We start from the raw sequence: 96,451 nt of genomic DNA, 5'->3' as shown, positions 1-96,451 counted from the left end.
ATCAAAAGCTCTAGTGCTGACTTACCATCCGCACCTGTGGCACCTGTTGCGCCAGTCGCGCCATCTGCACCTTTGAGGTAATCAATCAGGTCATTAATATCAGAACCCGGTGGTAATTCACCCGCATCAATCAAAAGCTCTAGTGCTGATTTACCATCCGCACCTGTGGCACCTGTTGCGCCAGTCGCACCATCTGCACCTTTGAGGTAATCAATCAGATCGTTTGTATCAGAACCCGGTGGTAATTCACCTGCATCGATCAAAACCTCTAGTGCTGATTTACCATCTGCACCTGTACCGCCCGTTGCTCCAGTCGCACCGTCTGCGCCTTTGAGGTAATCAATCAGGTCATTAATATCAGAACCCGGTGGTAATTTGCCCTCTTCTATCAAAAGCTCTAAAAGCGATTTACCATCTGCACCTGTCCCACCCGTTGCTCCAGTTTCGCCCGTTGCACCTGTTGCGCCAGTTTCGCCTGTGGCACCCGTAGATCCTGTACCGCCAGTTTCGCCCGTTGCACCATTTGAACCTGAATCTGAATCATCATCTGAATCATTTGCTGCCCAAGCTATCATGCCTCCCGCAGCTAATGGAATTGCAATCCACGCTAATGCAGACGTTCCATTATCATCGTAAAGTAAAGGTTCAATATCACTCAAAGTTGAATAGGTTGCATTTATAGCATCACCATTAGCAACAAAATCTACCCATACTAAGGCATTACTACCTTCTAGAACTAAACTATGATCCGATGCGAAAAAACCTACAATTGTTATAACCTCTCCATTATTTAAAATAACTTTGAGATCATTCCCTTCTTTTGAAAAACTCTTAACATCATCTTTATTTAGCTGAAGCTTGACTACTGAAGGGTTTTCTTTTGATAACTGAACTTTGTTTGATCCTCCCATATTAGCCACAGCTTCTTTATGAGATTCCTTACCTACTATTGAAATTTGAGTAACCATACAAATAACCCTCTGAAATGGTATTGATTTGTTATTTCCATCCAAAAATAAAAAAACGTTTTTTGGTCTTATTAAACTTATACGACTTTTAGCTACTCATAACCTGCGCATTCTTATGGTTCATCAAATAAAAAAATGAGTATTAAAAGTAAATTATTTCTTCTCTCAATGTTTTTACACTAGTTTATTATTCTTTAAAATACACCTGTATAAATTCACTGAAATCTGACAAAAAACTATTAAGATTTTTTAAAATATCTTATTAAACTTTTTTAAAAATACATGTTAAACCAATGTTTTAAAAATTATTTTTTATATGTAAAACAAATAGATATCAATAAAAACTATTTTTTATAAATTGAAAAATATCTATTTTAAGAATTATACACATTAAAAATAAAATTGTTTTTTTATGTAACGTTAAAAATGAAAAAGCACATTTTTTTTATGTATATTTATGAGAACAATATCACAATAGTATCCATTTATTGTATCTAAAAACACAATATTTGACATGCTAAGTGCCACCCATTACCAAAAATAAAAAATCACTATTTTGATTTTACACACACTTTTTTTTATTTTAGATACTCATACATCTAGCACTGAATTAAACTAAAACCAATTTGTATTTTACTAAATACACATCACTTACACAAAATTTGCATACCATCTTTATCAGTTAAAAAACTAGAGAAAAGTTTATTAATAAACTCTAGTTTTTAATCCAAATAAATCATAGTTTTAATAATTAGACAAAAGATAACTGTGTTGTTGCCTTTTTTTCCTTTAAAACCATTACTAAATGATTCAACAATATTTCTATATGATCTTGCGTGGTATATCTTCCAAAACTAAAACGTACCGCATTTGACGCTAAATCTTCATTCAGCCCTAAAGCATTTAATACATGAGAAGGTGCTGCATGATGCGAATTACAAGCCGAGCCACTTGAAACTGCGGCAACCTGTTTAATCGCGGCAATAATAGAATTGGCTCGTTCGCCTAAAAAACTCACATTTAAATAATTTGCGACATGCTGTGTCGCATGGCCATTTAAGTTCACGGGTGTCAAAGCCTGTAAACCTTGCAATAGCTTATTCCTTAGATGTTGGATCCGCTTTTGTTCATCTCTTAAGGCTAATTTAGCCAGCCGGCATGCTTCTCCCATACCCACAATTTGATGTGTGGCTAAAGTTCCCGAACGTAAACCCTGTTCATGCCCACCGCCATGAATTTGGGTCTTGATGTGTTTTTGAATGTCTTGACGAACATAGAGTGCACCAATGCCTTTGGGTCCATAAATTTTGTGTGCAGATAGACTGAGTAAATCAATCTGCATCGCCTGTACATCAATCTCAGCCTTTCCCGCCGCTTGCGCAGCATCAACGTGAAATAAAATTTGATGCTGATGTGCAATATGACCAATCGCTTGAATGTCCGTTAAGGTGCCAATTTCGTTATTCACCATCATCAACGAGATCAAAACTGTATTGGGTTGAATGGCTTGTTTTACCTGCTCTGGGCGAATCACACCTGTACCCAATTCAGGCTGTAAGTAAGTGACCTGAAAACCGAGACTTTCTAACTCTGCACAGGTATCTAAAACGGCCTTATGCTCTATTTTACTGGTAATAATGTGTTTATTTTTATGCTTATAGATATCTAAAGTGCCTTTGAGCGCGAGGTTATTCGATTCTGTTGCACCTGAAGTCCAAATAATTTCTTGAGGTTTGGCGTGGATTAAATCAGCGACGTGCTGTCTAGACGTGGTGATATGTTTTACCGCGTCCCAACCATAATGATGCGATTGTGAGGCTGGGTTTCCGAAATCACCTTCTACAGACAGACATCGAATCATTGCTTGAGAAATTTCAGGAAGTATAGGTGTTGTTGCTGCATAATCAAGATAAATTAATCTGCTCATTTTAATCACTATTAAAAATAAATTTAAAATGATTATAAAGGATGAAATTTATTCTATTTATATGGATTTAATCATACCTTATCAACAAAATTAAACTTATAAAAAAATCGTTAGTTTTATCACTCACCAACGATTTTAATATATAAAACTAAAATAGATATCATTAAAAAATAAGACTCAAATTTATAAAACCCGAGATAAAAAGTTTTGAGTACGCTCTTCTTTAGGATGTTCCAGAACTTGTTGAACTGTTCCTTGTTCAACAATTCTACCTTGATCCATAAACACCACATGGTCGGCAACTTCTCGTGCAAAAGCAATTTCATGCGTTACAATCACCATGGTTTTACCTAATTTAGCCAAGCTTTTGATTACATTCAGAACTTCTCCAACCAACTCAGGGTCCAGAGCTGAGGTCGGTTCATCAAATAAAATTACTTTGGGGTCTAGTGCCAAAGCTCTGGCAATCGCAACGCGCTGCTGCTGACCACCAGAAAGTTGTTTGGGCCATGCTTCAACCTTATCTCTTAGCCCCACTAAACCCAATAATTGATTGGCTTTTAAAATGGCTTGATCTTTGCTGAGTTTTTTATGAGCTAAGGGTGCTTCAATAATATTTTGTAAAACATTTAAATGTGGAAATAAATTAAAGTTCTGAAAAACATAACCCACAGATTTACGTTGTTTTAAAATATCTCGTTCTTTTAACTCATAGAGTTTGTCGCCTTTTTTCCGATAGCCGATAAACTCATCATCAATTTGAATAAATCCTGCATCCACACGCTCTAAATGATTAATAGTGCGTAATAAAGTGGATTTACCCGACCCCGATGGACCAATAATTACTGTCACGGATCCCGCTGGAATATCAAGGCTAATATCCTGTAATGCCGCATGTCCCGCATAATTTTTAAATACATGGCTCACTTGAATATGACCATTTGTAGGCGATGCTGATTGATTAATTATCATAGCTGACTCCTATACGCGGCTGAGTTGTGTGTGGCTGCGCTTTCTTGAAAAAAGCAAAGCTATTAATCGCTGATTTCCGCTCGCCTTTCGCCAATATTTTTTCGATATACCATTGCACGATGGAAAATACACTGGTGACGATTACGTACCAAACGGCGGCAACCATCAACAGCGGAATCACTTCTTGGTTGCGGTTATAGATCATTTGTACGGTGTAAAAGAGTTCAGGCATTGCCAAAACATACACAATTGATGTGCCTTTAGATAAACCGACACATTCATTAATAATCGCAGGGATAATGCTGCGAATCGATTGCGGTAAAATAATCCGCGTCGTACGGCGCCACCATGACAGACCCAATGCTGCCGCTGCTTCGAATTGACCATGATCGACTGATAAAATCCCACCACGGATGACTTCCGCGGTATAGGCACTTTGTACAATCACCAAACCCACCAAAGCTGTTGAAAACTGATCCAGTGCATTGATGGTTTTAAACTGAGCAAAGACCGTGTCGGTAAAAGGCACACCGACATTGATATATTCATATAAATAAGAAAAGTTATAGAGAATAATCAACACCAACAGCAGTGGTAATGATCTGAACATCCAGATATACACCCATGCCAATGAGCGAATTAACCAAGATGATGATAGTCTCATCATCGCCACAATGGTGCCCAAAATTAAACTAAACACGATTGACCAAAAGGTCAGTTTCAGAGTCATCAACAAGCCCTGAAGAATCGCAGGGTCAAAGAACCATTGTCTAAAAACAGGCCAACCCCAGTTTTGATTGGACAATATCGATTCCGCGACGACTGCAATAATTAATATCGAAAATGCGACGCCAATGTAACGCAGTGGATGACGTGCTGGAACGATTTTATAGTGTTCTAAACTCATGCGACCTCCTTTTGCAGTAAAGTCTTTCTAAAAGGAAGTCTACCGTGTAAGGGTGCGCCAATATAGCGATCAAAATTAAAATCTGGAGTGAGTTCAAACTGCGGTTCATAGCCTAGACTCAAATACAATTTCACTGCTGGAATCTGTTTAAACCCTGTGGTGAGAAAGATTTTGCGATACCCCGCAGCAAGCGCACTTCGTTCAAGTTCTTTGACTATTTTTGCAGCCAGTCCTTGTTTACGTAAGTTCCGATGTGACCAAATCCGTTTCAGCTCTGCAGTTTCTGCGTCATAGCGTTTATAGGCACCCATTGCAATGACTTCATCATCACGTTTCAGCACCACGAATAATCCATGCGGCGGTAAAAAATCTTCCGTACCTTCATAACGTTCCCGATGTGTGGCCTTTTTGCGTTCATCAATCACTTGTGCATCTTGACGCGCAAAAAAATCACCATAAATTTCTTCATATTCAGCAAATAGCTGATCCAGTAAAGGCTGTGCTTCGGGCACATCAACGGGTATTTGGATAAATTTTTCTTGCATAACGACCTCTTATTTATCCTGAATCAGTGGGTTAATCACTGATTGTGGAATTCCTTGATTTTGTAAATTCCAACGTGATAGGGCTTGGCTATATGTCCCATTTGCAATGACGCCATTAATGGAGGTTTGAATGGCATTCACCAGACCTGTGCCTTTTTTGACGGCAACTGCAACGGACCATGTTCCATTTAATCCGCCAACGGCTTTAATATTGGCGCCATTGGCTTGTTGCCATACCCCCATCACATTGGGAATGAGGTAGGCATCGACACGACCCGACTGCAACGCCAAATTTGCAGCGGCACCATCTTCCAAATAAATGGGCTGCGCTGGGTTCAACCCTTTTTGTCGATTATTTTCAATCCAGTTCAACAGCAGTCGTTCCTGATTAGTACCAGAACCAACCACGATTTTGAGTCCCGCAATATCATCTGGCGTTTTAATCAATTGAATTTTGCTGTCTTTGGTTACATAAAAAGCCAACCTGTCTTGACGATAAGTCGCAAAGTCGTATTTCTGCTTACGCTGTTCTGTGACCGCAATATTGCTGAGTACGGCATCGAATTTTCCCGATGCCAAACCGAGCGGCCAGTTTTCCCACGAGCTTGGAATCACATGAAGTTGGAGACCTAAACTGTCAGCAATTAACTGTGCAATATCAATTTCACTGCCAATACGGGTCTGGTTGTCTTCCGCCAAAACATGGAGGGGTGGAAAACTGTTGGTCCCCACAGCAACAGTGAAATAACCATCATTTACAAACTTAAAACCTTGCGGCAATTGAGCAATTGCCTCTACATTTTTAGTACTATGAATAGCCACCATGTTATGTCTTAAGGTCTGTTGCTCTTTTTCCGAAAACTCAGTTTTCAAACGATTTTCTTGCGCATGAGTTGCCCTCTCATTGTTATAGCAACCCGTCACACTTAAAGCCGCCAGTGTCAGACCAAAAACCACCGCTGTCTGGACCTTGTACATTTTAATCTCCCAACCCCGGCGGGTTGATTACAGAATGCTGAATCGCTTCTGCCTGTGCCCCCCAACGCGCTAAGACTTTTTGATATTCCCCTGTTTGAATTACTCCATTTAAAGCGGTCTGTACCGCATCGACCAAGCCACCACCTTTTTTCAGCGTGACCCCCAATTCGGCAGGTCGTGTTCCACCACCGAGCGCTGTGCCTGCTAAACGGATTTTTGCACCATTTGCTGCTTGCCATGCATAAGCAACGTTAGGACCAAATAAGGCATCAACCCGCCCAGACTGAAGCGCCAAACTTGCGGATGCACCGTCATCGTAATAAAGTGCCTGCCCCGGTGGCAGCCCTTTCTTTTTATTGTCTTCAATCCAATCCAACAGCACTTTTTCCTGATTGGTACCAGAACCGACAATCACTTTTAAACCTGAAATATCATCGGGACCTTTGATGGCTTTGACTTTGCTTTTCTCTGAGACATAAAAAGCCAATACGTCTTGGCGATAGGTCGCAAAGTCAAATTTTTCCTTACGCTCTTTGGTTACAGTGACATTGGCAATGGCGGCATCATATTTGCCACTAATCACACCGAGCGGCCAGTCTTCCCACGAAGTGCGAACCAGTTTCAGCTTTAAACCTAAACTGTCTGCAATCAAACGGGCAATATCAATTTCCGTTCCAATATAGGTTTGGTTATCAGGCCCCAACACACTTAACGGCGGTGCTCCTGAAATCGCAGCAACCGTAAAATAACCCGCATTTACAAACTTAAAATCTTTTGGGATTTTTTGACTGGCTTCCGTATTGTGAGCAACATGTATAGGCGTCATATTCTGTTTTAATTTTGCAAGCTCGCGGCTATAAAAATCGGTTTTATCAGTCGATTTTGTAGACTCGGCTGCTGAACTCGCTGTTTGTGTAGATGCCTGTTCTTTGCTGCATCCAACCAGAGAAACACCAACCAACAGTGCCAAAGCAATCGCCAAAGGTGTTTTATTCAACCGCATGAAGCTGTTCCTTTTCTGATGGTTCAAATTGATTTTCTGGTCGCTTTAAACCAAAACTAGCGCGTAAAGTAGTGCCCGGATATTCGGTACGATATAGCCCGCGTTGTTGCAGCAATGGCACAACTTTTTCAATAAAGGTATCTAAAGTTTTAGGGGTTGCACCCGCAATAATGAAGCCATCTGTCGCTTCTTCTTTTACCCACAATTCCAACTGATCTGCCACTTCTTCTACCGTTCCAGCAAAAGGTGGACGAGGAGTTGCTGCTTGCAGTGCAACCTGACGTAAAGTTAAATTCTCTGCTTTGGCTTTACGTTTAATTTCATCAGTGCCACTTTTGAAGCTGTTTTCACCGAGTGTGCCCAGTTCTGGAAAAGGTGCATCGAGTTCATACTGAGAAAAATCATGGTGTTCAAAGAAGCGCCCCAAATAATTCAGTGCATCCTCTATCGTCACCAATGCAGCAGTTTCAAGATATTGACGCTCTACGTCCTCAGTAGAATCTCCTATCAAGACCCCAATCCCTTGGAAAATCAGCAAATCATCTGCGTCGCGACCATTCTTAATCACTTGCTGTTTCACATCTAAGTAAAACGCTTGTGCTTCTTCCAAAGAGGCTTGATGGGTAAAAATAGCATCGGCATGTTTCGCAGCTAATGCACGACCTGCACCCGATGCTCCTGCTTGGAACAAAATCGGACGGTCTTGTGGCGAACGCTCCACATTGAGGGGGCCTGCCACTTCAAAATGTTTTCCTTTGTGATTCAAAGTATGTAATTTACTGCGCTCAAAAAATTGCCCTGTTTCTTTATTGCGAACGAAAGCACCTTCACCCCACGAGTCCCAAAGCCCTTTGGCTACTTGCAAATATTCATCTGCAATTTCATAACGTTGACTGTGCTCAGGATGCTGTTTACGGGTATGATTTTTTGCAGTGCCTTCAAGCGGTGTGGTCACCACATTCCATCCTGCACGTCCACCACTTAAATGATCCAGACTGGCAAACTGACGCGCAATGGTAAAAGGCTCGCTATACGAGGTCGATACCGTACCCACCAAACCAATATTTTGCGTCACACTGGCTAGGGCTGAAAGCAAGGTAATCGGTTCAAAACGATTGAGAAAATGAGGAATTGATTTTTCATTGATATATAAACCATCAGCCACAAAGACAAAATCAAACTTTGCCTGTTCTGCCTGAAGTGCGACGTTTTTTGCAAATTCAAAATTGATACTGGCATTGACTACCGCTTCAGCATGGCGCCATGCAGACATATTTCCGTTTGCACCGTGTAAGATAGTTCCAAGGCGAATTTGTTTGTGATTACTCATGTTAGACCTCTGCATTTTTATGAATAGACTCAAGTGCTTGTGTTGCTAAGGCAGCAAAGTACTGAGCAGCTGGATAAATTAAGGATTCATTGGGTTGATATTGCGGATGATGTAAACCGAAAGAACTGGCACTGCCGATACTGACAAAGGCACCGGGGATGTGTTCTAAATAGGCGCCAAAGTCTTCACCGATCAAATAAAGCGGTGCGTCTTGCACGTCATAACCTTGCGCACGCGCAACGCTTTGGCTCAGTTCAGTCCATGTCGCAGTGTTGATTAATGCAGCTGGTCCATTGTCCCAATCCACAGCAATCTCAACCGAGTGGGCAAGTGCAATACCCTGTGCAATTTGTTTAAGTTTTTGTTCAACGGCTAGGCGAACCTCAGCAGAATGGGTTCGTACCGTGCCCTCTAAGTGCGCTTCTTCTGGCAAGATGTTCCAACTTGTGCCCGCATGTATTTGGGTAATACTGACTACACAGGTGTCCAAATTATTTATGCTACGACTGGCAATGGTTTGCACTGCACTAATCAACTGCGCCGCCACAACAATCGGGTCTCTGGTTTCATGCGGACGACCTGCGTGACCGCCCTTGCCTTTAATCACAATTTTGAATCGATCGACGTTGGCATAAAATCCACCAGCACGAGTGGCAAAAGTGCCTAGAGGTAACTCAGGAACATTGTGAAAACCGAAAATGGCCGATACATCTTTTAAGGCTCCACTATTAAGTACTTCATAAGCACCACTATAGGTTTCTTCAGCGGGCTGAAAAATAACGCGTACCGTACCTTTTAATTCAAACGCTTGTGCTTTAAGTAAAATCGCAGCGCCTAAAATGGTCGAGCTATGCAAATCATGTCCGCAGGCATGCATGACCCCATCTTGAGTCGAGCGAAAGTCTTGCTCAATCTCTTCATGAATGGGTAACGCATCAATGTCTGCTCGAATAGCCACAATCGGATGACCCGTGCCAATATCCGCAATCAGTCCTGTTTTTAAGCCCCAAGTTGAGGTTTCAATGTCATATTCAGACAGCCATTGTTTTAATTTGTCGGTGGTTTGAAACTCTTGACCTGATAATTCTGGATGACGATGTAATTCATGTCTCCAACTCAGTAACTGCTGTTCCAGTAATGGTCTATTTGGCATTAATTTCCCCAACTCAGGCTGCAAGCACAGCGTGCTGCGCCAGTAAAGTTAGAGATTTCAGACGTGTTGCATGATCTAAAAGTGGCGATTCAACAATAAATTCATGAATTCCATATTGTTGATGTAAAGCGTGTAATTGCTGATGAATATCATCGGCAGTGCCTTTAATAATGTTCAACTGCTCTTTTTTGAGGCTTTTAATTGCAGATTGAGCTTGTCTCGAAAACTCCTGCCCACTTTGCTCATTCGGAATCTTTACCCGTTGACCATTCTCAAGTTCTAAGGTCCAAACGGATAGCCCTGCTGCCAGTTCTTCTGCTTGATCACGGCTATCAGCCACAATAATTTGTGCTGCAACAATGGCCTGTTTCCCTGCTGAATAGCTTGAGTAGGTTTGCAACGCATCTTGAAGTAAGGTGGCATCGCCATTCAGATGTGCAGCAAATACAAAATTCCAGCCTAAATCTGCCGCAAGTCGAGCGCTTTCAATACTGGCCCCCAATAAGAACTTTTCTGCACTTTGCTGAGGTATTGGTGTTGCAGCAACCTGATCAGGCTGATTTCGATCTAACTTTGCATGTAAATAATGATCTAATGCCTGTAGCTGCGCTTTAAAGTTGCCCTTTTGTGTTTGGTCTAACCCAAGTTGTAATGCCTGCGTTGAAACAGGAAAACCACCAGGTGCTTTGCCTACCCCCAAGTCCACGCGGTCATGTGTAAGACTTGCTAAAACATTAAAATTTTCCGCAACTTTATAAGGACTATAGTGCTGCAACATTACTCCACCCGAGCCAATTCGAATGCTTTTAGTCTGTGCCAATAACCATGCAATCAAAATTTCGGGTGATGGACTGGATAACAAAGCTGTGGAATGGTGCTCAGCCACCCAGTAACGATAAAAGCCTAAAGCTTCTGCCGTTTGAGCAATTTGCAATGCATTTTTAAATGACTGTTCCGCGCTGATGCCTTCGGCTCTTGGACACTTATCCAATATGCTTAATTTGTAATTCAGCCCCATTTGCTATTTCCCAAAAGATATAAAGTTGGAACCTATTAAACGGATTTAGCTTTTAAAAATTAAATATTAAATAAACTTAAAGTTATATAAAAAAGTGAAAATATGATTTTCACAAAGAGATTGAATTGCTATTAAAAATAAAGAAAAACTTATTATTAATTTAATATAAACATATTTACTCAAAACTGATATTTAAATGATTATTTAATATTTAACAATAAAAAAACAATCGATATATTGACTACCAGAGTCGAAATACTCATCAGATTATTGTTTTAAGTAAACCTATCCAAATTACATTATCACTGGAAAATATAATGCTGCACACCAAATTAATACAGCCCCAGCCTGAAAAGCTGGGTTTTAAAATATCACTCCTTCATCAATCCATTTTTTTTGCATTAACTTGCGGAATTACCGGCTCAATCTACGCTGAAGATCTTCAGCAAAAAACCGTGACATCCGTTGAAAAAGAAGATGTTCAACAACTCGAAAGCGTGGTGGTGGTAGGCAACCGTGGTGGTATTCGTACCATCACTGAAAGCCCTGCACCTGTGGACGTGATTAGTGGAGAGCAACTACTTAAACAAGGCAATACCCTCGCTTTAAGAGACATTTTGGCAAAAGTAATTCCTTCTTTTAGCGTGGCTACAGTGCCTAGCCAACCTGATGGTTATGGGGCTGTAGCCCGTTCTGCGGGTTTACGTGGTTTGGGTGGTGGTCATACGCTTGTTCTAGTGAATGGAAAACGCCGCCATGTCGGTGCTTTGGCCATTAATAAATACGGCTTTGGTGAGGGCTACCAAGCAGCGGACTTAGATCTGATTCCAATTGGTGCTATTGCACGAGTTGAAGTTTTACGTGATGGTGCAGCAGCCCAATATGGTTCCGATGCCATTGCTGGGGTGATCAACATCGTGCTCAAATCTGCTGATAATGGCGGCAATATTAGTGCCACCTATGGTGGTCGAGAGCATTATTCAGGCACTGACCGAAATGGAGAAACCTTCCAACTGAATGCCAACGTTGGTGCACCTCTAGGCCAAGATGGTTTTATCAATTTTGGTTTTGACCTAAAAAATCAAGATGCTACGACCCGTGCAGGGGCTGTTTCAGGCAATATTTATTCAAAAGTAAATGGTCAAGATGACCCACGTGAAGCGACTGTGGATCGTAATTTAAATAAATTAGGTCTGCCTTCGGTTGAACAGTTTAATGTTTCTGCAAATGCTGAACTGCCGCTAAGTGATGCAGCAACCCTGTATAGCTACACCACCGCAGGCTGGCGTGATGCCTCGACTGGTGCATCCTACCGTCGTCCGAACTCTAGATCAGGTATCGTTGAAATATTCCCGAATGGGACAACACCCGATGTCATTTTAAATGAAACGGATGTACAAACCGTTTGGGGACTAAAAGGCGATAATGCGCTTGGTTGGGCATGGGATGTGAGTAGTTCTTATGGTAAAAACACACAAGATCACTCTACGCAAAATAACCTAAATCCATCTCTTGGACCGTCTAGCCCGACTTCATTTGGTTTGCAAAAATACGATGCTTACCAATGGGTCAGCAACCTTGACCTAAAGAAAACCTTCGATATTGGTTTTGGTGCAACGCCGCTCAGCGTTGCTTGGGGCCTCGACTATCGTAAAGAAGGTTGGTCTTCTAAAGCCACCGATCCTTTAGCCTATAAAAATGGCGGTTATATTATTCCTACAGGTGATAATGCAGGCTTACCTGCAACCGTCGGAACCTTTGGTGCTCGTGTGCTCTTACCTGAAGATGAAGCCGATATTAGCCGTAGTAACACCGCTGCCTATTTAGACTTAGGTTTAGATGTGACTGACAACTGGTTTGTGGGTTTAGCGGGTCGTTTTGAGCATTATGATGACAGTTCAGGCGATACCTTTAACGGTAAAATTAACAGCCGTTATGAGTTCAATCCTCAACTGGCGGTACGTGGAACAGCCAGCACAGGCTTTATTGCGCCCTCGTTATATCAACAAGGTTTTGCCAGTACGGGTATTGTGAGTACAGTAAATAACGGTGTTCGCTCAGATGTATATAGTAAATCGGCACGTACCGACTCGGCACTAGGTCAAGCTCTCGGTGCAGAAGCACTCGATCCAACCAAATCGACGAACTTTTCTCTGGGTTTAACCTATAGCCCATTCAAGAACTTTAACCTTGCGGTCGATGCTTATCGGATTGAACTGAAAGATCGTATTGCTTCCACGGCGGGACTTACAGGAACAGGCATCAATAACATATTGGCAGCAAACGGTTTTTCCAACGTCAACTATGTCACCTACTATGCCAACTTATTTGATACAGAAACCAATGGGGTCGATGTTGTTGCGGACTACACCCAACAGCTGAATCAATACGGTCGTATCCGCTGGAGCTTAGGCTTCAACTGGAATGAAACCGATATTACAGCAATCGCGGATAATCCAAGTCAGTTAGATGGTATCAATATTGATCGTATCACCCGTCGCACCAAAGGCATGATCACCGATGCAGATCCGAAAACCAAATTCACGTTGGCTGCGAATTGGCAATACGCAAAACTGGATTTAAATACGCGCCTGTCCCGTTATGGCAGTTACATTGCACGCAGCGAAACAGCGGCGACAGACCAAACTTTTGATGCTAAATGGATTGTAGACCTAGATGCGACCTATAACCTTACAGACAGCCTGTCCTTTACTTTAGGCGCAGATAACGTGTTCAACACCTACCCTGAAAAATCTAACATTGTCGATGGCTTAGGTGAAAACTACTATGCCCAGCTTTCGCCTTTTGGACTCTATGGTGGTTATTACTATGGACGTGTCAATTACCGCTTCTAAAAACATTTAAACCTAAATGCTTTGGTGAAATTTCAATATCGTCTAAGCCATTTTGACTGTTCAAAATCGCTGATCACTTAAATACTGGATTTCACCAAAGTACGGCATCTTCACATTAAAATTTCTGAGAAAATATATGAGCATTACCATTTGGGGCAGACCCAACTCTTTAAATGTCCACAAAGTACTTTGGCTAGCAGCCGAACTTGGACTTCAATTTGAACATATTCCTGCTGGACAACAGTATGGTGTGATCGATACTGCTGAATTTTTAACGCTTAATCCCAATGGTTTGATTCCTGTCATTCAAGACGGTGACACAGTTCTGTGGGAGTCCAACACTATTTTACGTTATCTAACTGAGATGTATGGAAAAAATTCATTATGGATTGAAGATCCACGCTTACGCTTTAGCGCAGAAAAATGGATAGACTGGTACACCACCACCGTCCTGCCTGTGTTTGGAATCGTGTTCTTTAATTTAGTTCGACAGCCTGAAGACAAAAGAGATTTGCAAGCCGTTAAAACTGCAGCAGAAAAATTAGAAAAGATCTTGGATGTTGCCAATGCTGAGTTGGCTAAACAGCCCTATCTGTCTGGCTCTCATTTTGGCGTTGCGGATATTCCTTTGGCTTTAGCTCTCAATCACTGGTTCAATTTAGATGTTGAGCGCCAGCATGATCATACACACTTAAAAGCATGGATCGAACGTATTAGAGCGCGTGAGCACTTTTTAAAAGTGGCCAATATTCTTTAGTTAAGCATTATTGCACCATTTTTAAAAATCTTAGCTTTAAATAGAATAAGGCTGTCCTGTATACGGATAGTCTTATTGCATATAAATATATCTATTTAGCAGAGATATAAAATTACTTCCATAATAAAAATTAAATACAAGCTTAACCATAAGCAGATATCTAAAATATAAAATAAATTATCTATAATTATTCTAAGGCACCATCTTTAATTATTCTTTTATCACTTTTTATCAAAATACTAATCTAAAAAAATTCTTTTTCTATTTTATAAAAATCACTCATTATATTTTCAACCTCTCATTTAACTAAATTATTCCACGCATCTGTGAATTAATTAAAAACTTAAAATTGAAAGAATATTTCCTTATTCAAATTAATCCAATTTAATTAATGAAATAAAAAATATTCTGCAATGCAAATTAAATCTTATTGAATGGTGCATTACTGATATGAGCGAAGTCAGTCGAAGTCCTTATAGAAAGGCAATTTTGTTTGAACAACTTCAAAATGTTCAGTCCAATGTATTTCATGCTGTAGATCCATTTGTTGCCCACTTAGCAAGTCCGATCACAGCAGAAAAACCTGTTCAGACCCATAAGATCTTTTGGGCAATTGGTGCTGTTCTGACGTTACATTACGGCATTTTTTATCTTGCAGAGCATCTTCCAACACCGCCCTTAGTCGTGAAAAAACCCGAACCTATCGCGATTGTAATTGAAAAACCCAGGGAAGAGCCGCCTAAGGTGATTGAACCCAAACTCAAACAGGAAATACAAAAACCGATCATTCCACCTGTTTCCGCAAAGCCTCAGCCCGTACAAAAACCTGTGGTTGAAAAGCCCGTGCAAAAACCTGTAGTACAGAAGCAGATTGAGCAGCCTCGACCTACTGCCAAATCAGTTGCTCAACCTGTACCGCAAGCTGAGCCTACAGAAAACGTCACACCGACCCCAAAAGTCGCTGAACCTGTGAGTAAACCCGCACAAGAAAACCTCCCTGTGACTGCAGCCAAAGGTTATGCAGGTTACTTGAGTAATCCTGCACCTGAATACCCAGAAGTGGCGTTAGACCGTGGTTGGGAGGGTGTTGTGATGTTACGTGTGAAAGTCTCACCCACAGGCAGTCCATTGGAAATCAACCTGAAAAATAGCAGCGGCAAAAAAGCACTGGATGATGCAGCAGTAAAAACTGTGAAGCGCTGGAAATTTTCACCTGCACTGCGTGGCAGTACACCAGTTGAAGGTTGGGTCGATGTTCCGATTCACTTCAAATTACCCAATTAAACTGTAAAATTTTATCTTAGGAAAATTCGATATGTCTGATATTAATACGATTATTCATGATGCCACCATTTGGTTATTGATCGGCTTTTCGATTGTAACGTGGGTTTTAATTGTGGTGAAAGCCGTACAAACCTCAAAAGCCACTCAACAAAGTAAGCTGTTTGTCGACAACTTTTGGTCAGCCCAGAACTTGGCAGAAGCAATTAATCAGTCTGAAGATGCGCAGGGACCGACAGCACGTATTGCCCAAACTGGTTTTAAAACTTTGACTGACGCGAATGAAAAAACCCATCAAGACTTACAACAAACCTGGAGCCGTCAGGATTTGTTAGAGAGACACTTACGCAAGCAGATCCTTGCTGAACGTCGCCAACTGGAAAAAGGCTCGGCTGTTCTTGCATCCATTGGCAATAATGCTCCATTTATTGGTTTGTTTGGAACCGTGTTCGGAATTATTCATGCCTTACAGGCGATTGCACAATCTGGTAGTGCCAGCATGGATGTAGTTGCAGGTCCAATTGGTCAGGCGTTGGTTGCAACAGGTATTGGTATTGCCGTCGCTGTGCCTGCTGTACTTGCCTATAACTATTTTGTCCGTAAAGTAAAAGGCATCGGTGCAGATTTAGATGACTTTGCAACAGACTTTGTCAGCCTCACTCAAAAAGTAGGTTTCCAACTGCCAACCAAAACTCAAACTGCGCATGTTGCTGCAAAACCAGTGGCGACGCATCAGTTATCATCTCAAGAAAAGGAGGCTTTGGCTTAAATGGCTATTTCAACTTCTCAAGATGACGATGTCGTCAGTGACATCAACATTACCCCACTGGTCGATGTGATGTTGGTGCTATTGATCGTGTTTATCGTCACGGCGCCTTTATTAACCAATAGCGTAAAGGTCAACTTACCCAAAGCTGCGCCGACACAATCTACCGATCAAAACAAAGCACTGGTGATTAGTGTGAAACCTGATGGCGCAATCTTTTTAGATAAAGACCCAGTCAAGCTAGAAAATTTTGAGCAAGAAATCACACAGCGTAAAACTGCCAACAGCAAGTTAGCATTAAACTTAAATGCCGATGAGACTGTCCCTTATGGCACGGTGGCTAAACTCTTAGCCAGTATCGAACGTGTCGGTGTAGAGAAATTATCAGTGATTACCGAACCGAAATAATCGATTATTCATTGGAAACCTAGACATCTACAACACTTCAATCTGTATTTATAAAAAAGCACCCTCAGGTGCTTTTTTATTCATTCAATGTAATCTAAATTCTATATTTATAGAGTTAGCGACTCACACGTTGAATTGCTTCATCGTAAGTCGCACTTGGTTTGTATTGGTTTGCTAATTGGTAATGCTGTTTGGCTTGAGCATAGTCCTGATTATTTTCATAAATTTTACCAATGTTGTAATGTGAATACGCTCTGGTATTGTCATTAGACGCTAAAGCAATCGCCTTTTGATTTGCCCATAACGCTTCAGATGAACGATTCAACTTTTGATAAGCAACAGCAAGATTACTATAGGTTTGTCCAACGTTTGGATTGTAATCAATAGATTGTTGATAAATCAGGGCAGCTTGTTCAAATTGATTGTTTTTATACGCTTTATCCGCTTTCAAATTTAGTGCTTTAGCCCTTGCCTGCGCACTCGCTGAAACAGGAACATAATGCAGCTGCGTCGCTTGGCTTTGGTAACTCGATACAGTTGAACCAACTTGGCTTGCCCCAATAGTTGTCCCCGAAATACGATTAATATCTTGGATTTCACCCTCTGGACTAATGCGGAACACAGTCCATAAATTTCCTGTCAGCCCCGTTGGAATATAATAAGAACGGATCAAAGACTCGCCAGCATAGACCATAACTTTTGCTTGGCTATTCGACAGGTTCGCAGTATTGGGTTTGGTGCGATCTGAATAATCATGCACTGAATAAACATAATATTGCCCGTCTAAACGTTTATCGATGGTTACGGTTTCAGGGCCATAAGAGTCTGTGTCGTCGACATCTAAATTGGCATCTTGCCCTTGTTTATTGTCCCAATAGACATGTTGATTTTTATAGCTTAAATGCGAGTCCAAATCTAAAGGACTCTGCCCCCAGTTTAAAACAATTCGCATACTGTTTAAGTCTTTCAATACAGGACTTAAAGCATAGGTCATACCATCACAGGGACATTTTGCAACCAGTGTTGAATAGCCTGATTTTTTGATAATCAATAAATTTTCTGCACCATTCGCACTACTACTGTTCACCGTTGCTCGGCCGTCTGCATTGGTTGACGTTGATGCAGACTGTTCACCATTTTTTTGTAAAATGACTTGTGCATTCGCAATATTTTGATCTTTTACCGTTGCACTTAAAACATGAATATTGGTTGTATCTGCATAGCCCAAAGTAGGGATGCTTAAACCCAAAATAGAAGAATAAAGTAGATGTTTTTTCATTGCGTATCTCTTAGTAAATTGCTTATTTCATTTTAAAGTCTTTTCAACGCTAGGACTTAAACATTAAATCATTCAAATTATGCGGTACATTTGATGCATATACTATGGCTTAAATATCGATAGTCTGCTTAGGCTATTTCAAAGATGCATCATCAATGTTTACTCTTCATCACCTATCTAACTCAGCATTAGCCATGCTATAAGCTCTTTGAATGATGCCATTTTAATAAATTAAGCAAGCGTCTCTTCACTTTTTAGGACGGGTTCTAGTCTCAGTTTCTGCGCAATAAACTGAATAAAGACCTCTATTTTCGGAGCTAAATAGCGTGTGGGTGGATATAGTAACCAAGCATCTCCACTATAATAGGTCTTGAAATGCCAATCTGGTAATACTTGAATCAGTGCTTGGCTATTTAAAGCATGTCTCGCCATAAAATAAGGCAAACTTGCGACTCCCATATGCTTTAAAGCCGCATCTAGTCGGATACCAGTATGATTCGCCGAATATCGTCCTTTTACAGTCACACTGGTGGTTTTATTACCCTTTTGGAATTTCCACTTTGAATCACTGACTTGTTCACCCAAATAAATACATTGATGTTGGCTTAAATCACTCGGTTGCTGAGGTGTTCCATTCTTTTTTAAATACTCGGCTGTCGCCACTAACACATGGTCAATGCGAATGAGCTGTCGGCCCTTTAAGCCCAACGGCGGTTCATTGGTGATGCGTATGGCCAAGTCAATTTCATCATCAATAAAGTCTATGAAACGATCTTCCAACAGCAGTTGAATATCTATCTGAGGATAAAGTTCAAGAAATTCGGGTATATGTGGATGAATCAGATAATGCCCTACGGCTTTCGGTACACTGATCCGAACGGTCCCACTGGGTTCAGTATTGAATTTGCCTGAATGCTCAATTACTGCTTGGGCAGCTCTAACCATCTCTGAACAATGGTCATAAGTTTGTTTTCCACTTTCACTTAAACGCAGTTTTCGCGTTGTTCTTTCAAGCAGCCTTGTTCCTAAAGCCCGTTCCAATCGGCTAATGGCTTTACTCACTGCGGACGGCGTATTTCCAAGCTGTCGAGCCGTTTCTGAAAAACTGCCAGTCTCCACAACTTTGACAAAAATAGCCATTTCTTGGAGTAAAGCCATACTTTGATTTGTGCTCATGAGGAAAAAGTAATTTAATTTTTTACTAGATTATCATCAATAATTAGGCCTCATATAATCTTTTCTGTGAAATTTTGACAGAGATAACTATGACTCAAGCTTTATATCTATCCGACATCACTCAAGCCGAGGTAGAAGTTTTACACTGTGACCCCACTGAAGATGGACGATTTGCCATTCAGCTTGCCCAAACACCGTTTCATCCGCAAGGTGGTGGTCAACCCAGTGACTTAGGTAAAATCAATGGTGTAGATGTGCTTCATGTCGCTATGCAAGATGATCAAATTATTCATTATTCTAATCACGCGATTACTTTAGGTTTGGCACAGGCTCAAGTTGACCTCAACCGACGCCACTATCACAGTCGCCTACACTCCGCAGGACACTTAATCGGGCATGTGATGCAAGCCTTTGGTTGGCAACCCACCAAAGCACAGCACTGGCCAGACGAATGCAAAGTCCAATTTATCAAACAAGACCATTCTGAAGACCCAGATTTAGAAACTTTACAGCAGATATGCAATCAATATATTTCAAGCCAACTAGTCAGACTGACCCAACAAAATGCTGATGGCTACCGTGAAGTCCGTTTTGGGACTTTACCTGCATTTGCTTGTGGTGGAACTCATGTCCAAAATTTATCTGAAATTGGGACACTCGAAATTACAGGCTATAAACTTAAAAAAGATAAGTTAACCGTGAGCTATAGCGTTTCAGATGAGCATCAATAATATGTGGATGCAATATAGTTCAGAATTTTTAGCTTTGGCTTTGGTACATTTTCTTGCGGTCCTTTTACCCGGCCCTGACTTCGCCATTACAGTTAGAAATAGCGTGCGCTATGGCTATGCAATTGGATGCATCACGGCTATTGGCATTGGTATAGGAATTTCAGTCCATGTTTTATATACCCTTGTAGGCTTGGGCATTATTATTCAACAAAGTCCGTGGTTCATGCTTATTTTAAGAATCGCAGGCGCACTATATTTAATTTATTTAGGTTGGAGTTTATTACGTGCTCCCTCTGTCAATATCGACCCCTCGATTGAAGAAACTGCCAATATGCCTTTGAGTCAAAGCAAAGCCTTTATAACGGGCTTTATGACCAATGCGCTCAATCCCAAAGCGACTATTTTTTTTCTAGCTATATTTACCACACTCGTCAGTCCGACAACCCCGATGAAACTACAATTTGCTTATGGGATATGGATGTGTATCGTCAATGCACTCTGGTTCATGCTGGTCGCTGTTTTGTTTTCTCAACCCGTCGTTCGACAGCAATTTTTAAAGATGGGAAAACAGTTTGAGCGATTGATGGGCCTCATATTAATTGCTCTGGCGCTGAAGCTGTTATTTACCCATTTATGATGTTTCATAGCACCAGCAACTGCGGATTATTCAGAATGTCATCACTGCTGATATTCTGAATAAGTACATAAAAATATGAGCAGCATATTTAAATCATAAAATGTGTAATCATTTTATTAAAATTTGGCCATACGTTGGTTGCTATTTATCTTCTGAAGATATCTTTTAGACTCACCCGACATTAAAATAAAACTGTGCTAAAAATAATCAAATAAGCCATACTCTATTTTTATATCATGTGGTAAAAATATATAAAAAAGGGAATGACATGAAAATAAAAATAGATTCATTACTTTCAATCGGTATTTTTATGAGCCAAAGAACTCAGGTTAAACGCTTTATAGAAGGCTTGCACAGCGCATTAAGACTAAATCAGAACATCTATGCCTTTGGTGCAGATGTAGACAACATAATAGGCCAAGAAAACTTGATTTTTTTGCTGACTGGAAAACGGCTGCAACCTTTCAAGAAAAACATACATTGTCCCTGCCCATTGCCCTAAATATCCAATTAGATCAAACCAGTTATAGGATTTACAATCAAGCTTATCTATCTCCTGAGACTACACAACTCAAAGCAATCCAAAATAAATTTCGGAACAGGTTATCGTTATTGTGAACACGATTATAAAGCGAATAATTTTTATTGGGACATTCAACAGTAAGAGCCAGTCATTGGCACACATTTACCTATTTTCTACGAGAGCATGATAATGAACAATGTACTAAAAAAAGTATTATTTGCCGCAGGAATATTTGTGGTAGCAGAAGCAACTATGGCATGTACCCGTGTGGTTTATCTGGGTAATAATGACGTCATGACAGCACGTTCGATGGACTGGAAAAGCGATGTTGGAACCAACTTGTGGATTTTACCCAATAATGTCAAACGTAATGGTATGGCGGGGCCAAAATCGATTCAATGGACATCCAAGTACGGCAGTGTGGTTGCAACGGGTTATGACATATCTACTACCGATGGCGTCAATGAAAAAGGGCTAATGGCAAACTTACTGTGGTTGGTTGAATCTGAATATCCAAATGTAAAAACCTCTAAAAAGCCACCATTGGGCATTTCACTGTGGGCGCAATACGTCTTAGATAATTATGCCACAGTAAACGAGGCCGTTCAGGCATTGGAAAAAGAACCTTTCACGGTGGTGACCGACCAAGTTCCAGGTGAAAAACGGTTAGCAACACTGCATTTATCTATTTCAGATGCCACAGGCGACAGTGCCATCATTGAATATATTGGTGGAAAACAAGTGATTCATCACAGTCGCCAGTACCAAGTCATGACCAACTCACCAATCTTTGATCAGCAGTTGGCGCTAAATGCTTATTGGAAGCAAATTGGTGGAACAACCATGCTCCCGGGTACAAACCGCGCGGCCGATCGTTTTGCCCGTGCATCTTTTTATATCAATGCCATCCCGAAAAATGCGAATTATAAACACTCATTAGCGAGTGTTTTTGGTGTCATTCGCAATGCGTCCGTACCCTTTGGATTGAACACTGAAGAAGAACCAAATATTTCCTCAACCCGTTGGCGTACAGTGGTCGACCATAAACGTGGTTTATATTTCTTTGAATCTGCTGTTTCACCCAATGTGTTTTGGGTCGATTTAAAGGAAATTAACTTTAAAGATGGTCAAACCAAGAAGTTAGAACTTGGCCCAGACCAAGCTATGACATATGCAGGCAAAGCCAATGCATCCTTTAAAGTCACCAAACCTTTTGAGTTTTTAGGAACTAATCCCTAAGTTTTCATTTAGTTCATCGGCTTAACAATATAATCAGCACTAATAATAGCCCTGATCAAAGGGCTATTTATCACCCAAAAGAAAGTTTCTCACTTTTCTTATCCGCGACCAAAATTGACGGAGCATTGTTTATTCAGCATTTTTAAATTTGAGTTTTCACCCACATCAGCATATTCTGAACAGACAGATTTCACTTCCAAACACGCCTTGTAGCGTAGGAGTATTCAACATGTCAAAGAAGTTACCCATCTACTTTTCGGACGACGCATGGTCGTCTCTACAAGATCTCATGGGGCCAGACGGCAAACCCAGCCCCACCATCAATAGCATGCTCGAACAAATTGCGCAGCAAGCTGAACTTGCGGATCAACTTGGGCTAACCCCTGTTCTACCTCAGTCCAAAGTCTCTATTCCTGTCTCTTTAGAGCGCATTCCAGCAGGCCCAGCCTTCAGCACTAAAGATGAGCAAGGCAAAGCCATCGATCTCAATGAGTTCTTAATACAAAACCCCATTTCAACGTTCATCGCTCATGTAGACAGTGAGTCAATGTTGGGCGTAGGTCTTGAAGTAAATGACCCGATTATTATTGATCGGAGTATTGAAGCTAAACACTACGACATCGTGGTGGCTTTAATTGATAATAAAGACTCCACGATTAAAAGACTGATGATGACAAACAAAATGTCAAAGTCGGACATCAAAGACATTTTTGGAGATGAAAACTACCCTTTGCCTCAACTTTGGTTGAAAGCTGAAAACCCCGAGTATGAACATATTATTCCTACAGAAAATCAAACCTTTGTCATTTGGGGAGTGGTGACGTTTAACTTAAAACGTCTGTACCACCGTTAAGAATAATAAGAAGAAACAACATGAAAAATGAAACTGAAATATTCGCGCTCGTTGACGTGAATAATTGCTATGTCTCGTGTGAACGCGTCTTTAATCCAAAGCTCAATGACTGCCCTGTGATTGTATTAAGTAATAATGATGGTTGTGTAGTTGCTCGAAGCCAAGAAGCCAAGGATCTCGGCATTGGCATGGCTGTCCCTTTTTTTCAAATTCAAGAACTCGTGCAGCAACATAATATTCAAGTGTTTTCGAGTAACTATGCTCTATATGGGGAAATGTCTCGCCGCTTCATGCAGTTATTGGGGCAATATGTGGCAGCCGATGAACAAGAGATCTATTCCATTGATGAATGTTTTTTAAAGCTAACCGCTTATGAGCATTTATTTAACCTCACTGACTATGCCAAAGACATGAAAGACAAGGCATGGCAATGGCTTGGTCTTCCCTGCTGTATTGGAATTGGTCGTTCTAAAACAGAAGCCAAAATTGCCAATCATTTAGCCAAAAAAAATAAGGCGTTGAATGGCGTGTGCAATTTGGCACACATGGACCCATGTACGGCTGAATACATGCTTGCACATGTGCAGGTCGGTGAAGTCTGGGGCGTCGGTCGACAGAACTGCAAAAAGCTGAACGCGATGGGTATTTATACGGTTTTAGATTTGATTGAATCCAAGCCAAGTGAAATCAAAAAGCACTTTAGTATTGTCATGGAAAAGACCGTCCGTGAACTTCAGGGGTTGTCTTGCATCAATATTGAAAGTGAGGCGGTTGCGCATAAGCAAATTATTAGTAGTCGCTCATATGGTCAAGCTGTGTATGAAATTGATGACATCAAAGCCTCTGTACGCCTATATGTTGCCAGTGCGGTTAAACGCTTACGTCATGATGGCTCTATTTGTAAAATGATCGGGGTGTATATTCAAACAGGTCGTTTTAGTCAAAGTGAACGTTACTCGCCCTATACCATTGTGCACATGCATGAACATACCGATGATCTACTTGAAATAACGCAGGCGGCCATGAAAGGCATTGACCAAATTTACAAGTCAGGGTTTAAATACAAAAAGGCGGGCATTGTCCTTTTGGAAATTATGGATAAATCTAAATTTGTGCATGATCTTTTTACCGACTATAGCCATAAAAATGACCGTAAAGAGCTCTCAAATACGATGGATGCCATTACTGAACGCTTTGGTAAGAATTTGATTTCTTTGGGGGTTTGCAATGAGAGGAAAGAGCCTTGGCAAATGAATCAGTGCAATCGCTCTCCTGCCTATTTAAGCAACTGGTCGGAGCTATTTAGAGTGGGTTGAAGTCTTATCTTCATAAAAGTAGTGTCACTTTCAACTGAACGAATACTCATAAGGATTTTTTGAATGAACATCACGATTCGAGACGAACAGCCAGAAGATGTTGAAGGCATTGAGAGGTTGACTCGTACTGCATTTTTAAATGCAGAGCATACCAGCCATACGGAACAATTCATTGTGAACAGCCTCCGAAAAAGTGGTCAACTTACGATTTCTTTGGTTGCTGTTGAAGACGATTCAATTATCGGTCATGTCGCCATTTCACCTATATCCATCTCGACAGGTACAACAGGTTGGTATGGCCTAGGCCAAATTTCTGTCTGCCCAAATAAACAAGGTTTGGGCTTTGGGTCACAACTGATGCAAGCATCCCTTTAAAAATTAAAACAACTGGGTGCCAAAGGCTGTGTTCTATTAGGCGACCCCAATTATTATCATCGCTTTGGGTTTCGGCCTTATCTAGAGTTGGTTTTACCTGGTGTTCCTAGCGAATACTTTCAAGCTCTAAGTTTCAATGGAGAAATACCGCAGGGCGTTGTCAGTTATCATGATGCATTTAATGCCACTGAATAAATTGAACTTTTAAATATCAATTTACTCTGTTGTGTAAAGTTTGAATGAGCACTTTAAACCGTATTTTGAATCATTTAAGGTGAATAAAAGTACGTTTATACAGCGTAAGGCTCTATTTATGTAAGGCGTATGTAAAGCAAACTTTTAAACTTTAGGTATAACAAATAGTATATATGGACTTATGATTTATATATAAAAAGGTCAGTTTTATGAAAAATATTTTAGGTGCAACACTCATTACTTTAGCCTTAGTAGGCTGTACTTCTGCACCAACGGGAAAAGTCACTCAAGAAAATACATCAAGCAGTAATGCTGCAGAAACACAAGTGATTCACTTCACTGGCCCAATGGATTTAACCATTGAACTGAAGTCATCTGATAATTTTGAAACAGCGATGATGACGGATAACTCAGATCGAACATTCATGCTGAAAAGTGCACCAGCGGCAAGTGGTATGTTTATGACTGACGGCAAAGGCGTTTCTATTCACATCAAAGGAAGTGAAGGCATTGTAGAGTTTGTCAAAGACAAGCCGATCCAGATTACTGAGTTTAAGAAATAAACGTCATATCTAATCGTTTATTAGAAAAAGTCATGTAGGACAACTCCCACATGACCTTTATTTTGTCTTTACTCACAATACGTTAATCAGTTTTCAATATTTAGTGAACTAATACACCATCAACTTTTGAAACTCATAAGGCAAACCCACGTAATTCTCAGCCAAAGTCGTTTGTCCTGCTTCCGAACCCAATATATAACTTAATTACGCTTGTTTGATCTTATGATCAAACTCACTTTCGGTTTCAAATCGATGTAATAAATGGGTCATCCACCAAGAAAAACGCTCAGCTTTCCAAACGCGCTGTAAACACTTTTCCGAATAATCATTAATTCCCTGCTCAGAACCTTCTTGATAGTACTGAATGAGCGCACTGGATAAATAGGCAATGTCTGAGGCAGCAAGGTTCAAGCCTTTTGCCCCAGTCGGTGGCACAATATGTGCCGCATCACCCGCTAAGAATAATTTACCAAAACGCATCGGTTCAGACACGAAACTACGTAGCGGCGCAATACTCTTTTCAATCGATGGCCCCGTCACCAGTTTCTCCTTACTTTCAGGATCTAAACGATTCTTCAGTTCATCCCAAAACTGTTCATCAGACCAGTTTTCGACTTTATCAGTAACTGGAACTTGTAAATAATAGCGACTACGTGTTTCGGAGCGCATACTACATAGTGCAAAACCACGTTCTGATTGTACATAAATCAATTCATCCGCTACAGGTGGTACATCCGCCAGTACACCCAACCAGCCAAATGGATAAACTTTTTCAAAAGTCTTAATTTTATCTTCTGGGACACTGGCACGGCAAACTCCATGATAACCATCGCACCCGGCTATAAAGTCACACTCTATTTGATAAGCCTGATTTTGACATTCGAAACCAACATTGGGTAGAGCATAAAAGTTATCAACTTTGACATTTTTCGCTTCATAAAAAGACAGCAGATCTGCCTGTTCACGTGCCTGCATTAAGTCCTTGGTGACCTCGGTCTGACCATACACCGTAACTTGTTTTCCACCAGTGAGAGCAGCTAAATCAACACGGTGCTTTCGTCCTTGAGCCAATATTTCAATACCGGAATGGGGTAATCCATGTGCTTTAAGATTTTGATCAACATCTGCTTTTTCCAGTAAATCTACAGAAACCTGTTCCAAAATACCTGCACGAATGCGCGAAGCAACATAGTCCGCACTGCGTTGTTCGACAATGATGTGATCAATCCCTGCTTTATAAAGCAGTTGCCCTAGTAAAAGCCCTGCGGGGCCCGCACCAATAATTGCTACTTTGGTTTTTAAAATTTCCATGATTTCATCCTTGTATATTCCTTATTTCAAATTACGCGCGGATGAGTTTCTGAGCTATATAGTAAAATTGAAATTGACCGTATATCATTACAACTGTCCGATAATCGGACAAAAACATATCAAAATTCTGGAAATACAGTATGGACGCTGAACATCAGTATGTATTACATCCCCATTCACAAGATGTGATTCGACATGCAGATTACATTGCAGGCTTAGCCAAAGGTTTACAAATATTAGAAGCATTTGGCGTCGATCGGCAGCGCCTGAACGTAACCCAAGTGGCTGCACGCACGGGCATTAGCCGTACCGCAGCTAGACGGCATTTAAAAACACTGAAATTTTTAGGTTACTTAAGCACCGATGAGCATTACTTTTGGCTCACCCCCCGAGTATTACGCTTTTCTAGCTCTTATTTAAGCTCGGCTCACTTACCTAAAGTAGCCCAGTCCTTACTAAACTTACTTTGCGCTCAAACCTCATTGACCTTCTCAATGGTGGTTCTAGATGAACATGAAGTGGTGCCAATTGCGCGTAGTTATCTTCCCCAACAAGACCATTTCCGAGTTAACCCTTATGGCATGCATTTAGGCAATCGCTTGCCTGCACATGCCACATCAACAGGCAAAGTACTGTTAGCAGCTTTATCTCTAGAACAACAACAAGTATGGGTTGAAACCTATGGGCTCAAACGTTTGACACCTTTGACCATTACGAATAAAGTAATCTTTTATGAGCAACTGAAAACTATTGCTTTATCAGATTATTGTTTATCTAAAGAAGAGCATGAGTTGGGGATTATTGCACTTGCCGTACCTGTATTAAATGCACAGGGCCAAGTGATTGCAGCCATAAACTGTATGTCGCAAACCAATCTCACAAGTGAAGACTATTTGATTCAACAGGTATTGCCATTATTACGTCAGGCAGCCAATGAACTCCGTGGTTTGATATAAAAAACCACCGCAATGCGGTGATTTTTTATCAAATATAAGGATTGTCACTCAATAAAAATAACTAAACAGAATGGCAAATTCTTCTTTATTCAAATGAATATGTCTAGTCATTCCGCTTAACTGAAAATGAATTGGCTCAACACAACATAATCAACTTAATTAATAAAAATCCAATTAGGCTGATAAATTTAGCGAAGATGTTTGATTCGTTTGCTTTCGGTAAAATAACTTAGCAAGTACTAAAATGATAAAAATCGCTAAGATAAAAACTATACCGTAATAAGCATAAAGTTGCAGAGGCGCAATACCTCGATCTAAAAATAAGCCCGCAATGATAGGAGATAAAATTGCCCCTATTCGACCAAATCCTATCGCATACCCTACACCGCGACTTCTTATATCCGCTTCATAAATAGTGGGTGAAATAGCATATAATCCCGCAACACATCCATTCATTAATATTCCAAGTAATAGCCCGACAAGAAGTGCAAGGCTCACTTTTGACGATACTGCAATAAATAAAAAAATACTCAAAGCTGTCAGACCTAAAAATAAACTAAGTGCATAAAAAATTTTTATCCGCGAAGCAATCAACCCAATAATGGCAGCGCCAAAAATACCACCAATACTAATTAGAATCCCTGTACTAACACCTTGATCTGATGACATACCTATCGTAATTAAAATTTTAGGTGTCCAACTCATTACAAAGTAAAAGCCAAACATCACCAAGAAAAATGCGCACCATAAACACAATGTTTGAAACCCTTGTCGTCCTCTAAATAGTTTCTTAATACCATTATTGTTATCACGCCCATTTAGCACATGATTCGGCAATACAGCTAAATTTTCTAGTTTAATACGCCGTAAAATTCCATTGATATTATCTAAAGCCCGTACTGGTTTTTTCACCAATAAGTAATCAAGTGACTCAGGTAGTAACCATAAGGCAAATACGAACATTATCAAAGTTGTTATACCTCCAGCTAAAAAAACGGAGCGCCAACCTAAATGTTCAATCAATGCAAAAGTTAAAATCCCTCCTAATGTCGCACCAATACCATAACCAGTAGACATTAAACTAACGGCCAGACTTCGCCAACGCGCATTTGCGTACTCACTTGCAAGCACATTACTGCTCGCAAGAATACCCCCTACGCCCACTCCTGTAATAAAACGTAAAATAGCTAAAATGGTATGATCTTGAACCAAGGCACAAGCAGACATACTGAGCCCCGAAAGTATTAAGCAGATTAAAATTAATAACCGTCGGCCAATTCGATCGGCTTGTGGTGCTAAAAAAATTGAACCTGCTGCCATCCCAAATAGACCCGCACTTAACAATATTCCCACTTGAGCACCAGATAATACCCACTCGGCAGAAACAGCAGGTGCAGTAAATGCCATAACCATGACATCAAAACCATCAATTACATTCAAAAGAATACAAATTAGGATAACGAACCATTGATAACGACTCATTTTGTTATCGTTAATCTCATGTAGAACATTTCTTTGCACGCTGTGTCTCCCTTTTTGGATAGGAAATACACACCGAAATAAAAGAACATATAGTGCGGTGATTATGCATATCCTTATCCATAATTGCCTTATATTGATAATTTAGTTGATTGATGTGCTGTCATAACACTCAACCCAAAGAGCACCCTGCTCATCCACACATCCTGACAATCGGGATCCAAAAAATCAATAAAATTAAATTATAAATTACATTAGAGCAAGTTAAATTAAGACAAACAACTGATAAACATAACAAATAATAAATTTCATAAAATTTTATGGATCCAATTTAAAAAATATTTTATGATCAACATGGCGCAATTAATCACCAGCCCAACAAACACCTTAGCTGCATGAAGCACTAAAAAATCAAAGGACTGTCTTATGACATTAAAGAAAATAAGCCAACTATCGTTTGGCTTATTCCTATCTAGCACACTTATTTCACCAAGCCATGCCACAGATCCCAAGCACTCTCCACCAAATATTATGATTATTCTTGCAGATGACTTAGGATTCTCAGACATTAGTGCTTATGGAAGCGAGATTAAAACCCCTCATATAGACAGCTTACTCACACAAGGAAAAATGCTCTTTAATTTCCACGCTTCATCTATGTGCTCACCTACGCGCGCCCAGCTTATGACGGGCGCAGACAATCATTTGGTCGGTTTAGGGGCAATGTATGAAACATCCAAAAGACAGGAAAAATTAGTAGGGGCAGACAGTCCGCGCTCATTATTAAAAATTGACGGCTATTCAGGACATCTAACCTCAAATGCCTATACGCTTGCGGAAATGCTAAAACAAAAAGACTACTACACCTTTATGGTAGGTAAATGGCATTTAGGTTTTGAGGCCAATCAAAACCCTAAAGCACGTGGTTTCGATCAATCTTACGCTTTATTGGATGGCTTTGATCTACACTTCAAAGAGCAACCTAAGAATTACTCTCGCAACACCCAATATACCGAAAATGGTCAGAAAGTATCTTTACCAGATCACTACTACTCAACCGATTTCTTTACCAAAAAAGCGGTTGAATACCTGGATAAAAATACTCAAAACAAGCCATTTTTTGCCTATTTGGCTTACACCGCACCGCATTGGCCAATTCAAGCTCCAGCATCTTATCGGGATATGTATAAAGGGAAATATGACCAAGGCTATGATGCGATTCGAAAAGCCAGATTTGAACGCCAAAAGAAACTTGGACTGATTCCTGCAAACGCCGTATTTCCTGAAGAACGCGGCAATCAAGCTTTGTCGACCAAAGGTTGGGATCAACTCACGCCTGCTGAACGCAAATATGAAGCTCGTAAAATGGAAGTTTATGCAGGCATGGTCACTCAGCTTGATGATCGTGTTGGCGATGTCATTCAATACTTAAAAAAACACCATCAATATGACAACACTGTGATTGTCTTTATTTCTGATAATGGTGCTGAAGGTGGTGATCATAACTTCCCGATGGGAGAAGCAAACAATAGCCTTGAAAATATTGGTAATGCAACTTCTTATGTTTACATGAGTCCACGCTGGGCAGAAGTCAGTAGCACTCCATTTACCTACTGGAAGTCGGCTGCTGCTGAAGGTGGCGTACGCGTCCCCTTCCTTGTAAAATACCCAAGCAATCTCTCCAAAGACCGTGGTATCAACAACAACTTTGGCACAGTTCGTGATATTTTCCCTACAGTGATGGAATTGGCGGGTATTCAACACAACCAGCTGTACGCTGCGGACAGCAAAAAAATCCAATCTTCGGGTTACAGCTTGATTCCTGCTTTTAAGAATAATGCCGCACGCATTCGCCCTGTAAACTACTATGAATTTAAAGAACTACATGGCAGTCGCTATGCCAAAAATGATGAATGGAAGCTGGTTGAAAACTCCCCATCAAAATTCAACAGTCATGGATGGGAACTCTATAATCTAAAAAAAGACTTTAATGAACAGCACAACGTTGCTGCACAACATCCTAGAGTTGTCAAAATTTTAAATGACAAATATCTGTCCTATGCAGATAAAAATGGCGTCGTTGACTTTGAGCAATACAACAAGAAGTAAAGAATAAATAATGATGAAGCGCATTATTTTGTCTTCATCATTAATCCTATTCAGTGCTTGCCAAGACAACTCCAAAACCACTCCCCCAGCATCTATTGTAGATTTAGGCAACCGCACCAAGTGCGTAGCGTATTCAGGCTTACCGCAAGGTTGGCTCAATCAGAAAGATGCTGGAATGGTGAAGCTCCCTGCAGGAAGCATACAACTTGGCACCACTCATGGGTACGATGATGAACGACCACTTAACCAAACCAACAATCAGGTTCCTTCGTTTTTAATTGATGCCACTGAAGTTACCAATGCTCAGTTCGCTGAGTTTGTAAAACAGACCGGTTATATCACCGATGCAGAAAAGCAGCATGGTGCCGCCATGTTTGTTCAACCCACTCAGCTAGTTGCTGAACTCGACTGGTGGAGATTTGAACCAGAGGCAAACTGGAAACACCCTTGGGGACTCAAAAGTAGCAAACAACCTCAACCCAATGAGCCCGTCAGAATGGTCACTTGGAACGATGCCTATGCTTATGCCGATTGGTTAGGACATGATTTACCGACTGAACTTGAATGGGAATATGCAGCCAAAGGATTTCAGCAAAACCCCGACCTAGGGCCAAGTCACCATGGTCATATCACTGCCAACTATTGGCAAGGTGAATTCCCTTATCAAAACAATCAGGATGATGGTTTTGCTGAGGTTTCACCTGTAGGTTGTTTTGACAAAAATCCATTTGGATTATATGACCTGATTGGCAATGTCTGGGAATGGACGCAAACCCCATACACAGGACCACGAGACCATCATATGGGAGATCCAGAGCAATATCGGGTCAACCGCAGTGAGGTCTTGAAATACACCATTAAAGGTGGATCTTACCTATGTGCATCAAACTATTGTGCACGTTACCGTGCTGCCGCGAGGCACCCACAAGAACTCGACTTAGCTACTAGCCATGTTGGTTTTAGGACAGTTAAACGTTTTTAAATGGAATTAAAATGAAATATATTTTTATGAATGGGATCTTATTCTCAGGGGTAGCTATTGCCTGTTGTTCAGCACACAGTGCCGAATCTTACACTTTTAAAAACGATCTGGTTTTAAAAACCTTTAGTTTTGACCGAGACTACAAAGACAGCAATAGTAGTGACTCCAGTAGCCTGAGCCAAGGTTTCATTTATCGTGGTGACTGGGTTATGAAAATTGACCAATTACAACTTCATCTCATGCCAAGCCTACAATATGCTTATCGCCTTAGCCCAGATCAGCACACCAGTGATTTGGTGCTGCCTTTTGATTCTGTAAGCAAATCACAAGCTCAGGACTATACCAAGTATGGTCTAGGTGCTGGAATTGAATATCAAAATGCGCGATTTAATTTTGGAGAGCTTACGCCAGATGATCCTCTTGCCCCGCAAGTGGACACCCATCAATTAAGAGTGAATTACCAAGGTGCAGAGCTTAAATATAAATATCAAAATCAAAATTTTGATTTTGGCTTAATTAACCGCTATTCCCCTCGGAATGAAGAGGATTACCGCAAGTTAGCCATTTCCAAACAAGAGTCTGATGGCTTATATTTTTTACGCTGGGATGGCAAAACCAGCAAATACTCTTGGAAGTTTTATGATGGCTATTTACAAGACATCATCAATCAGAGCTATTTTGCGCTAGATTACAATTGGACTTCGCAACAAACCACCAAACTACGGTTGTTCCGACATGATGATGTAGGATTAGCCAAAATTGGGGAATATGACAACACCTCACTCGGTGTCATGCACTTTATGAAGCATGGTAATTTACAAGCTGGTATTGGTTATCAAGAGAATTACGGCAAAGACGGTATTCCTAAACTGGATGGTATGCCCATTCCGCATATGGTGAACTGGACGCTAGGCGCCTTTACCAAAGCCGATGAAAAATCCTACCATTTTGTCGCCTCATATAATCTTCAGGATTACATCAAAGGACTGAAAATCACCTACAAATATATTTATGGTGATTCATTTCAAACCAACAATCAGGATAATTTTGAACAAGAAAGCGATGTCTTGGTTCAATACGACTTAAATCACTGGGTCAAAAATCTCAAATTCCTGTTCCTGAATATCAACTACGATATTAAAAATGGTAAAAGCCTAGATGAACAGCGTTTTATGCTGCATTACACCCTAAAATTCTAATCAACCAAGTCTCCAGAAATCCACGCCAAGTGGATTTTTGGATCCATTTTATTTTTTGCGCATAGATCAAAAATACTCTAAAACTCACAAACACACCCAAAAACAATTATTAAACTTCCATTATTAAGTCATTCACTCCCATAATGTGCAAATCCCCACTCAAACATCAGTTGACCATATAATAAAAATATTATAAATTGGATCCAATAATTGACACGGAGTCATCACAATGTTTATTAAAAATGCTTGGTATGTCGCATGCCGCCCTGAAGAACTTCAAGATAAGCCTTTAGGCCGTACGATTTGCGGTGAAAAAATTGTTTTCTATCGTGGCAAAGAAAATAAAGCTGCTGCTGTTGAAGACTTCTGTCCGCATCGTGGCGCACCTCTTTCACTCGGCTATGTTGAAGATGGCAATCTAGTCTGTGGCTATCATGGACTGGTCATGGGCTGTGAAGGAAAAACCATTGCAATGCCAGCACAACGAGTCAATGGTTTCCCATGCAATAAAGCCTATGCTGTGGTTGAAAAAATGGGCTTTGTCTGGGTCTGGCCAGGTGATAAAAATCTTGCAGATGAATCCAAACTTCCTGAACTAGAATGGGCCGATCACCCTGAATGGAGCTATGGAGGTGGCTTATTCCACATTCATTGTGACTATCGCCTGATGATTGATAACCTCATGGACTTAACCCATGAAACCTATGTGCATTCCAGCAGTATTGGTCAAAAAGAGATTGATGAATCACTACCAATCACCAAAGTAGAGGGTGGTCATGTCATTACTGAACGCTATATGGATAATGTGATTGCCCCTCCCTTTTGGCAAATGGCACTTCGGGGTAATAAACTCGCAGATGATATACCCGTAGACCGTTGGCAGCGTTGTCATTTCTTCGCCCCAAGTAACGTACATATTGAAGTGGGTGTTGCACATGCAGGTCATGGTGGTTATGACGCACCAAAGGACAAGAAAGTGTCTTCGATCGTGGTGGATTTTATTACGCCTGAAACTGAAACTTCACATTGGTATTTCTGGGGCATGGCACGCAACTTCCAGCCAGAAAATACAGAACTCACTGATCAAATTCGTGAAGGACAAGGCAAAATCTTTACTGAAGATTTGGAAATGTTAGAGCAACAACAACAAAACATTCTGAATAATCCACATCGTAAATTACTGATGCTGAATATTGATGCAGGTGGTGTGCAATCACGCAAAGTGATTGAGCGTTTATTGACTGAAGAAAGACATGCTGCGGCAAAACCTGAAGTGGCTAAATTTCCAAATATTCATGTGATTTAAGGATAAAAACATGGACGTTATTATTGATAAGATTCATCAGCTTACGCCCTCTATTCGCGCCCTTGAACTTATTTCCACATCAGGTTCAGCCCTGCCGCCATTTGAGGCTGGGTCGCATATTGATGTTCATCTCAAAAATGGACTTACTCGGCAATATTCTCTCTCGAACTGTTCGAGTGAAAACAATCGTTATGTCATTGGGGTGCTGCACGATGTAAACTCACGTGGCGGTTCACGTTGCATTCATAATGATTATCAAGAAGGTGATGTATTAAATATTGGTCAGCCACGTAATCTATTTGCGCTACATAGCCGAACACAAAAAGCAGTGTTGTTTGCAGGAGGCATTGGAATTACCCCGATTCTCTCTATGGCTTATCATTTAAAAGCACAAGGTATTCCACTTGAACTGCATTATTTTGTACGTAGCCATGAAATGATCGCCTTTTATGGCAATTTAACCCAACATTTTGCAGAACAGATTCATTTTCACATTCAAAATCAGGTTGATACCGAATGTGATATGGCAAAAGTATTGCAACAGCCTGATTCAGGCAAACATCTATATGTCTGTGGCCCAACAGGTTTTATGCAATTTGTAATGCAGTCCGCTGAAACAGCGGGTTGGCAAGCCGAACAACTGCATCAGGAGCATTTTGTTGCACCCAAAGCCTATCATTCAAAAGATGAGGCATTTACCTTAGAAATTAAAGGTACGGGGCGTCGAATAGAAATTCAACCTGAACAGACGGTATCACAAGCCCTGTTAGCACATGGTTTTGATGTGCCTGTATCTTGCGAACAAGGCATCTGTGGTACTTGTATTACCCGTGTTGTTTCTGGCATTCCAGATCATCGGGACGTATTTATGACAGATGAAGAACATGCCTTGAATAATCAGTTCACGCCTTGCTGCTCTCGCGCTAAATCCAAAAATTTGGTGATTGAGCTATAGGAACACTCGTTTTACTCCCGCTCAAATGCATTGAGCGGGAGTTTTTTTATTACACCACGGTCAATATGTTTTTGACCGTCTCGCCTAATAACGCAACACTACTATGTTCTCGCATTAAAGTTTCAGCACGGCCCGACTGGCGCTGAAGTAAAGCTTCATAAATAGAGCAATGCTGCAAATGTGCGTAGTGCAAGCGGCGATATTCAGACAAAGCGCGTGATTCGTCATAGGTAATGGCTTGAACGGAAGCCATAGGCAATTGATTGTTTTTTGCTAAGGCTTGAATAAGCGCAATATTTTGTGCACCTTGAATAATTGTGTCATGGAAAATCACGTTAAATTCATGATAACGTTCTAATTCTTCATCACCAAATTCAGTATGCTCTGCAAAAAGTTGTTCTATTTTCTCTATACAATTTTTGAGAGTTTGCTGCTGTACTTCCGATAAACCTTGCTCAGCTAAAGTTTTGGCTGCCAAGCCTTCCAATACTCCGCGAACCTCTAAGGCATCATTGACCAATTGATTTGAAATTTCACGAACCGTATAACCACGGGTTGGATTCTTGATCAACAATCCTTCTTGTTCCAGCAAACGAAAGGCCATGCGAATGGGCTGTCGTGATACTCCAAGTAACTCTGCTGTTGGGATTTCAGCAATGCGACTGCCGCCTTCAAGCTCACCCGCGATAATCATTTTTCTTAGTTTTATTAATACTTGTTGCCCTGAAGACATCCCTAGCCACACTTGTTAAAAGATTTCAAAGTCATGCTAGCAAGATCAATCATCAACTGACAATACATTTCTAACAGAGAAAACATCTACATCTATGCATGAGTATATTAAAGCCTCATCTTGACTCACTCTGAAGCTGCTTCAACTTTAGATTGTTTTAAGTTATTGACCATAATGTCTAAATTGTTGCGAATTAAATAAGCCAAGTTCATATCGACGCCTTGCAACATTTTAGTTTCCAACGCCTCTACCACAGCATTACATTCGGCTAGTTTAGCTAAACCACTTTCTGTTACTGTAAGCAGAATACGACGACCATGGGTTGGATCTGGAGTTTTCTCAATCCATTGCTGTTGCAATAAATCTTGCAAAATTTTATTGGCCGATTGCGGCTTAATAAATGAACGCTCTGCGAGTTTGGCATTCGATAAATTATTTTTAGAAGCCAAAACAGATAATGCCGTGAACTGAGGCAAAGTGATGTCTAAATCTTTTAAATGTTCTGTTAAATATTTACTAATTACCCGATCTATACGTGCGATGGTATAGCTTAAACGTGGGCCATCTTCTGTTTTTTTATCAACGGTATTTGAACGCATCATAATTTTTCATCATAAAAGCTAAAACTAAAAAAGAAGTATGAGAGTCACCTCTCATACTTCTTTGTATTTAACGAGCTGTCGTACTTTGTATTAACTGTACAGGCTGTTTAGGCTTTCTGACAAGCATCAAGGCAGAAATTGCTGCGATCAGAATCACAGGAATACTTGAACCAATCACGATCGTGGCACTTTGTCCCAGTGACAGTAAAAAACCGGCAAGCAATGGACCAGCAAAAGACCCAATACGACCAACAGCAACTGCTGCCCCAACACCTGTGCCTCGCATTTCGGCTGGATAATAAATGGCAGCAAGCCCATATAATGCAGATTGTCCACCCACAATAAATAACCCACAACCCACTGCAGAGAGTGCCAGCACTGCCACGGTTGGAGAAAAAGACAGACAACACAAAGACACCAAAATGCCGAGATAAATAAATTTAATCACGAAACTCATGCGCATTTTGTCTAGCATCATGCCCATCAAAATTGAGCCAAAAATACCACCAACGTTATAACCCATTTGCACATAATTGGCTTGCAGCTTGGTCAGACCTTGCGCCCCCATCAATAGCGGCAGCCAATTTAGCAAGAAATACAACACCACCAACGTACAGAAGAAACTAATCCAAATTTGAATAGTCGACATTCTTCTTTCTTTAGCAAAGAGCACTTCAAAAAAAGGCGTTGCCGATTGGGTTTTACGGTCTAGATAATCCGTTGATTCAGGTAAGAATTTCATCAGCAATGGAATTAATAAAATTGGGGCAATCCCGCCCACATAGAATATATGACGCCACTCTGCATCGCCAGCCAAAAGCATCGCAACTACAGAGGTGAGTAATCCACCACATGGAATACCACTGTACATAATACTCACTGCTGTGCCTTTACGGTCAGATGATACCGCCTCGGATGCCAAGGTAATCATCATAGGTAAGGCGCCACCCATACCGAGTCCAGTCAAAAAGCGAATCACTAAAAGTAGTTCATAATTTGCTGCAAAGGCAGTCACTAATGACATTACTCCAAATAGCAAGATACTGAAAATTAATACTTTTTTACGACCGATAATATCTGAAAGCCGTCCACCGATAATCGCACCTGGTAAGGTTCCGATAATCGCGGCACTAAAGGCCCAAGCCATGTGGGCATTATCCAACATAAATTCTGCACGCATACGTGGGGCGGCAACCCCCATAGATTGAAGATCGAAACCTTCAAAAATTGCGATTGCAAAACATAATAGCAAAGTGAGTTTGGCCCTTCCCGAGGGATGATGCACTTTATCCATAACTAAATCCTTCTTTTGATATTTCCATGACATCTTGTTGTTTTGTGCTGTTCATCGAACACTTATAAAATATCAGTTAGACTGATTTAAAAATCAATACCAAAATTCATATATTTTTTATAAAAATGATTTTAGTTATATTTTTCAATAATATAAAAAATTTAAGCAAAATAATTTAAAAAACACTTGAATGTAAGTTTAACTGATATTAAGTTAAGTAAAGAACAAACAAACTGTCATTCAAGGAGCAAGCACATGACATATGAAAACCGTTGGGAAACTGTTGATGTACAAATTGAAAATGGTATTGCATGGGTTATTTTAAACCGCCCAGAAAAGAAAAATGCCATGAGTCCAACATTGAATCGTGAAATGATTGATGTCCTCGAAACCTTAGAACTCGATCAAGATGCTCGTGTGCTGGTATTAACAGGATCTGGGGACTCTTGGACAGCAGGCATGGATTTGAAAGAATATTTCCGTGAAGTCGATAGTCAACCAGAAATTGTGCAAGAACGTATCCGTCGTGATTCTTGCCGTTGGCAGTGGCAGCTATTACGTATGTATTCAAAACCAACCATCGCCATGGTTAATGGATGGTGTTTCGGTGGTGGCTTTTCTCCTTTAGTGGCTTGTGATCTTGCCATTGCAGCGGATGAAGCGACGTTTGGTTTGTCTGAAATTAACTGGGGAATTCCACCAGGTAACTTGGTCAGTAAAGCAATGGCAGATACCGTTGGACACCGTACCTCGCTGTATTACATTATGACGGGCAAGACTTTTAGTGGAAAAGAAGCTGAAAATATGGGCTTGGTCAATAAAAGTGTACCTTTGGCTCAACTTAAAGCCGAAGTCGCTGAACTTGCCAATATTTTGCTAGAGAAAAACCCAGTGGTATTACGTACCGCTAAAAATGGCTTTAAACGCTGTCGTGAACTCACTTGGGATCAAAATGAAGATTATTTATATGCCAAGTTAGACCAATGTAACCACCGTGATACCGAAGGCGGACGCCAAGAAGGTCTGAAACAATTTCTAGATGAAAAATCTATTAAACCGGGTTTACAAAGCTACAAGCGTACTGGCTAATTTCTGGTTTTTAAATGGTTAAGTAAGGATACAACCCATGCACAATGTACAGTTAAAACAAGATGAATCTGTAGACACATCAAACATTCATAAGGTGCAATTGCTGATTCACGGGCAATCTGTCGATGCATCGAATCAAGCGACGTTTGAACGAATTAGTCCGATTGATGGTCAAGTCGCAAGTATTGCAGCGGCGGCAACTTTGGCAGATGTCGATTTAGCTATAGAGTCTGCGGCAAAGGCTTTTCCTGTTTGGTCGAAACTTTCCCCGACTGAACGCCGCTTACGCTTACTCAAAGCAGCGGATTTGATGGATGCGAGAACGGATCAATTTATTCAAATTGGGATGCGTGAAACAGGATCAACTGCGACATGGTATGGGTTCAATGTCCACCTTGCTGCCAACATGTTGCGTGAAGCAGCAGCCATGACCACGCAAATGGATGGCAGCCTTATTCCATCCGATGTGCCCGGAAATATGGCGATGGGAATTCGTGTTCCATGTGGGGTTGTGGTTGGTATAGCCCCGTGGAATGCACCAGTGATTTTACCGACCCGTGCGTTAGCGATGCCACTTGCCTGCGGTAATACTGTGGTACTCAAAGCATCCGAAGCTTGCCCTGCAACACAGCGTTTAATTGGTCAAGTGTTGTATGAAGCAGGACTTGGCGATGGTGTGGTAAATGTCATTACTCATGCTGCAGAAGATGCACCGCAAATTGTGGAGCGCTTAATTTCTCACCCTGCAGTAAAGCGAATTAACTTTACTGGATCCACCAAAGTCGTAAAAATTATTGCAGAAACCGCGGCCAAATACTTAAAACCTGTTCTACTCGAACTTGGTGGAAAAGCGCCTGTGGTAGTGTTGAATGAAGCTGATGTTGATGAAGCTGTCAATGCGGTTGCATTTGGTGCGTACTTCAACCAAGGGCAAATCTGTATGTCTACCGAACGCGTACTCGTTCAAGATGGGATTGCGGATCAATTTATTGAAAAACTGATTGAAAAGACTCATACCATTCATGCAGGAAATCCAACATTTAAAGGGAATGCACTAGGCGTATTGGAAAGCCAACGTGCAGCAAATCGCATTCGACATTTACTTGAGGATGGGCAAAGTAAAGGGGCAAATTTACCGCTTGGCATTCATATACAAGACACTGTTATGCAACCAACTTTGGTTTTAAATATTCAACCCGAAATGCTGCTGTATCGAGAAGAATCTTTTGGCCCTGTTTGCACGGTACAACGTTTTAGCAGTGTTGAAGAAGGCATTGCCCTTGCCAATGACAGTGAGTTTGGTTTATCTGCTGCTGTGTTTAGTCAAAATATTGCACAAGCACTGGATGTTGCGAAACAAATTGACTCAGGCATTTGCCATATTAATGGTGCAACAGTGCACGATGAAGCACAAATGCCTTTTGGTGGAACCAAAGCCAGTGGCTACGGGCGCTTTGGCAGTAAGGCTTCGATTGCCGAATTTACAGAATTGCGTTGGATCACCATACAAACACAGCCGCGTCATTATACAATTTAACAATTGGATCTGACCTTAATATTCAATAAAAATGCATGAAGCAAAAATATAAAGCGCAGTGATGCGCTTTCCATGGAGTGAAACCAATGCAAATGAATGCCACTCAATCACAAGATCGCGAACGCTTTGTAAAACTGGGGAGCCATGATGTCGATTATGTTTATCGAGATCAGGTCTTGTATCTTCATCCCAAAGAACAACTTAAAAATTACCCACAAAAACTGACGGATCGCCTAATTCATTTTGCGCAAACTAAACCAGAGCATATTTTTGCTGCAAAACGAAATACTCAAGGTGAGTGGGTCAAACTGAGTTATGCTGACACCTTACAACGTGCATGGCATATTGCCCAAGCCTTACATAATCGCAATTTGAGCGAGCAGCGTCCTTTACTTATTTTATCGGGCAATGATCTTGAGCATTTAACGCTGTCGATGGCTGCAATGTTGGCAGGTGTTCCATTTTCTGCTATATCCCCTGCTTACTCACTGATTTCACAAGATTTTGGTAAACTCAAACATGTTTTCGATGTGCTTACTCCGGGCATGGTCTATGCCAATGATGGTCAAGCCTTCGCCAAAGCCATTCAAAATTGTGCCCAAGCAGAGGTTGAAATTGTCACCAATAAAGGGATTCTGGGTGAGCACAGTTGCACGTCATTTCAGTCACTGTTAGATACGCCTGTCACTCATGTGCAAGAGCATTATCAAAGTTTAGATGAACATCAAATTGCCAAATTTTTGTTTACTTCTGGTTCGACTAAACTGCCGAAAGCTGTCCCAACCACGCATTTGATGTTAAGTGTAAATCAGCAAATGTTATTACAAACTTTCCCAGAGTTTGAAGAAACGCCGCCTGTATTATTGGATTGGTTGTCTTGGCATCATACCTTTGGCGGTAGCCACAATGTCGGTATCGCCCTATATAACGGCGGCACCATCTATATCGATGATGGTAAACCTGTTGCAGGCAAGTTCGATGAGACGATTCGAAACTTAAAAGAAATTTCACCCACAGTTTATTTAAATGTACCCAAAGGTTGGGAAGAACTCACCGATGCACTAGAAAAAGATGCTGAACTGCGTGATCGCTTCTTTGCCAAAGTAAAAATTCTGTTTTTTGCCGGTGCTGCGTTATCCGAAGCAGGCTGGAACCGACTAGACCGAATTGCACAACAACATTGTGGTGAAAAAATTCGCATTATGAGTGGGCTTGGCATGACGGAAACCGCGCCATCTTGTGCGTTTACCACAGGCCCACGCGTTATGGCAGGCTTTATTGGTTACCCAGCACCAGGCTGCGAGATTAAATTGGTTCCCCATGGTGACAAACTTGAATTCTGTGTTCGTGGCAAACATGTCATGAAAGGTTATTGGCGCTTAAATGCAAACCAACAAAGCATCGTTTTTGATGAGGAAGGCTTTTTCCATACTGGAGATGCGGTTCGCTTGGTCGATGTCAATGATCCAACTCAGGGCTTAATGTACGATGGCCGTATTGCAGAAGACTTTAAACTCAATACGGGTACGTTTGTAAATGTCGGAACCATCCGCAATAAGGTTTTGATTCAAGGCAACCGGCTGATTCAAGATGTGTGTATTACTGGTTCAAATCTAAATGCCATAGGCTTTTTGATTTTCCCTAAATTAGATGCCTGTGCCGAGTACGCTGCACTCTCACTAGCAGAAAACTCAGTCGAACAGATATTGAAACATCCTAAAGTACAGCTTTGGTTCCGCCAATTTCTGATGACCTTTAATAAAGATGCAACGGGCAGTTCAAATCGTGCCTCGATGCTTTATTTGATGACTGAACCACCGCAGCTCGATGCAGGTGAAGTCACGGATAAAGGCAATCTCAATCAAGGCAATATCATTAAACGCCGTGCCGAGAAAATTGAAGAGTTGTATCAAAAACAAACTGAGAATTCACTGATTATTCGAATTCCAACCCTAAACAACTAACCTACTGAAATAACAGTAAAAAAGCTCAATTTATTTTGGGCTTTACCCTTACTTTTGCCAAAAAAAAGGTTGAGTATGCAGCAAGATACTGAATTTGAACTGTTTCGAGATAATTATCGCCGCTTTCTAAAAGAATATGTCGCTCCGCACTATGAACAGTGGGAACAAGACGGACTTATTCCAAGACAATTATGGAACCAGTTAGGTGAAAACGGCTTTTTATGTGTTGATGTGCCTGAAGAATATGGTGGTTATGGTGCTCCTGTACACTATTCTCTGATGCTGGTACAGGAAACTGCGCAAGCAGGTTTTACCTCCTTAGCTGTTGCAATCGGTGGACAAAATGAACTGGTTTCTCCATATATTCAAAACTTAGGCAGTGAAGAACAAAAGCAATATTGGCTGCCTAAAATGGTCACAGGTGAAGTCGTAACAGCCATTGCCATGACCGAAGCCAATGCAGGATCGGACTTACAAGCCATTCGCACCCAAGCCATTCTGAATCAAGATCATTATCTTGTGGATGGGTCAAAAACCTTTATTTCCAATGGGATACATGCTGACCTGATTGTATTGGTAGCAAAAACCAATCCTGAAGCACGAGCAAAAGGCATTTCTTTGTTACTGGTCGATGCTAGCTTAAATGGCGTTGAAAAAGGCAGATCTTTGAAAAAAATTGGACTCCATGCCCAAGACACCGCTGAGTTATTTTTCGATCAGGTCAAAGTGCCTAAGAACCAAAGACTGGGCGAAGAAGGTCAAGGTTTTTCCTACCTGATGCAGGAGTTACCTCGTGAACGCTTAAGTATTTCTATGATGGCTTTGGGTTCGATTTTAGGCGCTATTGAAATCACAAGTGATTATGTCCAGCAACGTAAAGCCTTTGGTCAGCCTTTAAGCCACATGCAGAACACGCGTTTTGTATTAGCCAACACACAAATTAAGGCCAAAGCGGCTCAGGCTTTTGTCGACCAATGTGCAGAACAATACAGTCGAGATGCTTTAAGCGTCAGCCATGTTGCTGCTTTGAAATGCTTTATTACCGATACCCAATGCGATGTGATTGATCAATTACTGCAACTGTTTGGTGGCTATGGCTATATGCAGGAATATCCGATTTCGCGCTTTTTTGTCGATGCACGTGTGCAAAAAATTTACGGTGGCACCAATGAAATTATGAAAGAAATTGTCGCGCGGGAAATGCTTGGAAAATAATTCGTTTAAACAAGAAATGAAGAACAGACCTCGGTTTGAGGTCTGAATGTAAAACAACAATGATATTTCAGGAAGAAATGCAATGCAGTCTAAATTATGGATGTACTCTACCCTTATGCTCTCCAGTTCAGTATTTGCAGGTAGCTTTATTGATAACAGCACAGTTGATTTAACCACGCGAAATTTTTATTTTGATCGTGATTATCAAGAACAGTCTAAATACCCTGCCGCCAAAGATTGGACGCAAGGCTTTATTCTAAAAGCCAATTCAGGCTATACCGAAGGAACGGTTGGCTTTGGGGTAGATATTTTAGCAACGGCTGGCTTTAAACTGGATGCCAGTGCAGATTATGCAGGAACAGGAAACTTACCTCGGGATACTGTGACCAATGAACCTGCTTCAAGTTATGGGGAAATTGGGGTCACAGGTAAATCTAAAATCAGTAAAACCGAATTAAAGGTCGGAACACTTCGACCAATGAACCCTGTACTGGTCGCCTCGCCTGCGCGTTTATTGCCACAAACCTATCGAGGGATTTCCTTAGAATCGAAAGATATTCAAAACCTTGATTTTCAATCGGCTTATATCGACAAGGTCAATCATCGTGACTCAACCAATTACGAAAACATTAAAATATCAGGCGTAAATGGGCGCTTTAAAGGCGCAGAAACAGATGGACTCTATTATTTGGGGGGACATTATCAACTCATCCCTAATACTAAACTCACCAGTTTTTATATGAATGTCGAAGACTTATATGACCAATCTATGTTTGGGGTTACTTATAATCATAAATTCAATGAGAACAATAATTTAAGTTCACAATTGCGTTACTACCGCAGCCGTGATGAAGGTCAAGCCAAAGCAGGTTTAGTGGAAAATGATCTGATTCATGCCTATTTTGAATACAAACATCAAAACCATAAGTTTATTTTGGCAACTTTTCATCATAGCGGTGACACAGCATTTCCTTACTTAACTGGAGGGGAAACGGGACTGCTGATTGACACTTGGCCTGCGGAATTTTTAAATCCTAAAGAGCGTGTTTATAGCTTCCGTTATGAATATGACTTCAAAAACTATGTACCAGGTTTACGCTTTATGACCCGTTACACTACGGGTGACAATATTTATGCGCCAAATTTGGGTGGAACGGATTTAAAAGAACATGAAACTGATTTTGACCTTGGTTATACGGTGCAAACAGGTATGTTCAAAAACCTTGGCTTACGCGCACGTTATGCCATGTATGACAACAATATGCTCTCTACCGCCAACATCAAACCATCCAACGAAACACGCATTAACATTGATTACACATGGAAGTTTAAATAAGCAAATGGAGGTTCTGCATGGATCAGAACCTCAATTTCTTGAGGGGAAATTTATGCAAAAACGACTTAGCCTATTCTTTGGATTGTGCTTACTTAACCAGACACATGCTGAAACTCAATACCATCCACCAGCCCCTCATTTAGAACCACTGGCTCAATTTAGTGTCGATTTAAATGCTCCTGTGTGGGAACTCGGAACCACTAGCGATAGTGGCAAACGCCGCATTATTCCTATCACGGGAGGATCATTTGTAGGCAAAGCCTTTAAAGGCCGTATTTTAAATAACGGAGCAGATTGGCAAATTGTCGATAGCAAAGGCCTCGCCATTATTGATACGCGGTACCTGCTTGAAACTGAAGATGGCGCACTGATTTATCTTCAAACCAAAGGTTATCGACATGGATCAGCACAAGTACTGCAACAACTTGCAGAGGGTCAAGATGTCGATCCGAACAAATACTATTTCAAAATCACCATGCAATTTGAAACCAGCTCACCCAAATATGCTTGGCTGAACCAAACGGTAGCCGTAGGGAGCGCTATACGTTTAGGTAAAGCTGTAATTTATGATGCTTATACGCTTCAGTGATCAGGCAAACCCATTCATTTTTATCTTCTTCATTTGAAACAAGGATCTTTCGAAATGACGCTGAAAACTTTAGAACACCTGCCGCCCATCCACCATCATCTGGGAGGTCACAATATTCAATGGAATGCTGAGCAGACCGAACTAGAAATTAGCTACGTGGCGCTCGACAGTTTTACCAATCCTCGAGGAAGTGTAGAAGGCGGCATGGTCTGCGCCATGTTGGATGATGTGATGGGGTTATTTGCCTATTTGGCCAATCAGCAGACACCAGCCACCACCATTAACTTAACTATGGATTTTTTACGCCCTTGCTTAGTCGGTACAGTACTCACCAAATGTCGCTTTATCAAGCAAGGCAAAGTCATTCTCAATATTGAAAGCGAAGCATGGCAAAACCAGAAACTGATTGCCAGAAGTACTGCAAATTTTATGGTGCTTACCCCCTAACCTACGACATTGTTTGATATGGAACTTCAATCATGCAAAAGCAGTTAAAACAAAAAAATTGGTTCATACCGTTAAGCGTATTGACCTTATGTGTTGGTCTTTCAGCCTGTGGCGATAATGACAGCTCAAATACGACACAAGCCACGGCCACAATTCCGAAACTTTCTCCAGCTATCGGAACCAACTTAAAAGGTGCATGCGCGGATTTACAAGGGTTTCAATATGCAAATACCAGTATCACTTCTGCAAGCTTAGAAGCAGCAGGCAGCTTAAAAGTTGCAGGTCAAGATATTGCGGCACACTGCCGCATTACAGGCTACATGTACCCGCGAGTCAGTCCCGTAGATGGTCAAAGCTATCAAATTGGTTTTGAAATGCGCTTACCACTGGACTGGAATGGCCGCTTTCTTTATCAAGGCAATGGCGGAACTGATGGCAATATTGTCACGGCAACGGGGCAAGTGGGCAGCGGTGGCCCATTGACCAATGCACTGCATGATGGCTTTGCTGTTATTTCATCTGATGCTGGACACAATGCTTCACAAAATCCATTGTTCGGATTAGACCCACAAGCTCGAATAGACTATGGCTATGGTGCGATTACCAAACTCACTCCCATGGCGAAAAATCTGATTCAAGCTGCTTATGGAAAACTGCCAGACCGTTCTTATGCAGGTGGAACCTCAAACGGTGGACGCCATGCCATGATGGCAGCAACACGTTTAAGTGATCAGTATGATGGGATACTCGCGAGTACGCCGGGTTTTCATCTACCACGTGCTGCGGCAGCCCAACTCTATACCGCACAACAATTACGCCGTGTAGCTACGGATGAAAATGATTTGAGTACAGCCCTTACGCTATCGGAACGCAAACTGTTGGCGCTATCTATTTTAAATCAATGTGATGGTTTAGATGGTGCTAATGATGGCTTAGTCCAAGATGTAGAAGCTTGTCGGACTGCTTTTGATATTCATCGTGATGTGCCTGTGTGTACAGTTGAGCGTGATGGAAGTTGCTTAAGCACAGAACAACTAGACGTGCTCGCAAATATTTATCGCGGCCCCGTCAATGCAACAGGTGAAGCACTGTACTCCACACAGCCTTTTGACCCGGGACTACTGGGCAGTAATTGGGCCAGTTGGAAGTTTGATTCCTCTGTTGGTACGGCACGTGACCCTGTGGCTGTTGGGATTATTTTTCAGGTTCCACCAGATCCAAGTATGATGCAAAACTCTCGACAATTTGCCTTCAATTTTAATTTTGACGTGGACTATGCAAAATTATCGGCAACGAATGAAACCTATCAAGAAAGTGCGATGTCTTTCATGATTCCGCCCAATGAATTAAATCTGGATCAGTTACAACAACGTGGTGGCAAAATGATTGTGGTGCAAGGTACGGCCGACGGGGTATTTTCTGTAGATGACACTCAGAACTGGTACGATAAATTACTGCAAAAATATCAAAATAATGCCTCAGGCACTGCTCCAAGTTTTGTCCGTTTTTTTCGTGTTCCGGGTATGAATCACTCTCGTGGTGGCATCGCAACCGATCAGTTTGACGCACTCAAGGCACTGGTCAACTGGGTTGAATATGGTCAGGCACCAGACCGAATTATTGCTGGCTCACGCGGCGAAGGCAATGCCAGTGGGCAAGTGAATACTGAATTGCCTACCGACTGGTCGGCAAACCGCACTCGTCCACTTTGTCCATATCCGTTAATTGCACGCTATAACGGTCAGGGAGACAGTGAGCAAGCTGAGAATTTTAGCTGTAAATAGGTCTTAAAATGGAGAACAATATTTTGCTCTCTATTCTTCAAATTTTCGATCGATAAAAAAAATTATACATGCTTAAAAATAAATTTAAGTCACAAATAGATAAGCATATCTGACTAATGTATCAGGTATTTATTTATATCTGTATAGCAGCATTCTCATTCCTATTATTTTTGGAGTTGGGCTAAATATGAGATTTAAAAGCACCCAAAGGTGCTTTTAAATTTATAACCGTTTAAATCAATACTTAAAATTAAAACCAACAAAAACCGTTCGACCCATTAAAATGTAATCAATGGAACGTGCAACATCATCGCGTTTAGTATTGGTTAAGTTTTTAATCCCTGCTTGCATAGTAAAACTCGGATTAAATTGATACTGTCCACTTAGGCCTAAAATATGGTAATCATCTGATTTCTGACTCTTAGAAATGGCAGGTACATAGAGCATTTGGTTACCAATATATTGATAGTTCAGGTTCAATCCCAACGCATCATTCACACGCCAATCTAAAGCCATATTGCCTGTATGACGTGGGCTATAGTCTAGTTCTTTGTCTGTATCTTTATTTTTAGCATCTGAATAAGTGTAATTAAATTTCACCCCTAAAGCATCATTTACATCATACTGGCTTTCAAGTTCTACCCCTTTGACTGATGCTGAATGTACATTGGTATAAGTCATGACTTTAGGACGGTATCCCGCTCTCCAACCATCGCTTACAATCATGTTTTTAATGTCATTATCGAAGTACATTAAACTTGCATAAAATTGGTCATTTTCATACACACCACCAAACTCATAACTTGTTGCAGTTTCAGGTTCTAAGTCAGGGTTTCCAATCACCTGACACATTCCACGGCAGGCCAATACCGAATATGTCGGATCTGATTGTGACAAACTTGGAGCCTTGAAGGATTTACCGATTCCCCCTTTAAAGTTAAATTGATCCGTGACTTGATAAACACTATAAAAGCGTGGGCTGAACTCACGGCCAAAGCTGTCATAATCATCAAAACGTCCAGCAAAAGTCAGAGAGAGTCGGTCAAGTTTCCATTCATCTTGTAGATATAATGCTGTTTGATTTACCGACGCAGAACCATTCAAGTTTTGATTATGCTCTAACTCTGTTTTACGGAATTCAGCTCCACCAGTCACTAAATGTTGTTCTCCAATATGTCCACTCACTTGAGCATCAAATGTATGGTTAGTTTGCTGAATATCTCCCGTCTTTTTATACAAATTGGTGATGATTTCTGAGTTATCCATCAAGTCCACGTTTTCATAGTAATAGCGCAGTCTGCTATTAATATCATTCCAATTCGCAGAATAAGTCAGTCCAACACTGGTACGGTCCATTTCTTGGATATTGGTTGGAAATGACAAACCATAGTTGTTCCATACCGCTTTACGGTCATCAGAACGATGGGTTAAATCAACATCTAAAGTCTGGTTATCATTAATCAGCCAACTGACATTTGAAAGGATGCTAAAACCTTTACGTTTTTCCGCTGCATCCGTATTTTTATAGATGCTTTGTTCAAAACGCCAAGCCTGTTGATCGATACCCTCAAGTACCAAATTTGCCAAGAGTTTATTTTCAATCAGGCTACCACCAATGTAGGCACTTGCTTTATGAATTGCTCCATCATCTCCTTCACTTGGTAACTCATAACTATAGTTAAATGCGGTCTCTAATTGCTCGCTAGGTTTCTTTAAAATAATGTTAACCACGCCGCCGAGGGCATCTGCACCATATATGGAAGACATTGGGCCACGCACTACTTCAATTCGATCTACTGCAGCCAAAGGAATAGATGACAAATCAAAGTCATTTGAATAATTAGAGGTTAATGCGTCTCTAGAATTCACACGACGTCCATTGACCAATATCAATGTGTAGTCCGAGTCTAATCCACGAATTTTAATTTCTTTACGACCATACGCAGACGACGTATTGATATGGATCCCCGCACTCTGTTGTAAAGCATCTGCTAAGTCATAAACAGGACGTTTTGCTAAATCTTCTTGGGTAATGACACTAATCGTTGCCGGTGCACTTTTTTGGTCACGCTCTGTTTGACTGGCTGTCACTGTAATTGTAGCTAACTTCTCAGCGATCACTTCATCCGCAAAAGCCGTTGTAGAAAGAATACTCACCCCTAAAAGACTTTGAATCGCAACACTCAGAACTTTCTTATTGAAAAATATTTTATTTAACATATTATTAAGACCATAATTATAATTGATAATTATTCGCGATTATATTGATTGGTAAATAATTTGCAACATTTTTGTATAAAAAAAACCGCCCTTTTAGGCGGTTTTTTTGACTAAATAAAATTTAAAATTTTGCGCGAACTGTAAATGTTACATTTCTTGGCTCACCCCAATAGACGCCATTATAGAAGCCCACATTGAGATAGTATTTTTCATCAAACAAGTTATTAATATTTAAGCTCGCAGACAACTCATCACTAAACTTATAACTCGCAAAGGCATTTGCTAAATAATACGATTTTTGTACCACTGTACCACCGTTATAAGCATTCTCCGGCGCAGTTCCCCAGTTTTGAAAAATCTCACTTTGCCAATTGACTCCGCCTCCAACAGTCAGCTTATTAGCTCCATTCCACCAATTTTTTGGCAATGTATAGCTGGTAAAAAACTTAACTTGGTTTTGTGGAATTGTGGTCGTTGAGTTTGATATTGCTGAACTCACACTATTCACATAGGTATAACCAGCACTCACATTCCAATTGTCTTGTAACTTACCAATTGCCTCAATTTCAAAGCCATTCACTTTTAGTCCTTTACCAGAGGACATATATGCCGTATCCATATTATCTACTTTAGGAATAGTTTTATTGGCTACACCATCGCGATATTCCTTATCTTCAACAGCAAGATCTTTGACGGATGACCAAAATACGGCGGCCGTTGTTAATAATTGGGCATCAAAAAATTCAGCTTTAATTCCGAGTTCTGTACTATTACCAATTTCTGGATCTAAGTAATCGCCCGTTCTATCCCTTCTACCCGAAGGTGTAAACATATCCGTATAGCTTGCATAAGCAGTGTAATTATCATTGAAATCATAAAGTACCCCCACATAAGGAACAAACTGCTCAAAGCTACGTGGTTTAGCTGACAAAGCTTTATTTGAGTCTGCTGTCCATGTCTCATTTTTATAATCATAAGTATAAAAACGCCCCCCTAAAATCAACTTAAGTGGATCGGATAAATTCAACCGTACTGTTGAATAGTAACCAAATAACTCTGTGGTGGTTTTACTCCCAGCACCTGTTTTTACATAGGTTGGCTTTGGCAAATCCCCCGTCCAATCACGATAATCAGGAATGTCGGCTTCATATCCCAATTTCGGAAATGGCTTTACAGATTGCGATGTAGTCTCTGATTTAAAGCCACTGTAACCTACAATTAACTCATGTTCGCGACCAAGTAGTTGAAAAGGACCTGTTGCATATAAGTCTAAATTGAGTTTTTTACTCTCTGAGTAAGGTGATAGCTGAGTCCATATACTCAGACCTTTACCCGTTGAAGGATCTGGGAACCCGCTTCCACCGTAAGCAACGAACCAACTATTATCCGACGTACTATGTGCGGCAGCTGCTTTTACCATCCAACCGCTGTCAAAGTGATGCTGAATATCTGCAAAAATTGTTTCATCTTTATGCTTAATTGCACTCCAGTCTGTCGTTAAACTAAAATTTCGTGGCAAGTGAGCAAGGCTACCATCCGCATTAAAGTAAGGAACTGTTCCCCATGTTGACCCTTTAGGGTCATTATCTTGATATTGGAACCCGATAGATGCCGTCGTATTATCCGTTAAATCTGCTTCTACAATTGCCATGGCCGCAGTTGACTTTAGCTCATAGAAATCCATATACGATTCTTTATCTGTATATGCAGCCATCACCCTACTACGTACACTGCCATCTTGGGTCAAGGGAATCGAGGCATCAGCTGTTACACGAGTATTATTCCAGCTGCCATACGTTGAACTTACGCTGCCTGAGAATTCTCTATTTGGGCGCTTACGCACCATGTTAATCGTCGCTGATGGATTCCCTGTTGATCCAGTTAGACCACTTGCCCCTTTAATTACCTCAACTCGGTCGAAGAAAAAACTATCCGCACGCGGACTATTGTCTCCTACTGGCATACCATCAATTTGTCGGTTGGTAATAGAAAAACCGCGGGCATAGTAACTTGAACGTTCACTATCTTGTTTGGTTGCAGTTACACCTGGTGTCGCCGCCATTACATCATCAATGCTGACAAGATTACGCTGTTCAATCTGTTCCTGCGTGACAACACTCACAGACTGCGGTGTTTCTTTTAAACTTAAATCTAGTTTTGATGAAGATTTTGATTTATTTGCTTTAAAACTTCCCGTCCCCTCTGTTTTATCACTGACTGTCGCTTTAGATGTAATGGTCGCAAGTGTTGCTGTATCCGCTCTTTGATCTTGTTCTACAGCCCAAGCAAAATGCGTTATTCCCCCGTAAATTAAGATGGATTGAACAGCTAAGCTAAGAGCTTTTATTCGGAATTGTGAAGTCATAATGTAGGTTAAGTAATAAATAGTGATAATCATTATTATTATGATTATATTTTACTATGTAAATATTTATAGCCCAGTACATTTATCGATAAAAAAAATGATCCTTTTTTCAAAGCCATATAAAACCATTATTCATAAGTTTTTATTATTATTTTTCAAATATTTAGCTTCTTAAAGCCACAAAAAAATTAGCTTAAATATCAACCTATAATCAATTATAATGACTCTCATCATAACTTTTTTGTAAATCCTAGAGCATATTAGCCTGTAGCCTAGATACCCCATAACAAGTTGATTTTGTCCAAAATTGAACTATGTTCTTCCCGACCATCAATAGAAAGCTTTGCAAGCTTGTAAAACATTTCTATAGCTGATTGTCATCTTATATACATACTGCCTTTTGCCTAAGTTTAGTTTCAAGCTGAATATCAGCAGCGTGGACAAAATAATCAAAAATCACACTAAAAATATAATGGCGTTCTACGCTTTTAATTGCCTTCACCTTTTAGAACTACTACCCTATTTATGTAGTTTTATTTTAAAATAGGCAGCTTTAAAAATTGGATCACCTTAATGAAAAGAAACATGCTTTTAGCTGTATATGGGATCACTTTTACTACAACAATCACGACATCGACACTTTCTTTAGCTCAACACCAGCTATATCCATTAGAAAAACCAAGTTCGGAGATGAACTCGACTCAACAGCCATTTGATTTTTTTAAGTCTGCCAAACAGCAAGAATTAAATTCAATACAACAACATGAAAACGATTTATTCAAAACACAGGAAGACCGTAGACATACCGCAAATATGAGCTCATTTGAAAGGTCACACTATTATTTAATCAATCATGATACTGGTGTATTAAACTTAGAAGAAAATGAAAGTCGAAATAAAGCGTTAATAAATGCTCAAAGATAAAAAAAGCTTCGGCGATGATGATTTCAGATTTTCTCAGCTTCATTTGGAGATTCAAAAGCTTTAAAATTCATAAGAAGTAACTACTCTATATTTGCTATCTTTTTTAGTCTCTTTCTCTATATGTAAAAGCATCTATGGACCAATATACAAGGTAGGAGCCCATTATCGGCTCACTCATATATTGCTCTTATTGTATTATTAGGTTTATTATTTTCAGACATGTTTTTGTGATGATCGCTTAGAACTTTAAAACATGACCATTCAAAAGTATGGCCTTATGAAACAAAAATAGACATGCCCATTCGCCCGATCAGAAAGACCAGTAAAATCAGGAAAAATATTCGAATAAAACCACTTCCATAACGTAAAGCCAAAAATGAACCTAAAATAGATCCAGCGATATTACATACAGCCACGATCACACCGATGTTCCATAGAACATGACCAGCAGGGATAAAAAACAAGAGAGACGCACTGAATGTTCCTAAATTGACCAGTTTGGCGGAAGCTGAAGCATTTAAGAAATCAAATCCAAAACATTTAACAAATAAGAAAAGTAAAAAGCTTCCACTACCAGGGCCAAAGACTCCATCATAAAACCCAATGAGTGCACCAAAGAATATACCCAATAAAATTTCTCTTTTACTGCATTGAATATAACTATGAATTTTTCCTAAATCTTTCTTAATAAAGGTATAAATGGCCATAACTACCAATAGAAAGAAAACAATATATTTCATTATCTCTTTGGGAATAAATGAAACAGATATGGCTCCTAAAAATGCAAAAATAAATGCAGAAATCATGGTGGGTAACATTAATACCCATACAATTTTTATTCTTTTTATATAGGTAAAAATAGAGGACAGTGTTCCTGCCAGAACAGCAAATTTATTCGTTCCAAAAACCGTCGCCAAACTATACTGTGGTAGTGCATGTATAAGTGCAGGTAATTGGACCAATCCTCCACCACCAACAGCAGCATCAATTAAGCCTCCACAAAAAGCAAAAAAGCCTAATGCAATTAGAACATTTTCGATACCCATATGAGCTTAATCATTCCTTTGATATATATCTAATAACAATTCTGCTAAAAATGGCCTATAAAAAGAAGTAAAATTCAGCCTTATACTTTTGGACAGACATTGGGGTGTTCCAAGCCATTCAGTAGCTTTTTGTAGGTACACGTGTCAGCATCAATTGTTTTAGGATTGAAATGCTGATTTAAAGCGATTACCTTCTTATAAAATTCCGAATGTCTATACAAATGACAGTTGCATTTACACCCAAATATATACAACAAATTATATATTTTGAATATACGACCACTATAGTGTTATGGAGTCCTACTCGATTTACAACAAACAACTATCCATATATAAATAAGCAGTTTTTGACTAGGTGCAAATTGAACTCGTTTATCAATTTTTAGATTATGTTTATTTCACTTCAATTTCCTTTTTGATATCAACTCAACTTCACAAGTGATATTCATCTCTTCAGATCACTCTCCTCATGACTAATCTCCGTAAACAGCCACACTTAAAAGTCGATGTTAAGTAAGCACAGCTAGGAATTCGCTTAAATTTTAATCTTTTCAAATTCAATTTTTAGTTATTTCAATAAGAAATGTATAATTTTTTTATAAAAAAGTGTGACAAATATTAAGAATAAAAAGAACGAATATTTGACCTATATGAATATATAAAAACTGCTAAGTCACTATTATATTTAAGAAGATATTTATTGTAATTTTTTGTCAATCTATATGATTTTAATTCACCATACTAATTAAACATATTTTAATTAAAATGTGACATAGTTTGCATTTATATTTTAGTTTGTTATAGTTTGCGCACCAAAATGGTACATTATTAACAATTATCCACATCTTTTTTGGAATATTTTAAATGAAAAGTATCGCAGTTATCGCAACTACAACTATATTAGCTATGAGTGCAGCAAATGCAGCAGATGGCACAATTACGATCAACGGATTAGTAACAGATAAAACATGTGACATCGTTACTCCCCAAGGTAAAGACTTCACCGTAACTTTACCTACCGTTTCTCGACAAACCCTTGCTAAAGTTGGTGACGTAGCTGGCCGTACTCCGTTCACCATTCAACTCGATAACTGTTCAGAAGGTAAGGTAGCTACTTATTTTGAACCAGGTGCTACTGTTGATTTCTCAACTGGCCGCCTAAATAACCAAGATGCTAGTGGTGCGAAAAACGTACAAGTTCAACTCTTGGGTTCAAATAATTTATTCATTCCATTAAAAGCTGCAGGTGCAAATGGCGCTCAAGAAAACTCTCAATGGGTTGATGTTGCTGACCAAGGTTCTGCAGACTTGAACTACTATGCTGAATACTATGCAACTGATGCTTCTACGGCAGGCAAAGTAACAACCTCTATTCAATATACAATTATTTATCAATAATTTATAGCGTATAGCTGAGAGCTTGTGCTGCTATTTGCATAAGCTCACTTGTTAAGATTTGTTTGAGAGAATATATCATGCACTTTAAGTCATCCCTTTTCAAAACTGCACTTTTAGCTTGTTTTATGCCATTTACTGCAACAAATGCCGAGATTATTATTCATGGCACACGTGTAATCTATCCTTCAGATGCTCGTGAAATCACTTTACAAGTGAGCAATAATGGTAACAAACCTGCACTTGTACAAGCTTGGATTGATGAAGGTGATGCGAAAAGTACTCCAGACCAATCTCAAGCCCCTTTTATGATTACTCCTCCAATTTCACGGGTAGATAGTCAAAAAGGCCAAACTTTAAGAATTTCCGCTTTACCAAGAACTGCAAACTTATCTCAAACTCAAGAAACCTTGTATTGGTTGAATATTTTAGATATTCCTCCCAAACCTACTGCAAAAAATGCAAATGACGCGCCAGATAATTTCTTACAATTAGCAATCCGTTCACGCATTAAGTTTTTTTATCGCCCAAGTGAAATTAAAGGGGATTCAAGTGCTGCTCCCTCTAAACTTCAATGGACAGTGCTAGGCAACCAACTTAAGGTAAAAAATCCTACGCCCTTTCATATTACATTGACGTCTATCAATCAGAACAATGCGGGCCAGCGTACAGACTTAATCAAAGAAGGCTTAATGCTAAAACCGTTTTCTGAGGACAGTGTTAAGTTGAAGGGAGGCAACATCTCCCAAATGGTCTTCACCAGCATCAATGACTACGGTGGTCGTGTCGAGTTGCCAATTCGCGTGCAATAAAATTATTCAAAGATAAGTAAATTACTTAAAAACACACCTATTTCAATTAATAGGCGGACAGTTTCATGCCAAAAAAACAACAAAGTCTTAAATGGGTTAAACATCATATTAGCTACTATATTGCGTTTGGTGTGATTACACTCAGTATGCCCGCACTTGTTCATGCATCTGAAACAGAACATAAAGCAAATGTTGCAGAAGAAGCAGAATTTGACTCCGCTTTTTTAATGGGTGATGCAAAAAAAATTGATATTGAGCGCTTTAAGTTTGTGAATCCAATTTTACCTGGTGAATATAGCCTAGATGTTTATGTGAATGATAATTGGTTTGGTAAACATCGTATGGTATTTAAGGCTTTAGATAATAAAGAAAATGCCTTTACCTGTTTTACTCAAAAAAACTTAATTGAATATGGCGTCAAACCAGAGGCTTTAATTCAACAAAATGAAGCACTCAGCATCAGCCCTTGTCAAAAAATTGAACAATGGGTTGAGGATGCATATTACGAATTTGATCAATCTAAATTGAGAATAGATATTTCAATTCCTCAAATTGTGATGCAGAAAAATGCGCAAGGCTATGTCGATCCAAGCGTATGGGATCGAGGTATTAATGCGGCATTTCTTTCTTATAATGCCAGCGCATTTAAAACATTTGATCAAATGCAAGGACATCAAGAGCGAACCACTGCATTTACTTCAATTAATGCGGGTGCCAATCTAGCAGGCTGGCAATTCCGCCACAATGGGCAGTGGCAATGGCGAGACCACGATCAAGATAATAACGATGCATCAACAACTAAACAAAGTAGTTATGATGCTGTTAGTACTTATGTTCAACGTGCTTTTCCTAACTACAGAGCTGTCCTAACTTTAGGTGATAGCTATACTGATGGTGAAATTTTCGACTCATTTGGCTATCGCGGTGCTGATTTTTCTAGTGATGACCGTATGCTACCAAATAGCATGCTGGGTTACGCCCCACGTATTCGAGGAAATGCCAAAACACATGCAAAAGTGGAAGTACGCCAACAAGGTCAGCTCATTTATCAAACAACTGTCGCACCAGGTAGTTTTGAAATTAATGACCTTTACCCAACAGGTTTCGGTGGTGAACTAGAAGTATCCATTTTAGAAGCTAACGGTGAAATTCAACACTTTAATGTACCTTATGCATCTGTAGTACAAATGCTCAGACCCGGTATGAGCCGTTATTCAATCACCACAGGACAATTCCGAGATAAAGAGATTGATCTTGATCCATGGATTATTCAGGCCAAATACCAACGAGGCATTAATAACTATATTACTGCTTTTACTGGTATACAAAGTGCTGAAGATTACAGAGCTGTAACTTTAGGCAGCGCTTTTTCAACTCCAATTGGTGCAGTTTCGCTAGACGTCACACACTCACAAGCAGATTTCAAAAAACGGGACAGTGAAACAGGACAAAGTTATCGATTAAGTTACAGTAAGCTCATTAACCCAACCAATACTAATTTAACATTAGCAGCTTACCGTTATTCAACCGAGAATTTTTACAAACTTCGTGATGCATTAATGATTCAAGACCTTGATGAAAAAGGCATCAGTTCAAGCCATGTTGGCAAACAGCGGAGTGAGTTTCAAATCACATTGAACCAAGGCTTGCCGAATAATTGGGGCAATTTTTATGCTACCGGCTCATGGAGTGATTACTGGAATCGTCAGGAGACAACACGGCAGTATCAAGTGGGTTACAGCAATACCTATAGTGCTTTAACGTACGGCCTATCCGCGACTAGACGTACTGTTGAAGACACGGCAACAAAACTGATTACCAATGATACGGAATATATGCTGACCTTGTCCCTGCCATGGTCATTCAAGAAGAATTCTGTCAATTTAAACTCAATTACAACTCGTGACAGCACAACGGTCGGGATGAGCGGTCTACTTGGTGACCGATTCAATTATGGGGCTTCTATTACTGACACCTATGGTGACAACCCTAGTATGAACATGAATGCTCAATACCGTACCAATTTTACTACAGTGGGTGGCTCATATAGTATTTCTGATCAATATCAGCAGGCTATGCTTTCTGCACGAGGCAATATTGTTGCACACACTAAAGGCATTTTACTTGGTCCAGATCAAGGACAAACCATGGTCTTAGTCCATGCACCTGATGCAGCAGGAGCAAAAGTCAATAATGCAACAGGCCTCACAGTAAATAAGGCTGGCTATGCTGTCATTCCATATGTTACGCCTTACCGTTTAAATGATATCACGCTAGATCCACAGAACATGTCGTCAGATGTTGAACTTGAAGAAACCAGTCAACGTATTGCACCTTATGCAGGGGCGATTACTCAGGTTAGCTTTGCAACGAAAACAGGTAAAGCTATTTATATTCATGGGCTAACGTCTGAAGGGAAAACGCTACCATTTGCAGCTGAGGCATATAATTCAGGCGGAGAGAATATCGGTATAGTCGCTCAAGGTAGCATGGTCTACATACGTACCAATCAAACAGCAGATACGATCACCGTAAAATGGGGTGATGACATCAGTGAGCAATGCCGTATTGAATACGATGTAAGTAAACAAGCATCAAATGAAAAATTAAACATGATTACCACAGAGGGTATTTGTCAATGAAACTTAAAATTGTAAATACACTAGTACTGTTGATTGGCACAGTTTCAATAAGCGAAGTTTATGCAGCTTGTACTCCAGAGAGAGGTTTTAAATCACAAGATGTGAGCATGGCTGTCGGACGTGTGGTTGTAAAACCAAGTGATGCTGTAGGCAGTGTTCTCAGAAAAGCAACCTTCCCTATTTATTCTAATAATTCAACAATAACTTGTGATCGTTGGAGTGCGCCTTCAGATGTTAAGGCAATATTAACTCAAAGTTATCCATTAAGTTCTGTCGGTAACTCAGTATATAGTACCAATATTCCTGGCATCGGCATACGACTATATCGTGAAGCCGAAGGAGCTTCAGGCTTCTCAGGCTATTACCCTTATAGCCGAACACTTGAACGAGGTCGATCATATTCATTGGCTAATGGCTATTTTGTCGTCGAAATTATAAAAACAGCAGAAACCACAGGCTCAGGAACACTGGTGCCAGGGCGTTATAGTAGCTACCATATAGATGAATATCCCAACAAACCGATATTAACCAGTACTGTATACGGCAATGCCATTACCATTGCCTCTTCTTCATGTGAAATTCAAGGAAGTATTAATAAAGTAGTGCAATTATCCACAGTCAATAAAGCTGATTTTAAAGGTATTGGATCTACCCAAGGTGAACAAGCTTTTGAGCTCAATATTTTATGTAATGGTGGAAAAAACCCGACAGGATATGAAGAAAGTAATAAAATTAGTTTAAGTTTTGATTATACCTCTTTAGAAAATAGCAATAATCAGGTCATTATGAACACCGCCCCAGTTAACACACGTGCAAAAGGTGTGGGCACACAAATCGTTTGGGATTATCAGAAGCAAAACAAAGTGATTTCTAAAGGTGATAAATTAACTCTTGGCACTCTAAGCTCAAACCAAACTCTCCAATACAATGTTCCAATGAAGGCGCGTTATTATCAAACGGCACAAACTGTATCACCTGGGACAGTCAGAGGAATGGCAACCGTCACAATAGAATATGATTAATAGAACTACATCACAATTTATAAGTTTTTTTTATAAGTTCTAGGTTTTCCTGTTGTTTTTCATAATATAGGCATGTATTTTTTAACTAAGACATCTCAAAATGGGGAAAAGAGATGATGTTAAATAAGTATATGCCTATTATTTGCACAGTTTTTTTATGGGGCGGCATTGAGCTGAGTCATGCACAAAAAATTAATTTACAAGGCTCTATTTCAGAATTTACCTGTAATTACAACAAACCAAATAAACTTTGTGAAGATATTCAGAAAACGATCGAAAGTATCAAATCCGAAAAGAGTTACCTGAGTAATGAAACTCCCAATAATTCAAATTCTGTTGCTAATATCACGACTAGTCATACAGACAAATCACATAAAGTGATTATTTTAAGCTACCACTAATTTTTCAGAAGATGGTAAAACTATATACTCAGACTATCATGCTAGGTTTATGCAGTAAGCCTAAATAAAATTCAGATTTACTGCTACCTAGCCATAGTCTTTTCAAAAATTATTAATAATAAAAGCAACAATAATTTCGTTTATAAATATTAAAACCAATAATTAAAAACATGTTTTAAACACTGTTTTATTCATATATCTATTTTCATCATATTTATTTAACATACCTTTAATTATAAAATACACATCATAACTTTATATTAATTATATTTTTGAGGGCTGCATGCGTATTTATGGATATTTCAGGGAAAATCCAAATAGACTAAAAAATTTACAGGATAGAATAAATTTAAATAAATATGGTTATTCAATCCCATCAAATCGTCTAATTATCGAGGATGTAACAATAGAAACTTCTGTTATTTATAGAGATAAATTTATGGCTCTGGTCAATCTAACACTAGAAGATGGCGACTTACTCATAGTCAAAAGCTTTGACTGTTTAGGAAAGGATTTTAAAGAAATATACAACAGCGTTCATAAGATCTATCAAAAAAATATAAATCTCATATGTTTAGATTACTCTAAATCAGTAATAGAAGGAAGTACAAAAGAAAGTTTTATTCATTTTTTAAAACTATGTTTCGATTTTGAAAATAATTTCATATTTGAATCAAAAATCAAACCTCTCAGCAAAAGTGTTAAAAAGGTTGGAAGACCTGAAAAATTAAATATAACACAACAAAAAGAAGTCAAAGATAAATTTAAAAAAGGGTATAGCATTTACTCTATAGCAAAAGAATATTCTGTCACTCGAACCGTTATAAATCGAATTTTAAAGAAGCCTGAAATAGAAGAAAAGCTAATATAAAATTCAAGGAACTTTATTAAAAAATATTTTTATTTTGATAAATTTTAAACATCAAATCTTTTAATGAGAAAATATATCTTTTTAAGTTTTAGTATTGATTTTAACTGTAAATCTTTGAATTTATTTGGTAGGTACATCCAGACTCGAACTGGAGACCTCTACGATGTCAAGATGAAGTCAAAACCCGACATAAGCCTTTAGAATATAACAATTTCATTGCTTATTTTTAAGCGTATTTTAGTCACTTTCTTACCAAACTAGACCCAATAAAATCAATAATTTAGAGCATCATTTCTCTACAGATTTTTTGGGCTTTTGCTTCAAATCCCTCATAGGAATTTTGTCTTAAAGTTGGCTTGAAGTCTTCGAACATTAGACATAAAAAACCGCCCTTTCAGGCGGTCATTTTCACTTCAATAAATTGTACCTTTGGTGCGGAAAGGTCTTCAGCTCGAACATATGTTGGTAGTCATACGCTGGCAGTTCTACATTGTACTTTTTGCATAGGTCCGATATGGCATAGGTCATATAGAACATGTTGTCATGCAGCATCGACACCAGTAATGGATTTAGTTTTGCCAGTGTTGGACTATGGGTATTCCACCATGCTTGGAAAAGTTTGGCTTGGCCACAGAGTATTTCTATAGATTGGTTTTCATCTATATGAATATCCCCTTTTGCTTTAATTTGCATGGTTTCTAGGTAGTCCACTGCGTCTTGGAAATGCATGGCCAAGAGTTCGCTATAACGTGGAATGCGAAAGTGCTTGTTATGTCTGGCCCAGAGTTCGGTGCGTTTCTTTGTGCTGCCCTCACAACGTCGGTCGACGATTTCTTTGAGTATGGCTTGTTGCTCTGCGTTGATTTTTACGCGTGTGTCGATTTGCTGTTGCAGAACTTCTTTTTCCAGTACGTCGAGTACCCATTTGCGGAATTCTTTGGCAACTGCTGTACGGGCAAAGAATGTAATGAGATGGCAGCCGCGTAAAGAAAAAGCTCTAATTTGCTGTGTGCCTCCATTCGTTTTTACATCTACTAAGCGTGTCATATCAGAAGTAAATTCATCCGACTTACGATTAAATAATTTTGTTATTGCTGTTTCAGGATTTGCATATCCCAAGGCTAACCCAATTTGGGTTGAGCTTATCCATACGTAATGATCATTAGATGGTAGTGGTTTCAAGTTCACTTCATGAAATGTTAGTGCTAGACTATTCATCATGTCTATTCTCCTAGTGATTTAGACAGAAGCCCCTTGTCCGCCAAGATAGAGGGGCTTCATTGTTTTTCTATTTAATAATTTTAGGCTGGTGTTTTAGCCACTCTTCAATAATAAGATTAAGTTGAGCCGTCATAGATCGTTTGTTTACTTCAGCATTTTGCTTCAACTCTTCAACTAATTTATGTGGTATCCGAAAATTGATTTGCTTATCTTGTCTTGCCATAAAAACCTCAAATAAAGCACCGTGATACAATTAAAGCACGGAGCTTTATTGATGTAAAGCACTGTGATTCATTACTATGAAAATTAAGTTTACTTAATTTTAGGAAGAATCATGGCTCGCAATGATCCTCAAATGAATCTTCGAGTTCCAATGGAACTAAAAGAAAATATTGAAAAAGCAGCATTAGACAATGGTAGAACAATCACAGCAGAAGCAGTTTTTCGTTTGGAGCAAAGTTTTGAGCAAAATTTTGGGGATTTAGGAAGTGTTCCTACTGAAGAGCTGATGAAAGAGTTGGCGAAGCGCTTGGACGGGTTTAGTGTGGTAGCGAATAAATAATAATTATGGAAAATTTCGAATTATCAATTGTTTGGTGGAATACAAGCCTTTCTCCACCTATTTCGTCGAATAGAAATGAAGCGCCAATAGAAAAGAAAAAAATTATCGCATCTATCATACAAAGATTTATGGAATCTAATTATGAGTTTATTTGTCTTGGAGAAGTCAGCTCCGAAGATTTACTTTTTTTCGAAACAACATTAGAGCCTCAAAAACTTGGTTATTCTTGTGCAAAAGGTACTGAAAAAGATTCAAGATTATATTTTGATACCTGTATCTATTATAAAAAACACCATACACTCCACAGGCAGAACGGAGCTGATGTAAAAAAATTTACAATGCGCTCTTCAAATAAAAATTATAAAGTTGGTCAAAAATATAAATTCACTCTTTCCATTGATGAAGAAATAGTTTTTTATTTATCGCACTGGCCTAGTCACCTTAGAGATGTAGATCTTCAGATTAGTTCTATAGCAGAAAGGCTTCGTGTCGATGTAGAAAATGAAATTGATACTATCGATAACATTATTTTAGTAGGTGATTATAATGTAGAACCTTATGACAAAAGAATTGTTCATAGTTTACAATCATCTAGAGAAAAGGAGTTAGTACTTAAGCGGACAAATATCTTTTATAATCCTTGTTGGAAGTTCTTAACAGCCACTCAGACTCTGCATAATTTTGATAAAATTGGAACCTATCACTACCCCTCTGGTCAATTCCATAGTTGGAATACCATTGATCAAATTATGTTCTCCAAAATTTTTCTTACTGAGAGTTGGGAATTTAATGATGAATTAATACAAATAGTTGATCCGAATATACTAATGCAAGATTCAACAATCGATTACAATTTATCAGACCATTACCCTTTAATTGCAAATATTGCTAGGAACTAAACATGGTAGATTTTTTAAGTGCACTCCAAATTGGCATTAATTCGGCAGCTAATAGGGAAGCAAATTTCATAGAAATTCACAACGTTTTTATATTATTACGCGAACAGATAAATACATTTAGCGGAAATAAAATAGATACAAAATTACACTCCATAATTGATAGTAAAACACGTCGGGCTTTAAACTATTTTGAAGATCAATCGCAATTATACTTTGATAAGAGACTACATGTTTCAAACCAAAACACTATAATTCATTATCTTCTAACAGAAATTTATTTTGATCGGGATAACGGATACCCGTGTACTATTTTAGTTGATGGCGATGAGTATACAGCAACAAATAAGGAATCTCTTGAAGAAAATATTCAAAAATTATTATCATCACCAAGCACTGGAAGTACTTTATATAGTCTCATGAAAAAAGCACCTTAAGGTGCTTTTTTAAAATTCTGCCATAACTTACTTTCCATTTGTTCAACATCCTTAAGCTCAACAAATTTGTATCTGTAGTCCCTACTGACTAAAGTATTTTTATCCACTAAAACCAATGTATCACTTACTTTTTCAACTAAGTACCACTCTGTGGAGTCAGCCGCAAGAACTATTTTATTTGATGCCTCATTTGGAAACTCATAGTTTTTACTCATACCATTCACAGCGGGGGCAACAACTAATGCCATAAAAACACAAACTGACTTAACAATTAAACTTTTTGTTAAATTGAAAAAGATTAATATATTTAAAAATAATAATTTCAGAACCAAATCAAAAAAAGTCATATCAAATATGGGAAGATAATGAGTACATATAAATATTAAATTAGCCAGTAAAATCACTTTCCAAGACAATCTTTCTACAATATTAAACTTCATTATCGAGTAACCATATAATGAAACCAAAGCAAATAATATTGAAGAATATGAGCTTAATGCCAATTCCGTATACGAGAAAGAGCTAATTAAAAATTGCAAATCGAATAGTAATAAGTATCCAATTTTATAAAAAATCCCAATAATTAGAGGAATAATAGTTATTATAGGAATATAAGTTAGTACATCATTAATTTGTAATTTATTCATTTTCTTATTCGGGTAAGTCGACATTTAGTTGCAACAAACGCTTTCTAGCTACTTCTTTCTGTTCAGGAGTAAATAAATCTGAAAACTGAGGCTTCAGGACTAAATACTCTACGGTTAATTTTAATGCTTCTTTACCACGTAAACTTAATTCTACAAGCCCGTCATGTATCTGATTGGGAGAGCTTAGAAGTTCATCTGCAACTTGCTTTCCTCCACGCTCATCCACCATCTTTTTAAATCGCGTTGGTCTATAAGGAGGTGTTAGTTCTTTTGATTTATCATAAATTTGGCGCATAGCCTCATTAAACTGCTCTACTACGTTTGTCATTGTTATAACTTCACTATAAAATTTAAAAAATATTGTTAATTCAATAAATTGTCAACTAAATCAGCTTTTATAATACTTTCTAACTAGATTCATTAAGGAAACACGCTGAGCGTTGTTAGACTTCGGCTAATATTTTAACTTTAAAATAATTTATGAAATTTTTACTTATTTTAGTTTTGGGGTTCACTTCCATCCAAGTTTATGCAAAAAAAATGCGCTGACTTTTCTACTCAGCAGCAAGCACAGAAATGGTATGAACAACGCAAAAAATCAGGCCAAACAGGCTGGAAAAGTTTAGACCGTGACGGCGATGGCCAAGCATGTGATTGCTTGCCGGGTGGAAATGGTAAGAAGTGCCCGAAGAAGAAAAAATAGATGGTTTTAAAAATACAACCTCCTCTATTGCTCAAATTTCAAACTATTAGATTTAAATGTAATCTAATGTATTTAAGTGGTCATATATTTTAAGTAAATTATTCACACCAAAAAATATGACTAATTTTGGATTCATGATAATGCAAATAAAACCACTTTTACTTATAGGACTTTTTGGCATCCTTTCTGGATGTCAGGTTGTTACAAATGCAGATAATAAAAAATCTGTATCTATGTTGCCATTACACATACCTGATGAAGTACGTTATTTAAACGTATCACCAAAAGCATCAATTGAAGAAAAGCGAGAAGCATATACCAATCAACTTGTCAGCTCTGCTGAACAATATGCAACTATAAAAACCATTCCATACGAATTCTTTCAAGGATCTGGTTCACTAAGTGCATACCCTTATACCCTCTACAACTTTGATCAAAAACGTGTAAAGTCTATTGAAAACTCTATGCTCAGCCCTTCAACGACCATGACAAGATTTGATTATTCTCAATCAAAGTTAAAATTACCGGTCGGACAACATGACCTTGTTTTTGTGAGTGGTGTTGGAAGTCACAGCTATTTCACAGAGATTAAGAATGTAGCTTTAGAAGCAAATAAAGACTATGTAATTGGGGTAGACAGAATCCCAAATGGCAAAGCACAGGTTTTCATTGCTGAATATGAAATCGATTCAAAATTCAAGCCTAATGAACCTGAATCAATTATAGTGAAAAAACGAATCATTCAAGGTATTGAGCATGGGAATTTCAAACGTGTATCAGTTTATTAAGTTTGGAAGCACTTTGGGGCTTTTGGTTTCTGTTTTAGCATTACAAGGTTGCGCCCGTATGATGCTACCCACTTCAGACGCTGAATTAGTAACGAAATCAATTAATGGTGGTGGTTCAATAGAAGTTCCTTTGGATTATGTACAATCGTATGCAAATTTAAAGCAGGCATACGTCAAGTGTATGGAATACCGAACTTTGAATGATTACTTAAAAGTTGATGCTAATTTGGATCGTGAAAACAGTATCGGAACCTTTTACGGCAGACCACCGTATGGGACTTATATCTTTAAGACAACCATTACGCCTATTGATTCAAATACATCGAAGCTAACCCTCTATACAATTCGAGGTAGTCTATTAACGGACAATGCAAATCAAAATGTATTAAATAAACGTTTAGAGCAAGATAAAATCCGTGCTCTAGGTCAAGATGCTAAATGCAATAAAGACAAGTAATTTTAATCTGAAACTAAGCAAGTAGAGCGCCACACGGCGCTCTACTTATGCAAAATCCTGAACCATCTAGATAATAATTATTTTTCAAAAACATAGCTAATCTGATATTATTAATAATGATTCTTAATAACACTTTATAAAATATAATATGACCGATTTATCAACAAACTTTAACGACACCCGCCTTATCAAATCTTGGTTTGGATTTATTTTAGGGTTGATCTGCGTTGGAATTAGCATAATAGCTTTATTTGAAGCTGTGAGTTTACAAGGCATCCTGAGAACTTTGGGCTTTCTATGCTTTTGGTATCCATGGTGTCAGTTACCCGTTAAGAATTACTCGCTATCAAAACTTTTCCGTAAGAAAACAGAAGTCGAAAAATTAAATAAACTGGCTAGCTACCTAACAATCATTGGTTTAGTTTTAATCATAAGCGCTGCAGTTTTGTTTTAGTGAATTTGATTAAGTTTCGCTCATGTTAAATGAATTAATCACAAAGAAACCATGATAGTGCGCTGAACCCTACCATGGTTTCAAATAAAATATTGATGCTCAATGTAAAATTTCAAGAATTTTGCAGAAGATCTTTATGTTTATTCTAAATAAGTTTTATAATATATATTTATCACCAATAATAATGGATAGATTTTAAATCATGAGTTTTTTCACAGAATTACAAGTTAGACATACTGATTTCGATGAACTTGATCTCCCATCCCAAAAAAATAAAATTTTAGAAATATTAGCTAATGATGGAGTTAATGAAGACGTTTACACCAGTCTAGTTACTGCATTTAGTGAGGGAAAAGAAGGATTGAATATTGATCCTATTTATTGCTTAGAACTTATAGAAAAAATAGCGGAATTGTTCCCTAATTCTAATTTTGAGTGTCGTGGACTTGGTGAGGAATATTTTTATACATGGATTATTTGTGTTGAAAATGGTAACGTGATTTTTAAAAATCAACCATGGGAAAGTGAAAATCCCTTTGTTTAAATCTGTCCTATATAACAAAATGGCAGTTATGCAAATTTCCAAAAAAAAGCGAGGAATTTCTCCTCGCTTTTCTACTCAACTAACAAATTAGAAATTATATTTTAATTGAGCATTAACACCATTAAAGCCATCAAACGCACTAACGTGTGTGTAAGCTACTTCTGCTGCCAAGTTTGGAGTAAAGTTATAGCCAGCGCCAGCTTGAACGATTAAACCAGAATCATCTTCGCTCGTTGAAACTGTATAGCCTTGAAAAGTTGCATCTACATCAAGGTCAACACGCGCATAACCAGCCATACCTTTAGCATAGAAGTTATTTGCTAAAGGATATTTAGCTGTTAAGCCAATACCATAGTACTGAACATCGGCATCAGTTCTTACACCAAATTCATCTAAATCGCCATCGAACTCGATGTCATTTACAGATTTATTCCAGAATACTTCAGCACCAAAATATTCATTAAATTGTAAGCCACCATTTAGGCCTAGAAAATGTACATCAACATCATCGTTATTTAAAAATGTATAGCCAGCACCTACATATGGCTGAATTGTTGTACTACCAGCATTTGCTGTAGTTGCTGCGATAGCCCCAAGAAGTGATACTAAAAGCAGTTTTTTCATTGTATATCTCATTAATATTAAAGTTATATAAAAACCTAAATCATAGATTTAAAAGGCTTGCATATATTGTTAGCATAATTAATAATTTGCAATAAAATTATACCAATTAATAAAGTATTTTCTAATTATTTGACTAATAAACAACCAACCAGATTAATTATAATAAATCTTCTATTTAATATAATAGAGCGTATACGAAACTGCCATCATATGAGAGCAGCTTCAATCCATACACTGAACACAAACAGTGACATGAACTTTTTGTCGAAATCGAATGCAGTGTGCAGCCTGATAACAAGATGCATAGCAGTAAAGTACGGCGCTAAAATTTTATATAAGATCCTGCTTTAGGCCTATATTTTAAAGGTATGCTAAATATACTTAAATGGTTGCATTCTCTTGACTAAAATTGCTTATGCTAAATGCACTATTTAATATGGAATTTAAGTAAGTGCTCAAGAGAATCATGCATTTTTCGTTTATCGGATTAACATTAAGTACAAGTAGTTTAAGCTCTGCGGATTGGATTAAAGAGTCAAGCAATGCAACGGAAGCAAAAACAATTCAACTACGTCAGCATATTCACCAACATCCAGAACTGGGGAATATGGAATATGAAACTTCGAAGTTAGTACAAAAAGAATTAAAATCATATGGTATTGAAGTTAAAACAGGTTTCGCAAAGACAGGTGTAATTGGTATTTTAAGAGGTTCCCAATCTGGTCCAATTATGGCTTTGAGAGCAGATATGGATGCCCTTCCAATGCAAGAAAACACGAATCTTATATTTGCTAGCCAAACTAAAGCCATGTATCAAGGCAAAGAAAGTTTTGTCATGCATGCTTGTGGCCATGATGCACATACTGCAATGTTATTAGGTGCCGCGAAAGTACTAGCAGCAAACAAAGATAAGATTGCTGGTACTGTAGTATTTGTATTTCAACCAGCTGAAGAAGGTGGAGCAGATATTGATAACTTTAGCCAAGGAGATCAGATCGGTTCACGTAAAATGATAGCAGATGGAGCTTTTAAATCGGTTAAACCGGAGGTAATTTTCGGTTTACACGTGATTGCTGGAATACCTAGTGGACATCTCCATTATAAATCAGGTGCCATTTTGAACAGTGCGGATAACTTAAGAATTCAAGTAAAAGGACAACAAGTACATGGCTCTATGCCATGGGCAGGGCGAGATCCTATTGTTGCCTCAGCTCAGATGATTAATCAACTTCAAACTATAATTAGCCGTCGTAGTGATTTAAGTAAAGGTATGGGAGTGGTGAGTATAGGGAATATTCAGGCTGGTACTGCAGGCAATATTATTCCTGAACAAGTTTCTATGCTGGGTAGCATTCGTTCAAATAATGAAGATATTCGCCAAAATATCTTAAATACTTTACCTAAGATGATTGAACATACCGCTATTGCTAACGATGTAACAGCAACAGTCGAGCTATCAAGTTATGCTCCTGTAACTATGAACCATCCAGCATTAACCGAAGCCATGGGGCCTACTTTTAAAGCTGTAGCAGGCGATCAAGTTAAGATTTTAGACAATAATGCAAGTGCAAGTGAAGACTTTGCTTATTATGGTAAGTTGATGCCGTCACTGTTTGTCTTTTTAGGTGCGACTCCTAAACAACAGGATTTAACTAAAGCTGCACCCAATCATAGTCCCTATTTTATTGTTGATGATGCAACATTAAAAACAGGGGTGGAAACGCATGTACGTTTTATTATGGATTACCCCAAAGTAGCTAATAAGGTACAAATGGCATGGAAGAATACATTATAGTCTTTTGAATTTTAAGCTAGATTTAGGGGATTGTTTATCCAATATCCCCTACTTCACACCCATTTCTTAAAGGACATGGTTCACCATCCAGTATGTTTTCAAGCATGCTCTGCATCTGTTGTAATTGAACTATCTTCTCTTGGATCGCACCTAACTTCTCCAACAAAATTGCATGAAATTGAGTAGCAGGAATTTCGCTCACATTAACAAGAAGAATGATTTGCTTAATTTCAGCCAGAGTAAAGCCAAGGTTTTTGGCAGTCTGAATTAATTTCAATTGTTGCACAGTCTGTTCGGGATAATCTTTGTAGCCATTACCGCGCACAAAAGATTGAATCAACTCCATTTTTTCATAATAACGAATGGTATCTCGACTCAAATTAATCTGTCGTGAAAGTTCGCCGATCAGCATATTCCACTTCCTATAATATTTTTTAAAACACTTGACCATGGAGTTTACTCCATGGTTTAGCGTAAGTAATAACAAAATAATCGAGTTTAGTTTTATGTCTACAATATCTCAAACCGCTTTAGTTGTGGGAGCAACAGGATTTATCGGCAAATTCCTTGTAGCACGACTACTTCGCGATAATGCGCGAGTGTTTGTTATTTGCCGTAACATCGATGAGCAAGCACCTCAGTTACGATATTGGTTAACACAACAAGAAATTGACCATCAACAACTGAGTTTTATTCAAGGTGATGTCACTCTTTCTAATTTGGGCCTATCATTTCAGGACTGGACAACTTTAAAAGAAGTGACGTATCTCTACAATACTAGTGCATTATTTGAATGGAACCTATCCATGGAGCAGGCTAAGAAAGTCAATGTTGATGGTCTGACTAACCTACTAAATAGTGTCAGTAAGTATTGTCATCTAGATCGTGCGATACACTTATCTGGTTATATGCTAACTCTAGAAAAGCATCTGCAGTCAGCTGGTGTCTATAAAAAATATATTGAAGAGACGAATTGGCCAAAAGTTTATGAAACATTGGGTGCTTATGAAGCCTCCAAGATCCAAGGGCATTTTAATTGGATAAAACAAGCTGACTCATTAAATATTCCGTGGACAGTCATCCACCCTGCAACAGTAATAGGAGATGAATTAAATGGGGAAATTCCAAACAATCAACCGATTACCTCGCTAATTCAACAACTCAAACAAAGAAAAATGAATGCTCTTCCTGGTACACCACAACATTCATTACCTTTAGTTTCAGTAACATTGCTAGTTGATGCTATGTTACATGCGAGTAAGGACTCTCAGACTATTAAACAGGAGATTTTAGTAGCTAGTCCCGAACAGTTAACATTTCAGGCTTTGGTTGAGATTATTGCCAAATCATTACAGGTAAAACCTCCACGCAATTTTATCTCCCTTTCTTTACTAAAATTTATTTTAAAATGGAATTGGTTAGCAAGAAAACTCGACCTTTCCTCAGAAATGCTAAATTTTATTAGAACTGAACAGATTGACCTGACCTTATTCAATCAACTTAACCAACAGTGGAAAATCCCAACCCCTGAGTTGCCAAAAACAATACAGAAGACTGTGAAATGGGTGAGTCTAAAATCTAATATAAATTAAGATTAACATTGGTTGCAGTATTTACACCTAATAGGTCGTGCCTCCTGATAATAGGATGCACAGACCTAAGTGCTAATCTTCATTTTAAGAAAAGTTGTTTTTCTTTACTTCGACGATTCACAAGCCCCTGCATACGTTTACCGCCTGCATTAACCCATACATCAAACTGATCTGCTGCACCACGAATATCATTAGCATTCAGCTTTTTAACTAAAGTTGATTGACTAAAAGCACTAGCCCCAATGTTGTAAGCAAGTGAAACTAAGGCATCGAACTGATTTTGACTAAGGTGCACTGTTACTGCCTTATTTACAGTAGCTTCAAACTTCTTCAAATCATGCGCCATGTATGCCTTAGCCTGAGCTTCAGTGCATGTATCACCTTTCTTGACTTTAATGCCGTTCGGATAAACTGTGGTACCGAAACCAATCGTCCACACTCCCACACCATCGTCATATGCGGCTAATCGCTTTCCCTCAAAACCACAGATGAGATCCACACCAGAAAGACTAACCAACATCTGGTCGATCGCAAGACCCAACATATCGGACACTGATACATCTGTAGCTGTGGCAATCACTCGATTAGCAGCATCAACTTGTTTTTGAGTAAGTGTCCCACCGCTGATCTTTCTTAAAAAATCAAATATCTGTTTCATTTTCACTTACTCACTTAAACATTGCCTTAAAAGCTGATCGAATTTCAAAAATTAACTCACCAATGGTTTTACCACGTAATAGTTGGATTGCTTGATACCAGATGCCAATTAACAACATTCCAAAAATCGCAAAGATTAGCATCACAAAACCTTGCGTCATATGCGAATAGACATGCCAACCATAATATTCAATAAATGCTGAGCCACCATATAGACTAATTGCCACGCTAAATGTGAACTTCATGATCACACCCATCGTGATTTTAATCCGTCCTTCAGTGTCGATATCCCCCGATAATGTCAGAGCAAAGATTGCCCCAACCACTGCAGCTATAATTTTGAAAAGCCATGGTAGGCCCTTGATACTTAATGGGTCATTCATAGACCACTCCTAATTTTTGGCAATAAAAAAGCACCCGTAGGTGCACTTATGTATATTCATATCAGCTCAAACTAAACTTTTTTGGAACCCCAACTGCCCAATCTGTAATGTCAGTGAAGCTTTTGATATCTGTCCAAATAGAACCATCATTTGAACCTTGAATTATAAAATGTTTGGGTGAACGAGGAAGACCTCCTACTTGCGCCATGGGCCACATTCTTACTTCTGCGATATCAACTTGGACTACCAAATTCACATATACCCAATGCGGAGGTTGAGCACCCTGAGGTGTGAACCAAAGACCACTGCTTTGACCTGTAAAATCATTATCGAATAGTTCACTCGGCCCAAATTCACCACTGTATGAAGAACTTGCAAATGCAGGCGTACTTGGAGTGGTTATATCAACGCCCCCAACTGTACTTGCTATTTCAATTTCTTGAATTGCAGTGAATAAAGAATCCCCATTATTTGAAGTGATATAAATTCGAACGTATTGGAACTTTGTAAATGCAGGAATTGTCTGGATATAAAACTCCTCGCTGAATTTTTCGGTAGCTCCGAATACTGATGATATTCGAACATAATAGTTTTCACCTTTTACAATGTTGTAATCAATGTGTTCCCTCACACTTCCAGATAAAATCTCTTTCGGTGTGGGTGGATTACTGGTATCTATGGGGTCCAAGGAGCAATAGTATCGTTGTTCCGCTGGCGCTCCCTCTAAATCCCATGTTGACTTTAAACTGGACATTAATCGATATACTCCACAGCAAGATTAATTGGTTCGCCTGATTGATCTGTTACTTCAACATTAAGATTTAATGGCTCGCTAAAGTAATCAGAAAGTCTAACCTTGTGCACAAATGCATTTAGACATGTGTATCCGAGCCTCATCGTTTTTAAAATGAGCCTTATATCTTGGGTTAATGGATTGATCTCAGATATTGGATGAACATATTCATTCAAATGTGTTACTTCGAAAGTATTTGAAGCCAATTCTTCACCTGTTTCACTCAACTCTGTGAAGGTCAGAAAAGTTTGCACATCACTTTCGAGATTTACACCTTGATCAAACCACCCCAAAATTTCCCCACCAGTTTGCTGCACTCTATTACGATTCACCCATGTTAAAGTTAAACCCTCAGCTAACATCTTTGGCCAATACACCCCATTTACTTTGACGTTAGCTGGCGGATAAGGACGAATAGCACGTGCTTGGATTTCGACTTGCTGTGCATCTACATCATCCAGATCTAGAATTCCACTTGGTGTGGTAGTCAGGGTTTTTACGTTGATGATTTCCCCTGTGACATATTCAGTCGGATCTACCGTAATAAAATCATCCGCAAAATACAGTACACTGCCAGCCAAATGATTTTGAGGGATTGTATCGAGTGCTCCTCGTTTTACTGTGAGCAATCCAGTTTCATCATCATAAGATTGATACACCATGATCTCGTTATTCACAGTGATCTGCATGCCCTTATTAATCAGGTCAATATCGCCTACTTTTTTTACAATGAAAGCAGTATGGGTTTGAGAAATATTTTGATCAAGCTCAGCAGTCTCACTGTACTGGACTGAAGCTACATGCTCGTAGTCATTCCCTACATCCGTATACATTAATGCACTCAATGAATTACTTTGCGGACGCTTAGCAATAACTGCGACATAACCAGCATCAGGATTGTAGGTCAAAGCATCCTCAACATATTTCTGTCCATGCAACTGCACAGCTTCAAAATATGACAACTCAAAAGACTTAAACAACGCAGGCTGCGGAGGTTTTGGGGTGGTATCTACAGGCGTATCAATCACAATGCTTGAACTAAGATTACTTGAGTATGGAACGATTTCTACAAAATCAATCGATACATCTGTACCAGTGCCTAAATTGATTTTCATGATTCGAACTAAAATGCTACCTACCCAACGTCTTGGCCATTCCAATTTAAGTAGGTCATACCTGTTCCACTTTCGGGCCTGATAGAATCCAGTAGTAAAGGTCCCTTGCCAAACTGGTGTAGACATTTGCTTGAGCTTCCATTGGGCGACCACCGCTGCATTACGCTGACTCATAAAATATGGAAATTTAACTTCTTCTACATTCTCATGACCATTTAGGTTTCGGATTGCTGCAGTTTCTGCAACAGAGAATGATGAATTTTTAAGTGCTTCACGATTGTAATAACTCACATTCAGCTTATTTATCAACTCATCTGCGGAAGTCGCCCCATCAAGTTGCATACTCTTAATTTTATTGAACGGCAGTGTATGGATTTCTGCTTCTTCAAACCAATCATCACGAAACAGCACTATTTCATATAGTCCTGTTTGTCGATTAATTCTTATCCCTGCTTCAATGTGACCACAAAGCTCATTAATTGCCTCAAGACATGACTTTTCTGTCACCGACCAAGATACACCTAACCCCTCATCCCAAATTTTGTCAGCAGCTTTCATAAAATTCTGTTCATTTACATCTGACTCTGGCTTACTCATCGCAGTATCATCTGTCAAAATTTCTCGAATTTTATGAATTGGATTTATATCCGCAGCAGTGGTTGAACTATCAATAAAAGAAAATACTTTAAGTGAGGTTGGGCTTAAAACTGCTAATTCAGCAACTTTTACGTTTGGATCATATTGATCCTCTACACTTTCTATCCGAAGTGCGAAACTAACTGTTAAATTATCGACTGGGTTCAATATTTCAACATGCCATTTCTTAACATTCCAATAATCAGAAGATTGTATTAACTCATCCCTAACAATTTTTGCCTTTTGATTGCTGATTGATACATTAGCAATTAGATTCTCAATGTTATAACCAGACCTTACTTCTAGTACAAAGACCAGACGACCTGGTGTGGTAACAATAAAGTTCTTCTCTGCTGATAAATAGCCTTGCTGTGTACCTCCAGCTCCAGAAAACAGGCCGAGTGTTTGAATTTCTTCACCTGGTTCATATGCATTTTTCTCTATAACCTCAGACGATTCTTGCTGTCCTCCAAGAATGTCATTCAGAATTCTAGTCATTGCCGTGATACTAAAATTAGTCTTTGGCTGAATATGACCGACTCCACCAAACTCACCATATGCAATTTCACAGACAGCAATGCCATCCTCACGAACGGCATACCATTGTGGGCGCCCATCATTGCGAACTCTAATACGCTGCGGCCAAAGCAACATCTCTTTCATGTAACCTGAGTTGCCATGATAAAACGAGTTGTTATAGTGCTTAGGTGAACCCCGTGTAAATTGGCCTATTCCTCCGCTTGTTGCGGGCTTTTTTCCAAGACCACGGAACAATAAATAAGACTGAAAGGGATAACCCGACACCTTTGGAAAGTCAGCGCTATAAGTGGTATTAGGCATTTGATCTGCGGTGCCTGTATGAATATCGATAAACCCAGCAACGCCGCCCTCTTTATCCCCGTATAGATTTGGGCTTTCGACACGCAGAAAGGCATCCCCATTATCTGGTTTAAAAATCCAACCACGGTTATCAAAGTTAATCCCAACCAACTTTTCAATGGGATTGCCAATAAAGGTCGTGAGTTTGGCGAAGTATCTTTGACCTATTGTTTGACTACTGCTTCCGCCCATTTTTTACATACTCCACAACTTGCTGCGCCATGGCATCATTGGTTTGTTCAACAATTTCGATATCGATGCCGTTTTCAAGAAAGGCTGACCAGTCCCAACCCTGAGACAAAAAAAATGCCCGCGATCCGCGAGCACACATTCCTGCTTTTCGTATATCGGACATGTAAATTCTCACTTGCCACCTTTTTGTTTGATATCTGTCGTTGTATGCCCCCAAATATGGGTGATGTTCCCATACATGTGTGGGCTACCTGCAACGTCTGAGAAAGAAACACCTTCATCAGCAATGGTGCCGTCTAATTGATTGGCGGTTTGCTGGTTTTTCTTTTGGGCTTTGCGCATGGCGTAGTAGCTATAGGCGGCTGTGACCACCATCAGCGCCAGCATGGCGTAAATCACCCAGGGTGCAATTACCATTCGACACCTCGCTTACTTAATCAATTGGGTAAAGATTGGATTGCTGTTCGGGATGAATTGATGCCCGGCATAACGGGCCCAATTGTTAAACTTTTCATCGCACATTTTTTTAGATTGGTCGCACCCAGGCACAACAGGAAACACATCACCCACCGCTAAACCGAGATGCTGACGATACAACGTGAAAGTATTTGTGGTGCTGGTCGTGATTAAGGTATGCACACCACCTTTCAGCATCAACCCCAAATTCAGCCATTGATCCGGGTAACTCTTGGTTTCCATTATGGGTAGTCCCTCTTCATCAAACATTGGATTGCCTTGTTCATCTAAAACCTGAGTGGGCACCACATCAAAAGAAACCTTTAAGCCATCGATAGCAGTCACTTCAACCTCAAAGGACCAATCCCCAAACTTAAGTCCACACCAACGGTCATAGATTGAGTTTGGACAGGAATACTGAAACTTACGTGTCAAAATATTGCGGTTTAAATAAGATTCACCCGTTTCACACACCAAGGTCAATGTGTCAGCATCTTCATCATATTTTGGCTGCATCACTCGGCCTTTATGCAGAACCAGTGTTTCGCCCTGGTAAAGTTCAAGGATGGTAATGGTCACACCACCATAGAAGATCTTGCCTGCAAAGATGGCGGCCAAATCTTCACCCTCAGCATTGAGTAAATGCATTTGCGGGAATGTTACTTCGGTATCGCATTTATCAATACTTTCATCTTCAATAGCGGTGCGTTGTAGGCCACGAACTGGTAAATATTCAATACTGTTATGAACCATAGCATTACGTGCACTGGTAAAGTTCCAAACTTTATCCCCATGCTTAAGCTGATACAGCTCGACACGTGCTTTCATGATGATAGCTCCACAATGGGCACCGTCACTTGTGTAATCTGTGCACCTAAAAACTGAAATTCGATTTGATCCGCATCAAAACGGTGTAAGCCCAAATAGCAAATGGTTTGGATGTCGTTGCTGTGTGCATTGATTGCAGGTGACACCGTTAAAGAGCCACCCGTTTTGGCCGTAATCTCATGCGCGGTCCACGCTCCATTTTTACGCTTTACCGCAATATGCTTGCGATCAGCTTCAAGCAAGTACTTGGTATTGGTACTTAATGAGGTGGTGATGTTCGCTGTATTTAATATATTGAGATGTTTCTCATATAAAGGCATCCAAAAGGCTTGATAGCGTCCCATGCGTCGAAATAAAAATCGGCGGTATTCACTATATTGATCCCATCCCTTCAACACAGACTTAAATGGTTTTAGGTAGCGTGGTTTCTTCCAGTGCGTGAATTGTTGAAACCCACCCACATCAGCATCCACAATGTTTTGGTGTTGCATCAGCGTCATTTCTAAAGCGCTGCCATCCAAAAGCAATGGTTTGAAATAGATATCCTCGCCCTGGTACTGCGCAGGTACGTCACCGCTATGCTCAGGTGAATCTTCGGCCAGTACGCGAAAAACCACTGATGAGCTTGACCAAAATCCGCCTGTGCTGATCGATGTATCACCATCGACGATACAGATCCGCAGCGGCATGATTGAAGCATTTGATACAGTGACATTCTGGACCAATCGAAACCCATCCTGATATTCAGTTTCTAAGGCTTGAAGAATCTCATCTGTTTCAGGATCTCGGATTTCTTCCTGAGTAATGATGTATCGACCGACTGCAGTAATCTCAACAACCTGAAAGCCTGTAGCTGATTCAATTAAAGCAAAGCCGACTCTGAGGTCGGCTGAATGTGCTTTCGTGTCCATGATAATAAAATCACTGTCCACCATATCTGAAATGCGCTTTCGAAACTGTGGCAGCGGTATACCCCATTGCTTGCGTAAATTCGCATAGAGCATATGGAAGATATCGCCCATCGCTTTCTGCATATTCACGTAATTGAAGCTCAAAACCTGTCTTGGAGCATCTCGCTGGATGTAGCGGTCTTCGCTACTGTCATAAGCCTCATGAACTTCAGTTTTAAACTCCAATCGCTCAGTTGAATTTAATAAAGGGCAATTTGTTAATACATGCACCTCACCATATTGGGTTTGTATTTTCATTTTGTCCTCAAATTACAGGTATAAAAAAACCGACCTCTTAAGGCCGGTTATCTCTTAGCATATCCAGTTCGTTTCATATGATAAAGGAAAGCCTTCTCCCCATCAGCGCTATAAAGCATATCTTTGGCTTCATCCTCATCTTTGACCATGATTACCCTGAGGCTATTTTCGATAGGCTGAGATTGCTGATGATTTGGCTTATTAGCAAGATAATTAGTTAAATCCTTGTTCTGCTGAGGGTTTAACACTCGCTCACCACCATCCAATAACCATGTGCCTTCTTTTGGAATGTTATCAATACCATTATGAGCCATACCATCAATTCCAATAGATGAAATTGTTGCAATCGCTGGCATTAATGCACCCATTACAGCTGTACCACCCGCAAACTTTTGAGGCAAAGTCATTGCACTCGGGTCTGCAAAAGCCTGCGTATATGCAGTCCATGCGGCAACCAGTGACGAAGCAATAGAAAATGCTTGTTGACCAGCAAATGCTATACGATATGCCGTTGATTGCTCCCCAGCGTTGTTTTTAACTGACTGAGTTAATTGTGCAAAAGTAGTCTGCCCACTTGAAAAAATACCTTGCCACATATCTAACTGTTGAAGCATTTGGCTTTGGGCCAAATCTTTAACACTTTGATCATACTGAAGATCAATTGCATACAACCCATCACGGTATTCTTGATGTGCCTGCAAAAGTGCCTCATAACGTTCATCATCTGTCGAGTAAGCATCACTCGTCATAATGTCTCTTTCAACACCAACACGTTGATTGTTTAATGAATCTTGTGCCTTTGAACGATTACTCTCCAAAGCCCACTGAGAATATTCTTGCGGAGTCATCGTAGATTTCGCAAAAATATCATCAGCGCCACCAGAAAGACCTATGATTGAATCTTCTAAGGTTTGACGCATTTCAAGTGCATGCCACTGAGTTTTTCTCAGCTCAATCGCATGTTGTTCATCTAAAGCTTTCAGCTTTAACTCTTTAAGTTCGTTATTATATTTCCCCGATTCACTAATCATAATGCGCTGTGTTTCAAACGCATATTTAAGCTTTTCCTCTTCAGACCACTTAAAGGTATTAATTTCCTCAGTAATCTGACGAAGGTACATTTCTTCAGCAAATTCATAACGGCTTTTGGCTTTAGCAATATATGAAGCCTCTTCAGCACCAAAGTTTGCTTTACCGATTTCCGTCACCTGACGTTTATAGTCTTCGGCAAACTTTGCGAAATCATCCAAATACTCATATGCTATGGAATCTCGCGCCTGTGCTTGCTGTTCTTTTAAGGCCTTAGTTGCAGCATTTGTTGCATTTGCAGCTAGGTTTTGTTTTTTAATCCACTCATCTGAACCTTTAATCACACCAGCTTGGCCACTTTGGTTTTTCACCATCGCAGCTGTGGCTTCATTAACAGTATTGGTGAATAAAGTTGTAATTGAAGTGCCTATATCATCCATAACTTTAGCATTGTCCGCTGCCGCCATAGAGATACCACTATTCGGTGCTCTTGCTACTGTTGCACCAGTGATTAAGGTTTTTGCGAGTCTAAGACCAGGTAATTTATCTACCCAAGTGCTACCTTCAGCAGCTAAATCCACATTTTTTTTAGCATTAAGTGCATCGAAAGAAAGGCCTGCAATTGCATTGGAGAGTAGCTTAATAACTGCATAAACCCCCATTCCTGTTGCTGCTACTCCCTTAAAGACGCCTCCTAAAGCCTCACCTGCATCAGACATTAAATCCGTCTCAGCTGTTGCACCAGACATAGCATCACCAACAGATACAAGTGCTGGCATTAAGCCTTGGATGAACTGATTTTTTGCCCCTTGTACCTGCATATCTAAAAGCTTTAACTGAACTTTAAACTCTGCTGCTTTTTGGATCGCAGATTCATCCATGATTAAGCCATAACGCTCTGCGGCATCTGCCCAGAACTTAAACCCTTCCCCACCATTTTTAAGTAATGGAATCAGGTTAGTGGTATCTGAAGCCATGGATTCCAAATAGAAAGACATTTGCTGTTGTGAAACGCCTGCCTCCTCAAGCTTATCGACATAAAGCTGCAGTGCTTGTGGGCCTGATAAGTTCTGCATCTCAAGTGCAAGTTTTCGCGCCCCCTCAGCACTACCTTCCGTTTGAATAGCGATTTGTTCAAAGAAGTCGACGGCACCACCCGAACCGATGGTAATAAACTCTCCGAGCTTTTCATTAAAGTCTTTTAATTGGTCTGCCAATTTGTCTGGGTTAATATCTACCGATTGAGCCGCTGCAGACATTGCCTGAAATTCTTGCGTTGTCGCATTAGAAATGGCTGCAAATGTTTTTAGCTCTTGCGCTGCGTCTGCATAGGTTTTTGCCATAGCAAATACTGCAGCACCTGCTGCCGTCGCACCAGATACTGCTATAGCTCCATACGCAAGCACGTCCTTTTGCATACTGGCAAAGCTAGTCTTGACTTGTTTTTCACTTTCCTTAATTGGTCCTACAAAGTTGCCAATTTTGGTGACTAGATCTAGCGTTAATGTTCCAAGCTTGGCACTCATATAAAACCTCAAGGCATAAAAAAAGCCTCCTCTGCATAGGTGGCTATAATCAACTAATAGTTTGAAACGTACTGAATTTATCTAACCAGATTTTCTCTTAATCGCTTTCAAACGTTCTTCTTCAAAAGTTGTCACGGGAGCATCTTCATGTGGCATATAGGTCAGAGCGGAGACTGATTCAGGATCTTTCACTTTAAACATTGTGTGATGGGCCATTAAATTACCGAAGCCCTGCTCAACCCTTCGCCCTATGAAGAGTGAGCCTCTTTTTTCTCTATACGCTCTCCAGATTGCAAACTCGCGCGGACTGATCGCTTTTTTTGCTTTTTCGATGGTTCTTCCACCAATCCCGTTGATGACGAGTTCGCACCAGAACTCTTCTTCTTCCAGATCCACTCCTTTCCCGAAAAATCATTAACCTCATCGGCTACGCGATACATCACATCCACAATTTCAGATGAAACTTCACCTGTGCTTTGAACCGTTGGGAAAAATGGCTCATCTGCCGAACTATAAATTGCTTTAAAAATAATGGCCTTAGTAATTTGATCAATCGTTGCCGTCTTCCGATCTTCCAAATCCCATGCATCAACAGCAGTAATTGTTTCATCATGCGACAAGCGCTTTACAAGAATTTCACCTTCAAATTCTGCCCCTTTCGAATCACGAAACTTAATTGTCTTTTCGGCGAAAGCACCAGTCCCAACAGCAGCTTTTGCAGCTTTTAATGTAAGTTTTGCCATTATGGAGTCACCTTAAACTGATCAATTACTTCTGATTGGCGTTTCATTGGAATGGTGTGATTAACCATGGCATCTAGTGCAAACACTGGAGAACCTTTCCTTAAAATAGCTTCAAAGCTAGACCATGTACGTGTTTCTGGTAGCTCAATATCACTGCCTGTTAATGTTGGCTCTGCAATTCCATCAGACCATCCAACATATACTTCAACTTTTTCTTTATTCGCTGCAAGTTGCAGTAACGTCATATGCGATTGGTTTTTAGGGTCGGTATCGATTTGCACTGAACCTTCGCCAGGAGTAACAAGCCCATATTCTGTAGTCGCAGTGCTAGTTTCTTCTAAGCATGTTGTATTAATTTCAGCTGCACTGTCATCTCCTAATGCCAATGCTTTAATACAACCCATCTTTGTTAATGTGGGCACAGCACCGTGGACAATCCATACGGCGGTACCATTAGATAAAACACCTTTTTTTGTTGCCATGAGTTACTTCTCCTCAAATTTTAGGCATAAAAAAACACCTCTAAAGGTGCTCAGTAAAAATTACACTGTGTATTAACGATCAAGCCACCAACTACCTGAGAACCCACGAGCAAAGAGCTTTGTATTTGTCTCATAGTGTCCGATACGTTGTTCGATCATGCTGTGTTCTTGAAGCACATTACATACAGCTGTTCGAATATCTGAAGCTGTCTTTTGGTTTGGGCTATAGATCATCACCTGATACAAAACATTATCTTGATTAGTGATGTTATCCAGTGAGGTATTTGGGGTGCCCGATAAGTCAGACCAAACCAAATACGGCGTAGGTGTCTTTTCAGGTGCCACATCTTCATAAATGTGTTCACCCAACATTCCAAATACTTGAGCATCAGCATTCAAGATTCGGTAGATAGGTAATTGCTTCATTCGATTTTTCCCTTTTGGATTGCGGATTCAATCGACTTCATAAACGCCTTGTTAAATTCAGCTGTTACTACATTAACGTTTTGAGCTAATGCTGGTCTTAAAAATGGAACTGGTGGTGATGATGATGTACCAAACTCAATAAAGCGCCAGTAAAAAGTATCTCCACCTGGGTTCTTACTACTTCCGTCAGTGGTGTATTGCTTACCTGCGCGCCCCTTACGAACATTGTCCTTAGTGTTGGCATAGTTTTTTGCGCCACCAAGCACACCAACTTTCATTCGGACAGTATTTATATCTCGACTTTTACCATTACGAATCACAAGATTTTCTTGAATGCTTTCCCGCGTATCAGGATCATCAATACGTGAAGCGCCAACCTTGGCAGCAAAGAGCACTAGTTGCATAGCTTTACGTGCAGCGGAGCGAGCACGGCGGTTAACAGCTTTGCCATCTGTCAAAGTTTGGAGTTTTTTTGAAAGTTCATCCATACCCTCAATCTTAAATTCGACAGACATAAGCGCTTCCTTATTTCTCTACACCATGACTGAGCATCAAAGTGCAGTAGACTTTACCATTTTCAGCATCAGGCAATGGCTCACCCGTGATGCTATAAATTTTTCCATCGTATACAACACGCATGGTTGTATCGATATCGGATCGCTTACGAATTTTGCAACGTGCGACAATTTCAGAATTATTGGCCTGAGCAACCAACGTGTCTTTGACTGAAAGCCATGAGACCTTCGCCCAAAGATTTACATGTGTGGTCCATAAAGGATCTTGGATGTTGCCATCGTCATCACGCGGTGAAGTTAACTTTTCAATGCGGATGCGGTGGCAGAGTTCACTTGCTCGTTGTCCCATACATCACCTATATAACTGTCGGATTACGATATGGATAAAGTAAAGACTGTACTGGCATAGGTAAAAAGTTGGCATTTACAGATGCTTCACTTTCAGCATTTCGAAATTGATCCCAATAGCCAATTAATAGTAACGCTGCCTGTTTAATAGCAGCGGGATAATCAGCTTCAAAAGTGTCTGTGATGTAATTCTTAATGACAGACTCAGCTGCAGCAATGTATCCATTTAAGGAGGTGTCATTACTGTCATCGTCGTACCGTAAGTGATGTTTTACTTCCTCTAAATCAACGATACTCATGTTTCTCCCCATTTTTTCTGAGCCAGCTTGAAGTTTGCATGGTCAAACTCACCTGAATGCCCCTTTTCACAGTGCCACAAAGCCCCTTTATGAGTAACAAAACAACCTTTTTCATATCGATTTTCAGACTTAAATACTCCCTTATACAGCGATTTCTCACTACTCTTTTCAGGTAAATCAGGTGGTTTCTGGTCAGTCTTAGTAGTTGAACTTGTATTAAAAGGATCTTCCCGCTGATCACGCTTAGAAAGTGCTTCCAGTGAGAAGTTTTGCTGTTGCATATAAACCGTGTCACCACCAACAATCGGCAATAGCCCAACCTCCACACGCGCCTCATTAGGTGTCAGGATTGCAGCACCTACACCTTCTTTTAAGCGTGCCATTTGTGATGTTGAGTCCATACGGATAAGCACATTAATATCTAAAAACGCTTCCAAACCACTATATTTAAGACCTAAACCATCATCGAGTAAGTTTTCACGCGCTTCAATTGCACTCTGTAAACAATCTGAATAGTAAATTTCATTTAAATCTGAAATCTTTCCTGTTGGAATTGGCCCCAAACCCACTTTAAACAATGGCACGTGGAAAACTGAACAAATAACCTCAGCTGTCATTTTCAACTGCTCAATGAGTTGAGCATCATCAGCATTTACAGTGATCGTACTAAACGTCATACCATCACCAAGGATGGCTGTTTTACCTAAATTACTTCCAGAATAATTTGCATTCCAGCGCGCTTGCGCATCCTCTGCTTTTTCTTTGGTGATTGGCCCAGGTGCAGTCAATAATCCAGAAGGTCGGCTATTATTTCTAAACAAACTGCGAGAGCTCTTTTGAATTTCAATACCCACACCAGCTGCTAGTGAGCACGCCACAATTGGAGTTAGTCCCACAAGTGGGTGGTAAAAACAGTTAATACGATCATGAATGATTTCGGATGCTGGTATTACTACCGAATCAGTCTGTGTAAGTCGGTCGTTACCCAATTGGTAAAAGACGTTTCCGTTGTCATCAATCAACGGTCTACAAAGATCAGGATTAAGTACAACAAGCTCCGTCACTTCACCAAAAATATCTCTGCGCTTCAGCACATAGGTATTGCCACGTAATAACAATGAAGTTGTCCAGTGTTCACTAAATTGCTGCCAAATTTGAAAACGGTTAGGCTTTTTTAAAACGCGAAATTTGCTTGGTATATCTGCATTGACCAAAACGCCTTTTTCATGGCGCTTCAATTGAATCGGCATTTTGCCAATATCTTGAGAAATCAGAGATACGCAAGCGAATACAGCATGATGTGCAGTAACGTCTTCACGTGTTAATTCATCATTTTTTTGCCATGCGCCTGAATAAGGCTCATGGACAAACATCGAGTGCCATCCACCGCCTGAATGAACACCTTGAAGCGATTTTTTCTTAAATAAATTGCCAAAAATGCCCATTATTTACCGCCTTATTTTGCTTTGCTTACACGTTTTTGTTTGGATTTGGCTGGCTTTTCTTCTTGCACCGCTTGTTGAATATTCTCTAATTGATACTCAACCATCAAAGGCAATTCAACCAAACTGCCAAAATCATCAACAGCTAGGGTTCCATTTAAGTTCTTCAAGAACTCAATCGAAAGTTCGCCATCTATAGGCTCTGCAAACTTCAACTTAATTAAGATATGGGCTTGTAGATCCGGAACTTCAGCAACATCACCAGGCATTCCTTGCGGTGCCTTTCTTAAATATTTAATTTTCATAGACTGTTCTCATAGCTAAACAACTTTGATGCTTAGATATAAAAACAGCCCCAATAAAGGAGCTGTTTTTTCAAATTTAGAAACTATTAGGTGTATTGAATGTATGCCGCTGCAATTGCACGACGTTTAGCCCAAGTGATGAACTTTTCTACACGAATAGCAAATTTGTTTTCTTGCCATAAGTTATGTGTTGTCGCACCATCAATAAGAGTTGCTTGGTCACTGTAGGCGACATCCACACCACCATCCTGAGCAACTAAAATTTCGCTCATTTTCACCAGCTCAATACGTTCAATAACTGCTTGGGATGTGATAACAGGAATACCAAGAAGAGAGCGCGCACCACCAGCAAAGCTCATCCCATTAAAGTAGGTGTTGCCTAATGCATCACGAAGCAAGGCGATACGCATAGCACGTGTTTCGCTCATTAAGAAGTATGCACCATCTGTACTTAAATTCGCCTCAACAAACTTTTCAATCAACTTCAATAAGTCGGCTTCAATTGCTTCTGCGGTTTCACCAGTTGCTGGAACTGCAGCAACGCCATTAAGGATACCTGCTGGAGTAATATCTGTTTGTGCTTGGGTACCAAGGAATGTTTCATCAATAAGCGTTTTAGATGCTGCAATCAAATCATTTAACACTAACTGATCAACTGCTGGATCAGAACGACGCAGCAACTCTTGGGTATACACCGTAATAGCCGCAAGCTTATGCTCTTTAATTTCTACGCTATCAAACGTTGGATTAGTTAAAGGTTTTTTAGCTCCTTCACCAACCCATGAAGCTGTCCCACCAGTAGCCTGACCATTAATTTTAATATTAAATGGCACCGCTCGATAACCTTGCAACTTGTCAAAGATGGTTGCGTTACGAAGCAACTCTAAAAAATCACCTTTATATGTATCTTGCTGAACTAATGGTGCAGCAAAGCCAGCATCAGTCGTAGTTCCAAGTACTGCTTTTTCAATGTATTGAACAGTGTCTTGTCCATAACCAAGTTGCTTTGCTGCATCCACTACCGTCAATGGACTACCCTGCTTTTGAACATGGCATGCCAACATTTTTGCACGAACAAATTGAGTAAAACCAATACCCTTTGGCAAATTAGATTCAGTTGTGACCACTGTTTTCTTTTTATCTGGTTCAGGATCACCTTTAGCAGATGCTTCTGCTTCCGCTTCATTATCACCAGCAACCGATGTTCCTGTTTCTTTTGCATGTCTTGCAGCTTCGATTTGTTTTTTTACACGTTCGATATTCTTTTCGATCGCTGCAATTTCTGCTTCAACAGTTTGAATTGCCGCTTCAGTTTCATCGTCTGGTGTAGAGCCACCATCTAATGACTTGGTAATATGCCCTTGAAGCTCTAAATTTTTTGCAGCTAAAGCATCAAGCAACTGTTTTAAATATTTGTTCATACCAATTTCACTCCACCCTTTGTTGGGCTATTTAATTTGACAACAACGTGTTTTTGTTCAGATGAAACGCCATCTGTAACAGTCTGAGGTTTTTTGCCCAACGCGGCTTTGTGTTCCTCAAAAGCTTTTTTAAAATCTGTTCCGCTATCACGGTTATCTGGAATCGTAACAAGTGAAAGCTCATACCATTCCCAATCTTCAAACTTAATACCGCCGCCTTTAATCATCTCGGCGGTATCCCAGTTCGGCAGAAAGCCAACAGATAATCCTTTTACAAGGTCGTACTTCAGAGATTGGTATGCTTCATCTACACGATCTTTCAGCTTCCCTTCTTCCTTGATTTCAGGAATATGGATTTCTACTTCAATACCTTTGTTTGTTACTTTCGCGCTGGTTACATGACCAATCGGGCTTCGCATATCGTGATGAAATAGCAATGGCATAGGTAATTTGAACTTCGCACCCTTTGGCACCATGATGTCTTTCGATCGATCTTGATTCGGTGTGCTTGCTGTACCAGTAAATGTTCGCTTTTCCTCATCAACGCTTTTAATCTCAAAAGAGCCGAATGACTTATGTAGAGCAGACATAGCCCCTCCAAAATGTAAAAACCGCCAATTAAGGCGGTTATATGAAATGTATTTCGTAATCTTTATTTGTAGGTTCAGGGTTCAAACTCATCAATGCCACGGCATTAAAGGTGGCAATTAATGGATCAATTTTCCCAATTCCCGAGTCTTGCTTTGTAATCCGCATTCCATTGCCGACCATCACGACCCGGGCATTGCCAGCACACCAGGTCATCAAGTCTTGTCCTGCATGGTAAAGATTGCCTTCTGCAAGTTTTCGCTCGGTTGTCATGATATAGCCCATCAACTTATGACCCTGAGGAACAGCGAACATACTTTCTTGTGGGATTCCAACATCAAGAAGACCATCTAAAAGACCACCGAGCCCTAACGGATCCAGCCCAATTCTGTTGAGCTTGCCGCTGTCATAAACCTGCTTTGCAATTAAGGCTAAGTCATCAATATCTTCACCCACTTTTTCAACAATTGTTAAGCTTCCCTCATCCTCAAAGTCTTGGTATTTAGGAATGTTTTCTTTTCGGCGTTCTAAGGCAACTTTATTTGCCCATGCATGATTCCAAAGCCACCAAATACGTGGATCTGCTTTCAAACGACCAAGAGCCGAAAAGCCCAACAAATCATCAAGTCCACCACCATCAATACCTAAGGTAATCACTTCTGAATGCTCTATTAATTGTTCAAGCTTGATTTCTTTAGACTGGTCTAACCAATACTCAGCACCTGCCCAACGGTTTGCTCGCAAGTTCATGCCGATTTCAATGTTTAGATGCTTGGCCAAGAAGTCTCTAAGCGACTCTTCACCTGCATCTTTAACTTTATTGAACTCTGAAATCAGGTATTCAAGGTCAACTGATGCACCTAAATTTGGGTTTGTGATGTAAAAATTTTCAGGCTTAAGATGTTCTCCAGCCTCTATCAGATGCTTAGGGAACTCATAAATGAGTGGTAAAAAGGCTTTATCCTCTTTGATTCCATCCCTTACATCACGTGCGTAATCCAATAATTGCTTGAATACACCACAAGGCACTTCGTCTGACATGGTAGAAAGGTAAATCACGCACCCTTCGGGACGCGATGCCAAGCCGCCTTTCGCTTCACGGAACATTGATTCAGCGTTGGCACGTTTACCAAATAACCAAACTTCATCAATCAAAATGATTGAGGCTTTCTTGCCGGCTGCTGCATTTGATTCAGCTGCAATAACTTTGAGCGTTGCACCAGTACCTAAATGAGTAACAGTTTTCGTATGCTCAGAAATATTAATCATTGAACTGAGTTCTTCATCTGCTTTGATGAAGTCTCTAATCGGGTTAAAGCTGTTGTCTGCGACCTCCTTGGTTGGTGCAAGTATTATCAACTCTGCTGAAAGTCGATCATTTAACAAAAGCAATGTCAGCATGATTCCTGCAGCGATCGTAGACTTAGTATTTTTCTTAGAAATCAGAAGAAAAAACTCACGAATCAAACGACGCTTAGTTTCAGGGTTATATGCCCCTGCAATTGCTCTTACAAATTCAATCACCCACTCCAAGGTGACATCGCCCATCTTCGGACTATCCATCACATCAACAAGAATGAGTTCCTTAAAAATTCGCTCTGCAACATCTGCAACCTGAGGAAACAATGGTGCACATGGCATGAGCGATTGCTTTTTGACAATACGCTCCTCCCAGTCTGGGCAAGCGGTTGTCCATTCTGGGAGCATTGCAGTCATGTTTTAACTCGGTAATTGATTATTCAAGGTGCCAAATTTTCCGCTTTGGGCTGCTTTCTTAGCTTCATCCGTTTTAGATTCTTTCTTGCCTTTATCAGCAACCTTGCCATGAAAATAAGGCAGAGCTGCTTTTGCCGCATCCATTCTTAATTTCATGTCTTCAACTGGATCTGTCCAGATTTCTTCTAAAAATTTAAGCGGGTCAGCTTGGCTGCCAACATTGTCGATATCATTTTTTGTGACTATTGGCTTTGGATTGGGTTTAACATCACTGTTAACATCTTTAACATTTTTAAGTCGCTCAAGCTGAGCAATCACATCAGAATCTTTCGCCATTCTAGAGCCAGCTTGTGAAGCTGTTTCAGGGCTACAACCCGCGAAAATAGCGGCTTCTTTGTTATTTGCACCGTCAAACTTAGCTTGGGAAAATGCCTTCTTTTTTGCTGTTAAAGCCATATGCCCTCCTTTAACATTTTTCTGAAAATGAAAATTTTTTTATACGTGAGAGGAGGGGTGGTGTCCGAGGGCAAAAGGTTTTGAACTTTTGACCTCCCGCCCTACCCACTACACTTTCATTCACAGTCTGCTCTCTTTTATGGTTTTGTCTTTATGACACGGCGGGCACAACGATTGCAGGTTCGAATCATCATCTGTGCCACCCTGTGCAACATTAACAATATGGTCCAGTTCTAATTGTGTTGTAACACGGCGGCAGTGCTGGCATGTCCAGTTATCCCGTAGATGGATCTTTTCTTTAAGTCTGCGCCATGGTCTACCACCACGTCCTGATCCCCAATTCTTTGGTGGTTTAGGTTGCTTAGGTGTGAGGGCATCTAACCTGCTCTGCAATCGTTGTAGCTTTGGCATGATTAATCATCCATATATCTAGTACTGTCTAACTCTTCCTGCTCCTCTAGCATTAACAACAATTCGTTATTTAAGTTCGTTTGTACTTGCAACTGACAGATCAACTGATTGTTCTGCTTTACTACCTCAGTGAGTAGGGTTAGTAATTGCTTTGATGACGGATTCTTTTGACTGCTCATACATTACCTTTAGCTACTGTCGACGTTGATCATATGAGTTACAAAACATGTCTTTTCTCCACACATTAAAAAACCACCCGAAGGTGGTTTGTTCAAAACAACATTGACATCTGACCAAACTCATAAATGATTAAAGTAAGGACAAAAGCCGAAACCGAGATTACAAGCACATCTTGCGAAGCCATACTTATCTCCCTTTATTGTTCTTTTTCTATACTCTCACAACTAGAAATATTTTCAACACTGAAAGAATACATTTCTCACAATTTACAGGGATAGACATGTAAAGAATTATAATAGACAGCACACTCATAAAATTGATTTATAGTCATATTCTCAAATATGAACATTTATATTCAGATACTCGGGAAACTCAATTATCGCCATTAAAAAATAGTCGAAATCATTTAAGAGCGTTATAGTAATTACGCCAATCTTTTTTTAATTTAATTAACTGACGTTGAGTGAGTTTCCCTAGACCATACAATATATAAATTGTTTGACCTTCGAAGATCGAATGCTGAAGACTAAAAGTTCCCTTTTTGGATTCAAATGTATGATCAGGAGCATAACAATTTGGAAATGAAGTTTGCGTGAATTTAAATTTGTTAAATTCATCTAACTCAGCAGTAAATGAGATTAACTTTTGCATAAACTGTACTCCACAGATATTTTTTATAACTTTTAGCGAAGTTAAATCCGATTCATCAAAAAAAACTTTGAAATTTATTATAGAAAGAGAATCATTAAATTCCCTTTTGACCTCTACATTATTTCAATACTATTAATTTTCAGTTGGCATAATCTTCTAGTCATTAGGACTTCATGTTGTCCAACGCCGTTCCAGAAAAACGATTCTAGTCTTATGTGGATGAGAAAAAACCGTATAAAAGTTAATTAAAATATCTATTTAGTAAATATTGTAATTCATGGTTACACAAAAAGTTATATGCTTATCAAAACTAAATCTTTATGTGTTCCATTCCTTAGAAATAAAATTCACCTGATCAATGACAAGTTCTTTTAATTCCTTTTAAGCACTCTCGACAGACTAAGATTTCATCACCATCAATCGTATAATCGATTTCAGGCGTGCCATGAAAACCAATTAAACATCTCAATAATTTGATCATGATTTTTCTCTATTAAAAAAAAACCTCCTTAGCATAGGAGGTTGACTACAGCTTATAGTCCAGAAGTGTAGTATATAGACAATTACACAAATTCAATTTGCGAAATATTACATTAAATTACTATATTTTGTGTTTTGCATCACAAAATACAAAGAGAAATTGTCTTAATAATTAAAAATAAAGTCCTTTCAATTCAGCTCTAAATTTAGTCCGACCCTTTTCATTAACTATCGTAATTTCAACATTGGAATCTTTGAAATGGCCTTTAATATATTCCAAAGCTCCAACCTCCAAATATCTTGTTTGTACTTCAAAGTTAAATGGGTTACTGACTTCAAAAATACCTACCTTTATTTGTTGCTCTAAATATATAGCCTTAACACACATAGGTGTTGATACTCCCATAAGTTAAGCCTCACATTAATGGTCAGACCGACTTTAACATATGAGAATTTTTAATTCATACACACCTTAAATACTAATTCTTAATCAAAGGTGGCTATTTATTTAGCTAAATGGATTAATTGAGCATTATTTAGGCATCAATACTATTACGAATAAAGTTAATCCACCATTAAAAACCCCACCAATAGGCCATATTGAGTGGGGTTTCATTTTGTCATAAGACATTCATCTATTTACTTAATATCTTTTACTTTAAGGCAATTTCGGCAAACCTCTAACTCACCATCTTTACAATGATGAATTTCCACTACGCCATGTAGTCCGAATAAGCATTTCAATAATTGAAACATTCAATATCACTCTCAGTTAATATCCATGTACATCGAATATTTAGGGAAAAAAAACCTGCACCTTGGGGAAGGTGCAGGCAGAAAACTGATATTAACTATTCATGGAGAAGCTAATACCGAGCATTCTAGTCGGATTTATGTGAATTGTCTTGTAACTATTGGTAACACTATGTAAGTTTAGATTAATACAAAATTTAAAATCCCACATTGCCTATTTCTAAGCATACCAATAGTTAAATTAATAACTTTAGAATATATTCAACCGTAAATTCTGAATCATATTGGGTCTTTATAATTTTAAATAACTCACCAAACATACGCTGATATTCTTCAGCTATATCATTGGCTTACTCTATCCTTTATGTCACATGGGTAACAATGAGTAAAAGTCTTTCATTTTCATTTATTGAGCATTAAAAAAGCCCATCAAATGATGAGCTTAATTTTCTTAAATGACGTTTAAGTACAAAATTCGTCAAGTTATCACGAATATGCCATATCCTGTGTACACACGCAATTACTTTTGAAGTAAATCTGATTTTAAATTTGGATATCTACCAGTTATAAATGCTAAAGCACATTTCATATCTTGGCGTATTTGAATAGTTGATGTTTCATACATCTCAGCAACTTCACGCAGTTTCTTATTCTCTACACAAATCTGCCAAACAGCATCCATCCATTCTTGCAATGGTTCACTATCAATTTGACGGATATCCAAGACAATGCGCTGAAATGCACGTGCTTCATTATCTGTGATTTGACACACCACACCTTTTCTTAAGCGTTGCTCTCGAAAGCCTTCATCACTCATATATTTAGCAATAAGCTCTTCACGCTGATGTTGAGTGAGCTTACGTGTTGGTAGTGATTTATACACCAGCTTCTTTGTCTCAGTATCGCCATTCATCCACGCACCAAATTGACGAAACCAGTCCTCAGTACTGAACTTAGTCCAATCCATCGCTTGCATAATCGTTACTGCTGCACTCATCCTCTTTCCCTCAAAACTTCGCAATTCGTTGAAACACCAACATGGCTGCATCGCGTGCATGTTCATTGGTACGACCTTTCCAACCTGTCATACGGAAAAAGTCCGTGGCTTTCTTTTTAGTGGCATTGGCTGCAGGATGGATCATCTTGTACAGATAGCCTTGTTCCTTACACCAGTCCTCCCATATTTGGCCATCACGTTTGACCGATCCAACGCCCTGTGCCTTTTCACGACCACCGGTAAACCAAGTACGTTGCCGAGCATCTTCGATATATAAGCAGACGTTTTGGGCACCCCATGTTTGTACCGAGTCATTAACTTTGGTCATAGCTTGAGTGATAGATAAACTCTCGACCTGTTCTAGCTCTCCACCCTTGCCACGGTCTGCTGCAACAGCAAAACCTGTCTTCACCCCTGTATCAATTCCAATCATGATTTTCATGCGTACATCGTCCCCAATTCGTTTTTGTTGTTCATAAATATTGCGTTGACCCCACCGACATATCCGCACCATCCAAAGCGTTCTTTCCAGTAATACCAACGTCCGTTGATGCATTTCCAAAATGTTCCATCGGTTTCGATGTGTGTTGCGCCGTGTGGAATCATGCTGCCCCCTGCAAACTGCCAGTGAAGCCCACTTGCTTGAGGTATGGTTCCCATTTCTTCGCTTGGGCTGGGTTCATGAGTTTGATAGCAATGCGTGATGCCAGTTGTTCGTATGAATCACCCGGTGCGCTTTGCTTGCTCGCAAACTCTGGGTGATGGGCAAGTTTTTGTGCAAACGTCGAGATCTGTTTGTCAGTGAGCTGCTTCGGTTCTGCTGCAGGTGTTTTGCCGTATCCCGTTTTGGTTTCTTGGGAATACTTGGTTCGGTATGCATGCAGCAGCCAATCAGCAAAGTAGAAATTCAGAAGTTCATCGCAAATGGTTTTGTCTTGGTTGTAAATTTCAAAGGCGCGTTTTTCTCGTTCCACCCATTTCGCTGTCATGAGGGTCTCTGGTTCGATGCTGTCATCGGCCAAAGTAATTTCTTCACGAAGTTTTTTTGAGCAAAGCCAGTCTTTTTTATTTTTAGATTCTATTGGAAGATTCCTTGGGAGATTCTGTGTCCCAATTTCGGTACTGGTCTCGGTACCGTTTTTGGGACTGGTACTTGTTCCGTTTTCGGTACTAGTACCAATATTGGAACCTGTACCTAAATTGGAACTAGTCCCGTTTTTACCACTAGTCCCTTTTTTGGTACTGGTTGGATGATCTTCCCGACCGACCACGCCCAGCAGTTGATAGACTTTTACGCCGTTGCCAACGATCTTCCCTGTATATTTAATCAGGGCTTTTTTCTCTAGGTCGTCTAAAACTTTGATGATGGTTTTGCGGTTCATTTTAGTGTCTTTAACCATACGCATAATGCTTGGGTAGCATTTGTGGTCTTCCCCTGCGCGGTCTGCCAGTGAAAGTAATATGAGGCGTTGTGTA

Annotated in this window: 94 protein-coding genes and 3 pseudogenes (1 of these 97 running past the window's edge); 43 read left to right on the top strand and 54 right to left on the bottom strand. The window is 39.6% G+C overall.

Annotated features, from left to right (window positions below; translation table 11 throughout):
• The 10 genes from WH214_RS12305 to WH214_RS12260 form a co-directional block, all read right to left on the bottom strand.
• The coding region (locus tag WH214_RS12305) for a BapA/Bap/LapF family prefix-like domain-containing protein (RefSeq protein ID WP_339993443.1) at positions 1-968 on the bottom strand (968 nt) is incomplete at its 3' end.
• A gap of 751 nt (positions 969-1,719) precedes the next feature.
• The gene (locus WH214_RS12300) at positions 1,720-2,895 is read right to left on the bottom strand and encodes an aminotransferase class V-fold PLP-dependent enzyme (protein WP_336957182.1); all 1,176 of its coding nucleotides are present in this window, start codon (positions 2,893-2,895) and stop codon (positions 1,720-1,722) included.
• Positions 2,896-3,078: 183 nt separating this feature from the next.
• Entirely contained in the window at positions 3,079-3,867 is a 789-nt protein-coding gene (locus tag WH214_RS12295) for an amino acid ABC transporter ATP-binding protein (protein WP_336957183.1), read from the bottom strand.
• Complete coding sequence (locus tag WH214_RS12290) at positions 3,857-4,774, bottom strand: amino acid ABC transporter permease (RefSeq protein ID WP_336957184.1); 918 nt, start codon at positions 4,772-4,774, stop codon at positions 3,857-3,859. The genes WH214_RS12295 and WH214_RS12290 overlap by 11 nt, the downstream gene beginning before the upstream one ends.
• Positions 4,771-5,319 carry a GNAT family N-acetyltransferase gene (locus WH214_RS12285; protein WP_339420754.1) on the bottom strand — a complete coding sequence of 183 codons (549 nt, stop codon included), beginning with the start codon at positions 5,317-5,319 and terminating at the stop codon, positions 4,771-4,773. Before WH214_RS12285 ends, WH214_RS12290 begins: the two co-directional genes overlap by 4 nt.
• Before the next feature lie 9 nt (positions 5,320-5,328).
• On the bottom strand, positions 5,329-6,297 hold the full coding sequence (locus WH214_RS12280) for an ABC transporter substrate-binding protein (protein ID WP_336957187.1): 969 nt from the start codon (positions 6,295-6,297) through the stop codon (positions 5,329-5,331).
• A 1-nt stretch (position 6,298) separates the two neighbouring features.
• Entirely contained in the window at positions 6,299-7,300 is a 1,002-nt protein-coding gene (locus WH214_RS12275; RefSeq protein WP_339420756.1) for an ABC transporter substrate-binding protein, read from the bottom strand.
• Positions 7,287-8,630 carry an LLM class flavin-dependent oxidoreductase gene (locus tag WH214_RS12270; protein ID WP_339420758.1) on the bottom strand — a complete coding sequence of 448 codons (1,344 nt, stop codon included), beginning with the start codon at positions 8,628-8,630 and terminating at the stop codon, positions 7,287-7,289. Before WH214_RS12270 ends, WH214_RS12275 begins: the two co-directional genes overlap by 14 nt.
• A gap of 1 nt (position 8,631) precedes the next feature.
• The gene (locus WH214_RS12265; protein WP_339420760.1) at positions 8,632-9,783 is read right to left on the bottom strand and encodes an amidohydrolase; all 1,152 of its coding nucleotides are present in this window, start codon (positions 9,781-9,783) and stop codon (positions 8,632-8,634) included.
• A 13-nt stretch (positions 9,784-9,796) separates the two neighbouring features.
• Complete coding sequence (locus WH214_RS12260; RefSeq protein WP_339420762.1) at positions 9,797-10,801, bottom strand: MsnO8 family LLM class oxidoreductase; 1,005 nt, start codon at positions 10,799-10,801, stop codon at positions 9,797-9,799.
• A 317-nt stretch (positions 10,802-11,118) separates the two neighbouring features.
• Between WH214_RS12260 and WH214_RS12255 the strand changes: the two genes are divergently transcribed.
• From WH214_RS12255 to WH214_RS12235, 5 genes are all read left to right on the top strand, one after another.
• Positions 11,119-13,656 carry a TonB-dependent receptor plug domain-containing protein gene (locus WH214_RS12255; RefSeq protein WP_339420763.1) on the top strand — a complete coding sequence of 846 codons (2,538 nt, stop codon included), beginning with the start codon at positions 11,119-11,121 and terminating at the stop codon, positions 13,654-13,656.
• 136 nt (positions 13,657-13,792) lie between these two features.
• A complete protein-coding gene (locus tag WH214_RS12250; RefSeq protein ID WP_336957194.1) occupies positions 13,793-14,413 on the top strand; it encodes a glutathione S-transferase family protein in 621 nt (206 codons plus the stop codon).
• 450 nt (positions 14,414-14,863) lie between these two features.
• A complete protein-coding gene (locus tag WH214_RS12245; protein WP_339420765.1) occupies positions 14,864-15,697 on the top strand; it encodes an energy transducer TonB in 834 nt (277 codons plus the stop codon).
• A gap of 31 nt (positions 15,698-15,728) precedes the next feature.
• On the top strand, positions 15,729-16,463 hold the full coding sequence (locus WH214_RS12240) for a MotA/TolQ/ExbB proton channel family protein (RefSeq protein WP_339420767.1): 735 nt from the start codon (positions 15,729-15,731) through the stop codon (positions 16,461-16,463).
• Positions 16,464-16,868 (top strand): ExbD/TolR family protein, encoded by a 405-nt coding sequence (locus tag WH214_RS12235; RefSeq protein ID WP_234953404.1) that lies wholly within the window; start codon positions 16,464-16,466, stop codon positions 16,866-16,868. It abuts the gene before it with no gap.
• Positions 16,869-16,983: 115 nt separating this feature from the next.
• On the opposite strand, the gene WH214_RS12230 is transcribed toward WH214_RS12235, so the two are convergent.
• Both WH214_RS12230 and WH214_RS12225 read right to left on the bottom strand, forming a co-directional pair.
• Positions 16,984-18,147: a hypothetical protein gene (locus WH214_RS12230; RefSeq protein WP_339420772.1), complete on the bottom strand. Its 1,164-nt coding sequence runs from the start codon at positions 18,145-18,147 to the stop codon at positions 16,984-16,986.
• A 231-nt stretch (positions 18,148-18,378) separates the two neighbouring features.
• On the bottom strand, positions 18,379-19,323 hold the full coding sequence (locus tag WH214_RS12225) for a LysR family transcriptional regulator (protein ID WP_339420773.1): 945 nt from the start codon (positions 19,321-19,323) through the stop codon (positions 18,379-18,381).
• Positions 19,324-19,412: 89 nt separating this feature from the next.
• Here WH214_RS12225 and WH214_RS12220 point away from each other — a divergent pair, with 89 nt between their 5' ends.
• The 8 genes and pseudogenes from WH214_RS12220 to WH214_RS12185 all read left to right on the top strand — a co-directional run bounded on the left by WH214_RS12220 (position 19,413) and on the right by WH214_RS12185 (position 25,755).
• Positions 19,413-20,054, top strand: coding sequence for an alanyl-tRNA editing protein (locus WH214_RS12220; protein ID WP_339420775.1), 642 nt, complete (start codon positions 19,413-19,415; stop codon positions 20,052-20,054).
• A 1-nt stretch (position 20,055) separates the two neighbouring features.
• Positions 20,056-20,691, top strand: coding sequence for a LysE family translocator (locus tag WH214_RS12215; protein WP_339422923.1), 636 nt, complete (start codon positions 20,056-20,058; stop codon positions 20,689-20,691).
• 268 nt (positions 20,692-20,959) lie between these two features.
• Positions 20,960-21,193, top strand: coding sequence for a hypothetical protein (locus tag WH214_RS12210; protein ID WP_339420777.1), 234 nt, complete (start codon positions 20,960-20,962; stop codon positions 21,191-21,193).
• Positions 21,194-21,466: 273 nt separating this feature from the next.
• Positions 21,467-22,453: a linear amide C-N hydrolase gene (locus tag WH214_RS12205; protein ID WP_445206366.1), complete on the top strand. Its 987-nt coding sequence runs from the start codon at positions 21,467-21,469 to the stop codon at positions 22,451-22,453.
• Between the two features lie 229 nt (positions 22,454-22,682).
• On the top strand, positions 22,683-23,306 hold the full coding sequence (locus WH214_RS12200; protein ID WP_339420781.1) for a LexA family protein: 624 nt from the start codon (positions 22,683-22,685) through the stop codon (positions 23,304-23,306).
• A 20-nt stretch (positions 23,307-23,326) separates the two neighbouring features.
• Positions 23,327-24,622: a Y-family DNA polymerase gene (locus WH214_RS12195; protein ID WP_339420783.1), complete on the top strand. Its 1,296-nt coding sequence runs from the start codon at positions 23,327-23,329 to the stop codon at positions 24,620-24,622.
• 63 nt (positions 24,623-24,685) lie between these two features.
• Positions 24,686-25,192, top strand: a pseudogene (locus WH214_RS12190) (GNAT family N-acetyltransferase).
• A gap of 209 nt (positions 25,193-25,401) precedes the next feature.
• On the top strand, positions 25,402-25,755 hold the full coding sequence (locus WH214_RS12185) for a hypothetical protein (protein ID WP_087014205.1): 354 nt from the start codon (positions 25,402-25,404) through the stop codon (positions 25,753-25,755).
• 108 nt (positions 25,756-25,863) lie between these two features.
• On the opposite strand, the pseudogene pobA reads toward WH214_RS12185, so the two are convergent.
• Positions 25,864-27,066: pseudogene (pobA, locus tag WH214_RS12180) on the bottom strand (4-hydroxybenzoate 3-monooxygenase).
• Between the two features lie 140 nt (positions 27,067-27,206).
• Between pobA and WH214_RS12175 the strand changes: the two are divergent.
• On the top strand, positions 27,207-28,022 hold the full coding sequence (locus tag WH214_RS12175; protein ID WP_339420789.1) for an IclR family transcriptional regulator domain-containing protein: 816 nt from the start codon (positions 27,207-27,209) through the stop codon (positions 28,020-28,022).
• Positions 28,023-28,196: 174 nt separating this feature from the next.
• Here the strand turns inward: WH214_RS12175 and WH214_RS12170 are convergent, their stop codons facing one another.
• Positions 28,197-29,543: an MFS transporter gene (locus WH214_RS12170; RefSeq protein ID WP_339420791.1), complete on the bottom strand. Its 1,347-nt coding sequence runs from the start codon at positions 29,541-29,543 to the stop codon at positions 28,197-28,199.
• Between the two features lie 384 nt (positions 29,544-29,927).
• On the opposite strand from WH214_RS12170, the gene WH214_RS12165 reads away from it, so the two are divergent.
• The 5 genes from WH214_RS12165 to WH214_RS12145 all read left to right on the top strand — a co-directional run bounded on the left by WH214_RS12165 (position 29,928) and on the right by WH214_RS12145 (position 36,052).
• Entirely contained in the window at positions 29,928-31,610 is a 1,683-nt protein-coding gene (locus tag WH214_RS12165) for an arylsulfatase (RefSeq protein ID WP_339420793.1), read from the top strand.
• 28 nt (positions 31,611-31,638) lie between these two features.
• Entirely contained in the window at positions 31,639-32,592 is a 954-nt protein-coding gene (locus WH214_RS12160; RefSeq protein ID WP_339422924.1) for a formylglycine-generating enzyme family protein, read from the top strand.
• Positions 32,593-32,603: 11 nt separating this feature from the next.
• Positions 32,604-33,791, top strand: coding sequence for an OprD family outer membrane porin (locus WH214_RS12155; RefSeq protein ID WP_339420795.1), 1,188 nt, complete (start codon positions 32,604-32,606; stop codon positions 33,789-33,791).
• Between the two features lie 229 nt (positions 33,792-34,020).
• Positions 34,021-35,097 carry an aromatic ring-hydroxylating dioxygenase subunit alpha gene (locus WH214_RS12150; protein WP_339420797.1) on the top strand — a complete coding sequence of 359 codons (1,077 nt, stop codon included), beginning with the start codon at positions 34,021-34,023 and terminating at the stop codon, positions 35,095-35,097.
• A 10-nt stretch (positions 35,098-35,107) separates the two neighbouring features.
• Positions 35,108-36,052: a PDR/VanB family oxidoreductase gene (locus tag WH214_RS12145; protein ID WP_339420799.1), complete on the top strand. Its 945-nt coding sequence runs from the start codon at positions 35,108-35,110 to the stop codon at positions 36,050-36,052.
• Between the two features lie 49 nt (positions 36,053-36,101).
• Here WH214_RS12145 and WH214_RS12140 read toward each other — a convergent pair whose 3' ends face one another.
• The 3 genes from WH214_RS12140 to mhpT form a co-directional block, all read right to left on the bottom strand.
• Positions 36,102-36,797, bottom strand: coding sequence for a GntR family transcriptional regulator (locus WH214_RS12140; RefSeq protein WP_339420801.1), 696 nt, complete (start codon positions 36,795-36,797; stop codon positions 36,102-36,104).
• A 113-nt stretch (positions 36,798-36,910) separates the two neighbouring features.
• Complete coding sequence (locus tag WH214_RS12135) at positions 36,911-37,387, bottom strand: MarR family winged helix-turn-helix transcriptional regulator (protein ID WP_339400769.1); 477 nt, start codon at positions 37,385-37,387, stop codon at positions 36,911-36,913.
• A gap of 67 nt (positions 37,388-37,454) precedes the next feature.
• Entirely contained in the window at positions 37,455-38,681 is a 1,227-nt protein-coding gene (mhpT, locus tag WH214_RS12130) for a 3-(3-hydroxy-phenyl)propionate transporter MhpT (protein WP_339400770.1), read from the bottom strand.
• Between the two features lie 255 nt (positions 38,682-38,936).
• On the opposite strand from mhpT, the gene WH214_RS12125 reads away from it, so the two are divergent.
• From WH214_RS12125 to WH214_RS12090, 8 genes are all read left to right on the top strand, one after another.
• Positions 38,937-39,770 (top strand): p-hydroxycinnamoyl CoA hydratase/lyase, encoded by an 834-nt coding sequence (locus WH214_RS12125; protein ID WP_339420803.1) that lies wholly within the window; start codon positions 38,937-38,939, stop codon positions 39,768-39,770.
• Positions 39,771-39,855: 85 nt separating this feature from the next.
• Positions 39,856-41,307: an aldehyde dehydrogenase gene (locus WH214_RS12120; protein WP_339993448.1), complete on the top strand. Its 1,452-nt coding sequence runs from the start codon at positions 39,856-39,858 to the stop codon at positions 41,305-41,307.
• Positions 41,308-41,384: 77 nt separating this feature from the next.
• Complete coding sequence (locus tag WH214_RS12115; protein WP_339420805.1) at positions 41,385-43,271, top strand: feruloyl-CoA synthase; 1,887 nt, start codon at positions 41,385-41,387, stop codon at positions 43,269-43,271.
• Between the two features lie 75 nt (positions 43,272-43,346).
• Complete coding sequence (locus WH214_RS12110) at positions 43,347-44,486, top strand: acyl-CoA dehydrogenase family protein (protein WP_339400772.1); 1,140 nt, start codon at positions 43,347-43,349, stop codon at positions 44,484-44,486.
• Between the two features lie 82 nt (positions 44,487-44,568).
• A complete protein-coding gene (locus tag WH214_RS12105) occupies positions 44,569-45,822 on the top strand; it encodes an OprD family porin (protein WP_339400773.1) in 1,254 nt (417 codons plus the stop codon).
• A 52-nt stretch (positions 45,823-45,874) separates the two neighbouring features.
• The gene (locus WH214_RS12100) at positions 45,875-46,411 is read left to right on the top strand and encodes a DUF3237 domain-containing protein (RefSeq protein ID WP_339400774.1); all 537 of its coding nucleotides are present in this window, start codon (positions 45,875-45,877) and stop codon (positions 46,409-46,411) included.
• 54 nt (positions 46,412-46,465) lie between these two features.
• Entirely contained in the window at positions 46,466-46,858 is a 393-nt protein-coding gene (locus tag WH214_RS12095; RefSeq protein WP_339400775.1) for a PaaI family thioesterase, read from the top strand.
• Between the two features lie 32 nt (positions 46,859-46,890).
• Positions 46,891-48,642 (top strand): tannase/feruloyl esterase family alpha/beta hydrolase, encoded by a 1,752-nt coding sequence (locus WH214_RS12090; RefSeq protein ID WP_339400776.1) that lies wholly within the window; start codon positions 46,891-46,893, stop codon positions 48,640-48,642.
• Between the two features lie 237 nt (positions 48,643-48,879).
• On the opposite strand, the gene WH214_RS12085 is transcribed toward WH214_RS12090, so the two are convergent.
• Together WH214_RS12085 and WH214_RS12080 are read right to left on the bottom strand one after the other, a co-directional pair.
• On the bottom strand, positions 48,880-50,862 hold the full coding sequence (locus tag WH214_RS12085) for a TonB-dependent receptor plug domain-containing protein (protein ID WP_339420807.1): 1,983 nt from the start codon (positions 50,860-50,862) through the stop codon (positions 48,880-48,882).
• A 121-nt stretch (positions 50,863-50,983) separates the two neighbouring features.
• On the bottom strand, positions 50,984-53,227 hold the full coding sequence (locus WH214_RS12080; protein WP_339993446.1) for a TonB-dependent siderophore receptor: 2,244 nt from the start codon (positions 53,225-53,227) through the stop codon (positions 50,984-50,986).
• Between the two features lie 573 nt (positions 53,228-53,800).
• Here WH214_RS12080 and WH214_RS12075 point away from each other — a divergent pair.
• Entirely contained in the window at positions 53,801-54,151 is a 351-nt protein-coding gene (locus WH214_RS12075; RefSeq protein WP_339420809.1) for a hypothetical protein, read from the top strand.
• Between the two features lie 275 nt (positions 54,152-54,426).
• On the opposite strand, the gene WH214_RS12070 is transcribed toward WH214_RS12075, so the two are convergent.
• The gene (locus WH214_RS12070; protein WP_339420811.1) at positions 54,427-55,197 is read right to left on the bottom strand and encodes a sulfite exporter TauE/SafE family protein; all 771 of its coding nucleotides are present in this window, start codon (positions 55,195-55,197) and stop codon (positions 54,427-54,429) included.
• Positions 55,198-56,061: 864 nt separating this feature from the next.
• Between WH214_RS12070 and WH214_RS12065 the strand changes: the two genes are divergently transcribed.
• The 6 genes from WH214_RS12065 (at position 56,062) to WH214_RS12040 (ending at position 62,340) form a co-directional block, all read left to right on the top strand.
• Positions 56,062-56,595, top strand: coding sequence for a fimbrial protein (locus WH214_RS12065; protein WP_218287622.1), 534 nt, complete (start codon positions 56,062-56,064; stop codon positions 56,593-56,595).
• 77 nt (positions 56,596-56,672) lie between these two features.
• Entirely contained in the window at positions 56,673-57,404 is a 732-nt protein-coding gene (locus WH214_RS12060; RefSeq protein WP_445206365.1) for a fimbrial biogenesis chaperone, read from the top strand.
• Positions 57,405-57,469: 65 nt separating this feature from the next.
• Positions 57,470-60,046: a fimbria/pilus outer membrane usher protein gene (locus tag WH214_RS12055; RefSeq protein ID WP_339993431.1), complete on the top strand. Its 2,577-nt coding sequence runs from the start codon at positions 57,470-57,472 to the stop codon at positions 60,044-60,046.
• The gene (locus WH214_RS12050; RefSeq protein WP_339400782.1) at positions 60,043-61,068 is read left to right on the top strand and encodes a fimbrial protein; all 1,026 of its coding nucleotides are present in this window, start codon (positions 60,043-60,045) and stop codon (positions 61,066-61,068) included. Before WH214_RS12055 ends, WH214_RS12050 begins: the two co-directional genes overlap by 4 nt.
• A gap of 113 nt (positions 61,069-61,181) precedes the next feature.
• Positions 61,182-61,469: a hypothetical protein gene (locus WH214_RS12045; protein WP_339420815.1), complete on the top strand. Its 288-nt coding sequence runs from the start codon at positions 61,182-61,184 to the stop codon at positions 61,467-61,469.
• 283 nt (positions 61,470-61,752) lie between these two features.
• The gene (locus tag WH214_RS12040; protein WP_339420817.1) at positions 61,753-62,340 is read left to right on the top strand and encodes a recombinase family protein; all 588 of its coding nucleotides are present in this window, start codon (positions 61,753-61,755) and stop codon (positions 62,338-62,340) included.
• Between the two features lie 408 nt (positions 62,341-62,748).
• Here WH214_RS12040 and WH214_RS12035 read toward each other — a convergent pair whose 3' ends face one another.
• Positions 62,749-63,561 carry a BRO-N domain-containing protein gene (locus WH214_RS12035; RefSeq protein WP_339420819.1) on the bottom strand — a complete coding sequence of 271 codons (813 nt, stop codon included), beginning with the start codon at positions 63,559-63,561 and terminating at the stop codon, positions 62,749-62,751.
• 67 nt (positions 63,562-63,628) lie between these two features.
• Entirely contained in the window at positions 63,629-63,784 is a 156-nt protein-coding gene (locus WH214_RS12030; RefSeq protein ID WP_339420821.1) for an Arc family DNA-binding protein, read from the bottom strand.
• Between the two features lie 111 nt (positions 63,785-63,895).
• On the opposite strand from WH214_RS12030, the gene WH214_RS12025 reads away from it, so the two are divergent.
• Genes WH214_RS12025 through WH214_RS12015 form a run of 3 tightly spaced genes read left to right on the top strand, consistent with a single transcriptional unit; the run spans position 63,896 to position 65,456 of the window.
• Positions 63,896-64,123, top strand: coding sequence for an Arc family DNA-binding protein (locus tag WH214_RS12025; protein ID WP_339420823.1), 228 nt, complete (start codon positions 63,896-63,898; stop codon positions 64,121-64,123).
• 5 nt (positions 64,124-64,128) lie between these two features.
• A complete protein-coding gene (locus WH214_RS12020) occupies positions 64,129-65,022 on the top strand; it encodes an endonuclease/exonuclease/phosphatase family protein (RefSeq protein ID WP_339420825.1) in 894 nt (297 codons plus the stop codon).
• Between the two features lie 2 nt (positions 65,023-65,024).
• Positions 65,025-65,456 carry a hypothetical protein gene (locus WH214_RS12015; protein ID WP_339420827.1) on the top strand — a complete coding sequence of 144 codons (432 nt, stop codon included), beginning with the start codon at positions 65,025-65,027 and terminating at the stop codon, positions 65,454-65,456.
• On the opposite strand, the gene WH214_RS12010 is transcribed toward WH214_RS12015, so the two are convergent.
• Complete coding sequence (locus tag WH214_RS12010) at positions 65,453-66,103, bottom strand: hypothetical protein (RefSeq protein WP_339420829.1); 651 nt, start codon at positions 66,101-66,103, stop codon at positions 65,453-65,455. The genes WH214_RS12015 and WH214_RS12010 overlap by 4 nt on opposite strands.
• A 4-nt stretch (positions 66,104-66,107) precedes the next feature.
• Complete coding sequence (locus tag WH214_RS12005; RefSeq protein WP_339420830.1) at positions 66,108-66,431, bottom strand: hypothetical protein; 324 nt, start codon at positions 66,429-66,431, stop codon at positions 66,108-66,110.
• A 152-nt stretch (positions 66,432-66,583) separates the two neighbouring features.
• Here WH214_RS12005 and WH214_RS12000 point away from each other — a divergent pair.
• From WH214_RS12000 to WH214_RS11985, 4 genes and pseudogenes are all read left to right on the top strand, one after another.
• Positions 66,584-66,806: pseudogene (locus WH214_RS12000) on the top strand (excalibur calcium-binding domain-containing protein).
• Positions 66,807-66,946: 140 nt separating this feature from the next.
• The gene (locus WH214_RS11995) at positions 66,947-67,594 is read left to right on the top strand and encodes a hypothetical protein (protein ID WP_339420832.1); all 648 of its coding nucleotides are present in this window, start codon (positions 66,947-66,949) and stop codon (positions 67,592-67,594) included.
• A complete protein-coding gene (locus WH214_RS11990) occupies positions 67,563-68,051 on the top strand; it encodes a hypothetical protein (RefSeq protein WP_339420834.1) in 489 nt (162 codons plus the stop codon). Before WH214_RS11995 ends, WH214_RS11990 begins: the two co-directional genes overlap by 32 nt.
• Before the next feature lie 656 nt (positions 68,052-68,707).
• Positions 68,708-69,049: a hypothetical protein gene (locus WH214_RS11985; RefSeq protein ID WP_339420836.1), complete on the top strand. Its 342-nt coding sequence runs from the start codon at positions 68,708-68,710 to the stop codon at positions 69,047-69,049.
• An 87-nt stretch (positions 69,050-69,136) separates the two neighbouring features.
• Here the strand turns inward: WH214_RS11985 and WH214_RS11980 are convergent, their stop codons facing one another.
• Positions 69,137-69,673: a porin family protein gene (locus WH214_RS11980; protein ID WP_339420838.1), complete on the bottom strand. Its 537-nt coding sequence runs from the start codon at positions 69,671-69,673 to the stop codon at positions 69,137-69,139.
• Between the two features lie 466 nt (positions 69,674-70,139).
• On the opposite strand from WH214_RS11980, the gene WH214_RS11975 reads away from it, so the two are divergent.
• Positions 70,140-71,468 (top strand): amidohydrolase, encoded by a 1,329-nt coding sequence (locus tag WH214_RS11975; protein WP_339993425.1) that lies wholly within the window; start codon positions 70,140-70,142, stop codon positions 71,466-71,468.
• 34 nt (positions 71,469-71,502) lie between these two features.
• Here the strand turns inward: WH214_RS11975 and WH214_RS11970 are convergent, their stop codons facing one another.
• Positions 71,503-71,880, bottom strand: a complete 378-nt coding sequence (locus WH214_RS11970) for a MerR family transcriptional regulator (protein WP_339420842.1) — start codon at positions 71,878-71,880, stop codon at positions 71,503-71,505.
• A 94-nt stretch (positions 71,881-71,974) separates the two neighbouring features.
• Here WH214_RS11970 and WH214_RS11965 point away from each other — a divergent pair, with 94 nt between their 5' ends.
• Positions 71,975-73,060 carry an SDR family oxidoreductase gene (locus WH214_RS11965; protein ID WP_339420844.1) on the top strand — a complete coding sequence of 362 codons (1,086 nt, stop codon included), beginning with the start codon at positions 71,975-71,977 and terminating at the stop codon, positions 73,058-73,060.
• A 79-nt stretch (positions 73,061-73,139) separates the two neighbouring features.
• Here WH214_RS11965 and WH214_RS11960 read toward each other — a convergent pair whose 3' ends face one another.
• The 28 genes from WH214_RS11960 to WH214_RS11825 form a co-directional block, all read right to left on the bottom strand.
• Positions 73,140-73,718, bottom strand: coding sequence for a lysozyme (locus WH214_RS11960; protein ID WP_339420846.1), 579 nt, complete (start codon positions 73,716-73,718; stop codon positions 73,140-73,142).
• A gap of 10 nt (positions 73,719-73,728) precedes the next feature.
• A complete protein-coding gene (locus WH214_RS11955) occupies positions 73,729-74,100 on the bottom strand; it encodes a hypothetical protein (protein WP_087010935.1) in 372 nt (123 codons plus the stop codon).
• 61 nt (positions 74,101-74,161) lie between these two features.
• Positions 74,162-74,854 carry a discoidin domain-containing protein gene (locus WH214_RS11950; protein WP_339420848.1) on the bottom strand — a complete coding sequence of 231 codons (693 nt, stop codon included), beginning with the start codon at positions 74,852-74,854 and terminating at the stop codon, positions 74,162-74,164.
• Positions 74,854-77,715 (bottom strand): hypothetical protein, encoded by a 2,862-nt coding sequence (locus WH214_RS11945; RefSeq protein WP_339993422.1) that lies wholly within the window; start codon positions 77,713-77,715, stop codon positions 74,854-74,856. The genes WH214_RS11950 and WH214_RS11945 overlap by 1 nt, the downstream gene beginning before the upstream one ends.
• The gene (locus WH214_RS11940) at positions 77,699-77,878 is read right to left on the bottom strand and encodes a hypothetical protein (protein WP_339420852.1); all 180 of its coding nucleotides are present in this window, start codon (positions 77,876-77,878) and stop codon (positions 77,699-77,701) included. Before WH214_RS11940 ends, WH214_RS11945 begins: the two co-directional genes overlap by 17 nt.
• Positions 77,879-77,886: 8 nt before the next feature.
• The gene (locus tag WH214_RS11935; protein ID WP_339420854.1) at positions 77,887-78,132 is read right to left on the bottom strand and encodes a hypothetical protein; all 246 of its coding nucleotides are present in this window, start codon (positions 78,130-78,132) and stop codon (positions 77,887-77,889) included.
• Positions 78,133-78,144: 12 nt separating this feature from the next.
• On the bottom strand, positions 78,145-78,999 hold the full coding sequence (locus tag WH214_RS11930) for a phage BR0599 family protein (protein ID WP_339420856.1): 855 nt from the start codon (positions 78,997-78,999) through the stop codon (positions 78,145-78,147).
• Positions 78,996-80,207, bottom strand: a complete 1,212-nt coding sequence (locus tag WH214_RS11925; protein WP_339420858.1) for a hypothetical protein — start codon at positions 80,205-80,207, stop codon at positions 78,996-78,998. The genes WH214_RS11930 and WH214_RS11925 overlap by 4 nt, the downstream gene beginning before the upstream one ends.
• A gap of 47 nt (positions 80,208-80,254) precedes the next feature.
• Positions 80,255-82,762, bottom strand: coding sequence for a hypothetical protein (locus WH214_RS11920; RefSeq protein ID WP_339420860.1), 2,508 nt, complete (start codon positions 82,760-82,762; stop codon positions 80,255-80,257).
• 81 nt (positions 82,763-82,843) lie between these two features.
• Positions 82,844-82,978 (bottom strand): hypothetical protein, encoded by a 135-nt coding sequence (locus WH214_RS16985; protein ID WP_371315907.1) that lies wholly within the window; start codon positions 82,976-82,978, stop codon positions 82,844-82,846.
• A 32-nt stretch (positions 82,979-83,010) separates the two neighbouring features.
• The gene (locus tag WH214_RS11910) at positions 83,011-83,505 is read right to left on the bottom strand and encodes a hypothetical protein (protein WP_339420862.1); all 495 of its coding nucleotides are present in this window, start codon (positions 83,503-83,505) and stop codon (positions 83,011-83,013) included.
• Positions 83,505-83,987, bottom strand: a complete 483-nt coding sequence (locus WH214_RS11905) for a phage tail tube protein (RefSeq protein WP_238952870.1) — start codon at positions 83,985-83,987, stop codon at positions 83,505-83,507. The genes WH214_RS11910 and WH214_RS11905 overlap by 1 nt, the downstream gene beginning before the upstream one ends.
• A gap of 72 nt (positions 83,988-84,059) precedes the next feature.
• Entirely contained in the window at positions 84,060-84,413 is a 354-nt protein-coding gene (locus tag WH214_RS11900) for a DUF3168 domain-containing protein (RefSeq protein ID WP_339420864.1), read from the bottom strand.
• Complete coding sequence (locus tag WH214_RS11895) at positions 84,410-84,928, bottom strand: HK97-gp10 family putative phage morphogenesis protein (protein ID WP_218287750.1); 519 nt, start codon at positions 84,926-84,928, stop codon at positions 84,410-84,412. Before WH214_RS11895 ends, WH214_RS11900 begins: the two co-directional genes overlap by 4 nt.
• 10 nt (positions 84,929-84,938) lie before the next feature.
• Positions 84,939-85,277 carry a phage head closure protein gene (locus WH214_RS11890; protein ID WP_218287752.1) on the bottom strand — a complete coding sequence of 113 codons (339 nt, stop codon included), beginning with the start codon at positions 85,275-85,277 and terminating at the stop codon, positions 84,939-84,941.
• Positions 85,278-85,284: 7 nt separating this feature from the next.
• Positions 85,285-85,575, bottom strand: a complete 291-nt coding sequence (locus WH214_RS11885) for a head-tail connector protein (RefSeq protein WP_339420868.1) — start codon at positions 85,573-85,575, stop codon at positions 85,285-85,287.
• A complete protein-coding gene (locus WH214_RS11880; protein WP_339420870.1) occupies positions 85,572-87,020 on the bottom strand; it encodes a phage portal protein in 1,449 nt (482 codons plus the stop codon). The genes WH214_RS11885 and WH214_RS11880 overlap by 4 nt, the downstream gene beginning before the upstream one ends.
• 11 nt (positions 87,021-87,031) lie before the next feature.
• Complete coding sequence (locus tag WH214_RS11875) at positions 87,032-87,322, bottom strand: hypothetical protein (protein ID WP_339400839.1); 291 nt, start codon at positions 87,320-87,322, stop codon at positions 87,032-87,034.
• A gap of 86 nt (positions 87,323-87,408) precedes the next feature.
• Positions 87,409-88,743 carry a phage major capsid protein gene (locus WH214_RS11870; protein ID WP_339420872.1) on the bottom strand — a complete coding sequence of 445 codons (1,335 nt, stop codon included), beginning with the start codon at positions 88,741-88,743 and terminating at the stop codon, positions 87,409-87,411.
• Positions 88,740-89,333 carry an HK97 family phage prohead protease gene (locus tag WH214_RS11865; RefSeq protein WP_339420874.1) on the bottom strand — a complete coding sequence of 198 codons (594 nt, stop codon included), beginning with the start codon at positions 89,331-89,333 and terminating at the stop codon, positions 88,740-88,742. Before WH214_RS11865 ends, WH214_RS11870 begins: the two co-directional genes overlap by 4 nt.
• Positions 89,334-89,370: 37 nt before the next feature.
• Positions 89,371-91,047, bottom strand: a complete 1,677-nt coding sequence (locus tag WH214_RS11860; RefSeq protein ID WP_339420876.1) for a terminase large subunit — start codon at positions 91,045-91,047, stop codon at positions 89,371-89,373.
• Positions 91,048-91,050: 3 nt separating this feature from the next.
• Positions 91,051-91,503 (bottom strand): terminase small subunit, encoded by a 453-nt coding sequence (locus tag WH214_RS11855; RefSeq protein ID WP_339420878.1) that lies wholly within the window; start codon positions 91,501-91,503, stop codon positions 91,051-91,053.
• A 120-nt stretch (positions 91,504-91,623) separates the two neighbouring features.
• Positions 91,624-91,914: an HNH endonuclease gene (locus WH214_RS11850; RefSeq protein WP_336955015.1), complete on the bottom strand. Its 291-nt coding sequence runs from the start codon at positions 91,912-91,914 to the stop codon at positions 91,624-91,626.
• Positions 91,915-92,496: 582 nt separating this feature from the next.
• Positions 92,497-92,745, bottom strand: a complete 249-nt coding sequence (locus tag WH214_RS11845) for a hypothetical protein (protein WP_339420881.1) — start codon at positions 92,743-92,745, stop codon at positions 92,497-92,499.
• A gap of 652 nt (positions 92,746-93,397) precedes the next feature.
• Complete coding sequence (locus WH214_RS11840) at positions 93,398-93,631, bottom strand: hypothetical protein (protein ID WP_339400846.1); 234 nt, start codon at positions 93,629-93,631, stop codon at positions 93,398-93,400.
• A gap of 867 nt (positions 93,632-94,498) precedes the next feature.
• Positions 94,499-94,975, bottom strand: a complete 477-nt coding sequence (locus WH214_RS11835; protein WP_339420883.1) for a hypothetical protein — start codon at positions 94,973-94,975, stop codon at positions 94,499-94,501.
• A 10-nt stretch (positions 94,976-94,985) separates the two neighbouring features.
• The gene (locus tag WH214_RS11830) at positions 94,986-95,417 is read right to left on the bottom strand and encodes a hypothetical protein (RefSeq protein WP_339422929.1); all 432 of its coding nucleotides are present in this window, start codon (positions 95,415-95,417) and stop codon (positions 94,986-94,988) included.
• Positions 95,418-95,577: 160 nt separating this feature from the next.
• A protein-coding gene (locus WH214_RS11825) for a helix-turn-helix domain-containing protein (RefSeq protein ID WP_339420885.1) crosses the window boundary here: on the bottom strand, positions 95,578-96,451 show its 3' portion. The gene runs 50 nt beyond the window's last position; only the last 874 of its 924 coding nucleotides appear in the window; its start codon lies beyond the right edge, outside the window — the gene reads right to left on this strand; the stop codon is at positions 95,578-95,580.

The sequence above is a fragment of the Acinetobacter sp. MYb191 genome (assembly GCF_037572605.1).
GTDB lineage: Bacteria > Pseudomonadota > Gammaproteobacteria > Pseudomonadales > Moraxellaceae > Acinetobacter > Acinetobacter johnsonii.
This window is presented reverse-complemented; position numbering and strand designations above follow the sequence as displayed.

Bases quoted from the DNA above. Each gene is read 5' to 3' on its own strand.
- WH214_RS11935 (WP_339420854.1), bottom strand. From the start codon at position 78,132: ATGGTAATTGCACCCTGGGTGATTTACGCCATGCTGGCGCTGATGGTG.
- WH214_RS12040 (WP_339420817.1), top strand. From the start codon at position 61,753: ATGCGTATTTATGGATATTTCAGGGAAAATCCAAATAGACTAAAAAAT.
- WH214_RS12195 (WP_339420783.1), top strand. From the start codon at position 23,327: ATGAAAAATGAAACTGAAATATTCGCGCTCGTTGACGTGAATAATTGC.
- WH214_RS11940 (WP_339420852.1), bottom strand. From the start codon at position 77,878: ATGTCCGATATACGAAAAGCAGGAATGTGTGCTCGCGGATCGCGGGCA.
- WH214_RS11970 (WP_339420842.1), bottom strand. From the start codon at position 71,880: ATGCTGATCGGCGAACTTTCACGACAGATTAATTTGAGTCGAGATACC.
- WH214_RS12020 (WP_339420825.1), top strand. From the start codon at position 64,129: ATGGAAAATTTCGAATTATCAATTGTTTGGTGGAATACAAGCCTTTCT.
- WH214_RS12215 (WP_339422923.1), top strand. From the start codon at position 20,056: ATGTGGATGCAATATAGTTCAGAATTTTTAGCTTTGGCTTTGGTACAT.
- WH214_RS12035 (WP_339420819.1), bottom strand. From the start codon at position 63,561: ATGATGAATAGTCTAGCACTAACATTTCATGAAGTGAACTTGAAACCA.
- WH214_RS11840 (WP_339400846.1), bottom strand. From the start codon at position 93,631: ATGGGAGTATCAACACCTATGTGTGTTAAGGCTATATATTTAGAGCAA.
- WH214_RS11995 (WP_339420832.1), top strand. From the start codon at position 66,947: ATGCAAATAAAACCACTTTTACTTATAGGACTTTTTGGCATCCTTTCT.
- WH214_RS11985 (WP_339420836.1), top strand. From the start codon at position 68,708: ATGAGTTTTTTCACAGAATTACAAGTTAGACATACTGATTTCGATGAA.
- WH214_RS12280 (WP_336957187.1), bottom strand. From the start codon at position 6,297: ATGTACAAGGTCCAGACAGCGGTGGTTTTTGGTCTGACACTGGCGGCT.
- WH214_RS12240 (WP_339420767.1), top strand. From the start codon at position 15,729: ATGTCTGATATTAATACGATTATTCATGATGCCACCATTTGGTTATTG.
- WH214_RS11920 (WP_339420860.1), bottom strand. From the start codon at position 82,762: ATGAGTGCCAAGCTTGGAACATTAACGCTAGATCTAGTCACCAAAATT.
- WH214_RS12295 (WP_336957183.1), bottom strand. From the start codon at position 3,867: ATGATAATTAATCAATCAGCATCGCCTACAAATGGTCATATTCAAGTG.
- WH214_RS11895 (WP_218287750.1), bottom strand. From the start codon at position 84,928: ATGTCTGTCGAATTTAAGATTGAGGGTATGGATGAACTTTCAAAAAAA.
- WH214_RS12090 (WP_339400776.1), top strand. From the start codon at position 46,891: ATGCAAAAGCAGTTAAAACAAAAAAATTGGTTCATACCGTTAAGCGTA.
- WH214_RS12285 (WP_339420754.1), bottom strand. From the start codon at position 5,319: ATGCAAGAAAAATTTATCCAAATACCCGTTGATGTGCCCGAAGCACAG.
- WH214_RS12125 (WP_339420803.1), top strand. From the start codon at position 38,937: ATGACATATGAAAACCGTTGGGAAACTGTTGATGTACAAATTGAAAAT.
- WH214_RS12050 (WP_339400782.1), top strand. From the start codon at position 60,043: ATGAAACTTAAAATTGTAAATACACTAGTACTGTTGATTGGCACAGTT.
- WH214_RS12110 (WP_339400772.1), top strand. From the start codon at position 43,347: ATGCAGCAAGATACTGAATTTGAACTGTTTCGAGATAATTATCGCCGC.
- WH214_RS12220 (WP_339420775.1), top strand. From the start codon at position 19,413: ATGACTCAAGCTTTATATCTATCCGACATCACTCAAGCCGAGGTAGAA.
- WH214_RS11950 (WP_339420848.1), bottom strand. From the start codon at position 74,854: ATGTCCAGTTTAAAGTCAACATGGGATTTAGAGGGAGCGCCAGCGGAA.
- WH214_RS12300 (WP_336957182.1), bottom strand. From the start codon at position 2,895: ATGAGCAGATTAATTTATCTTGATTATGCAGCAACAACACCTATACTT.
- WH214_RS12045 (WP_339420815.1), top strand. From the start codon at position 61,182: ATGATGTTAAATAAGTATATGCCTATTATTTGCACAGTTTTTTTATGG.
- WH214_RS12005 (WP_339420830.1), bottom strand. From the start codon at position 66,431: ATGACAAACGTAGTAGAGCAGTTTAATGAGGCTATGCGCCAAATTTAT.
- WH214_RS12225 (WP_339420773.1), bottom strand. From the start codon at position 19,323: ATGAGCACAAATCAAAGTATGGCTTTACTCCAAGAAATGGCTATTTTT.
- WH214_RS11870 (WP_339420872.1), bottom strand. From the start codon at position 88,743: ATGAACAAATATTTAAAACAGTTGCTTGATGCTTTAGCTGCAAAAAAT.
- WH214_RS12080 (WP_339993446.1), bottom strand. From the start codon at position 53,227: ATGACTTCACAATTCCGAATAAAAGCTCTTAGCTTAGCTGTTCAATCC.
- WH214_RS12070 (WP_339420811.1), bottom strand. From the start codon at position 55,197: ATGGGTATCGAAAATGTTCTAATTGCATTAGGCTTTTTTGCTTTTTGT.
- WH214_RS12015 (WP_339420827.1), top strand. From the start codon at position 65,025: ATGGTAGATTTTTTAAGTGCACTCCAAATTGGCATTAATTCGGCAGCT.
- WH214_RS12135 (WP_339400769.1), bottom strand. From the start codon at position 37,387: ATGATGCGTTCAAATACCGTTGATAAAAAAACAGAAGATGGCCCACGT.
- WH214_RS12245 (WP_339420765.1), top strand. From the start codon at position 14,864: ATGAGCGAAGTCAGTCGAAGTCCTTATAGAAAGGCAATTTTGTTTGAA.
- WH214_RS12065 (WP_218287622.1), top strand. From the start codon at position 56,062: ATGAAAAGTATCGCAGTTATCGCAACTACAACTATATTAGCTATGAGT.
- WH214_RS12290 (WP_336957184.1), bottom strand. From the start codon at position 4,774: ATGAGTTTAGAACACTATAAAATCGTTCCAGCACGTCATCCACTGCGT.
- WH214_RS12145 (WP_339420799.1), top strand. From the start codon at position 35,108: ATGGACGTTATTATTGATAAGATTCATCAGCTTACGCCCTCTATTCGC.
- WH214_RS11980 (WP_339420838.1), bottom strand. From the start codon at position 69,673: ATGAAAAAACTGCTTTTAGTATCACTTCTTGGGGCTATCGCAGCAACT.
- WH214_RS12210 (WP_339420777.1), top strand. From the start codon at position 20,960: ATGAAAATAAAAATAGATTCATTACTTTCAATCGGTATTTTTATGAGC.
- WH214_RS11905 (WP_238952870.1), bottom strand. From the start codon at position 83,987: ATGGCAACAAAAAAAGGTGTTTTATCTAATGGTACCGCCGTATGGATT.
- WH214_RS11865 (WP_339420874.1), bottom strand. From the start codon at position 89,333: ATGTCTGCTCTACATAAGTCATTCGGCTCTTTTGAGATTAAAAGCGTT.
- WH214_RS11830 (WP_339422929.1), bottom strand. From the start codon at position 95,417: ATGAAAATCATGATTGGAATTGATACAGGGGTGAAGACAGGTTTTGCT.
- WH214_RS16985 (WP_371315907.1), bottom strand. From the start codon at position 82,978: ATGGCCCATCACACAATGTTTAAAGTGAAAGATCCTGAATCAGTCTCC.
- WH214_RS12230 (WP_339420772.1), bottom strand. From the start codon at position 18,147: ATGAAAAAACATCTACTTTATTCTTCTATTTTGGGTTTAAGCATCCCT.
- WH214_RS11900 (WP_339420864.1), bottom strand. From the start codon at position 84,413: ATGAAGCAATTACCTATCTACCGAATCTTGAATGCTGATGCTCAAGTA.
- WH214_RS11855 (WP_339420878.1), bottom strand. From the start codon at position 91,503: ATGGCTTTAACAGCAAAAAAGAAGGCATTTTCCCAAGCTAAGTTTGAC.
- WH214_RS12010 (WP_339420829.1), bottom strand. From the start codon at position 66,103: ATGAATAAATTACAAATTAATGATGTACTAACTTATATTCCTATAATA.
- WH214_RS12085 (WP_339420807.1), bottom strand. From the start codon at position 50,862: ATGTTAAATAAAATATTTTTCAATAAGAAAGTTCTGAGTGTTGCGATT.
- WH214_RS11925 (WP_339420858.1), bottom strand. From the start codon at position 80,207: ATGAAAATACAAACCCAATATGGTGAGGTGCATGTATTAACAAATTGC.
- WH214_RS12060 (WP_445206365.1), top strand. From the start codon at position 56,673: ATGCACTTTAAGTCATCCCTTTTCAAAACTGCACTTTTAGCTTGTTTT.
- WH214_RS12100 (WP_339400774.1), top strand. From the start codon at position 45,875: ATGCAAAAACGACTTAGCCTATTCTTTGGATTGTGCTTACTTAACCAG.
- WH214_RS11845 (WP_339420881.1), bottom strand. From the start codon at position 92,745: ATGCAAAAGTTAATCTCATTTACTGCTGAGTTAGATGAATTTAACAAA.
- WH214_RS12275 (WP_339420756.1), bottom strand. From the start codon at position 7,300: ATGCGGTTGAATAAAACACCTTTGGCGATTGCTTTGGCACTGTTGGTT.
- WH214_RS12150 (WP_339420797.1), top strand. From the start codon at position 34,021: ATGTTTATTAAAAATGCTTGGTATGTCGCATGCCGCCCTGAAGAACTT.
- WH214_RS12185 (WP_087014205.1), top strand. From the start codon at position 25,402: ATGAAAAATATTTTAGGTGCAACACTCATTACTTTAGCCTTAGTAGGC.
- WH214_RS12030 (WP_339420821.1), bottom strand. From the start codon at position 63,784: ATGGCAAGACAAGATAAGCAAATCAATTTTCGGATACCACATAAATTA.
- WH214_RS11910 (WP_339420862.1), bottom strand. From the start codon at position 83,505: ATGGCAAAACTTACATTAAAAGCTGCAAAAGCTGCTGTTGGGACTGGT.
- WH214_RS12175 (WP_339420789.1), top strand. From the start codon at position 27,207: ATGGACGCTGAACATCAGTATGTATTACATCCCCATTCACAAGATGTG.
- WH214_RS12250 (WP_336957194.1), top strand. From the start codon at position 13,793: ATGAGCATTACCATTTGGGGCAGACCCAACTCTTTAAATGTCCACAAA.
- WH214_RS12055 (WP_339993431.1), top strand. From the start codon at position 57,470: ATGCCAAAAAAACAACAAAGTCTTAAATGGGTTAAACATCATATTAGC.
- mhpT (WP_339400770.1), bottom strand. From the start codon at position 38,681: ATGGATAAAGTGCATCATCCCTCGGGAAGGGCCAAACTCACTTTGCTA.
- WH214_RS11960 (WP_339420846.1), bottom strand. From the start codon at position 73,718: ATGAAACAGATATTTGATTTTTTAAGAAAGATCAGCGGTGGGACACTT.
- WH214_RS12165 (WP_339420793.1), top strand. From the start codon at position 29,928: ATGACATTAAAGAAAATAAGCCAACTATCGTTTGGCTTATTCCTATCT.
- WH214_RS12235 (WP_234953404.1), top strand. From the start codon at position 16,464: ATGGCTATTTCAACTTCTCAAGATGACGATGTCGTCAGTGACATCAAC.
- WH214_RS12270 (WP_339420758.1), bottom strand. From the start codon at position 8,630: ATGAGTAATCACAAACAAATTCGCCTTGGAACTATCTTACACGGTGCA.
- WH214_RS12075 (WP_339420809.1), top strand. From the start codon at position 53,801: ATGAAAAGAAACATGCTTTTAGCTGTATATGGGATCACTTTTACTACA.
- WH214_RS11930 (WP_339420856.1), bottom strand. From the start codon at position 78,999: ATGAAAGCACGTGTCGAGCTGTATCAGCTTAAGCATGGGGATAAAGTT.
- WH214_RS11990 (WP_339420834.1), top strand. From the start codon at position 67,563: ATGGGAATTTCAAACGTGTATCAGTTTATTAAGTTTGGAAGCACTTTG.
- WH214_RS11945 (WP_339993422.1), bottom strand. From the start codon at position 77,715: ATGGGCGGAAGCAGTAGTCAAACAATAGGTCAAAGATACTTCGCCAAA.
- WH214_RS11850 (WP_336955015.1), bottom strand. From the start codon at position 91,914: ATGCCAAAGCTACAACGATTGCAGAGCAGGTTAGATGCCCTCACACCT.
- WH214_RS12025 (WP_339420823.1), top strand. From the start codon at position 63,896: ATGGCTCGCAATGATCCTCAAATGAATCTTCGAGTTCCAATGGAACTA.
- WH214_RS11835 (WP_339420883.1), bottom strand. From the start codon at position 94,975: ATGAGTGCAGCAGTAACGATTATGCAAGCGATGGATTGGACTAAGTTC.
- WH214_RS12260 (WP_339420762.1), bottom strand. From the start codon at position 10,801: ATGGGGCTGAATTACAAATTAAGCATATTGGATAAGTGTCCAAGAGCC.
- WH214_RS12155 (WP_339420795.1), top strand. From the start codon at position 32,604: ATGAAATATATTTTTATGAATGGGATCTTATTCTCAGGGGTAGCTATT.
- WH214_RS11885 (WP_339420868.1), bottom strand. From the start codon at position 85,575: ATGAGTATCGTTGATTTAGAGGAAGTAAAACATCACTTACGGTACGAC.
- WH214_RS11965 (WP_339420844.1), top strand. From the start codon at position 71,975: ATGTCTACAATATCTCAAACCGCTTTAGTTGTGGGAGCAACAGGATTT.
- WH214_RS12205 (WP_445206366.1), top strand. From the start codon at position 21,467: ATGGCATGTACCCGTGTGGTTTATCTGGGTAATAATGACGTCATGACA.
- WH214_RS11890 (WP_218287752.1), bottom strand. From the start codon at position 85,277: ATGGGACAACGAGCAAGTGAACTCTGCCACCGCATCCGCATTGAAAAG.
- WH214_RS11955 (WP_087010935.1), bottom strand. From the start codon at position 74,100: ATGAATGACCCATTAAGTATCAAGGGCCTACCATGGCTTTTCAAAATT.
- WH214_RS12105 (WP_339400773.1), top strand. From the start codon at position 44,569: ATGCAGTCTAAATTATGGATGTACTCTACCCTTATGCTCTCCAGTTCA.
- WH214_RS12095 (WP_339400775.1), top strand. From the start codon at position 46,466: ATGACGCTGAAAACTTTAGAACACCTGCCGCCCATCCACCATCATCTG.
- WH214_RS11860 (WP_339420876.1), bottom strand. From the start codon at position 91,047: ATGACTGCAATGCTCCCAGAATGGACAACCGCTTGCCCAGACTGGGAG.
- WH214_RS12200 (WP_339420781.1), top strand. From the start codon at position 22,683: ATGTCAAAGAAGTTACCCATCTACTTTTCGGACGACGCATGGTCGTCT.
- WH214_RS12255 (WP_339420763.1), top strand. From the start codon at position 11,119: ATGCTGCACACCAAATTAATACAGCCCCAGCCTGAAAAGCTGGGTTTT.
- WH214_RS11880 (WP_339420870.1), bottom strand. From the start codon at position 87,020: ATGGGCATTTTTGGCAATTTATTTAAGAAAAAATCGCTTCAAGGTGTT.
- WH214_RS11875 (WP_339400839.1), bottom strand. From the start codon at position 87,322: ATGAAAATTAAATATTTAAGAAAGGCACCGCAAGGAATGCCTGGTGAT.
- WH214_RS11975 (WP_339993425.1), top strand. From the start codon at position 70,140: ATGCATTTTTCGTTTATCGGATTAACATTAAGTACAAGTAGTTTAAGC.
- WH214_RS12265 (WP_339420760.1), bottom strand. From the start codon at position 9,783: ATGCCAAATAGACCATTACTGGAACAGCAGTTACTGAGTTGGAGACAT.